The sequence below is a fragment of the Streptomyces sp. NPDC001709 genome (assembly GCF_053596375.1).
Genome location: NZ_JBSFGB010000008.1, coordinates 111,911 through 225,356, shown reverse-complemented (window position 1 = coordinate 225,356; position 113,446 = coordinate 111,911). Strand labels below are relative to the sequence as shown.

Genomic DNA, 113,446 nt, shown 5'->3' with positions numbered 1-113,446 from the left:
GTCTCCGCCTGGTTCCGCGGTCTGACCAACCGCGAGGAGCGCTACCACCACGACTACAAGTTCGCCTGGTGGGTGATCGCCGCCACCATCCCGATCGTCATCGTGGGTCTTGCCGCCAAGCCGCTGATCGACGGCCCGCTCGCCTCGCTGTGGGTGGTCGCGGGCTCGCTGATCGTCGGCTCGGGCGTGATGTGGGCGGCCGACCAGATGGGTCGGCACAAGCGCGGTGAGGACGACACGTCCTTCAAGGACGCGATGTGGGTCGGCTGCTCGCAGATCCTCGCCCTGCTCTTCCCCGGCTTCTCCCGCTCCGGTGCCACCATGTCCACGGCGCTCATCCGGGACCTCGACCGTGTCGCCGCCACCCGTCTGTCGTTCTTCCTCGGTATCCCGGCCCTGACCGGCGCCGGCATCTACGAGCTCAAGGACGCCCTCGGCGCGGGCGTGGGCGCCGCCCCGCTGGCCGTGGGCACCATCGTGTCCTTCGTGGTCGCCTACGCCTCCATCGCCTGGCTGCTGAAGTTCGTCGCCAAGCACTCCTTCAACGCCTTCGTGATCTACCGCATCGTCATCGGCGTCGGCCTGCTCGGCCTGCTCGCCACAGGTGTGCTCAACGCCTGACCGAACCTCCTGATCACCCACGGGGTGCGGATGCCTGCATTCAGGCGCCGCGCCCCGTGAATGTTTCCTTACGCGATGCCTTGACAGTCCCGGCGTGCAACCCGCAGGATCGCTCCCGTGAACCTGTCAGACAGCCAGACAGGTGGTCTCGGTCCCCGGCGTGTGAGCGCCATGGAAGCGGTCCTCGGCCACCTCCGCGACGCCATCGAGCGCGGCGAGTACACCATCGGCGACAAGCTCCCCTCCGAGGCCGAGCTGTGCCGCACCCTCGAGGTGTCCCGGCCCGTGCTCCGCGAGGCGCTGCGCGCGCTGCAGACGATGGGCCTCACGGTCTCCCGGACCGGCAAGGGCACCTTCGTCGTCGCGAACGCCGTCGAGGACCCCACCTTCGGCGACTACGCGGCCAGCGACCTGCTCGAGGTGCGCCGGCACATCGAGATCCCCGTCGCCGGATACGCGGCCCAGCGCCGCACCCCGGAGAACCTGGACCACCTGGCCCATCTGCTCGACCGCATGGAGCGGGAGACGGACACCACGGCCTGGGTCGCGATGGACACCCTCTTCCACCTCGCGATCGCCGAGGCCGCCCAGAACCCGGTCTTCCGCCGGGTCATCGAGGAGATCCGCGACGCACTGGCGCGTCAGTCGGCCTTCCTCAACGAGCTGGGCGGGCGCCGCGAGCAGTCCAACCGCGAGCACCGGGCCATCGTCGAAGCGCTGATCGACGGTTCCGAACACGACGCGGTCCAGGCCATGAGCCACCACCTCGACCGCGTCGAGACGACCCTCACCGACATCGTCCGCCCCCAGCGGACGGACGACCTCCCCACGGAAGGCGGACCCGAGGCGTGAGCGAGCAGCACCTCAAAGACGAGACGCGCCCCTCGTCCGGCCATGTCGACGCCGGAGACGCCGGCTACAGCAAAGGCCTGAAGCACCGGCACGTCAACATGATCGCCATCGGCGGAGCCATCGGCACCGGCCTCTTCCTCGGCGCGGGCGGCCGGCTCGCCGACGCCGGGCCCTCCCTCTTCATCGCCTACGCCGTCTGCGGCGTCTTCGCCTTCCTGGTCGTGCGCGCCCTCGGCGAACTCGTCCTGTACCGCCCGTCCTCCGGCGCCTTCGTGTCGTACGCCCGGGAGTTCCTCGGGGAGAAGGGCGCCTACACCGCCGGCTGGATGTACTTCCTGAACTGGGCGACCACCGGCATCGCCGACATCACGGCGGTGGCCACCTACACGCACTACTGGGGCATGTTCTCCGACATACCGCAATGGTTGATCGCATTGATCGCCCTCGCGGTTGTGTTGACCGTCAATCTGATCTCCGTCAAGATCTTCGGCGAGCTGGAGTTCTGGTTCGCGATCGTCAAGGTCAGTGCGCTCGTCGTCTTCATGTGCATCGGGATCTTCCTGCTGGTCACCCAGCACCCGGTCGAGGGCCACCACCCCGGCCCGGCCCTGATCACCGACAACGGCGGCGTCTTCCCCAACGGCCTGCTGCCGATGCTGCTGATCATCCAGGGTGTCGTCTTCGCCTACGCCTCCGTCGAACTGGTCGGCGTGGCCGCCGGCGAGACCGAGAACCCCGAGAAGATCATGCCGAAGGCGATCAACTCGATCATGTGGCGCGTGGGCCTGTTCTACGTCGGCTCCGTCGTCCTGCTCTCCATGCTGCTGCCCTGGAACAAGTACAGCGCCGGCGAGAGCCCCTTCGTGACCGTCCTGTCGCACATCGGCGTCCCGGCGGCCGGCGGTGTGATGAACCTGGTCGTGCTGACCGCCGCCATGTCCTCGCTGAACTCCGGCCTGTACTCCACCGGCCGCATCCTGCGCTCCATGGCCATGAGCGGCTCGGCACCGAAGTTCACCGCGCGGATGAGCCGCAGTCAGGTCCCGTACGGCGGAATCCTGCTCACCAGCGGTATCTGTGTCCTCGGCGTGGGCCTCAACTACGTCGTCCCCGCCGACGCCTTCGAGATCGTCCTCAACTTCGCGGCGATCGGCATCCTCGCGACCTGGGGCATGATCATGGTCTGTCACCTGTTCTTCTGGCGGAAGACCCAGAAGGGCGAGCTGACCCGGCCGTCCTACCGGCTGCCGGGTTCCCCCTGGACGGAACTCGTGACGCTGGCGTTCCTCGCCTCCGTCCTCGTCCTCATGTACGCCGACGGCGGCGCCGGACGCACCACCGTGCTCTGTCTGCCGCTGATCGTCGCAGCACTGGTCGCGGGCTGGTACGGCATCCGCGGCCGAATATCCCGCACGTCCACCGGCGCCGACGCGTGACCCGCGTACCGGCCGACCCCAACCCAACGATGCAGGCAGTGATGTACAGCAGTTCCCCCGCAGACGCACCCATCGTCCGCGAACCCCTCCACGCCCCCGTCGCCCACCTCATCCGCGGCGGGGTCGTCGAGGGCATCCACTACGGCTCCGTAGTCGTCCTCGGCGCCGACGGCCGGGTCGAGTTCCAGCTCGGCGACATCGAGGCCGCCTTCTACCCGCGCTCGGCCGTCAAACCCCTCCAGGCCGTTGCCATGCTGCGGGCCGGACTGCCCCTCGACGGCGAGCTGCTGTCGCTGGCCGCCGCGAGCCACTCCGGCGAGGAACGCCACCTCGCCGGCACCCGGCGCATCCTCGAACTCGCCGGGCTCACCGAGGAGAATCTGCGCAACGTCCCCGACCTGCCCTTCGACCCGGTCGTCCGGGACACCTGGGTGCGCGAGGGCCGCCTGCCCTCGCGGCTCGCGCAGAACTGCTCCGGCAAGCACGCGGCCATGCTGTGGACCGCGCAGCTCAACGGCTGGTCCCTGAAGGACTACCTCGATCCGGCGCACCCGCTCCAGCAGGCGATCCAGGAGATCGTCGAGGACCTGACCGGCCAGCGGATCGCCCGGGTCACCGTCGACGGCTGCGGCGCGCCGCTCTTCTCCATCTCCCTGCACGGCCTCGCCCGCGCCCTGTCCCGGATCACCTCGGCCGCTCCCGGCACGCCCGAGGCCCGGGTCGCCGACGCGATGCGCGCCCACGCCGAGATGGCCTCCGGCTCGGGACGTGACGTGGCCGCGCTGATGCGGGCCGTGCCGGGGCTGCTGGCCAAGGACGGCTTCGAGGGCGTTCAGGTCGCTGCACTGCCCGACGGCCGGGCCATCGCCGTGAAGATCGCCGACGGGGCGAACCGGGCGCGGATTCCGGTCGCGGCGGCGGCGCTCGCTCGTGCGGGCGTCGACCCGGAGCTGCTCACCGAGTTCGCCGGAGAGCCCCTGCTGGGGGGTGGGGAGCCGGTGGGTTGTGTGCGTCCGGTGCGTGCGCTTGATCCGGTTCCGTTCACTGCGTGTGCGTAGCGCTCCGCTGGATCGGCCGTCCTGGATCTGCGAGTCCGTTGTGGTTGATCGCGCAGTTCCCCGCGCCCCTTTTTCACCTCCGTACCTCAGAAAGAGGACCGTACCCTCATGACCGCCGCCACCTCCCGCAGCGAACACGATCTGCTCGGCGACCGTGACGTACCCGCCGACGCGTACTGGGGTGTGCACACCCTGCGTGCGACGGAGAACTTTCCCATCACCGGTACGCCGATCTCCGCGTACCCGCATCTGATCGACGCCCTGGCCGCCGTGAAGGAGGCCGCCGCCCTCGCCAACGAGGAACTCGGTCTGCTGGCGCCGGAGAAGGCGAGTGCGATCGTCGCCGCCTGCCGGGAGATCCGGGCGGGCAAGTTGCACGACCAGTTCGTCGTCGATGTCATCCAGGGCGGCGCCGGCACGTCCACCAACATGAACGCCAACGAGGTCGTGGCCAACCGCGCGCTGGAGCTGCTCGGCCACGCCAAGGGCGAGTACGCGTATCTGCACCCCAACGAGGACGTCAACCTGGGCCAGTCGACCAACGACGTCTACCCGACCGCCGTCAAGATAGCGACGGTGTTCGCGGTCCGTGGACTGCTCAAGGCGATGTCCGTGCTGCAGGACACCTTCGCGGTCAAGGCCGTCGAGTTCCGTGACGTGCTCAAGATGGGCCGTACACAGTTGCAGGACGCCGTGCCGATGACGCTCGGTCAGGAGTTCTCCGCATTCGCCGTCATGATCGAGGAGGACCGCAGCCGTCTTGCCGAGGCCGTCGAGCTGATCCATGAGATCAACCTCGGCGCCACGGCGATCGGCACCGGTCTCAACGCGCCCACCGGATACGCCGAGGCCGCCCGCCGGCACCTGTCCGCGATCACCGGGCTGCCGCTGGTCACCGCCGCCAACCTGGTCGAGGCCACCCAGGACTGCGGTGCCTTCGTCCAGATGTCCGGTGTGCTCAAGCGGATCGCGGTCAAGCTCTCCAAGAGCTGCAACGACCTCAGGCTGCTGTCCTCCGGTCCGCGCGCCGGACTCGGTGAGATCAACCTGCCCCCGGTGCAGGCCGGTTCGTCGATCATGCCAGGCAAGGTGAACCCCGTGATCCCCGAGGTGGTCAACCAGGTCGCCTTCGAGGTGATCGGCAACGACGTCGCCATCACCATGGCCGCCGAGGCCGGACAGCTCCAGCTCAACGCCTTCGAGCCGATCATCCTGCACTCCCTGTCGGAGTCCATCACCCATCTGCGGAGCGCCTGCCTGACCCTGGCCGAGCGCTGCGTGTCCGGCATCACCGCCAACACCGAGCGGCTGCGCGCCACCGTGGAGAACTCCATCGGCCTGGTCACCGCCCTCAACCCGCACATCGGGTACACGGCCGCCACCGAGATCGCCAAGGAGGCGCTCGTCACCGGCCGGGGCGTGGCCGAACTCGTCCTGGAGAAGGGCCTGCTGCCGGCCGAGCGGCTTGCCGAGCTGCTGCGCCCCGAGGTCGTCGCAGGCAGCGGGGCGCCTGCCGCCTGACCTGCGGTTACGGGCAGATATCAACCCGTACGCGAGTGGGCTCCAGGGCCGGTCCGGAGGCACAATGGTGATCATGACAACGACGTCGTCCCTCGCCTTCCTGCCGGTCCTGGAGCGCATCGCCGAGGAGATGGAACGCACGCCCGGCCGCGGCCGGGCCGCCGACTACATCCCGGCCCTGGCCGCCCGTGATCCCCGCCGCTTCGGCATGGCCGTCGCCGAGCTGGACGGCACGGTGTACGGGGTGGGGGACTGGCGCGAGCCCTTCTCCACGCAGTCCATCACCAAGGTCTTCACGCTCGCCCTGGACCTGGCCCGCGAGGGCGACGAACTCTGGGAGCACGTGGGCCGCGAACCCTCCGGCAACCCCTTCAACTCCCTGGTCCAGCTGGAATACGAGAACGGCATCCCGCGGAATCCTTTCATCAACGCGGGTGCCCTCGTCGTCACCGACCGCCTCCAGACCCGTACCGGAGACGCGGCCGGTGAGCTGCTGGCCTTTCTGCGCGCCGAGAGCGGCAACGCCTCCCTGGACTTCGACAAGGAGGTCGCCGCCTCCGAGACCGCCCATGGCGACCGCAACGCCGCCCTCGCCCATTTCATGGCCTCCTACGGCAACATCGACAACGACGTGCCGGTCCTGCTCGACCAGTACTTCCGGCAGTGCTCCATCACCGCCTCCTGCGCCGACCTCGCCCTCGCCACCGGCTTCCTCGCCCGGCACGGCGTCCGCGCCGACGGCAGCCGGCTGCTCACCCGCAGCCAGGCCAAGCAGGTCAACGCGGTGATGCTGACCTGCGGGACGTACGACGCGGCCGGCGACTTCGCCTACCGCGTGGGGCTGCCCGGCAAGAGCGGGGTCGGCGGCGGGATCATCGCGGTGGTACCGGGCCGGTGCACGCTGTGCGTATGGAGCCCGGGCCTCGACGAACGCGGCAACTCGGTGGCCGGCGTGGCCGCCCTCGACCGGTTCACCACGCTGACCGGGCTCTCGGTGTTCTGACCGGTCCGGGAACACCGGTCCAGGCGTCTCGGTCCAGGAGACTCAGTCCAGGAACTCGTGCAGCAGCGGCAGCAGCAGGGCCGTGCGGCGCATGAGCGTCATGTGGGTGGTACCGGGCAGCACCGCCAGGCGCGCCCGAGGGATCAGCTCCAGCATCTCGGCCGCGTGCTCGATCCGGACGAAGTCCGCGTCCCCGATGACCAGCAGCGTCGGTGGTCGCAGGCCGCGCAGGTCATCGGCGGTCCAGGGCAGCGGGGCGTGCGCGACGGCCGAGCACTTGGCGAGCAGGTCCTGGAAGCGCTCGGGGCGGGGCGCGACCGCGGCGTACGCGTCCGCGATCTCCTGGAAGTCCTCCTGGCTCGGCAGCCGGGACGAGCCGGAAGCCGGGTCCTGGGACTCCGGGTGGAAGCCGTCCTGCCGGTAGGGCGCGGAGGCGAGGACCAGCCGCCCGACCCGGTCCGGGTGGCGTACGGCCACCTCCAGAGCGGTCAGCCCGCCGAGGCTGAAGCCGAGCAAGTCCGCCTGCCCGAGGCCGAGTTCGTCGAGCAGGGCCACCACGTCCGAGGCCAGCGCGGGCACCGTGAACTCCCGGTCGGCGTCGGCGGTGTGTCCGTGGCCCTGAAGTTCGGGGGCGATGACCTGGCGCGTTCCGGCCAGGGCGGGGAGTACGGCGCCGAAGGACAGGCCGATGGTGCACGCGCCTCCGTGCAGGAGCACCAGGGGCGGGCGTGCGGAGGCCGCGCCGTGGATCTCGTAGTACATCTCCAGGCCGCCGGTCTTCGCGTAGGCAGAGCTGCCGGCCACTGTGATCACGTCCGTTCTGTTCCGTTCCATGGCGTGTGGGTGAAGTGGTGACCTCCCGTACGCCCGGAAGTCATCGTTTCTCACATGCCGGTCACGTGCGGGCTGCCTACAGGTGAGAGGAGCGTCGCCTTCCGGCCACCCGGCGTTGACACGCTGACCCAGTGTTGGCCAAGGCATTCCCCGTCGATCTCCGCAGCTGCCAGGTGCTCGGGCTGGCCGGCACCGCCTTTCTCGCGCTGGGCGGTGAGACGGCCGGTGCCCTGCCCGTGCAGGACCTCCTGGCCCCGGCCTCGGTGCAGGCCGCGCTCGGCCTGGTCGGGGTGTACTTCGGTGTCGTCCTGCTGATAGCGGCCTGGGTGCTCCTCGGCCGTCTGGTGCGCGGCCCCCAGCCGCCCACCCCGCGCGCCCTCCTGCTGGTGCTCGCCGTGTGGACGGCACCGCTGCTGCTCGCACCGCCGCTGTTCAGCCGGGACGTCTACAGCTACCTCGCGCAGGGCGCCATGGCCGACCACCACATGGACGTGTACGCCCACGGCCCGGCCCAGCTCGGCGGTCCGCTCGCCGACGAGGTGGCCCCGATGTGGCAGCACACCGGCGCCCCTTACGGCCCCGCCTTCATGGCCCTGGCCTCCGCACTGTCCGGCCTGACCCGCGGCCAACTGCCCGAAGGACTGCTCGGCATGCGCCTGGTCGCCCTGCTCGGTGTGGCCCTGATGGCGGTGGCGCTGCCCCGGCTCGCCCGGCACAGCGGCGCCGACCCGGCCGCCGCCCTCTGGCTCGGCGCCCTCAACCCGCTCGTCCTGCTGCACCTGGTCGCGGGCGCCCACAACGACGCCCTGATGCTCGGGCTGCTGGGGCTCGGCCTGGTCGCCGCGCGCGGGGACCGGCCGGCCGGCGGCGCCGTCGGAGCCGTCCTCGTCACCCTGGCCGCCCTGGTCAAGGCGCCGGCCGCGCTCGGACTGCTGGCGGTCTTGGCCCTTCAGGTGCGCTCCGGCCGCCGCCCACTGCCGGCAGCCCTCACCGCGGCCGCGGCCTCCGCCGCGACCACGGTCGCCGCCACCGCCGTCGCCGGCACCGGCTACGGCTGGATCGGCGCCCTGGAGACCCCGGTGTCCCCGCACAACTGGGCCCTGACCAGCCTGCTCGGCCGCGCCACCGGCGCCCTGCTGGAACATCTCGGCAGCAGCCTGGCCCCGCTGGCCGTCCCGGCCTGGCATCTGCTCGGCCTCGCGGCCACTGCCGTCGCCGTAGCCCTGATATGGCTGCGGCTGCGCCTCAGACCCGTGTACGCCCTCGGGCTCAGCCTGCTGACGATCGCCGTGTTCGGCCCCGCGATCCGCCCCTGGTACGTGCTGTGGGGCCTGTTCCTCATCGCCGCCGCCGCACCCAACACCTCGGTACGGCACCGGGTCGCGGCCCTGGCGGGCGTCCTCGCCCTCGCCGTCCTGCCCAGCGGCGGGCCGGCCGACCTCGGGCAACTGGTGCTCGCCGGCTCCGGCGGCGTGCTCGGCGTGGTCGTCCTGTGGCAGGCCCACCAGGCGGCCCAGGTACCGGCACCGGGACGCATGGCGTGAGCGGGCCGCTGCGACCCCGTACCGACCGCGGCCGGGTGCTTCTCGTCCTCGCCCTCGTCGCGGCCGTGACGGTCTTCACCGCCACCGTTCCGCTGCTGCGCGGCTTCTTCGACCTGCGCGTCTACTACGGCACCGTGCACATGTGGGTGCACCACGGCGGCCGGATCTACGACTACCAGGTGCCGGGAACCTCGTACGGCTTCACCTACCCGCCGTTCGCGGCGCTGGCCATGCTCCCGCTGGCGCTGCTGGACCGGAACTCGGCGATCGCGGTGTCCCTGCTGGTCAACCTGGCCGCGCTGGCGGTGATCCTGCGGATCCTGGCCGGGCCCGGCTGGCGACGGCACGGCTGGTACCGCTGGTCGTTGTGCCTGTGTCTGCTCGCGCTGTTCGAGCCGCTGCGGGACACCTTCAGCTTCGGCCAGGTGAACCTGGTGCTGCTCGCCCTCGTCCTGGGCGACTGCCGGCTGCTGGCGACCGGCCGGGAGCGCTGGGCGGGCGCCGGGATCGGGCTCGCCGCCGCGGTGAAACTCACGCCCGCCCTGTTCATCGGTCTGCTGCTGCTCGCCGGGCGGCGCCGGGCGGCCGCCCTCGCGACGGCCGTCGCCGCCGCGGCGACCGCGCTGGCCGCCTGGGCGGACCCGGCGGCCTCGCGCTTCTACTGGACCGAGGCGCTGTGGGACACCAGCAGGGTGGGCCGCCTCGCCTACGTCTCGAACCAGTCGCTCCAGGGTGTGCTGGCCCGCCTCGGCGATACGGGTCGCCCGCTGTGGGCGACGGCGGTCCTGCTCACCCTGTGCGTCTGGGCATGGCGGACCCGCAGGGCGGTGACGGCCGGCGACTGGACGGCCGCCTTCGCGCTCACCGGGGCGGCGGCCTGCCTGGTCAGCCCCATCACCTGGGTGCACCACCTGGTGTGGCTGCTGCCGTCCTTCGCCGTGCTGCTGCGCACCGGGCACTCGCGGATCGCGGGCGCCCTGTACGCGGTGCTGTGCACGAGCGTGGTGTGGCTGTGGTTCGACGACTCCTCCGGCATCGGCGGCTTCCTCGGCAGCAACACCTACACGTGGATCACACTGGGCCTGCTGCTCGGCCTGCCGACGGGTCAGCCGCGCGCGCTCCGGCTGCCCCTGCCCCGCAGCACCAGCGTCACGGCTCCGGCGCCGAGTCCCGCGAGCCCCGCGACGACGCCGGGACCCGGCCAGCCCGTGCCGTCGGCGGCCCGCGACGTCGCCACGGGCACCGATGCCGCCGGCGACGGCTGCCGTGACCTGACGGCCAGCCCGTCCAGCGAGCCGACCGGATCCACCCGGTCGGCCGCCTCGAAGCCCCAGTCGAGCAGCTCGCGCGCCTCCTCGTACACGGTGAACCCGCCGCCCTCCTGAGGGTTCATCACGGTCACCACCAGCGTGCGCCCGCCATGGCGGGCCGCGGCCACCAGGGTGTTGCCCGCGTTGGTGGTGTAGCCGTTCTTGATGCCGATCAGCCCCGGATACTTCACCACGCCGTCCGCACCGGTCAGCAGCCGGTTGGTGTTGCGGATGCCGTACGACGAGCCGTCACCGGGGAAGTACGCCTCGGCGGTGGAGCAGTAGCGGGCGAAGCGGGGGTCGCGCAGCCCGGCCCGGCCGAAGACCGCCAGGTCGTAGGCGGAGGACACCTGGCCGTCGGCGTCGTAGCCGTCGGGCGAGACGACATGGGTGTCCATGGCGCCGAGCGAGCGCGCCTTGGCCTGCATCCGCTCGGCCGTGGCCGCCCAGCCGCCGCCGAGGGAGGCGAGCACGTGCACGGCGTCGTTGCCCGAGCGGAGGAAGACCCCGCGCCACAGGTCGGCCACCTGGTACGAGTGTCCCTCCTGGACGCCGACCAGACTGCTGCCCGGGCCGATGTCCGCCAACTCCTCGTCCCGCACGGTGTGCCACATCCCGGCGGGCAGCGACGGCAGCAGGGTGAGCGCGAACAGTGTCTTGAGGGTGCTCGCGGGCGGCAGCTTGCGGTGCGCGTCGCTCGCGGCCAGCACCGCCCCGCTGCCGGCGTCGGCCACCACCCAGGACAGCGCCGACACCTCCGGCACCTCGGGCGCACCCCGGCGCGGCCGGACCTGGGTGCCGGAGCGGTAGAGCAGGGACGGCCCGGGCATCACGGCCCGGGGTTCGGGCGGGGCGGGTTCCCCGGCACGGGCCCCGGCGCGGGCGGCGGCCGGCCCGAGTGCCAGCACGCCCGCCACGCACAGGGAGCAGGCCGACACGAGTGCCCGACGAGAAAATCCGGTGACCATGGAGCCAACGTACGAACAGCTCTGCCAAGCCTCGCGCCACAAGGGCCGTTCGGCCCACGCGAGCAACCCGGATGCCGGACCCCGACGTCCTGGCGGCGGGGTCAGCCCGCGGGCAGGGTGGGCCGGATCTGGCGCAGGAACGCGGCGTTGTCGGGGGTGGAGCGCAGCCGCTCCAGCAGCGTCTCCAGGCCGGAAGAAGTGCCCTCGCGGGAGCGCAGGACGCGGCGCAGGCCGTGTACGGTCGTCAACTCGTCCGGGGTCAGGAGGAGTTCTTCGCGGCGGGTGCCGGAGGCGTCCAGATCGACGGCGGGGAAGATGCGCCGGGCGGCGGCCTCCCGGTCCAGGCGCAGTTCCATGTTGCCGGTGCTCTTCAGCTCCTCGAAGTAGTAGCCGTCGGCGCGGGAGCCGGTGTCCACGAGGACGGTGGCGAGGATGGTCAGCGAGCCGCCCTCCTCGGCCTGCCGGGCGGCGCCGAAGAACCGCTTGGGGCCGAGCAGCGCGCCCGCGTCGACACCGCCGCTCAGGGTGCGGCCGCCGGCGGCGGAGGCGTTGTTGTGCGCCCGGCACAGCCGGGTCAGCGAGTCCAGCAGGATCACGACGTCCTCGCCGGCCTCCACCAGGCGCTTGGCCCGCTCGACGACGAGCTCGGCGAGGGCGATGTGCTCCTTGGCCGCCCGGTCGAACGTGGAGGCGTACACCTCGCCGCGCACCGAGCGGCGCATCTCGGTGACCTCCTCGGGACGCTCGTCCAGCAGCAGGACCATCAGCCGGCACTCGGGGTGGTTGCCGGCCACGGCGGCGGCCAGCTGCTGGAGCAGCACCGTCTTGCCGCTCTTCGGCGGGGCGACCACGAGTCCGCGCTGGCCCTTGCCGACCGGCGCGAAGAGGTCCATGACGCGCCCGGCCGGTCCGGATCCGGGATGCTCGAGGCGGATGCGGTCGTGCGGGTGGAGGGGTGTGAGGTCGCGGAAGTGGCGTCGGCCGCGCAGGTCCGCAGGCTCGCGTCCGTCGACGCGCGTGACCTCGGTCAGGGTGCGCCGGTCGCCCCGGACGCCTTCGACGAGGTCGCCCTTGCGCAGCCCGTGGCGCCGGATCAGGGCCGGCGGGACCTGGGGGTCGGCGGGGGAGGGGAGCAGGCTAGCGGCCCGCAGCTGCCCCTTCCCGTGTGTGTCGATGTCGAGGACACCGGTGACGAGCCGGGCGGCCGGGGCCTGCTGGGCCGCGGGAAGGTGTTCGAGTGTGGTGGTCATGAGGTGGGTCCTTTCACGGACGGAAGAGGAGAGTGGGAAGGGGGGAGGGGCCGCGAGCGGGAGGCGTCGGAAACTGCCTCGACAACTGCCTCCGGGCGGCGGGAACGGCACCTCGGGTACGGCGCGGACGCGCTGGTCACGAGGTGGTGCAGAGAAGAAGCCCGGGCCGGTCGGAAGGCTCGGCCGAGGGGCTGATGGTGGAGACGGCGGCACCGGTGTCCGCACGACGGGACACGCACATGCGCTGATCGCACTATACCCGTGCACTCGCCTGGGTCAACATGATGCCGTCCGCGTCTATGGCAACAGCCTGCGCACGTCCGCCTGGACCGCGGTGGACGATGAAGGACCGGGGAACCGCACCAGATGTCCCCAGACCATAACGGTCCCGGACGTCAGGGGACTTGACCGTCAACCGTGGACTATGTTCAGGAGATGTCCACGCCCCCGCAGCCCCCGCAGCAGCCGTCCGTCCCGCCGCAGCCGACCGCCTACCCCTACCCGAACCCGCAGTCCCCGCCGCAGGGCGCCTTCTACGCGCAGCCCACACTGGTCGGTCAGCCGCAGCACGGGAACCCGTACGCCCAGGCACCCCAGTACGGCCCCGCGGTGCCCGTCCCTCCGTCCGGTGGGGGCGGCGGGGCCGGGAAGGCGGTGCTGTGGGCCGCGGTCGGCGCGGTCGTCGCCTCCGCCGCCTGGGCCGCCGGTGTCTTCCTCGTCGGCGGCAAGGGCGACAGCGCGGACCTGCGCGGCTATGCGGCGCCGTCCAACATGTGCTCCAGCGCCGACTACTCCTCCTTCAAGACGGAGTACCCCGACGGAGATTCCTCGCCGACCAAGACCTCGCTCAAGAACGTGGCGCTGGACGAGGGTTACTGCAGCGTGGGCCTGAAGAAGAGCGGCTCCTCGTATGCCGACGCCTATCTGTCCATGCAGCTGGACCTGCACAAGAAGACGGACCCGGGGCCCGAGTTCACGGCCACCTGGAAGAACTACGGTGACAGCCACACCGGTTACGACGTCTCCCCGGTCAGCGGCATCGGCGACGAGGCCTACCTCGTCAGCCAGGACACCACCAGCGGCTCCTCCAGCAGCGGTTCCCGCTACGCCACGCTCGCCGTCCGCGACGGCTGGGTGACGTACACGATGAGCTACAGCGCCTACCTCACCTCGTACGACCAGGACAAGAACCCGCCCGCGCTCAGCGACGTGAAGGACTGGCTGAAGAAGGACGCCAAGGCCACGCTGGGGCAGCTCAAGGGCTGACCGGCGCGCCGGTCGTGTGCACCGCGAACGCCGGGCTTCGGCCGGCGAGTTCGGCCTCGTCGTGCCGCGGTTCCATCGGGATGTCCGCGTTGTCGACGAGGCCGTGCGCCACGTCCCGTCACGTAGGTGGCGATCACGCTTACGGTCGCCTGACGCCCGCGGGGCGGAGGGGCGCTCATGCCGACCGCGCCTCCGCCTCCTTCGCGATCTCCTCGAACCGGGCGCCCATGGCCTCGGCGAGGGCGTGCGCGCCGGACAGCGGGCGGACCATGACCATGAGCTCGTCGATCAGGCCGTCCTCGTTCACATGCAGGAAGTCGCAGCCGGTCAGCTCGCGGTCGCCCACCCGGGCCGTGAAGACCAGCGCATGGTCGGGCGCGGCCGGGTCGCCGATCTCACGGACGTACCGGAAGTCCTCGAAGACCTGGGAGACCGCGCGCAGGATCGCCGCGGTGATCGCCTTGCCCGGATACGGCTTGAAGACGACCGGGCTGGTGAAGACGACGTCCTCGGCCAGCAGTGCCTCGACGGCGTCGATGTCCCCGGCCTCGACCGCGGCGCGGAACGCGTGCATCGGATCACCTCGTATAGTCAATTAATTGAATAGACGCGGATGAGATTAATCAACGACTGCTAGCCTGTCCATATGTCGCTCAAGTACGCCGTCCTGGCCGCCCTGCTGGAGGGCGAGGCCTCGGGCTACGAGCTGTCGAAGTCCTTCGACGTCTCGCTCGCGAACTTCTGGCCCGCCACCCCGCAGCAGCTCTACCGTGAGCTGGAGCGCCTGGCCCAGGACGGGCTGGTCCAGGCCCGGACGGTGCAGCAGGAACGGCGGCCGAACAAGCGGATGTTCACGCTCACCGAGGCGGGCCGGGCCGAGCTGGACGCGTTCGCCGCCGAGCCGCCGAAACGGCCCACCGCCATCCGCGACGAACTCCTGATCAAGATCCAGGCGATGGACCGCGGCGACCCCGAGGTCACCCGCGCGCTGATCGAGGAGCGCATGGGCTGGGCACGCGGAAAGCTCGACCGCTACCGGCGGGTCCGCGACCGCCTCCTGGACGGGCGGACCGAGGACGAGTACCTGCGCACCGCCGATCGCGTCGGCCCGTACCTCACCCTCATGGCCGGGATCTCCTTCGAGGAGGAGAACCTGCGCTGGTGCGAGCGGGTCCTCGCGATCCTGGGCGAGCGGGTGGCCCTAGGCTGAGGAGATGTTCGGTCCCGAAGGCCCCAGCCTGCGTGAACTCGCCGTGCAGGCGCTGTCGTCCGTCGACCGCGGCTACGACCTGCTCGCCCCGAAGTTCGACCACACCCCCTTCCGGACGCCCGACGAGGTGCTGCGGTCCGTGGCGAAGGCGCTCACTCCGCTCGGCCCGTTCGAGGACGGGCTCGACCTGTGCTGCGGCACGGGCGCGGGCACCGAGGTGCTGACCGGGCTGTGCCGCCGGAGCGTGACGGGGGTCGACTTCAGCGCGGGCATGCTCGATGTCGCCCGGCACCGGGTGCGGCCCGCCGGTGGGCCCGGGATCGCCTGGGTACGCGGCGACGCCCGTGCCCTGCCGTTCACGGCCTCCTTCGATCTCGTGGTCTCCTTCGGGGCGTTCGGTCACTTCCTGCCGCGCGAACTGCCGGGGCTGTTCGCCCAGGTCCACGCCGCCCTGCGGCCGGGTGGCCGGTTCGCCTTCCCGGTGCTCGCCCCGCCCCGTCCGGCGCAGGCCGGCTTCTGGATGCTGCTCGGTTTCGACGCGGTGATGCGGGTGCGCAACGCGCTGTGGCGGCCGCCGTTCGTCATGTACTATCGCGCCTTCCGGCTCGGCCGAGTAATCGGGGAGCTGGAGCGCGCCGGGTTCACCGTCGAGCTGCGGGCCCTGCCCGAGTTCGGGCGGCGCGGCGACGGCAGCCCACGGGCCCGGCTGGTGGTGGCCCGGCGGGCTCAGCCGGCGGCCGGCAGCGTGAACTCGTAGACCAGGGCGTCCCGTTCCGCGTTCACCACCAAATCGGTGATCTCCAGCGGCCGGGCGTACTGGTCGTGCACCCGCCGGGTCACCCGCACCGAGAAGGCGCCGTCGACCTGCGTGATGGAATCCCGGTGGTGCAGCGACAGGCCGGCCTTGCGCATCCAGTCGTAGGCCCGCCGCAGCTCCGCGGGGGTGGCGCCGTCCGCCCGGCCCCGGTAGCGGGCCAGCTCCGCGACCTCGGCCAGCGCCACCGCCGAGAACGACGTCACCGCCGTCCGCAGCGCCCGGCCGTCCGGCGTGGCCGACCGGTAGTGGTGCACCAGCGTCGGCCGGTGCGGCGCCAGGCCAAGCTGCCGCGCGTGCTCCGGGGGCGGCGCCTGCCAGGTCACCGTGGCCCGGTCGACCGCGGACGGGTCGGCCGAGTGGGCGCCCAGCGGGAAGGCCGGTGTCCCCTGAGCCTCGACCGGCCGACCGGGCAGCGTCGCATGGCTGCCCCGCCGGTCGGTGGTGACCAGACCGCTGCGCCGCAGCAGCTCCAGCGCCTGCCGGACGGTCTCCCGGCTGACGTGGAAGTGCGCGGCCAGGTGCCGTTCGCCCGGCAGTCGTTCGCCCGGTGGAATGGTGCCCTCGCGCAGTTCGTCGAGCAGTAGCGCCGCGATCCGTCCGTACAGGGGCCGGTCGTCGATCTGGGCGGGTTCGTGCGGGGTGGTGCGGGCCATGCCGCGCCCTCCTGTTGTGACAAGACGTAGTCGTGCGGGCTCGTTGCGCGACCACAATTAGCACTGGTCTAAACCATCAGGGAAGAGTGTCCTGCCGGTTCGGCCGAAACCCAATCCGTGGCGCCCGCGATGCGTGGCCCCATCCGGGCGGGCCCGCGGGAACAACCACGGACCGGGCCCCGCCTCGACCCCACCAGCGCGGCGGATGCCGACTGGCTGAAGATCGCCGCCTATTCGCTGCCCGGCCCGCGCGTGCGCCAACTCGGCCACCCGGCCCGCCTCGGTCGCCGGGAGACCCGGGTCGCGACGCCGCGACCCGGGTGCCGCGCGTGTGCCGACCGGCCGCACTGGGGGGAAGTGCTCGTGTGTCCGCCCGCCGCCTCAGGCGTACGACCGCAGCCAGCGCACCTTCTCCGCCTCGTGGAAGGGGCCGCCGCCCTCGTGGTCGTTGAAGTCGTAGACCTCGATCGCCTTGTCCTCGTGCGCCCAGGTGTTGAACGCGGCGAACACCGTCGACGGCGGGCAGGTCTGGTCCTCCAGCGCCGCCGAGAACAGCGCGGGCGCCCGGCCCCGGGCCGCGAAGTGCACCCCGTCGAAGTAGGACAGCGTGCGCAGCACCTCCGCCGAGCGGCCGCGGTGCGTCTTGAGGAACAGACCGATCTCCCGGTAGGGGTGACGGTCCGTCAGCGTCGTCGCGCGCGGGAAGTCGCACAGGAACGGCACGTCCGGCGCCACCGCGACCAGGTCGGGGACCAGACCGCCGACGGCCAGGGTGATGCCGCCGCCCTGGCTGGCGCCGACCGCCACGGTCCGCGCCGCATCGGTCAGCGGGTGCGAGCGGGCCGCCTCGACGGCGCGCACGGCATCCGTGTACACCCGGCGGTAGTAGTAGTTCTCGGGCGCGTCGATGCCCCGCGTCATGAAGCCGGGGTACGCCGGTGCCGCGCCCACCGGGTCGGCCGTGCCGCCCCCGCCGCCCCAGGCGCTGCCCTGGCCACGGGTGTCCATCACGAAGTGTGCCCGGCCCGTCGACGCCCACAGCAGGTTCTCGTGCGGCAGCCCTCGTCCGCCGCCGTAGCCGATGAACTCCACGACCAGCGGCAGGGGTTCGGCCGCCCCGGTCGGCAGCCGCAGCCAGCCCTTGACCGGGTGCCCGCCGAACCCGGCGAACGTCACGTCGTACACCTGGACCGTCGACAGCCCGGTGTCCACCGGCTCGAAGCGGGCGTCCAGCTCGTGCTCGCGTGCCTCTTCGAGGGTCTTGTCCCAGAAGGCGTCGAAGTCCTCGGGCTCGATGGACTCGCTGCGGTGCGCGCGGAGTTCCTCGAGGGGAAGGTCGAACAGGGCCATCAACAACCGCCTTTGCGAAGGAAACAGCGTCAGCTCACCGTACGCAGGTGATCGGAGGGCTGACCAGTAAGCGTTTGCTCCGTTTCGGCGGCCGGGGCGCCGTCACGCCCGCGGCTGGGTCCACCTCGGTCCCGTCCGCGCCCATTCCCGTTCCCACTCCGCCAGCCGGTGGCGCAGCGCGATCCGGCGCTCCACGGCGTGTGCGAGGAGGACGACGGCCGCAGTGCCGCCCACCGCGCAGACCCCCACGGTGATCGCGTGCTGCAGGACCGCGGCGTGGTCCGGCGGCGGGGCGACACTGCGGCCCCGGGTGTCGAACCACACGGTGACCGTGTCCCCGGTCCGGGTCCCCGCCGGCACCCGGGCCCACGCCGTGCGGGTCTCCTTGCCGGGCTCGGTCCAGCTGACCTGGGCGCGGTACGGGTGCTCGCGGTCGCCCTCCACGGCGGACACCTGCTCGGAGTGGTCGCCGATCACCCGCGCGCGCACCTGGTGGCGCTCGGCCCGCTGTGCGGTCGCGAGGGCCCGGGCCGCGTCATGGGCGTGCAGACCCGCGGCCACGCCGACCAGAGGCGTGAGGACGAACAGCAGGACGGCGACGATCAGCAACGTCCACGCTTCGACGACATCCGAGCGGCGGCGCAGCGGATTGCGCCGCCAGCGCCAGCCGTGCATCCGGGTACGCATGTCCACCTCCTCGCACCGTCGGAGCCGGAGAGCGAACGGGCCTGTCCACGAAGCCCGTCACCCCCCACCGCTCACGCACAAGAGCGTCCACACCCGTCTCGTACCCCGTACGGAGCACCTCGCTCACGTCACGGACCGCGAGTTCAAGCCCACCTGGAGCGCGGGAACACGCCATGCGCCCCACGGACGCGCGGCCCACCCGGCGCGCGAGCCGGTCGGTCAGCCGAAGCGCTCGATACGGATCCGGTCCACCGGCTGGCCCGCGGCGACCAGCAGCCTGGAGGCGTGCTCGGCGAACCCGTTGGACCCGCACACATAGGCCTCCCAACCACCGGGAGGCTGCTCGGCCAGGAGGGACGCCACATGTGCGGCGGCCATACGTCCCACCGGCACACCCTGTGGGGCGCTGCGGGTGAAGACGGGCGTCGTCTCCGCGCCCAGCTCGGACGCGTAGATCAGATCCTCGGGGCTGCGCGCGGACACCAGCATGCGCAGCGGCACGGTGAGGGCGCGCCTCCTGCGGTGCCGCACCATCGACATCAGCGGGACGATCCCGGAGCCGGCGCCGATCAGCAGCGCGGGCCGGTCGCCGGGCCAGGCGAAGAAACCGCTCAGCGGGCCGCGCACCTCGACCGTGTCGCCGGGGCGGGCGACGGTGTGGAACCAGCCCGAGACCTCGCCGTCCGGCACCTGGTCCAGGGTCAGCTCGATGTGCCCGGAGTCGTCCGGCGCCGAGGCGATCGAGTAATGGCGCTGCGCCACATAGCCGTCCGCCGCGGTCAGCCGCAGCAGCAGGTGCTGGCCGGGCACATGCCCCGCCCACTGCGGCACCGCCAGCCGGAAGGTGGCCGCATGCGGCGTCTCACGCCGTATCTCCGTCAGCGTGGCCGTCTGCCACACCGCCGCCACCTGCTCACCCACCGCGATACGCCCGGGCACCGCGAACCGGGGCGCGGGAATGCCGGGGCCGGCGGCCGGGGGAGCCGCAGCACGGGCGGGGGCCGTGGGGCCGGGGGCGGTGCGGGCCGGGGTCGTGGAGGGTGCGGCCGGGTTCGGGGCGGCGGCGGTCGGGGCTATGGAGGGTGCGGCCGGGTTCGGGGCGGAAGCGGCCGGGGCCATCGAGGGGGCGTCCGGGTCCGAGGCGGAAGCGGCCGGGGTCGCAGCCTGGGCGTTCGTTCCAGGGGTCGCAGCGGGGGTGCCCTGGGGCGTCCTTGTCGTGTCGGTTGTCGTCGTCTCAGTCACCGGAGTACCGCTGCTCCTCCCAGGGATTGCCGCGTTCGTGGTAGCCGTTGCGTTCCCAGAAGCCCGGCTCGTCGTGGTCGAGGAGGGTGAGGGCCGCGATCCACTTGGCGCTCTTCCAGAAGTAGAGGTGGGGCACCAGGAGCCGGGCCGGGCCGCCGTGCTCGGGCGGCAGCGGTTCGCCGCCGTACTCCCAGACGATCCAGGCCCGCCCGCCGGTGAGGTCGGCGAGCGGCAGGTTGGTGGTGTAGCCCGTGTGGGAGCGGGCGACCGCATGGGTGGCGGACACATGGGGCCGCACCACATGGAAGAACGCGTCCAGGGAGACCCCGCCGAAACGCACGCCGAACTTCGACCAGCCCGTCACACAGTGGATGTCGCCGTCGTACGCGGACTCAGGCAGCGCGTGCGCGGCGTCCCAGTCCCAGGTGTGCGGCCGCTCGACCATGCCGTCGATGCGGAAGGACCAGTCGGCCGGTGCCAGGTCGGGGGTGACCTCGGCGGACAGGACGGGCCAGTCCTCGCCCGCGTCGTACTGCCCGGGCGGCAGCCCGGGGTTGTGGACGCGCGGGCGGCCCGTGAAGCCTCGCGTAACGTTCATTCTTCAACCGTACGTGGTCGTTCCGTGTGCCGCGTCCCTGGTCACCGCCCGTCAGGCCCGGATGATTGCGGCCGTATGAACTCTTTCGGACCAGGGGAATAGCTCTGCGGCGCTTCTCCTTTGCGCTCGATGCCGGCACCGGTACACCGGTGACAGCGCGAGAGAGCGAGGAACGAGCATGCCCAAGGCGTATGTCTACACGCGGCACGGAGGTCCGGAGACCGAGGCGCTGATCGACCTGGACCGCCCGAGCCCCGGCCCCGGCGAGATCCTGATCGCCGTCCGTGCGGCGGGCGTCAATCCCGTCGACTGGAAGCTACGCCAGGGTTTCCGCCGCCCCGGCGAGAGCGGGCGCGCCTTTCCCACGGTCTTCGGCAGCGAGGCCGCCGGCGTCGTCGAGGAGGCCGGCCCGGGAGTCACCGGCTTCGCCGCCGGCGACGAGGTGTTCGGCAGCACCGCCCACGGCGGGTACGCCGAGTACGCCCTGCTCACCGCCGACGTGACCGCCCACAAGCCCGCGGCGCTGTCCTTCCGTGACGCCGCCACCCTCCCGGTCGCCGCGGCCACCGCCTACGACGGCGTCCGCCAGCTCGATCTGCCCGGGGGCTCGACGCTGCTGGTGACGGGCGCGGGTGGCGGGGTCGGCAGCGCGGTCGTGCAGATCGCCCGCGCCTTCGGACAACGGGTCGTGGGTGTGGCGAGCGAGGGCAAGAGGGACTTCGTGGAGTCGCTGGGCGCCGTGCACGTGGCCTCCGGGCCCGACCTGGCCGAGCGGGTGCGGGCCGCCGCGCCCGACGGGATCGACGGGGTCTACGACCTGGTGGGCGGCCCGGTGCTCACCGAGGCCGCCGAGCTGCTGAAGGACCGGAGCAAGCTGGTCACCGCCGGCTCCCCGGTCGAGGCCGTCGCCGCCCTCGGCGGCGACCGCGTCCAGCGGGCCCGCACGGCCGCCGTTCTGGACGCGCTGGCCGATCTCGCCGTACGTGGTGCCCTGAAGCCGCACGTCATCCGTGTCTTCCCGCTGGAGGAGGCAGGCCAGGCGCTGCGTGCCGTCGAGGAGGGGCACACCCTCGGCAAGATCGTGATCGAGGTGTCCTCGTGAGCCTCATAGCCGGCGCGGGCGGCTCCGGCCGGGCCGTAGGCGACCTCCCGCACGTCCTCGACAACCCCGCCCTCGCCTCGCTGACCGGCCCGCACGCGCACTTCGCCGAGCGGCGCGGCCGTGTGCTGCGCTACCCGGTGGACGTCTCCCCCTGGCTGGCGCTGCCCGACGACCCGGACGCGCGGGACTGGGCGGACCTGGCCGCGCTGACCGGCCCCGGCGCGGAGATCCCGCTGCCGGGCTACCGCGGTGCGGTGCCGGCGGGCTGGGAGGTCACCTTCCAGGTGGACGGCGTGCAGCTGGTGGACGACGGCCTCGCCGCCGCGCCGGACCCGGAGGCGGTCCGCCTCGGCCCGGCGGACATACCCGAGATGCTCGACCTCGTGGCCCGCACCCGGCCCGGACCGTTCCTGTCGCGCACCGTCGAACTCGGCACCTACCTCGGTATCCGCCGCGGCGGCGCGCTGATCGCCATGGCGGGGGAGCGGCTGCACCCGCCGGGCTGGACCGAGATCAGCGCGGTCTGCACCGACCCCGCCCACCGCGGCGAGGGCCTCGGCACCCGGCTGATCCTCGCGGTCGCGCACGGCATCCGGGAGCGCGGCGAGACACCGTTCCTGCACGCGAGCGCCACGAACACCAACGCGATCCGTCTGTACGAGTCCCTGGGCTTCGGGCTGCGCCGTCGTACCAAGTTCCTTGCGGCACGTGCCCCGGAGCGGCTGGCGAACGACCGGACCGCACTACCGGTGGCGTGACCCCCACGACGCGGAGGACCCCCGGGGGCTGCCGGTCAGCCGGACCCTTCCCCGCCCGGACCCGCGTTGTACCGCTCCAGGTAGGCCGCGAAGCGCACCAGGTCTTCCTCCGGCCAGCCCGCGAGCCGCTCGCGGAAGGCGGCCCGGCGGCTGCGGGTGACCTGGTCGAGGATCTCCCGGCCGGCCGCCGTGGGGTGCAGCACCTGGACCCGGTGGTCCTCCGGGTCCAGCCGGCGCTCGATCAGCCCGGCCCGCTCCAGTGCGGCCACCTGGCGGCTGACCGTGGACTTGTCCAGGGCGTAGTGCGCCGCCAGGTCCGTCGCCCGGCAGCCGCCCTGTTCCTCCAGATGGGCGAGCAGGGTGTACGACACCAGCGACAGCTCGGGGTGCGTACGGCCCGCCGAGGCCCGGGCCCGGCGGGCGAAGATCGTCATCTCGCGCTGGATCGTCTCGACGGCCGACTCCGCTGTGCTCACGGGAATACCTCCTCCGGCGTTCTAGTTGTATAGTACAACTTGAAGAGGAAGTTGTATAAGCCAACCTTCGGAGGTTCGCGCGCCATGAGGTCACCGGCACTGCGCCATGTGCTCACGCACCTGATCACCCCGCTGCTGATGTGCATAGGCATGGGGCTCGCGTACATGGGGGCCTTTGTGACCCCGGAGCCGCACCACCTGCCCGTCGCCGTCGTCGGCAGCGCCCCGCAGGCGAAGGTCTTCGCCCAGACGGTCAAGGACACCGCCGGGGACAAGCTCGACGTCCGCACGGTCACGACCCGCGCCGACGCCGTCGACCTGCTGAAGTCCCGCGCTGTGACCGGCGCCTATGTGCCGAGCGCCAAGGCGCCCGAGCTGCTTGTGGCGAGTGCCGCCTCCGACATGGGTGCCACGGCCGTCGAGAAGGTCTTCACGCCGGTCGCCGCCAAGGAGGGCCTGCCGCTGAAGGTCACCGACGTGGCCGAGCCGGTCGCCGACGACCCCACGGGCCAAGGCCTGTTCTTCCTGCTGATCGCCCTCAGCATCGGCTCCTACGCCTCGGTCGCCGCCCTCGGTGCCGCGGGCGCCGCCCTCGCGATGCGGGTACGGGCACTGCTCGCGCTCGGCGTGTCCGCCGTGGTCAGCGGCATCGGCGCGCTGCTCGCCGGACCGGTGTTCCACCTCGCCCACCACGACCTCGCGGGCGTGTGGGGCATGGCCTGGCTGTACTCGGCCGGCATCCTCTTCATCGGCGTCGGCCTGCACACCTTCCTCAAGCGGTGGACCACGCTCACCATGATGGTGCTGTTCGTGATGCTCAACTTCACCAGCTCCGGCGGGTTGTTCCGCCCCGAGCTGCAGAACGGCTTCTTCGGCACCCTGCACGCCTTCTGGAACGGCGCCGGCTTCGTCGAGGGCGTCCGCAGCCTGCTCTACTTCGGCGACGACGGCCTCGCGCGCCATGCGTGGACCCTCGTGGTCTGGCTGCTGGTGGGACTGGTCGTGACCGGGATCGCAGCCCTGTACGAGCGGCCCCGGCAGGCCCGGTACGCGGCCGGCCACACCGGTACCGGCACCGCGACCACGGCCGTGACCACGACCGAGCCCATGCCCGCGCCCGTGCCCGCCGTGGCGTCGGCCGAGCGCGAGGCGGAGCGGGCGGCCACGGAGGAGGCCGAGGAAGAGGTCGAGGAGACCGTCGGCGTCTGACCCGATGCCGGCCCGGTACAGGGAGCGCGCCCGGCGACGGGCGGGGCTCCCTGCCGGCATGTCACCGGAAGCGGCCCCCGCCACCGGCACGTCATCCCGTCACCGCGCCGCCGACCCGATCGTCACCACCCGCGCCCACGCCGGCGGGGCGTCCGGACGGTAGTCGGGATCGTCCTCGTCGTACGACCCGCCGGTCCGTGGAAACAGCCCCACCACCGTCCGGCACGCCGGTCGCGCCGCCGGCCACGGGGTCTGACCGTCGGTCAGGACCACCACCACATCGGGACACGTCCGCAGCGCCCGCGCGAACCCGGCGCGCAGATCCGTCCCGCCGCCGCCCACCAGCTCGATGCCCTCCGTCCGGCACAGCGGCTGCACCGTCCGGGCCGCGGCATCGCAGGACAACACGGAGACCAGGTCCCGGCGGCCGCCGAGGGCCCGGCAGATCGCGGCCACCTCCAGCAGCGCGCTGCCCAGTTCGGCGTCGCTGACCGAGCCCGAGGTGTCGACGACCACGCACACCCGAGGCGGCCGCTGCCGCAGACTCGGCAGCACGACCCCGGGCAGCCCGGCCGAACGCCGCGCCGGCCTGCCGTAGCGGTAGTCCTCGCCCGCACCCGGAGCGGAGACCGCCGAGCGCAGCGCCGAGCCCAGCAGCTGGCGCCACGGCTGCGGCGGATGGAACACCTCCTGCGCCCACCGCCGCCAGCCGTCCGGCGCACTGCCCGGGCGGCCCTTGATGCCCTGCGCCACCCGGAACCGGACCGCGTCCCGCTCCTGCTCGCTCAGCCCGTGCGCACCACCGGGCCCCAGCTCCCACCCCCGGCCGAGCCCGTCCGCGCCGCTGCCGCAGTCCAGCCAGGCCAGCCGCTCCAGGCGCGGCCCCAGCCGGAACTGCCGCAGGTAGTCCTCCATCAGCTCGCCGTCGCGAAGCCCCAACTTCCCCGGAGTCACGGCGCCTTCAGGCCGCGGCAGCCCGTCGCCGTACACATCGTCGTTGATCTCGCAGTCCGCGGCGATGTTCATCCGCAGGCGCTCCGCGGGCCCGGTCAGCCGGTGTTCCCGGGCGTACCGGTCGCTGCGCCCGTGATGGTCGCGCAGCAGGTGTGCCACCTCGTGCACCCACACCGCCGCCAGCTCCGCCACCGGGGTACGGTCCACGAACGCCGGTGACACATAGCAGCGCCAGTACCGGTCGACGCCCATCGTCGGCACCTCCCGTGACTCCACCGGTCGCAACGCGAACAGCGCAGTCGCCAGGTACGGCCGGACACGGGCCGCGTGCAGCCGCGCGGCGAAGAGCTTGCCGAGGTCCAGCGCGCCCGGCGCGTCCGCTGTCATCGGCGGGCACCAGCCGTACGCGCGGCCTCGTCGGCCCGCCGGGACAGCGACACCACCCCGGCGAGCCGCTCGATCGCCGCCGGTATGTCCCAGTCCTCCCGGCGCAGGGAGGCGAGTGTGGTCGCCGGGACGACCACCACGTCCGGTGCCCCGGTCTCCATCGCCCGCACCAGCACCGCCCAGGCCGCGTCCCAGCGGGCCCGCTCCGGCCGCTTGCGGACCGCGTCCACCACCCCGTCCAGCACGGCCTGCCGCAGGTCCCCGCGCTCGGGAAGCTCGGCGCCCGCCGGGTCGGCGAGCACCGTCTCGGGGTCGGGCAGGTCCATCCGGTCCAGGCTCGCCAGCAGCTCAAGACCGGGACCGTCCCCCACGGTGCCGCGGACCAGCAGCGACAGCACGTCCCGCGACGATCCGGCGGCGGTCGCGAAGGCGATCAGCCGCAGGGTCGCCTCCCAGCTCCGGGGCGACGGCCACGCGCCGCCCCGGAGGCTCTCCCCGCTCGGCAGCCGGTGGACCAGCCCCGGCCGCGCCACGAGGAACTCGCACACCGCGCGCCGGGCGAAGGCCACGGCATCCGGCAGCCGCTCCGGGGCCAGCCGGGGCAGGGTCGCCCGGGGCCAGGTCCCGCCGAGGCCCCGTACGACGACGTCGTGGTCGTGGGCCCACTGCAGATGCACGAACCGGTTGGCCAGCGGCGGGCTCAGCTCCCAGCCGTCGGCCGCCGAGGAGCGCGGGTTCGCGGCGGCCACGATCCGTACCCCGGGCGGCAGCCGCAGGGCCCCGATCCGCCGCTCCAGCACCAGCCGCAGCAGGGCCGCCTGCACCGCCGGGGGAGCGGTGGACAGCTCGTCCAGGAACAGCAGTCCCCGCCCGGCCCGCACCAGCCGCACGGCCCAGTCCGGCGGGGCCATCGGGACCCCCTGCACCGCCGGATCGTCGCCGACGACGGGCAGGCCCGAGAAGTCGGACGGTTCGTGGACGCTCGCGATCACGGTGGTCAACGGCAGGTCCAGGGCGGTGGCCAGCTGGGTCAGCGCCGCCGTCTTGCCGATGCCGGGCTCACCCCACAGCAGCACCGGAAGGTCGGCGGCCACGGCCAGGGTCAGCGCCTCCAGCTGGATGTCGGTGCGCGGTTCGGAGGTCGTGTCGCGCAGCAGGGTCAACAGGGCTTCGGCGACGCCGAGTTCAGGGGAGGAGGAGACGGGAGCAGTGGAAGCAGTCATGTGGGATCACCTGAGGGATGTGAGGTCGGCAGGAGAGGAAGGCGATTCGGTGCTCACTGCCGTATTCGACGAAGTGGGCGGTTGAGCAAGGGAGTTCAGCGGAACGCGGATGCGCCGCGCCGGTGGTGGCGGTCGTGGCGGGCCCGGTTGCGGTACGGGTCGGCGGGGGCGTGACCGGGGCCGGTCAGACCGGCCCGGTACAGTCCGTAGGCGATGCGCCGCTCGGCGGCCGCCGCCAGTTCGTCCCGCAGCGGCCCCTCGCGCAGCACCGCGCCGGGGCCCAGCAGCCCCTCGACCACGGCCAGGGCGCCGACGGTGTCGCCGTGGTCCAGCCGTTCCCGCACCCCGGCGAGGCAGTCCGGACGCCGGTGCGCCTCGTCGATGACCCGCAGACAGGGCAGGGGCGGCCCGCCGAGCGCGAACAGCAGCTCCTCGCGCCGGATCTCGTCCGGGTCGTGGTCCAGCGGCACCAGAACGCCGTCGACCAGGCCGAGCCGGTGCGTGGCTCCCCGGCACTCCACAAGCCGCGCCCGCGCCACCGGATCGGCGTCCTGGAAAGAACCCTCCGTCCGGTGACCGGGCGCCAGCGCGGCGGCGACCAGCGGATGCAGCCGGTCCGGCGTGATCAGGCCGGCGCGCAGGAGTTCGAGGTCGGGCGGGATCCAGGTCGCCGCGTCGGGCAGCACCGGCACGGCGGAGAGCCCACCCGGCGGAAGCTCGGCGACGCGCAGAAGGCTTGGCGCACCGCAACCGTCCGCGGCAAGGCACGCGTGACCGGCGTCCGGGAGCGGCCCCGGGCCGCCGCCCGCCGGTTCGGCCCGACACCGGTGCCCGCTCCCGCCTGCTTCAACGCCACGCCGACACCCGACCCGGCCCACACGCTCGGCCCCGGCGGGTTCGGTCCCGCTTGTGTGTTTGGTCCCGGGGGGTTCGGTCCCGTCCCTGCGCTCGGCCCCAGCGGGTTCGTCCCCGGCCGGTTCGGCTGTGCTCAGGCGTTTGGCCCCGGCGGGTTCGGCCCGGCCCACGTGCTTGGCCCCGGCCGGTTTGGTCCCGTCCCTGTGCTCGGTCCCGCCCAGGCGCTTGGCCCCGGCGGGTTCGGTCCCGCTTGCGTGTTTGGTCCCGGGGGGTTCGGCCCCGTTCCTGCGCTCGGCCGGGTCCATGCCCTCGCCCGCGGCCACCGTCAGGACCAGCCGGCGGCGGCTGCCGAGCCGTACGGCGAAGGCGCCGTCGTGCCGTCCCTCGGCGCGCAGCAGGATGTCCGCCTCGGCTGCCCACCGGCCGACGGCACAGCCCTGCCCGGGTTGTACGAGCCCCAGCGGATCGCTGTCCGGCGGTGCGGGTCCGTCGGCACCCGACCGGTCCCGCAGCTCACCGGCCCGGCGCGCGTCCCACAGGTGCCGGTGCAGATCGAGCCGGTAGCGGCGGCTTGGGCGGGGATGCGGATGGCGGCCGGTGGGCGGGTCGGCCGGATCCCACAGGGCGAGGCCGATCCGCTGGCCGGCGTCCGCCCAGGCAGGCGGAGTACGGGCCACGAGGTGCAGCGGGCCGGCCCGGCCGGGACGTTCGTACCGGGCCAGTGTGAGGGTCAGGCCCGGGCGCAGCAGCCCATCGGGCGCGATCCTCGGCATGTGCCAGCGCAGCAGGTCGGGGGCGAGATGGCGGAGGTCGGCGCGGAGCCGGGCCGCGAGCTCGCGGCCGTGGGCGCGGGCGACGGAACGCAGATCGAGGTCGACGTCGATCCGGGCGGCGGCACAGGCCCCGGCCCAGTCGCCGGCCGCGCGGCGGCTGGTGGCGAGCTCGATCATGGACGGTGGCACGGCGTACGTCCGTACGCGGAGCCACAACGACAGCCGGGAATCCCCGTACGCGGTGGAAGGGAGCATCAGCGCTCACCTTGCGCGGACGGGACCCCCAATCGGTAAGTCGAATGGATGGTCATCGCCGCGAGCGTAACGGCCCGCCCGCCACCGCGCCAGGCGTTTTTCCCGCCCGAAACAGGCCGCGCACCTTGGGGTATGGTGGCCGTCCGGTCGCGGACGGTCGCGGCCGCTGAGCCGGTGAGCGCGAGAGCGCCCTCAAGTCTCGCGCCGCGAAAGGCTTTCGGCCCCATGTCTGCTCTTGGTTCCCCTTCCTCTCCTGCCTCGTCTGCCTCCTCTTCCTCCCCTTCCGCCGTCGTCTCCGCGCTGCGTGCCGCCGGGTGCGTCTTCGCCGAGGACGAGGCGGAGTTGATTCTCGCCACCGCGCGCACGCCCGAGGAAGTGGCCTCGATGGTGGCACGGCGCGCCGCCGGGCACCCGCTCGAACACATCCTGGGCTGGGCCGAGTTCCACGGAGTGCGCGTCGCGGTGGAACCGGGGGTGTTCGTCCCCCGCCGCCGTACGGAGTTCCTGGTCGACCAGGCGCTGGTCCACGCAGCGCGGGCGACCGTGGTCGTGGACCTGTGCTGCGGATCCGGCGCACTCGGCGCGGCCCTCGCGGCCGCCTTGGACGGCGCCGAGGTGCACGCCGCCGACATCGACCCGGCCGCCGTACGGTGTGCCCGCCGCAACCTCGCCGCCTTCGGCGGCCGGGCCCACGAGGGCGACCTCTACGCCGCGCTGCCCGCCGGGCTGCGCGGCCGCGTAGGCATCCTCACCGCCAACGTGCCCTATGTCCCCACCGTCGAACTGCCCCTGCTGCCGGCGGAGGCCCGCGACCATGAACCGCGCGTCGCCCTGGACGGCGGCGCGGACGGCCTGGACGTGCTGCGCCGGGTGGCCGCCGGGGCGCCCGAGTGGCTGGCGCCGGGCGGCTGTCTGCTGACCGAGACCAGTGAACGCCAGGCACCTGCCGCCGAGCGTGCCTTCAGGGACGCGGGCCTGACGACCCGTCTGGCGGAGTCGGAGGAGCTGTCCGCGCACGTACTGATCGGCGTACGGCCCTGACACACGCCCCGGCCGGACCCCCGGCTACGGCAGTTCCTGGGCCCGGGCGATGAGCAGGGCGACGTCGTCGTGGTTGTCGGGGTGGTGCAGGGTGCGCAGGAGGAGGTCGCAGGTCTCCTCCAGGGGGCGGGCCGGGGTGTCGAGCAGGGACAGCAGGAAGTCCAGGCGTTCGTCCAGGGAGTGGCGGCGGGTCTCCACCAGGCCGTCGGTGTAGAACACCAGCTCGTCGCCGGGCTCGAAGTCGACGGTGACGGTGGAGAACGCGACCCCGCCCACGCCCAGCGGCACCCCGGTCGGCAGGTCGAGCAGTACCGGCGGCCGGCCCGGGCGGAGATGGGCCGGCGGCAGATGACCGGCGTTGGCGATCCGGCACTGCCGCAGATGCGGATCGTGGACGGCGTACACACAGGTCGCGATGGAGTGGTCCAGGGCCGACGTCGTCTTGTCCAGGTGCTCCAACAGCAGCGCCGGGTCGAGGTCGAGCGAGGCCAATGTGGTGGTCGCCGTGCGCAGCCGGCCCATGGTCGCGGCCGCGCTGATGCCGCTGCCCATGACATCGCCCACCACGAGCGCGGTCTTGCCGCCCTCCAGCGGAATGACGTCGAACCAGTCGCCGCCGACCTCGCTGGTCGCCCCGGCGGGCTGGTAGCGGGAGGCCACCTCCAGCCCCATCGTGACCGGCGGGCGGCTGGGCAGCAGACTGCGCTGCAGGGTGAGCGCGGTGTTGCGGGCGTTCTGGTACCAGCGCGCGTTGTCGATCTGCACGGCGGCGCGGGCCGCCAGCTCCCGGGCGAGCAGGACGTCGTCCTCGCCGAACGGCTCCGGATTGCGGGTGCGCTTGAGGTCCAGAGCGCCGAGCACCTCGCCGCGCGCGATCAGCGGCACCGCGAGGTACGAGTGCAGTCCCGCCCGGCCCAGCAGTTCGGCCGCCTCGGGGGAGCGGGCGATGCGCGGCAGGTCCTCGTCCTTCACCTGCGGCACCAGCACCGCCTCGCCCGAGCGCACACACTCGGTGACCAGGCGGTCGGGTGCGTACCGGGCGATCCGGCCGGGCGTGTCGGCGGCCCGTACGGCGTCCGAGCCGTCCTGGGGGCGCACCGCGAGGGCCCGGATCACCGCCGCCTCCGACGGGCCGAGGGTGCTGGGCCGGCCCTCCACCACCGAGTCCAGCAGATCCACGGCGGCCACGTCGGCGAGTTCCGGTACGGCGACCTCGGCCAGCTCGCAGGCGGTGCGGTCCAGTTCGAGCGTCGTACCGATCCGGGCGGAGGCGTCGGCGATGATCGCGAGCCGCCGCCGGGCCGCCTCCGTCTCCAGTGACGCGCGGTGCTGCTCGGTGATGTCGACCACCGAGACCGCGACGCCGAGCACGTTGCCCATCGCGTCGTCGAGCCGGTACAGCGAATGCGCCCAGGTGTGGTCCTCGTCCGGGTCGGCGGGGGTGCGGCCGACCAGCGTGTTGTCGATCACCGGCACACCGGTGTCCAGCACCCGCCGGGCGTCGGCCGCGATGGATTCGGAGTTCAGCATGGGCAGCACCTCGCGCAGCGTCCGTCCCACGTGCTCGGCGGCCGGCACCCCGTTGATCTTCTCCAGGGCCGGGTTGACCGAGACGAACCGCAGCTGGGTGTCCAGGACGGCGTAGCCGACCGGCGACTGTCTCACCACCCGCTCGGACAGCGCCACGTCCTGCTCGAGGCGCCGGACGGTCGACTGGTCGGCGCAGAGCCCGAGCGCGTACACGTCACCGCGGTCGTCCAGCAGCCGCATGTTGCGGAACTCCACCAGGCGGGTGCTGCCGTCCTTGTGGCGGATCGGGAAGCCCCCGGCCCAGCTCTGGCCGGTGCGCATCACATCGGCGAACAGCTTGCCGACCAGTTCGAGGTGCCGCTCGTGCACCATCAGCCGGGCCGCGTACTGACCGAGGGCCTCTTGCGCGGTGTAGCCGAACAGCTCCTCCGCCTGCGGGCTCCACAGCACGATCCGGCCATCGGTGTCCAGCACCACCGATGCCACGCCCAGCACGTCGAGGAGACCGCCGGGACGCACCGGCCCGCGCGCGGGCTCCCTGCCCCCGGTCGCCGGAGCCTCGGCTGCGCTCATGCCCTGTACCGCCTTCGCCCGTTCGCACGGCACGTCGTCCCCCGTGCCGACTCCCCTTGATCCACCGAGCTCACACCCGACTCTCCGGCGCCTTCGCCGGTTACCTCCACCATCTCTCACCACAGTGGTGCACGTCCGCCGAAGCCTCCACGCCGGGGCCGCCCGCTCTCCCGGACATCCTGCACGCCCCTGCGGCGGACCGGGAGAGTTCACGCTCATGTTGCGCTATTGGTCTGTACATGACCATCACGCCACGCCAGACTGTCCGCCGACCGAGTGTCTTCCGTGCCCCCGCCCCCTCCGAGGAGTCGGCCATGCCCGCGTCCGCCCGGCAACGTTGTCACGCAGTTCTCGCCGGACTCGTCACCCTCGCCACCGCCGCAGTCGTGCCCCTCGCCGCGCCCGTGCCCGCCTCCGCGGCCGACAGCTGGACCGAGACCGGCTCCGACCGCGCCCGCCCGCTGGACGAGAGCCAGGGGCTGACCTCCGTCGAGGTCCCGGCGAACAGCCCCAACCGGTACACCGGTATCGGCACGATTCCCTTCAGTGTCTCCAGCCGCGGCTGGAACCACGTCGGCGATCCCGACGCCTCCTACAACGGCTACTACATCGAGCCCTACCAGCAGGATTCCGGCAACTCGAAGATGTACCGCGTGCAGGCGCCCGACGGCACCTGGTCGGAGTACGTCCACACGCTGAGCCCCGGCGAGGCCCTGAACAACTCCTGGGACGCGATCTCGCCCGACGGCCAGTGGATGCTCTCGGGCGAGTGGGGCACGATGAACCGCCTGCTGATCTTCCCGACCCCCGGTGTCAATCCGAGCACCTCGCCCTCGGTGAACCTCCCGCAGGCCTCCAACGTCAACCTGGACCACGCCGTCCGGGACGTCCAGGGCTGCGACTTCTCCGGCCCCACCACCCTGCTGTGCTCCTCCGACGACCCGGACGGCAGCCTCTTCGGCATGACCAAGCCGCTGCTGCAGATCGACCTCTCCGCCGCGCCGAGCGGCTCCGGAGACGTCACCGGGCATGTCACCGCTCTGCGCCGGCTTCCGCTGCGGAGCGGCTGCTCCGGCACCTTCGAGGTAGAGGGCATCGACTACGACCGTCGCACCGGGATCCTGCGCGTGATCGTGATGTCGCCCGGCTTCTGCATCCTGACGGACAGCAAGACGTACAAGTTCTCCCGCGGCTGAGCCCGCCTGGGGGTGTGCCGACCGGCGGGTGGTGCTTTCCTGGGGGATGGACGCGGTTCGGCGGGGTACCCCGCTCCACCGCAGCACGGCCACGAAAGGAGCGATCAATGGCACGCACGGAGCGGTCGCATCCCGAAACCGTCACGGTGGAGATCAGCGGGACCAAGGAGGACGCCCGCCTCGTCTTCGACGCGCTGAGCTCGTGCTTCGCGTCCGACCGGGGTCCGGACGAGATACCGCAGCAGCTCCACGAGGTCCGGCCGATGGTGTGGCTCGGCACGTACGACGTCGCCGACGCCCGCGGGCCGGGCTGCCCGCCGGTCCACCTCGGCGCGTCCGTCCAGGCGGACGTCCAGGGCGGCTACTGGGCCGTGGACCGGTTCCGGCACACCCTGGACTCGATGTTCACCGTCGAGGAGACCTGCACGGCCTCCGGCGACCAGGAAAGGGACCTCCACCTTCGCCTGCAGAGCCGCTGACCCCCTCCGTACCACGGCAGCGCCCCGGCCGACTCCGCGTCGGCCGGGGCGTACTGCGCAGAGTGGTTGGTGTCACGCCTCGGTGGTTGTGCAACTAGTTGCATAAAGGAGCGGGCTTCCTCTACAACAAGAGGCGACGACACCGCGCACGGAGGGCCCCGATGAGCCGTTACCCGCACCTGATGACCCCGCTCGACCTGGGCTTCACCACGCTGCCCAACCGCGTGCTCATGGGCTCCATGCACGTCGGCCTGGAGGAGGCCGAGCGTGGCTTCGAGCGGATGGCGGCGTTCTACGCGGCCCGTGCGCGTGGGGGTGTCGGGCTCATCGTCACCGGCGGTATCGCGCCCAACGACGAGGGACGGCCGTACGAGGGCGGTGCCAAGCTCACCACCGAGGCGGAGGCCGAGCGGCACAAGGCCGTCACCGAGGCGGTGCACCGCGAGGGCGGCCGGATCGCGATGCAGATCCTGCACTTCGGGCGGTACGCCTACCACCAGGACCTCGTCGCGCCGAGCCCGCTGCAGGCGCCGATCAGCCCCTTCGTACCGCGCGAACTGACCGACGCCGACGTCGAGCGGACCATCGACGACTACGCCCGCGCCGCCCGCCTCGCCCGGCAGGCCGGCTACGACGGCGTGGAGATCATGGGCTCCGAGGGCTACCTGATCAACGAGTTCATCGCCGCCCGGACCAACCAGCGCACCGACCGCTGGGGCGGCTCCTACGAGAACCGGATGCGCTTCCCCGTCGAGATCGTCAAGCGCGTACGCGAGGCCGTCGGCGAGGACTTCATCGTCATCTACCGGCTCTCCATGCTCGACCTCGTCCCGGGCGGCTCCTCCCTGGAGGAGGTGATCACCCTCGGCAAGGCGGTCGAGGCCGCGGGCGCGACGATCATCAACACCGGCATCGGCTGGCACGAGGCCCGCATCCCGACCATCGCCACCTCGGTCCCGCGCGGCGCCTACACCTGGGTCACCAAGAAGCTCATGGGCGAGGTCTCCCTGCCGCTGGTGACCACCAACCGCATCAATACCCCGGAAGTCGCCGAGGAGTTGCTCGCCGACGGCTACGCCGACATGGTCTCCATGGCCCGCCCGATGCTCGCCGACCCCGACTTCGTCGCCAAGGCCGCCGCCGGCACACCGGAGGCCATCAACACCTGCATCGGCTGCAACCAGGCCTGCCTCGACCACACCTTCAGCGGGCAGATCACCTCCTGCCTGGTCAACCCGCGCGCCTGCCACGAGACCGAGCTGGTGCTCTCCCCGACCCGGCTGAAGAAGCGCGTCGCCGTCGTCGGGGCAGGTCCCGCCGGCCTCGCCTGCGCCGTCTCCGCCGCCGAACGCGGCCACGAGGTCACGCTCTTCGACGCCGCGAGCGAGATCGGCGGCCAGCTCAACGTCGCCCGCAAGGTCCCCGGCAAGCAGGAGTTCGACGAGACGCTGCGCTACTTCCGCCACCAGCTCGACGCCCACGGGGTCGACGTACGCCTCGACACCTGGGCCACCGCCGAGACCCTGACCGGCTACGACGAGGTCGTGGTCGCCACCGGCGTCACCCCGCGCACCCCGGACATCCCCGGCGTCGACCACCCCCGCGTCCTCGGCTACCTCGACGTGCTGCGGGACGGCGCCCCCGTGGGCGACCGGGTCGCCATCCTGGGCGCCGGCGGCATCGGCTTCGACGTGGCCGAGTACCTCACCGACGGCGGCGACAAGGCGAGCGAGGACCCGCAGACGTACTTCCGGAACTGGGGCGTGGACCTGGACTACCGTACGCCGGGCGGCCTCGCCGCGCCCGAGCGGCCCGCCCCGCCCCGCCAGGTCCACCTGCTCCAGCGCAAGACCACCAAGGTCGGCGCCGGCCTCGGCAAGACCACCGGCTGGATCCACCGCACCGAGCTCAAGCACCGCGGCGTGACCATGGTCCCGGGCGTCCGCTACGACCGGATCGACGACGCCGGCCTGCACATCACCGTCGGCGAGGAGAGCACGGTCCTGGAGGTCGACACGGTGGTCCTGTGCACCGGCCAGGAGCCGCGCCGCGACCTTTACGAGGAGCTGGCCGCGGCCGGGCGCAGCGTCCATCTGATCGGCGGCGCGGACGTCGCGGCCGAGCTCGACGCCAAGCGGGCCATCAAGCAGGGCACGGAGCTGGCGGCGGCGCTGTAGGGCGCCTCGCGCACCTCCCTAGGATGAGCCCATGTCACTCCCGCACGCGATCCTCACCGCCCTGCTGGAAAAGCCGTCGTCGGGACTGGAACTGACCCGCCGGTTCGACAAGTCGATCGGGTACTTCTGGTCCGCGACGCACCAGCAGATCTATCGCGAGCTGGGGAAGCTGGAGGCCGAGGGCCTCATCCGCACCCTGCCGGCCGAGCAGCCGGCCCGCGGGCAGAAGAAGAGCTACGAGGTGCTGCCCGCGGGCCGCGCCGAACTGGCCCGCTGGACCGCCGCCGCACAGGACCCCAAGCCCCAGCGGGACGTGCTCCTGCTGCGGCTGCGGGCCGCGGCCGTGGTCGGCACGGCGGGCCTGGAGGCGGATCTGCGCCGCCATCTGGAGCTGCACCGGCGGCAGTTGGCCGTGTACCAGGAGATCGAGACGCGCGACTTCCCGCCGGACCGGGACGCCCCCGAGGACCGGCTGCGCCACCTCGTGCTGCGGGCCGGCATCGACCTGGAGACCTTCTGGACCCAGTGGCTCAGCCACGCCCTGGCGGAGTTCACCGAACTGCCCGACGCCGGCTGACTCCCGCGCCGGCGCCGGCACGACCGCTCGGAGCCGGGCACGACCGCTCGGAGTCGGTACGACCGCTCAGAGCCGGTACGGCTTCGAGCGGCGGCGCAGATACCAGCCCGTGGCGATCACCCCCGTGCCGACCAGGGCCGCGCCGATGCCCAGCGTCAGCGGGCCGTAGTCCCGGGCGGTTCCGCCCAGGCCGCCCAGCACACCCCGGGAGGGAGCCGGCGAGGCCGTCGACGAGATCGTCGGCCCCGTACCGGAGGAGACGATCACCGACTGGGTGCCCGCCGTGCTGCCGCTCGAACAGACCACGACCACGGTGTACGTCCCCGGGCTCACCCGCGACCAGGCCGCGGACTGGCTGACGGACGTGCCCGCCAGGGTCACCTGACGCCCCTGGGCGAAGTTCGCCTGCTTGCTGGTGAGCAGGGCCGCGTTGCCCCAGCTTCCGTTGATCTCGGAGCACGCGCTGGTGACCACCGAGACGGTGGACCCGGTGGTGCTGACCGAGATGCCCGAGGCCGCGGCGGCCGGCCCGGCGAGGGCCGCCGGGAGCGCCGCGGCGGCCGCCAGGGTCAGTCCGGAGCGGACGAGGAGTCGCGAGGTGTGCATGGGCAGCAGCCAACGCGGCCCCGGGCGGGCCCGCACCCGTTGGGCATCCGGTCGGGTGACGGTTTCCTTCGTACAGCGCAAGGTGGGTGGGCCTGCTCGTCCGCCGGGATCCGTACGTGGGCGGGTGCGGCCGGTTCCTGGTTGCGCGCGCGGTTCCCCGCGCCCTGGGTTGGTCGCTGTGCCCGTCAGCTGCCCATGGTCACCGTCCGCTCCGGCGACCAGCCGCCCCAGGTGCCGTCCGGGAGTCGCGCCCGCAGTCGTACCCGGTGTTCCTCGCCCGCGCTCCGGCCGGCGTAGAAGCTGTAGCTCGCCCGCCCGCGCGGGGGTGTGCCGCCCCACACCAGCGAGGTGGCCGCCGTGCCGTCGAGGCGGATCTGGTACTCGGTGATCACTCCGTCCACGCGCGGCGGGTCCCAGGACAGATCGATGTAGTACGCCCCGCCGGCCCGGTGCGTCGTCGCGGTGAAGGCGGTGGGCGCGGTGTTGCGGCCGTCGTCGGTGCCCGGGGTGGTGAGGCGGACCGGGGCGCCGGCGGGGGAGAGGTTGCCGGCGGCGTCGCGGGCGCGCACCGTGAAGACGTACCCGGTGCCGGGGCGCAGTCCGGTGACCACGGTCGCGGTCTGGTTCCCACCGACGCTGTGGATCTTCGCCCCGCCCTGCCAGATGTCGTACGACACCACGCCCCGGTCGTCCCGGGAGGCGCCCCAGGACAGCTGGACCTCCCGGCTGCCCACGGCCCGCCCGGTAGGACTCGACGGCCGGGTCGGCGCCGAGCGGTCCGCGGCCACCATGGCCGGGGTCCTGGCCCGCACAGCCTGGCTCGGCGGGCCGAGCCGGCCCTCGGTGTCCCGGGCCCGCACGGTGAAGGCATACACAGTGGACGGCCTGAGCCTGGTGACGTCCACCATGTGCTGCGAGCCCGGCACTTCCTCCACCTTCGTGGCGCCGCGATATACCTCGTAGCCGCGGATGCCGGGCTCGTCCGGCACCGCGTTCCACATCACGTGCACGCTCGTAGCGCTGCCCGCCTGCGCGGTGACCCCGGTCGGGGCACCGGGCGCCCGGCCTTCGTCGCTCTCGGCGGCCCGACTCCAGCCGCAGGACGCGACCAGCAGCAGAGCCCCGCAGACCAGGACGAGCGGCCAGGGAACGCGTCGCACGGCTCTGCCTCCCCCGGGACGGCGGCATGGGCATCACGTAAAGGTCCGGACCAATATGGCGCGTGGGTGCGGGCGCGGCAAGAGGGCCGGACGGGTGACCCCTGCGGGGCCGCGTGGGTGACCGTGAGCGTCCGGGTGAGTGACCGACCAAGGGCCGCACGGGTGACCCGCGTTGGTGACCATCCCGGGGCGTTACGTATGCTGAGGCTCCCTACGGCTGAACTGCCCGAGAGGGCAGGGCAGTTCATGCCTGTGGCGCGGACACGCTGTCGTCGCCGATCCCGCGCCGACGCGGGTGGCCCGGGGATCCGGACCGGCTTCGGCCCGGATCCCCGGCCCCTGTTGTCACTGTCACCGCACTGGCTCCCGCCGTCCCTCACAGGGGTGTCAGAGGCGTGCTCCATCCGGCCCCTTCGGAGCGGCCCGGACGGCCGGGGGCGTGGACCCGCCGCAGAGTGGGCTGAATGTCCATGTCCCCGACGAGAGGGTCCCTCATCGTGCGTGTCCAGTCGTTGACGCTGGCCGCGGCCGGCGCCGCCCTGCTCGCTCCGGCCGCGCTGCCCGTCCCGGCCGCCGCCGTCCCGCCCCATGAACGGCCCGCGGACCGCGGCGAGGCCGCCGTGGCCGCCGCCGACCTGATGGCCGGGCTGGGCGAGTGCCACCAGGTCTCCCGGGGCCGGTACCGCACCGACGCCGGCAGCCCCGCGACGGTGCCCGTCTGCGACACCAGGGACGCCGTCTACTGGAAGGCCGACCTGGACGTCGACTGCGACGGACAGTCCACCCGCCGCTGCAACAGCCGTACCGACCCCCAGTTCGCCACCATGACCGCCTACCAGCAGTCCGACGGCCGCCATCTGAACGCCGAGACCCTGCCCTACATCGTGATCCCCGAAGCGAGCCGCATCTGGAACCCCCGCAAGCAGGGCGTACAGGGCGGTTCCGTGGCAGCCGTCGTCTACCGGGACCGGGTGCAGTACGCCGTGGTCGGCGACACCGGTCCGAGCGACCTCATCGGTGAGGCCTCCTACGCCACCGCCCGCGGCCTCGGCATCCGGACCGACCCGCGCGGCGGCGGGGCGCCCTCCGATGTCACCTACATCGTCTTCAAGAACTCCCGCGTGGACCCGATCGAGGACCAGGCGGCGGCGACGGCCATGGGGCAGCGGCTGGCCAGGCTGTTCATCGCGAACAAGTGACCGGCCGGCCCCCGTGGCCCTCTCACACCTTGCGGTAGCCGTACGCCTCCGTCGCCGCGGCCTCCACCGCGTCCAGGCCGGCACCCGCGGCGGCCGTGACCACCGCGGCCACCGCGCCCTCGACGAACGGCGCGTCCACCAGCCGTGTGCCGTCCGGCAGTTCGTCGCCCTCGGCGATCAGCGCCTTCACGGTGAGCACGGCACTGCCCAGGTCGGTGAGCACCGCGACACCGGCGCCCCGGTCCACCGCGGCCGCCGCGGCCGAGATCAGCTCGGCGCTGGTGCCGAGCCCGCCGTCCTCGGTGCCGCCCGCCGGGGCCACGGGCACCGCCGGGGCCCCGCCCGCCAGGCCCTTCGCCAGCTCGGCGACCGAGGCGGCCACCTCCGCGCTGTGCGACACCAGCACGATCCCGACCACCTTCCCCTCGCTCACCTCAGCCCTCCGCCGCCGCGGCCGCTTCTTCCAGTCCGGCGACGAGCAGTGCCGACGAGGTGGCCCCCGGGTCCTGGTGGCCGATGCTGCGCTCGCCGAGATAACTCGCCCGGCCCTTGCGGGCCTGCAACGGCGTGGTGGCCACCGCGCCCTCCTCGGCGGCGGCCCGCGCCGCGGCGAAGCCCTCGCCCAGCGCGTCCACGGCCGGCAACAGGGCGTCGATCATGGTCTTGTCGCCGGGGGCCGCCCCGCCGAGCGCCATCACCCCGTCCACGCCCGCGCGCAGAGCCTCGGCCAGCTGCTGCTCGCTGACCTCGGCGGCGTCGCCGAGCGCCTTGCCGGTCCGGCGCAGCAGCGTGCCGTAAAGCGGCCCGGACGCGCCGCCCACCGTCGAGATGAGCTGCCGCCCGGCGAGGACCAGGATCCCACCCGGGGTGTCCGGCGCCTCCTTCTCCAGGGCGGTCGTCACGGCCGTGAAGCCGCGCTGCAGATTGCTGCCGTGGTCGGCGTCCCCGATGGCCGAGTCGAGGTCGGTGAGCCGGTCCGCCTCACGGTTGACGGAAGCGGCGGCCGCCGCCATCCAACGGCGGAAGAAGTCGGCGTCGAGCACTGGATCTCCTTGCGTGGTAGGGGTGTTGACCGGCGTGCTACGGCTGATGGTCGCCTCGTCCGCCGTATCACATCCCCCAGCGCAGCGCCGGGGTCTTCACCGGCGCGTCCCACAACCGCAGCAGCTCCTCGTCGGCCTGACAGAGCGTCACCGAGGCGCCCGCCATGTCCAGCGAGGTGACATAGTTGCCGACGAGGGTGCGGGCCACGGCCACCCCGCGCTCGCGCAGCACCCGCTGCACCTCGGCGTTGAAGCCGAACAGCTCCAGCAGGGGCGTGGCACCCATGCCGTTGACCAGCACCAGCACGGGGCTGCGCGGCGGCATGTCCTCCAGGATCGCGTTCACCGCGAAGTCGGCGATCTCCCCGGAGGTCATCATCGGCCGCCGCTCCCGGCCCGGCTCGCCGTGGATGCCGATGCCCAACTCCAGTTCGCCGTCCGGCAGATCGAAGGTGGGGGAGCCCTTCGCCGGGGTCGTACAGGCGCTGAGCGCGACACCGAAACTCCGGGAGTTCTCGTTCACCTGACGCCCGATGGACTCGACCCGCTCCAGCGGCTGCCCCTCGGCCGCGGCGGCGCCCGCGATCTTCTCCACGAACAGCGTCGCGCCGGTGCCGCGCCGCCCCGCCGTGTAGAGGCTGTCGGTGACCGCCACGTCGTCGTTCACCAGCACCTTGGCGACCTGGATGCCCTCGTCCTCGGCCAGTTCGGCCGCCATGTCGAAGTTGAGCACGTCACCGGTGTAGTTCTTCACGATGAACAGCACCCCGGCGCCGCTGTCCACGGCGGCCGCGGCCCGCGCCATCTGGTCCGGCACCGGCGAGGTGAACACCTCTCCGGGACAGGCGGCGGAGAGCATGCCCGGGCCGACGAACCCGCCGTGCAGCGGCTCGTGCCCCGACCCGCCACCGGACACCAGTGCGACCTGCCCGGCCACCGGAGCGTCCCGGCGGACGATCACCCGGTTCTCCACGTCCACGGTCAGGTCGGGATACGCGGCCGCCATCCCGCGCAGCGCGTCCGCCACGACGGTCTCCGGCACGTTGATCAACATCCTCATGGGTGTCTCCTCGTGAGCTTAGCGGCTGAGCCCAGGGCTACTGGAAGTATCGACCTTGCACCAGCGAAGGTCACCTGCGACCGCGCGGCTTCACGGTCTGTAGCGTCCAGTGGCCCTGGGTGGCAGCTGCGGGCGTCCGTCAGCCGCGCAGCTAGCCGCACGTCAGCGTCGGCACGCCCCAGTCACCGTGGTCGTTCCCATTGCCGTCGCCGGCGTCACCGACCTTGAGGTCGACCACCTGGGCGCCGCTGACGTCGACGTCGACCGGCACCGCGGCCTGTTTGCCGCGGATCGTCGGCGTGGTCGCCAAGGTCTTGCCGTCGGCGACCACGGAGAAGGTCACCGTTCCCGCGCCACCTGTCTCGTCGTCGACACCGACGTCCGCCGTCAGACGAGAGCACTTTCCGGCGAGGTAGAGCTCGACGTCGCTGACCGCGTTGGTGCCCAGGCCCTTGGCGTAACCGGCGCCGGCGATACTGATCGGCCGGCCGTCCCCGGCCGCCTGTTCGCCGACGCTGCTGTCGCGCTCGACCGGGCCCCACCCGTTGGTGGACGACAGGAACGGCAGGTCGCTCACCGCGCTCTTCCCGGTCGGCGGAGCCGGGGGGATCCCGCCGACGATGCGCTCGTCACCTCCGGCGGCCTGCCGTCCGCCTTGCAGGTAGTGCACCGTGGTGGTGAGTGCCGAGGCGGAGGGCAGCTTCCCGGCCGGCGGCTGGACCTTCCAGGTGAAGGTGGCCGATGCGCCGGGTTGCACGCGCTTGACGGACGTGGGGCTCGTGGCACTCACGCTCCAGCCTTCGGGCGCGGACATCGAGGCCGTCAGCCGGGTGGCGGACGGTCGGTCCTTCGGCACCCGCACCGTGGCCTCGGCCGCGAAAGCCTGTGCTGACTGAGCGGTGTTCGGCACGTCCAGGGTGACATCCGCTCCCGGACGCTTCGGCATCGCGTACTTCCCTTGGTCGTAGCGCGGGCTGTCGTTCTGCGCGACGCGGAGGGACGAGGCATAGCTGCCGTAGTCGGTGAGCGAGACCTTGCCGAGTCCGCCGGTGCTGCCGTCCAGGTTCCACACGGCGATGGCGATGCTGTTCCGGCCGTTCGGATCCAGGATCCCGCCCGGGACCGGGAAGGTGTGCTGTGGGCCGAGGTAGTTGACGTAGTTGCCGACCTGCCAGCCGTTCACGAAGATCGTGGCACGGTACTTGCGTGACGGGTCGTCGGTGAACGTCAGCCCGAGCGAGGTGTCCTGACCGTGCGGCAGGTCCAGGTTGACGTCGGTGCGGTACCAGGAGACCCCGGGGCGTGTGTCGGCCGTCGGAAGGGACACCCGGTTCCAGCTGCCGTCCGGGTAGCCCGGCAGGGACCAGCCGGCCCGCTCGCCGTACAGGCCGCCCGTCGAGAGCGGGCCGCGCACCGGGTCCTGCGGGTCCTCGCCGCCTCGTACGCCCTGCAGCCGCCAGGTGACGGTGGTCAGCGGCGCCCCCACGAGGGAGGCGCTGGTCAGGCCGCGCGCCGTCTTGTTGCCGTTGGTCGCGTCGTAGTCCTCCTCGTGCCCCATGTTCACGGTGAGCACGGAGATGACGTTGTCCCCCTCGGACTTCACCGAACCGGCCGGGAAGGTGAAGTCGGCGCTACCGGTGGTGGAGCTGCCCAGGAAGGTGCCGCCCAGCCAGGCGGAGAACGCCTGCGCGTTGCCGCCCGAGTCCGAGACCAGGTGGATGCCGGTCTCCTTGCCGGTGGCGCGGAAGCGGCCGCGGTACCACGTGTTGCCGGTGTGGAAGCCGTAGTCGTCCGCGTAGAGCACGGGCGGCGAGTTGCTGCCGGAGACGCTGTTGGTGGTCGTCTTGTCGGCCACCTGCCAGCTGGAGTCGTCGAAACCGGGGGTCGCTTCGGGGGACTCCTCGGCATGCTTCCAGTTCGTCAGTGTCGGCAGGTGTATCGGGCCGGCGACCGGGATCTTCCCGGTGAGGCTTCCCGCGTCGGTGGCCCGGGTGTCCAATGCCTTGCCGTTCCAGGTGACGTGGTCGGCAGCGGTGAACACCTCGATGTTCTTGTCATCGGCGTTGTCGCCGGTGAGCGCCGCGGTGTGGCCGCCGTCGAGGCTGGTCGCCGTCCGCAGCAGGTGGGTGCCGCGCACGAGCACCGGGCCGGTCGCCGTGTCCTGGCGCCAGAAGGTCTCCGCGGTGGCCTTGTCGCCGACGAGCAGCTGCAGCGGGCGCTTCCCGCCGCCGCTGACGCTGATGCGTATCAGGCCCTTGTGCGGGTAGTTCAGCCGCAGATCACCGGTGGCCTCGTCCCACGTGGTCGTGACCGTACCGCCGCTGCTGGTCACGGTGGGCTTGGCGGAGTAGCGCAGCACGGTCTCGCCGTCGCTGCCCGGGTCGCCGTAGAGCACGGCGACGTCCCGGTCGCCGATGGTCGCGTGGGTCATGATCTCCGAGGTCGAGTACTGCAGCTGCGCATCCCCGAGCCGGTAGTTCGCCACGATCACGTGCGAGTCGCGCCCGTCCAGGGTGATCGCGGTCCCCGGCTGCTGCGGCACGACCGGGTAGGTCGGCGTCGCGGTGGCGGCCGTCGGCACGTCGATGGCGTCGACGGACACATAGTCGTCCGTGGACCCGGAGCTGTGGTTCCCGTTGACGACGATCTTCAGCGTGTGCGCCCCCGGCGTCAGCCCGGTCTTCTGGAAGATCACCGCCTGGTTCTCGCCGCCGGAGTCGTCGACCGTCGCCACCTTGGTGCCGTCGAGATAGACGTCGGCGTAGCCATGGTTGTTCGTCTTCGAGCCGATCCAGCGGATCGCGGTGCCGTCGAAGGGGACGGTGACCGAATCACCGGCCTTGTTGGAGAACGACTCGGTGTGCTTGTAGTCGCCGCCGGTGTAACTCTGGTCGGCCACGTGCGACCACGAACCGGTGTACTGCAGCGCGGAGTCGGGGTCGTCCCAGGTGTAGGTGGTGTCCGAAGACGGCTGGGCGTTGAAGTCCAGCGCGATGTGGGTCTTGTCGACCGCGGTGGACGTGGAGTTCCCGTGCCGCAGGACGTGGAACTGCGTCTTGGTGTCGGGGTTCATCCGGGCGGTGTCGACGACCGCGGAGTCGTCCGGCGGCGTGGCCCTGATCGCCTCGGTCTTGGTCAGCGGGGCGACCGACTGCGTGAAGTACCCGATCAGCTTGTCCTCGTAGTACTTCGGATCGAGCTGGCGGTTCTCGCGGATCGCGGCCCCGTAGTCGTAGGAGGTGTAGTTCTCCGGCATGCCCAGCCAGCCCCAGTTGGTGCCGCCGTAGGTCATGTAGAAGCTCTGCGCGGTGGCGCCGACGGCTATGTTCTGCTTGTAGAACACGTCGGCGAACCGGTCGTTGATCAGCTGGGCGCACTTGTCGTAGCCCGGCCCGCCCCAGGGGTCGAAGGCGCCGCCCTGGAACTCCGGCGAGTACAGCGGCTTGCCGTCCGGGTGGTCGTAGCCGATGTCGGGTACGCCGTTCCACTTCGAGGGGTTGGAGCAGTTGAAGCCCTGCGGGTAGGAGTCCGGTCCGTCGACGTCCAGGGCGCCGGTGCCGGAGTTGAAGGTGCCGTTGTTGTTGCCGGTCAGCGGTACGGTGATGCCGTCGGCGCGGGCCTTGTCCTCCAGGTGCTTCATGTAGGAGCGGCCGGCGGCCGAGCCGTTGTAGTACTCGTTCTCGACCTGGTAGGCGATGACGGACCCGGTGCCGTTGGTCAGTTGATGCCGGGCGATGATCTGGTCGATCCGGGTCAGCCACTCGTCCGCGTATTTCAGGAACTGCGGGTCGTCACTGCGGTTGTGCCCGGCCTTGGTGGTCATCCAGCCGGGCAGGCCGCCGCTGTCGACCTCCGCGTTGATGTACGGCGCAGGGCGCGCGATCACGTAGAGCCCGGCCTCCTGGGCCATGTCGAGCAGCTTGTCGACGTCACGCACCCCGCTGAAGTCGTACACGCCCGGCTTCGGCGAGTGGTACCCCCAGTCGAAGTACAGGGACGTGGAGTTGAACCCGGCGGCCTTCATCTTCTGGAAGATGTCGCGCCACAGGTCCGGACTCGGGAGCCGGAAGTAGTGGAACTCGCCGGACCACAGGTAGGTGCGCTTGCCGTCGACGCGGAACGAGTAGCCGTCGAGACTCACCGTGTGCGCCCCTGGACTTGCGGCAGGAGCGGCGGCGGGTGGGTGCCCGCCGACGTCCTGCGCGGCGGCGGGCGCGGTCATGCCGGCGGCCAGGGCGATGGTCGCGGCCGTCGCGAAGACCGCTCTCCACCACCGACGGTGACTGGGTCTCGCAGCTTCTGAACCGATCCGATTACTCCGCATTGCGGCCTCCATACCGCCTGAGCAATCAACATCGAACAGACTCAGGCAAAGTCGAACAGTAAGGGGCCGCAAGGCGCAACACAATGGGGCGGAAGCGCACAGTGTGCAAAGGGCCTGGCTCTTGGCCGCAGTTCCGGCACCGGGCTCATCGCGGAACAGGAATCCGGTGTGCGTACATGAGGCCGAGGCGTCGAGGGAACTCGCGCGTCCGGGGACGGAAGCCGCCGATCGGCGCAGGAGGTGCCGTCGCCGTGGACGACCGGGAGATGGGGGAGATGCACGACGAGGTACGGCTGTCGCCGCGCGAACGGCGCGTACTGATGCAGATCGAGACGGACCTCCGGCAGGACCGCGGGTTCGCGTGCCGCATGGGCGACGCGCACCGCGAGGTGTGGCTGCCGGCGGCGGTGGCGCTGCTCGGCATCGCCTCGGCGTTCGTGGCCGTCATGGGCGTACGCACCTCGGACCCCGCCGTGCTGTGGTGCTTCGCGCTGCTGTGGCCCCTCACCCTCTTCCAGGCGTTCCGCCTCCTGCGCCGAGCCGCCCGCCGTCGGCCCCGTTCCGGGGACCGAGTGCGGCCCCGGCTCTGAGGAGCCGGGGCCGGGGGGCGGGGGCCCCGGCTTTCAGCCCTCCTTGCCCCGCCCCGACAGCGCGTCGCGCATCCGGTCGACCAGGCCGGTTCCCGGGGCCAGCAGCTTGTTGGCCGGGGGAGTGTGCGGTGCCGACGGGTGCGGGCGGGTGGGAGCCGTCTTCTTCGCGCGGCGTACCTTGTCGCCCAGCTTCATCAGCGCGTCAGCGGGGCAGGCGGCCTCCAGCCTGGGGAAGAGGTTCTGCTCCTCGTCCCTCACATGGGCCCGGATCTCGCTCATCAGCCGTGCCATGAGCGTGTCGAACTGCGGATCGTCCGCCCGCAGGTCCTCCATGTCCTTCATGATCCGCTCGGCCTTGGCGTGGTCCTCGAGCTCCTTGTCCGCCATGGCGTCCCCGCCGGTCAGATGCTCGCGCACCGCCGGGTACAGATAGGCCTCCTCCGCGACCGAGTGCCGCACCAGCTCGATCGTGGCCTGGTCGGCGAGGTCCTTGCGGTTCCCGGAGCCGGGCGGCAGCGCCTCGATACGGCCGAAGAGCTCCTCGACCTCACGGTGATCGGTCGTCAGCTCCTGGATGACGTTTCCACCGTGCCCCATGTCGTCACCTCCTGCGAGACATCACGGCGGCCCCTTGGCGGCCTGCCGTCGCCGCGCCGAGTGCCCCGGGCACGCCGCGCTACACGGTCGTACCGCACCGGTCGCCGCATCGAGCGACGCCGCCTCCACGGGGCGCGTCCGCCCACGCCACCGCCGTACGGCCGTGGGCGCCGCGCCGGCGCGATCCGGTACCGCCGGACCTGCGGCGCGCGCCGGCCGCACCGAGCGGGCTCCGCACCTCACCCGCCCGGCGGTACGGCGGCCCAAGCCGCCCGAGCCGCGACACGCCCGAGCAGAATCGTTGCGTCAGCGCGGGGCCGGAGGCACAGTGAACTCCCGGTCAAGACGCGGCTGGCTGGTCCTTCCCCACCCAGGAAGTCCGATCCCCATGGAAAACGGTCAGCTGTCCCGTGCCCGGGTCCACCCCGGCATCCCGACCCCGCTGCTGCTGCAGACCGTGCACGAGCAACGGCCCGAGGCCGGCGCGGTCAGCGTCCTGAAGGCACGGGGCACGGTCGACGCCTCCAACGCCCTGGAGTTCTCCGAGACGCTCGCCGAGCACATCGCCCAGGCCGACAGGGCCGACGAGCACCCCGTGCTGGACATGACCGAGGTGTACCTCGCCTGCCCGGCCGCGGTGCGGGCCGTGGACCGGGCGACCGGGACCCTCGCCTTCTCCGGCCGCGCCCTGCCCGTCGTACAGCCCCGGCCGCATGTGCGCGAGGCCCTGCGCGCCGCACGACTGCCGGGCGTCCGCGTGTACGCCACGATGGCGTCCGCCCTGAACTCCCTGGAGGCCCGCAGACGGGCGGGCCCACGGCCGGGTGGCACCGGTTGGTGAGCGAGGCGGCCGCCCCGCCCGGCGCGGTGGATGGCGCGGCCGGCGGCCGGGCACCTACCGTACGCAGTGGTCAGGAAGCGGCCGCCCGAGTCCGTCGCGACGTCCTGTCCGGTGATGCCATGAAACCCTCTTCCGACCCGCCCGCCGCCACGGCCCCGCTCGTCATCGAGTCGTCCGTCGTCGAGGGACTGCCCGCCGAGGGAGCGCTGCTGCTGCGCATCTCAGGCAGCCTCGACGCCGCGGGAGCCCAGTCCTGGGCGGCGGAGCTGCGCGGCCATCTCGACCAGGCGGACCGCGCGGGTCTGCGGCCCGTCCTCGACATGGCTCACGTGCAGCTCGGCGGTGCCGCCGTGCTGCACGCCCTCAGCGAGACGACCCGGGCCCGCGCCGGGCGCCCGGACCTGATCATCGTCCGCGCCCGGCCCGGAGTGCGCGAGGCGGTCCATCTCGCCCGCCTCGGCGGCGTCCAGCTCTACGCCACCCTCGACGAGGCGCTGCGAGAGCTGGCCCGCGGTGCCTCCCGCGTGGAGGAGCTGCCCGCCTGGCGGTCGCAGATGGCGGATCCGCTGCGGCCCGGTTACGAGGACCTGCGCAAGGAGGTCCGCGCACTGCGCGCCCGGGTGTGCACCGCCCCGGTCATCGGCATGGCGCAGGGCGTGCTCATGGTGCGCTACGGCCTGCCGGACTCCGGAAGCGCCTTCCGCGCGCTGCTCGAGGCCTCGCAGCGGTTCAACGTGCCGTTGCGCGTCCTGGTCTCCGCAGTGGTGGTGGCCCGGCCCCCGGACGGCGAGGTGTGGTTCCCCGGCCGCCGCCCCCTGCCCCTGCCACAACTGCGGATCCTGGCCCGCGACGGCCGCGACCCCCGCTACCGGCGGCAGATGATCGACGCCGCGCTGCACGAGGCGCTGACCATCGCGGGGGCACCGGCCGGATATGTACTGCTGGTCGACCCGGCCGTGAACGCGCTCGTACCGGAGACCCACCACGGCTGCACGGACACGTTTCTCGACCACCTCGTGCGCGGCCGCGACGAGGGCACGGCCGACGCGGTCGCGCGGCTGCGCGGACGCCGGGTGAGCGTGCCCGACGTGGCCGCCGACACGCTGCTCTCCGAGGAGTCCCGGCGCGTCCTGCTGACCACGGGCACCGGCGCCCTGCAGAGCATCCCCGTGCTGTCCGCGGCCGGCTCCTGCACCGGCGTGATCACCCTGCACTGGCCCGACGCCGGCCACCGGCCGACCGCCGCCCAGGCCGAGGCTCTCGGTCTGCTGGCCTCCGACACAGCGAACTGGCTCAGCTGGTACCACCGCTCGGTACTCCTCGACGCCCTCGAACACCTCCACCGGTCGGTGTCCGGTTCGGTCCCGCGACCCGAGGGCGGGGTGGGTGGGCCGCGCCGCCCCGGGACCCCGGACCCCGCACGCACCACGCACCGCCTGGCGGGAGTCCGGCGCACGTCCCATCCGCAGCAGCCCGGACAACGGCGCAGTGCCAAGGGAGGTGGCACCCCCGAGGACAGCGGCGAGCCCAAGGCCCGCCAGGCCGCCGTGCCGCCGGAACAGCGCCCCGACCAGCCGTGAGCGCCCCGGAGGGGCACGGGAGATGCCTGGCCGCTCCGCCACGATCACCACCCCTTCGGCGCAGTCACCCGGCGCCCCCGCTCGCGGTGGGCGCGTTCCCGTACCCACGCTGGAGCGGAGGCCTGCGGCCGAAGATGCGGCGGTGTGCCGAGCCGACGCACTCTCGACACCGTGAAGCCGGCGCGCCAGTGCAACTCCCGGACGAATCCGTGATCCCGGCGGTCGAGTACCGGCGGGTCATCGACGAGTTCCGTGCCAACGGCGGCAGGGTCGGCGGCCGGTACCAGGACGTCCGGCTGCTGCTGACCACCGTGGACGCGGGGTCCGGGGCTCCGCGTACGACCCCGCTCGTCTACCTCCTCGACGGCGCCGACCGTCATCTGGTCTTCGCCACCGCCGAGGGTGTGTCGCGGCCCCCGGCCTGGCTGCGTGACGTGTCGGCCGACCCGAGGGCCGGGGTCGAGGACGGCGTCTTCGCCTACGACGCGCGGGCCGTCGTCCTGGAGGGGGAACGGGGCGAGCGTGCCCTCGCCCGCGCCGCGGAAGTGTGCCCCGGAGCGTGCGGGCCCGTGGTCGCCCTCCAGCCGATCGGCCTGCCGAGGCCGGCCACGGATTCGCGGGGAACGGCCCTGAAGCTGATCCACGACGCCTTCCGGCGGGAACTCGCCCTCCTCCGCAAGGAGATCGCCGACTCCGGCACCACACTGGGTGCCCAACTGCGGGTGAACTGCCTGACCGTCTGTCAGGGGCTGCGTCAGCACCACGCCATCGGGCACCGGCCCGCCGTCCCCGTACCGGCTCGTGCTCAGTTCCCGCAGCAAGTCCGGCGCACCCCCCCTGCAGACGGCGCTGCGCGTTCAGCTCGGCGCACACACTCACCAGCTCGAACTCGCCCCGAACGAAGAAGAACAACGGCCCGAACACCGGCCGCAGATAGGAGTAGGCCTGGGCCACCGACAGCGACTCCTCGGGCTCCGAGAAGAACCGCTCGCGGTCGTCGTGGTCCAGCAGGACCACCGCCTGCCGGGACGCCAGCTTCAGGCGGAACAGCCGGCCGTGCTCGGCATAGCCCCGCCTGAGCAGGCCGACCAGGTTGTCGGCGAACTCCGGGAGATGTCCCACCAGCGGCAGGGCGCCGGACACGAGGGGCGCCGTGCCGGACGACGCACGGGTCGGCGCAGCGGACATCGGCCTCTCCTCCGGTTCGCGCCTCGTCGAGCCGGACCACGGCCTGCGCCAAGGGGCACACCCCGTTCGCCGGGGCAGCGGCGTCGGGCCGCCGGGCAGCGGATACGCGAAACGCTACCCACCCGATTCCCACGCCGTATTCCGGAGCCCGCCGGTGCGCGTACGCGAGCGCGACGGCCCTGCTCAGCACGTGCGGTGCCCCTGCCGCCATGAGTGGATGGCGGCAGGGAACCCCCTTCGTCTGGTTGGAGGCTGCTCAGTCCGATCCGGATGTCGTCGTCGTGGGCGCCGGTATCGCCGGCTGCGCGGCCGCCCTCGCCTTCGCCCGGAGAGGCGCCCGTGTCGTGGTGCTCGACTCCACGAGTGCCCCCTCGGCCCGGCTGGCCGGTGAGTGGCTGCACCCGGCGGGCGGGGCCGTGCTCCGCCGGCTGGGTATCACCGACCTCGCCGGCCACGGCGTCAGCGGCACGGGGTTCACCGTGTACCCGGCGGACGGCAGCGAGTCCATCGCCCTGCCCTACCCGGACGGTGTCACGGGTCTGAGCATCCCTCACCACACGCTGCTCGGCAGACTCCAGCAGGCCGTGCAGGACCGCCCGGAGGTGGAGTTCGTCAGAGGCGTGCACGCTCGCGTCACCGGTCAGGGCCGGGTGGAGACCAACGGCCGGGGCCGGGGGCGCACCCACCGCTTCCGAGCCGATGTCGTGGTCGGCGCCGACGGCCGCTCCTCCCAGGTGAGGGAGTTCCTCGGCGCCGCCGACCGGCACATCACACCCTCCCGTACGGCCGGTGTGCTGCTGGAGGACGAGGAACTGGGGGAGCCGGGGTTCGGCCGGGTCCTGCTCGGCGGGCCGGGCCCGGTGCTCGCCTATCACATCGCCCCGAGCCGTATCCGGCTCTGCTTCGACGTCCCCCTCACCCACCCCCGGCCGCCCGCGCCGTACGACTACCTCTGGCACGGCTACCACCGCGCCGTCTCCGAGGAACTGCGGCGGCCCTGAACCGGGCCCTGCACACCGGGCGGGTGCAGTGGTCGGCCAACCGCTGCCGCCTCCGCACGAGTTACGGCTGCGGCCGCACCGCGCTGATCGGCGACGCGGTCGGCTCCACCCACCCGCTGACCGGCATCGGGATGAGCATGGGGCTGCTCGACGCCGAGGCACTGGCCGACTGCGAGAGCCGGGTGTCCGCCTACGTCCGCCACCGGGCCACGTCCGCCAAGGTCTCCGAGCGGGTGGCCCTGACCGTCCACCGTGCCCTGACCGGTCACGACCCGGCCACCACCGTGCTACGGCAGGCGATGTACCGGGTGTGGCGCGACAGCGACGCGGAGCGGCGGCGCACCATGCGGCGGCTGGGCATGCAGGACAGCGCGTGCGGCTCGTTGTACGGCGCCGCGCTGCACATCCTCGGGGCCGCCGCCACGGACACGGTCGGCCTGATCCGCACCACCCGCCAGCTGACCCATGTCACGCAGACGCTGCCCGGCCTGCTGAGCTGGCTGGCCTGGCTGAACCACAACTCGGCGGCCATCACCCCACCGGCCTGCCGTCCCGCCAACCGCATCGCCGTACTGAGCCCCTGAGTCCCCGAGCCCCTGAGCCTCGGGCATGGCGTGAAGCGTCGGATAGCGTAGAAGCCCTCCCGAGAGGATCCCGAGAGGACACAGCCGCTCATGATGATCTCCGTCTCCTCCGACATGGACGAACCCGTGGCGCGTCTCCTCCTCGCCGAGTTGCGGGCCCGTGGCCACGAGGTACGGACCCACGGCGCGCTGCGGCCCGGCGCCGACGCGCAGTGGGCGGCCTGCTCGGAGGCGGCCGCCCGGGACGTGGCCGAGGGCGCCGCGGATCAGGCGGTGGTGTGCTGCTGGACCGGCACCGGAGCCTCCATCGCCGCCAACAAGGTGCCCGGCGTACGCGCGGCGCTGTGCACGGACGCCGTCACCGCGGAGGGCGCCCGCCGCTGGAACGACGCCAACGTCCTCGCACTGAGCCTGCGCCTGACCTCCGAACCGGTGCTGAAGGAGATCCTCGACGCCTGGTTCGCCGCCGAGGCCAGCCAGGACCCCGAGGACCGGCAGAACGTGGCCCGCGTCGGCCGCCTGGACGCCACCCGGAAGGATTCCTAGGGGCGTACGGCGGACCGGCGCGGGCCGGGCCGATCGTGTCGGGGTCGGGGTCGGGGGCGGGGTTCAGTGGGCGCCGAGCCCGCCGCCACCGAACGAGCCGCTGGAACCCCGGCTCCAGCGCGGACGATCCTTCGATGCGCTCGGCCTGGTGTCCATGTTGCTCAGCTCGTACGGGGTGAGCGGGCGTTCCCCCTTGGCGGTCCGGGGAATCTCCTGGGATTCCCTGTTCTCCCGCAGTTCGCCCACCGGGCCCTCCGGCGGCAGCTTGGGCTGTTCCTCGGGCCGTGGCCGAGGGGACTCGCTGTACTTGACGCGGGAGGTCATCCAGAAGCCGCCGGCGAGCAGTGCCAGGACGGCCACGGCCACGATGAACAGGACGAGGCTCATCAGGCCGCTCGCGGCGGCCAGCTGCATCGATGCGGTACTCATAGGACAGGGATACCCCACCCAGAAGCGGACGAACCGGACACTATGCGTGACGAGCGGCGGACGTACGGCGACCGGCTCCACCGCAGCCGCCTCCGGGCCCGGCCCGGGGCGCCTCCGGCCCCGTACGACACTGGTTTGCGCCCCCGCGCCCCGGCTACCCGCAAGGTGTGACAACGCCGACTTCGCAGCAGCTCTACCGGTTCCTGGAAGACCGCTTCGCCTGCGCGCAGGCGTGCACGGAGTGTGCCCGGGCCTGCGCGGTGCGCGCGAGCCTCGCCGATCCGGACGGCACCGAGCGTCAGGAGCGGGTGCGCAGACTCGGCATCATGTGCGCCGAGGTGTGCGACGCCACCTGCCGTGTGCTGGGCGAGGAGAGCCGGCAGGACGAGGGGGAGATCCGGATCCGGCTGGACTGGTGCCGCTCGGTCTGCCTGGAGTGTGCCCGCGCCTTCGACGGGCAGCCCGGCGCCGAGTCGGCCGCGGTCGCCTGCCGGACCTGCGCCGACGCCTGCTCGGAGTTCCTGCGAAGCCTCGCGTGACGGCCGGCCCGGCCGAGCGCTCCGCGCGATCCGACGGAATTCCCCCGTGGCGCGTCATTCCCTATTTCTGAAACACGTTCTACGGTGTGCGCCGTCAGGACCGCCCTTGGGGAGCCTGGAGGCGCCGTGCATCTCGACCACACGCCCGAGCAGCAGCGACTGCGCGCCGAACTGCGCGCCTACTTCGCCCGGTTGGTCCCGGACAACGCCTACGCCCGGTACGCCGACCCGGCCGCGCAGAAGCGGTTCTACCGCGACACCATCCGCCGGCTCGGCGCGGACGGCCGGCTCGGCGTCGGCTGGCCCGAGGAGTACGGCGGGCGCGGCATGTCGGCGATGGAGCAGTTCATCTTCTTCGACGAGGCCGCACAGGCGGGCGTACCGCTTCCGCTGATGGCGCTGAACACGGTCGGCCCGACGCTGATGCGCTTCGGCACCGAGGAGCAGAAGGCGTACTTCCTGCCGCGCATCCTCTCCGGCGAGATCGACTTCGCGATCGGCTACAGCGAACCGGACGCCGGCACCGACCTGGCCGCCTTGAAGACCCGGGCCGTACGGGACGGCGACACGTACGTCGTCAACGGCCAGAAGATCTGGACGACCAACGGCGACACCGCCGACTGGGTGTGGCTCGCGGTGCGCACCGACCCCGCCGCCCCGCCGCACAAGGGCATCACCATGCTGCTGGTGCCCACCTCCGACCCGGGCTACTCCTGCACGGTCATCAACACGCTCGCCTCCCACGACACCACCGCGAGCTACTACGAGAACATCCGCGTCCCGGTCTCCCGCCGCGTCGGCGAGGAGAACCAGGGCTGGCGGCTGATCACCAACCAGCTCAACCACGAACGCGTCACCCTCGCCGCACACGGCACCATGGCCATCCGCGCCCTGTACGACGTGCAGCGCTGGGCGCGGGAGACCAAGCTCGCCGACGGCCGCCGGGTCGCCGACCTGCCCTGGGTGCGCCGACTGCTGGCCCGTACCCACACCCGGCTCGACGCCATGAAGCTCCTGAACTGGCAGATGGTCACCGCCGTCCAGGACGGCACGCTCACCCCGCAGGACGCCTCCGCCGTCAAGGTCTACGGCTCAGAGGCCCGCCGCGACGCCTACGCCTGGCTCATGGAGATCGTCGCAGCGGCGGGCCCGCTGAAGGAGGGCTCGGCGGGTGCCGTCCTGCACGGCGAGCTGGAACGCGGCTACCGCTCGGCGGTCATCTTCACCTTCGGTGGCGGCAACAACGAGATCCAGCGCGAGATCATCTCCTGGATCGGCCTGGGGATGCCGAGGGTACGGCGCTAGGGCCTTGTGACGAGGATTTTTAGTTGGCACAAAAGAGGGATAGTTGGCACCGGAATGAGCTGGGAGCGAGACCGGGCGGCCGAGCCGTGACACGGCAGTTGGCACGGCAACGGTGGTGGCTCCAATTCACGCTCGAGTGGTTGCCGCCTGCCGGGCCGCGAGTTCTCCGTTGGCGCCGCGTCCGAGGTTCCCCGTGGACGTACACCAGCGGCAGCGGGCGTTCTGGCGGGGATCTTGGAGATGTCGTTCGCGAGTTCGAGGGCGGTGGATGACTGATCCGACGGCCTTGAGCGCGGCGTGCTCCACGGCGGCGTCCAGGCGGTTGGACCGGCGGGAGACCTGCATGGCGGGGCTGTCTTGCCACTGAACCCGTTGGATGGCCGGTCCGTGCGGCTGACCGTCGGCGCGGGTGAGGACACCGGTGGGGATAGACGTCCGCGTCCGGGTAGGCGGCGCTGATCTGGAAACCGAGCCATGTCACCGAAGGCGCGTATGCGGAGCCGACGGGCACGTCCTCGATGATCACAACCACTCCGTCGGCGCCGTCCGTCCGCGAGGATTCGGCTTCAGGGACTGAGCAGGCTGGGGTTCTCACGGACGTATTCGGCCACCCCGGTAGGAGGCCGCCCTGTGACCTGCTCGACGCCGTCCGCCTTGCGGTCGTATCGGTTCTCCGCGTGAAGGCGAGCCATGGTCGAGATGTGCTGGAAGACGTGGTCCGGCAGCCCCAGCGGTCTGAGGTCGTCGTCGATCCATTCCTGCAGGCCGACGTCGGTGTAACTGACCGGCTGGCCCAGAGCTGTGGAAACCTCCTCCGCCATGGCGGAGATGTCCTCCGAGCGGGGGCCGGTCAGCTCATAGACGCGGCCGGTGTGCCGGGACGGATCGGCCAGGATCTCCGCCACGACCGCGGCGACGTCCCCGGCCGCCACGGGGGAGGTTTTCGCCTGGCCGAAGGGCAGTCTGATGCTTCCGTCCTTCGCGATCGAGGAGAAGCCGACACGGAACAGCGGGTTCTCCATGAACACGGTGGGCCTGATCTGGACGACGGGCAGGCCTGACCAGCCGAGGACCTGCTCCACCAGCCAGTGGTGCCGCTGCTGCACAGACTCGGAGTCGCTGGTGAGGTCCATCTCGGAGACGGTCAGCTGCGACATGTTCACGAGCGCTTCCAGGCGCCCGTACGCACGCGCCACGGCCGCCACCGTCAGGGCAGCCTCCAGATACCGCGCCGATACGCCCATGCCGAAGTACATCCGTCCGCAACCGGACAGGGCGTCACCCACATCGCCCGCACGCGTGAGGTCTCCGACGACAACCTCGGCACCCGTCGCGCGCAGCGCCTCCGCCCGTTCGTCGTCACGACGCACCATGGCTCGCACGGGCAGGTCCCGTTGCCGGAGAATTTCGACCACGGTTCGTCCGACAGCGCCGACGCTACCCGCCGCGCCCGTCACCAGTATGGGCAGCAAACTGCCTTCCGGGGGGCGGTCCATACGAGCAGCGTGCGGTGCACGTCGCCGGGGCGCAACCTGAGCCCGATGCGCCGATACGCTCGGTGGCAGCGGGTCGCGTAGGCCGTGACACGGACGCGAGCCGGTCACCGCTCGGCAGATGCGCGCCGCGGGCCCGGGGTGTCCCATCCGAAACAGCTACCAAGGGCGGACGAGGACGGTGCCGACCTTGCTTGGCCGTACTACGTGTTCAACGGCGTCGGCGAGTGCGCCGAGGCCGTACGTGGCGGCCACTTCGAACTGGTCCTTGAGCGCCAGCGCGATCAGCTTCGCGGCGGCGACGTCGGATGCCCGCCTCTCGGCGGAGACCTCGGACAGCCACCGGCCGATGTTCTTGCCCTGCAGCGTCAGCGATTTGTGCAGCAGCTTCGACGCGTGCACCGAGATCGGCTCCTGGGCGATCTGCCCGTAGCTGACCAGCTTCCCGCCCGGCGTCAACAGGTCCAGAAGGCTCTCCGCCAGCTTCCCGCCGATCGGGTCGAAGGCCACACTCACCGGGCGGCCGGCGGCCGGCGGCCGCCTCGAGGACCTCGTCGGCCCGGCGTGGATGCTCGGTCGACACGACCGGAACGTTCGTAGATATTGGCGCTGATGTTGGCCAGCCGCCACAACTGGGTCTCCCCCGGGCGGATGCGGATGACCGGATTCAGCTGGCCGTCGACGGTGCGATGGGTGGGCGCACCGATGTGCAGACCCTGGGTATTGATGGCATCGCCCTGGAGCTGGAAGTCCTTGAGCGCGATGACGTGCTCGGTGATGTGGTGCAGGTTCGCCGGAAGGTACTGCTGCAGGCCGTCGACGATGCGGCGTCGCCGCTCGGTGACACATGGAGACCGTGCACATGCAGGTTGGTCTCCTCGCCGAGCGTGTTCTTGAAGGCCAACTCCATCTTGTCCCCCGGCCGGATCCGCAGCGTGGGCGGCAAGTAGCCGCCGTTGTAGGTGAGCGCCCACAATGCGTGGCCGCCGCAGTCGGATCGCCCCCGATCCCGGCCCAGGTGCCGTCCCGCTACCGGGCGGGCGGAACAGGGCGTGGGCCCGGTCCCGGGGCTCGTACCGCTCCGGAACATCGTGCCAGGGGACACTGGTCCGGGTGGGTGTTCGCGCTGTCTGGTGCCGCTCCCCGACAGTACTCGTCGTCAGGGCTGAGCGGGTGGGGACGGCCTCCTGCCCACCGGGACATCTCACGACACCAACGTGTCAAGCGGCAGCGGCCAGTTCAGAGGGGAACGCGCATGCCAGTCCCCTTGTTCGCGTCGACGACGGTAGTGGGCGTCGGCTCCGGGCGAGGATCACAGGGCTGAGAACGCCGCGGACGTGACCCGTCGTGGTGGTGGTTCAGTTGGGTGGCGTACGGGTGATGGATCGGTTCCGGATGGGTGTACTGACGGCCCGTCGGGCAGCGCGGCGTTGTCTGGTCGCGCTCACTTGCCAGGTGGCGAGGAGCAGCAGCGTGCCGGTTTCGGCGAGGAGGCTGAGGACGGCTTGTGGTGCCGGTTGCAGACCGCGCTCGGTGAATCCGAACACGCCTACGGTGCGCGAAGCGGTGAAGCCGACGAGGGCGCCGAGCGCGACGCCTGCCTCGGAGATTCTCAGCAGCGGGGGTGGTGTCCCGATCAGCAGCAGGGCAGCGAAGGCGAAGGATGCGCTGGCCTGGAGCAGGAACAGGGGGCCAATGATGTGGATGAAGCGGTACCCGTCGATGTAGAGCCGGGCGTGGATGTATCCGCCCGCGGCGAGGGTTGCGGCGGTCGCCGCCCGCAGGGTGGGGACGAGGAATCTTTGGGCGTTCATGCCAGCCTCTGGTCCTTGATGGCCAGTTCGCGGTCGCCTTGGCGGTAGCCGACGCTGCGGATGCCGAGTGCGTCCTTGAGTTGCCGGGCGGGGACGACCTGGGGCGTGGGGGCGGGGGCGCGGCCCGGCTTGGGCAGCGGGTAGGCGGTGGTGGTGGCGGAGTGGAAGGTGATGTTGCCCTCTGTCTTGGTGAACAGTTGGTGGACGTGCCCGTTGAGACAGGTGACGGAGGAGAAGCGGCGCAGGAGTGCGATGACTTTAAGAGCGTCGTCGGTGCTCCAGCCCCACTTCGGGTACATGGCGAACAGCGGGATGTGGCTGAAGAAGAGGATCCATCACGTCTGCACGCGGAGCACCGCGGTCCAGCCGAAATGTAGGCACGGACGTCCGTCCCAGGTCTACGGCGCGACGCTTCCACGGGGTCGTCCGGAAGACCACCGGCGAGGGGACTGAACTGCCGGTACCCAGTCCGGCCGCGCAACAGTCGGCTCTGGACAGAGGCAGCTGAGCCCAGACAGGGGACGACATTGGCATGACTCGCAAGAATCGGAATAAAAAAGGCAAATAGCTCGAACCGTCTGGCATGTGTCGTCCGTGGAACTGATTGAGCGCGCCCACGCAGGATCAGGATCCGGCCTACCGACCACCCCCGAATTGCTTGCGGTCACCCGTTCCGGTCTCCGCACATCGACAGAAGAGCCAGAAGACCATGTTCGTGACCGATTCCCCCAGCCCGACTTCACTGCTCGGCCGGCCCTGTCGCCGCCATGCACTGCTCACCCTGCCGGCGCAGGAGGCGCACGTCTCCGCCGCTCGTCACTTCGCAGCCGATTTGCTGGAGACCTGGAGTGTGCCCGCGGGTGAGCGGGACTCCGCCATTCTCATCGTCGACGAACTCGCCGCCAACGCTGCCCAGTACGGCCATGAGCGCATGACCCTGCTGCTCGCCCTCGACCACGAAACTCTGCACATCGTGGTCACCGACTCCGGCGCGGCCATGGAGCGTCATCGCCCCGGCATCGCCTCCGACGAACACGGCCGTGGCACCGGCATCGTCCAGTCCCTTGCCCAGTCGACCGAGATTCGCCAGACACGCAGCGGCCGCGTAGTCCGCGCCTGCCTGAGGTGCTCGCCATGACCGGGCCGGCCGATCCGCGCGAGCTGCGACCCCCTGCCGGGGCCGGCACTGCAGCACAGCGACGGGCCACCGGGGGCGGCCGCGGCGAAGGGCCACCCGACACCCCCGCCGAGTGGTCCTCCGCGACCCACAAGCCGTGTCCCATCGACGGCTGCCCGGGCCCGGCCCAGGTGCCCATGCGGTCCGCGGCCCACCCATCGGCACTCGATCGCGGCGGCCCCCACCACGACACGGTGCTGTGTCAACGCTGCGGCGCCGGCCCCTGCGTACCCGCGGAGGTGTGAGCGTGAACGTCACCCCGAACAGCGGCAAGGGCATCGATGCCCCGCCCCCGCACGAGGCATATACGCACGCGCCAGATCTGCGCCGCGAGATGCACCAAGTGCGGGCCCCCGGAGCCGAACGCGCCTGGCTGCTACGCCGGAAGGCCCTCATGGACCGGAGGGCCCCGGACGACCCCGGCCCCGTCGCAGCTGCCGCGGAACCCGCCGAGCAACTCGTCCTCCACGACCGCCGGCATCTCGACCTGGCTGCCGGCCCGCACCACCCCGACACCATCACGCTCGCGTGGCCGACCCAGATGAGCCACGCGGATGACCGCCAGTTGTCACAGCCCGCCACCAGCGACAAGGAGCCACAGAACATGGGTGGAAAGCAGAAGACACTCGCCATACTTGCCGGAGCCGCGCTGGCAGCCGGACTCGCCGGCCCGGCCTTCGGGTCCACCACCGCTCACTCGCCGGCCCTGCGCACCGCCGCGCCGGGGGCAGGGATGTCGGTCGTGGAGTGGAACCGCGAGCTCGTCACCATCCTCAGCAATCCGAAGGCGCAGCCGCCCACCGTCCAACCCACGCGCAGCTTCGCGCTTCTGCAGGCTGCCGAGTACGACGCGGTGGTATCGATCACCCGGGCCGGCCCGGCCTACGTGTTCTCGGTGTCGGCGCCGCGAGGCGCTCGTGCGGACGCCGCGGCGGACCAGGCGGCCCACGATGTGCTGGTCGCCCTGTACCCGGCCAGGCGCGCAGGCTTGAACCAGCGGCTGAGCAGCCAATTGTCCGCGATTTCCGGCGGCCCGGGCAAGCAGGCGGGCATTGGTGTGGGAGCGGAGGTAGCCCGCAGGCTGATCACCCTGCGGTCCAACGACGGATCCTCAGCCAAGCCGCCGCGGTTCCGCCCCGGCGACAAGGCCGGGGACTACCGACCCACCCCTCCCAATTTCCCGACACCGGTGTTCACCGACTGGGGCTCGGTCAAGCCGTTCGTACTGGCCGACGGACGGCAGTTCCGCCCGGCACCGCCGCCGGCCGTGAGCAGCGCCGCGTACGCCACCGCCTTGAACGAGGTCAAGAGCCTGGGGAGCAAGACGAGCACCACCCGCACTCCCGATCAGACGGCAGCCGCGAAGTTCTGGGCGGCGGCACCCGTATGGAACGTCTGGAACCAGATCACGCAGAACCTCGTCACCTCCCAGAACGCGAACCTGGAGAAGGCGGTGAAGGTCTTCGCCCGGCTCGACCTGTCCCTCGCCGACACCGCGATCGCGATGTACGACGCCAAGTATGTCTACAACGTCTGGCGGCCCGTGACCGCCATCCGGCTCGGCGGTACGCACTACAACCCGAGCATCGTCGGCGATCCCAGCTGGACCCCTCTGCTGCCGACCGCACCGGATCCGTCCTATCCCGGCGCTCACAGCGCTCTCAGCCAGGCTGCGGCAACGACGCTCGCCGGACTCTACGGGGCGCGGCATCATTTCGCGGTGACCTCGAAGGGCGTCACTCGAACCTTCACCGGCTTCCAGGACGCCGCCACCGAAGCGTGGCTCAGCCGGATCTGGTCCGGCCAGCACACCTCCCTCGACAACCACGCGGGCCAGCAACTCGGCGCCCAGGTGGCCGACTTCGTGGCAGGTCGGCTCTGACCGCACCGCCACGCTACGACCATGCACATGGTTGGGCCGAGAAGCCAGTGGTCCCGGCGCATCGGGTACCACTGGCTCGGGCCACGCTCAGAGGGCGGCCATCCTGCGCGCCGAGGGCCCGCAGCTGCTGGCCGGCAGGCAGGATGTCTGCCCGCAGGAAGTCCTGGCTTCCTGTCACCGCGACGCACTGACTGAATGACTGTCGTGGTCGGACCCAGCCGGTCCAGGTCGCTGAGCGCGGGCCCGCCCATGTCACTGTCGGCGGACCCGCAGTCGGTGGCCTCGCTCGAGTCCCCGTAGGACTGCTGGAGAGTCACCCTTTTTCAAAGGTCCTGACGTCCATGCCGGGGATCGGCGTAAGGACCGGAGCCAGGATCCTCATCGGCGTCGGCGACGCCAGCAGCGTCGCTGGCCGACCCGGCCTCTAGGACCTACTACGCCCTGGGCACCGGCAGCACCGTCTCGCCCTTGGGGTACTGGCACTTCCAGCCCCGCTCACCGACGAGATCAAGGAGTGCCTGCCAGTCCTCCACCGAGGCATCCGGGACACGCACGTCCGGCAGCGAACCACGGCCCCGGGCTGGACCATGATCAACGATCGGTCCGGCGTGGGTCCGTCGTCGCCATGGCATGAACCATCAGGATCATCAGTTACACGAGGAACAACCGACAGCATGTCGTTCCTCTCGGCTTGGAGGAGCTTTTCATGGCTGCAGAACTGGACGGATCCACCGCTCTTGTCACCGGCGCCACCGCCGGCATCGGCCGGGCCGTGGCCCTTCGCCTGGCAGCGTTGGGGGCCTCGGTCATCGTCCACGGGCGGGACGAACAGCGGGGTGCTGAGACCGTCAAAGAGATCGCTGCCGCAGGCGGGAAGGCTCGGTTCGTTGCTGCGGATCTGAGCAGCTCTGAAGATGTCCTGCGTCTTGCCGCTGAAGCAGGCGAGGTGGACGTTCTGATCAACAACGCCGGTATCTACCGGTTCGCCAGTACGCCGGACACCACCGCCGAGATGTTCGACGCTCAGATGGCCGTCAACTCACGCGCCCCGATGCTCCTGGTCGGTGCCCTCGCTCCGGGAATGGCTGCGCGGGGGCGTGGCGTCATCGTGAATGTGAGTACAGCGGCGGCTACCACGCCGGTGCGGGAAGCGGGCGCTTACGGGGCCTCCAAAGCTGCACTCGAACTTCTCACCCGAGTATGGGCCGACGAGTTCGGCGCCCAGGGCGTCCGCGTGAACGCCGTGGCTCCGGGCCCTGTCCATACCCCCGGGACGGAGGAGATGGGAGGTGAAACCCTCCAGGCGATCGGGCGAACCACCGTACTGGGGCGGGTCGCAGACCCTGAAGAAATCGCGGAAGCGGTTCTGTTCCTTGTTTCGTCCCGCGCCAGCTACATCACCGGCGCAGTTCTCGAGGCACGCGGAGGACAGCTCGCGATCGGATGACTTTGGGCTGGGCCGCGATGGATATGCCAAACCCGATGCCCATGCCCACGATGTCTGCCTCGACCGCGAAGAAGCATCCGGTGGCCATGCCGGCCACTGTCGGTCTGCATTCTTCGTGATCCCCACACTCATCTCTTCCGCGGCGCCTCCGTTCCTGGTGCCCGATCGCAGCCTCATTCCGGCCCACCTGCGCGTTCTCGAACACCCTTGCCCGCGGGATCTGGCCCCGACGGAGTAGCCGGGCGAGCGCCTGGCGCCTTCCGGGGCACCTACGACCGGCTGCTGTTCGCCACCGGAACCCGCGCGCGCCCCTGGCCCCAACCGGAGCAGGCCGCCCTGGACGGAGTCTTCACCCTGCGCACTCGTGACGACGCCGGTTGCCTGGCCGAGCGGCTGACCGCCGGGCCGCGCCGGGTGCTGGTCATCGGCGCAGGCTTCACCGGCTCGGAGATCGCCTCAGCCTGCCGGGAGCGGGGCATCGAGGTCACGGTCGCAGAACGCGGCACCGCACCGCTGGTGGGCGCCCTCGGCGGCACACTGGCGAAGCTCGCAGCCGGCCTGCAGCGGGCCCACGGCGTGGACCTGCGCTGCGGAGTGACGGTCACCGCGCTGTGCGGGAACGCCAGCGGGCGGTTCACCGGAGCTGACCTCTCCGACGGCAGCCACATCGACGCGGACGTGTGCGTCATCGCCATGGGTGCGGTCCGCAACGTCGAGTGGCTGGCGGATTCCGGGCTGGCGGCGGGCCCGCACGGGGTCGCCTGTGACGCGGGGTGCCGCGCTTTCGACATGTACGGGATCGTCACCGACGATGTTTTTGTGGCCGGCTACGTCTCCCGCTTCCCCCACCCGCTCTTCGATTACCAGATGCTCTCCTTGGAGCACTGGGGCAACGCGGTCGCGCAGGCCGAGGTGGCGGCCCACAACATGATCAGTCCCGGGCCGCCGCGGCGCCCCCACCTGCTCCGACCAGGTGGTCATCGCCCAGGGCTCACTCAGTGAACGCCGTCTGGTGGCGGTCTACGGCTACCGGGGCCGCATCACTGCCGCCGGGGTCTTTGCCGTAGCGGGTGGCGAGGCCCCGCCATGCTTTGATCTTGTTGATTAGCACGAGGACTACCGGCGAGCCCAGATCGCGCACCGATGAGTTTCCCGCGCCGCGCTGGTCTATACGCCGGACACCCACGGACGGAAGGCTGGGCCATGCGGAAACTGATCTACGGCATGAACCTGACCCTGGACGGCTACATCGCCGCGGCCGGCGACGACATCGGCTGGAGCGGACCGCCGAGCGACGAGCTGTTCCAGTGGTGGCTCGAACACGAGCAGGCGAGTGGCCTGTCGCTGTATGGGCGCAAGCTGTGGGAGACGATGAGCTCCTACTGGCCGACCGGCGACCAGCAGCCGGGCGCCACCCCGGCGGAGATCGAGTTCGCGCGGAACTGGCGGGACACGCCGAAGGTGGTGTTCTCCTCGACGATCGACAAGGTCGACTGGAACGCCCGCCTGGTCACCGGCGACGCGATCGCCGAGATCACCCGGCTCAAGGCCGAGGACGGCGGCCCGATGAACATCGGCGGCGCAACGCTCGCCGGGGCGGCCATGCGCGCCGGGCTGATCGACGAGTACGCGATCGCCGCCCATCCGGTCCTGGTGGGCGGCGGCACGCCGTTCTTCACCGCGCTGGACAGCTGGGTGAACCTGAACCTGGTGGAGACGCGGACGTTTCCCGGCGGCGTGGTCCTGACCAGGTACGAGACGAGGCGCTGAGCAGCAGCACAACGGAGATCACAACACCAGACAGGCCCTGGCCCGCCGCGACCACGGTTCTTAGGGTTGGCACGGATGTCACGGCAGCACGACGATCTTGCGTCCCTGGCCGGCCGCGAACTGTTCCAGCGCCTGCGGGTACTCCGCGAGCGGAAGTCGGTGGCTGATGAAGACCTGTGGATCGAGCACCCCGGTGGCGAACAGTTCCGCCGCGCGTTCGTAGCTGTGCAGCACCGCCATGGAGCCGGTGATCGTTATCTCCTGGTTGTAGATGCGGTACGGCGAAATGGTGGCTGTCGTCGCGTAGTCGGAGACCCCGAACTGCAGGAACGTGCCGGCCTTGGCGACCCGGCCCAGGCCGTCCTGGATGGCGGCGGCGTTGCCGGTCGCGTCGACGACCACGTCCCAGCCGGCCGGCCGCCCCAACTCGTCGGCGGAGAGCGCCGCCTGGGAGCAGCCCAGTTTCCCGGCCGTCGCCAGCCGCTCCGGGTTGACGTCGACGACGTCCACCGAGGCGGCACCGGTGCGCTTGGCCAGCTCCAGCATCATCAAGCCCATCGTCCCACTGCCGTAGATCAGCACATGGGAGCCGATCCTGCTGCTGAGCACGTCGTAACCGCGCACGGCGCAGGACAGCGGTTCGATCAGCGCCGCGTCCTCGACGGCCACGTGGTCCGGCAGCCGTACACAGTTGGCGACGGGCGCCACGGCGTACTCGGCGGCGCCACCCGCCACCGTCACTCCGATCGCCTGCCAGCGTTCGCAGAGGTTGTTGCGTCCGGCCCGGCAGTAGCGGCACTCGTAGCAGTACAGCGAGGGGTCCACGGCGACCCGGTCGCCGATCGCGAGTTCGGTCACCTCGCTGCCGAGGCCCACGACCTCGCCGGCGAACTCGTGTCCCGGCACGACCGGCAGGGTCGGTGCGAACTCGCCCCGCAGGATGTGCAGATCGGTCCCGCACAGCCCGCAGGCCGCCACGTCGACCACGACCTCGCGCGGCCCGGGAGTGGGGTCGGGCACCGTGGTGACGGTGACCTTGCCGGGGGCTTCGATGACAGCGGCTCTCACTTGACTGCTCCTAGGGACAGGCCGCGGACCAGTTTGTCCTGGGCGGCGAAACCGGCGACGAGGACCGGCAGGGAGACCAACGTGGCGGCGGCGCACAGCCGGGCGAGGAACAGGCCCTCGCTGGTGATGAAGCCGACGAGGAAGACGGGGGCGGTCGAGGCATTGGTCGCGGTGAGGTTCACGGCGAACATGAACTCGTTCCAGCTGAAGATGAAGCAGATCAGCGAGGTGGCCGCGAGTCCCGGCATGGCGACCGGTGCGACGATCCGCAGCAGCACGGTGGGCAGTCCGGCGCCGTCGACCTCGGCGGCCTCCAGGATCTCCTTGGGCACCTCGGCGAGGAACGAGCGCATCATCCACACCGCGATCGGCAGGTTCATGGCCGTGTAGAGGATGATCAGGGTCCACACGTTGTCCAGCATCCCGGCGTCCTTGACGATCAGGTACACCGGCAGCAGGGCCGCGATGGCCGGCAGGAACTTGGTGGACAGGAAGAAGAACATCACGTCGGTCCACTTCTTGACCGGCTTGATGGACAGCGCGTAGGCCGTCGGCACGGCCAGGGCGAGCACCAGCAGCGTCGAAATGACGCTGGCCATGGCCGAGTTGAGGAGGTAAGGGGTGATGTCCCGGCTGAACAGCAGTTTGTACTGGTCGAAGGTGAGCGGGGCGAAGGGGGTCGGCGGGTTGGTCGCCGCGTCCGCCTCCTGGTGGAAGGAGGTGAGGACCATCCACGCCACCGGGGCGAAGAACGCCAGGGTGGCCAGCCAGGCGACGAACGTCCAGAAGGGCGTCAGGCGCGCGGTCATCGGGATACCTCCTCGCGGAACAGCGACGCGATGGTGCGCAGCGCGAAGGTCGCGATCACGATCGAGCCGAGTACGACGACCACACCGGCGGCGGCCGCCTGGCCGTACTCGTACTTGCGGAACATGGTCAGGTAGATCTCGTAGGGCAGGTTGGTCGTCTGGGAGCCGGGGCCGCCCTGGGTGATGGTGTAGACCGCGTCGAAGGTCTGCACGACGTAGATCGTGCCGAGCAGGATGCCCAGCTCGATGTACTGGCGCAGGTGCGGCAGGGTGATGTGGCGGAAGGTTGCCATGGCCGACGCCCCGTCGACGCGGGCCGCCTCCAGGACGTCACCCGGCTGCGCCTGCAGACCGGCCAGGAGGATCAGCATCATGAACGGCGTCCACTGCCAGACCAGCGAGACCACGACGGCGGGCACGGGGTACGAGGACACCCAGTCGACCGTGGGGCCGTTGTCCGCGCCGAACAGCCGGTACACGGCGTTGAGGGTGCCGTTGAGCAGGCCGTAGTCGGGGTTGTAGATGGCGTGCTTCCACAGCAGCGCCGCCGCGACCGGCATGACCAGGAACGGTGCGATCAGCAGGGTGCGCGCCAGGCCGCGGCCGGCGAACCGGCGGTCGAGCAGCAGCGCCAGACCGAGGCCGAGGACCACGCTGATGAGCACCACCGACGCGGTCAGCACGATGGTGTTGAGCACCGCTGTGCGCAGTCGTTCGTCGGTGAAGACGAACGTGAAGTTGGACAGTCCGACGAAGTGCCGGTCGCCCGGCTTGAGGATGTTCCACTGGAACGTGGAGATGACGATCGTGGCCACGAAGGGCAGCTGTGTGACGGCGATGGTGAAGACCAGCGCCGGCAGCAGGGGGATGCGGCGCTTCCATTTGTCCTTGCCCGGGGACTTCCGGGTACGGGCGGGTGGTGCTGCTGTCTTGGGGGGAGCGGTGAGCGTGGTCATGGACTTTCCTCCGCCAGTGACGGCCGGGTAGGGGGGAGCGGTGCCCGGCCGGGGGGAGGGCCGGCCGGGCGGTTCGTGCGGGTCACTGGTAGTTCTTCGCGACGTCCTCGGCTTGCTTCTGGCCGTCGTTCAGTGCCTTGTCCACGCTGGTCTTGCCGGCGATGGCGGCGGAGATCTCCTGGGTGACCTTGGTTCCCAGGTCCTGGAACTCGGGGATGGCGACGTACTGGACACCCACCGTCGGCCTGGGCTGGACGCCCGGGTCGGCCGGGTCGGCCTGCTGGATGGACTTCAGGGTGATGTCACCGAAGGCTCCGGCGGCCTCCCGGTACTGCGGATTCCCGTACGTGCTGGCCCGCTTGCCGGCCGGGACGCGCGCCCAGCCGAGCTTCTCGCCGACGAGCTTCTCGTACTTCTTGCTGGAGGCCCACAGCATGAACTTCGAGGCGGCGTCGGCGTTCTTCGTGGTCTTGGGCATGGCCCACGCCCAACTCCACAGCCAGCCGCTGCTCTTGGTTCCCACGGTCGGTGCGTAGGCGTAGCCGACGTGCCCGGCGATCTTGCTGGAGCTGGGGTCCTCCAGCGACCCGGCGGCACTGGTCGCGTCGTACCACATCGCGACCTTCTTCTGGCTCATGGCATTGAGGCACTCGGTGAAGCCGGACTGTGCCGCTCCCGCCTCGCCGTGCTTCCTGACCAGGTCGACGTAGAAGTTCGTGGCCTTCTTGAACTCGGGGCTGTTGACCTGGGCCTTCCAGTCCTTGGTGAACCAGGTGCCGCCGAAGGTGTTGACCATCGACGTCAGCGGCGCCCCGAGTTCGCCCCAGCCGGCCAGACCGCGCAGACAGATGCCCCGCATGCCGGGCTCGGCGCCGTCGACCCTGGCCGCGATGTCGGCTGTCTGCTGCCAGGTCGGGTGCTCGGGCACCGTGATGCCCTTCGCCTTCATGACGTCCTTGTTGTACATGAGGAAGGACGACTCGCCGTAGAACGGCAGGGCATAGAGCTTGCCGTCGGAGCCGGACAGGGACGTGACCATCGGCTTGAGCAGGTCGGCCTTGTCGAAGCCCGCGTCCTTGTCGGCGTAGGAGCCGAGCTCGTGCAGCCAGCCGTTCTTGGCCCAGATGGGTACCTCGTAGGCGCCGATGGTGGCGACGTCGTACTGGCCGGCCTGGGTGGCGATGTCCTGGGTGACCTTGTCACGCAGCTCGTTCTCGGGCAGGACCGTGAAATTGACCTTGATACCGGTGTCCTTCGTGAACGTGCTCTTCGTCAGCTTCGCGATGTCCTCCATCTGCGGATTGCCGACCATCAGCACATTGATGGACTTGCCGCCACCGGAGCCCGAGGAGCCGCCCGCCCCGCTGCAGGCGGCCAGCAGCGAGCCCGCGGCCGTGGCCGTGACGAGGACATGGATCATTCTTCGTGTGCGCATGACTGACTCCAGGGATGTTTCGAGGGCGTGGGGAACCAGGCCCCCGGACTTGCGGGGGTGGGGAGAGGGAGATGAACTGCGTTCAGGCGCGGATGACTTCGGGGCCCAGCAATGCGTAGCGGTGTGCTTCGGAGGCGGGCAGCCCGGCGTCGGTCACGATCGCCTCGAACTCCGTGACGTCCGCGAAGCGGCAGAAGCTCACGGCACCGAACTTCGTGTGGACCCCGGAGAAGACCCGGCGCCGGGCGGCCCTGAGGACCTGGGCCTTGACCTCGCTGACCGCGGGATCGGGGGTGGTGAGACCGTACTCACGGGAGATGCCGTTCGTGCCGACGTACGCCAGTTCGATGACGAAGCCGGACAGCATGCGGGTCGCCCAGTGGTCGACGGTGGCCGGCGAGGAGGTGACCACGGTCAGTGGCCGGTCGCGGGGGAGGGGCGGTGGCGATGAGCTGCGGGGTGTAGCCCTCGTCGATGAAGACGGTCTCGGCGTCCCCGAGCAGTTCGACCGCGGCGGCCGCGATCCGGGTCTTCTCGGGGACGTGCGTGGTGGTGCGCATGGCGAGCGTGGTCTCGAATCCCGCGCTCTCCACGGGATGCGCACCGCTTCCAGGATTCCGCGTCTTCGTTCATCGGCGTCCACGGCGACACCTCCGTTTCACGGCTCTGCGCGTCGTGCCCGCGCCGGCTGATTCCCGGAGCCCGGCCCGTTCGGGCTTCGGTGGCCAAATTTCTACAAGGGGAATGCTCGTACTAGCCAGGTTCGGCGTAGCGCGGTTCGTGACCGAATGTGCCCGGTTTTCGGAGTGCGGAGCCCATGGATGATGCCCTGGAGGGCTCGGCGGCGCGGGAGCCGTTGCCTGTATGGCGGTCGGCTCGTGCCTGGTTGATGCCCGTTTCCCCAAAGCGTTTCGGACACCAGGCCTGGATCGGCGTTCATCAGCCGCTGCGAGACGCCCGCTGACCGGCGGCCCGAGAACCCACCGGTCCTTGGCACCGCCGGTGCCCCTGATCCATGCTGGACCCCGCCGATCGCCGCCCCCTGCGCAGGAGTCACCCCATGCCCAAGCCCCGCTTCGCCGTGCTCGGTGCCGGCAGCATCGGCTGTCACCTCGGCGGCCACCTCGTCGCCGCCGGGCACGACGTGGCATTCATCGGCCGCACCGCCGCCATGGATGTGCTGCGCGAGCGGGGACTCACCCTCAGCAGCTCCGTCCGGCCGCCCGTCCACCTCCCGCCGGACCGGCTGAACCCGGCCACCGGCCCCGAAGCGGCAGCCGGAGCCGACTATGTGCTGGTCACCGTGAAGAGCGCCGGCACCGAAGCCGCCGCCAAGGACCTCGCCCCCCATCTCGCCCCCGACGCCGTCGTGGTGAGCCTCCAGAACGGGCTGCACAACCCCGCCACCCTGCGCGCCGCGCTCCCCGGCCGCACCGTGCTGGCCGGGATGGTGCCCTACAACGTGGTGCAGTCCGAGCCGGGCACCGTCCACCAGGGCATGCCGGGCAGGGTCATGACCGAGCCCGACGACACGCTGGTCGCCGCCTTCCGCGGTGCGGGTCTGGCCATCGAGGCCCGCACCGACATGTCCGCAGTGCAGCACGCCAAGCTGCTGATGAACCTCAACAACGCGATCAACGCCCTCTCCGGGCTCCCGTTGCGCGACCAGCTCGGCCAACAGGCGTACCGCCGCTGCCTCGCCCTGTGCCAGCGCGAGGCCCTCGCCGTCTACCGGGCCGCCGGGATCGCTCCCGCCCGCCTCGGACCCACCCCGCCCGGCGTCACCCCGTATGTGCTGGACCTGCCCGACGCCGTCTTCCGCCGAGTGGCGGCAGCGTCGCTCCGGATCGACGCCCACGCCCGCTCCTCGATGTGGGAGGACCTGCAGCGCGGCCGGCCCACGGAGATCGACTCCCTGCAGGGCGAGATCGTCGCCCTGGCCACCACCCACGGCCGGAGCGCCCCCGCGAACGCCCGGCTGGCCACCCTCGTGCGCGAGGCGGAATCCGCGCCGCGCACATGGACGGGACCGCAGCTGTACGCCGAGCTGCGCGCGGCGCGCAAGGGGTGACGCCCGGCGGTTGCGCGCATAGCCTGCGGGCATGGGCGACCCCGGGCTGTTCACACCGAACTCCGTGACCTGGCAGATGCACGGCGACCCCATGATGTGGGTCGCCGGCGTCCGCGCGCTCTACCTCCAGGCCCTGCACCCGCGCGCGGTCCGGGGCGTGATGCAGAACTCCGACTTCCGGCGCGACGCGTGGGGCCGGCTGATGCGCACCGCCAACTTCGTCGGTACGACGACGTACGGCACGACCGAGGCCGCCGAGCGAGCCGGTGCCCGCGTGCGGAAGATCCACAGCACGCTGACGGCGACCGACCCGGCCACCGGCGAACGGTACGGCGTCGACGAACCCGAGTTGCTGCTCTGGGTGCACTGCGCGGAGATCGACTCCTATCTGCACGTGCTGCGCCGCTCCGGCTTCCCGCTCACCGATGCCCACGCCGACCGGTACATGGCCGAACACCGGGTCAGCGCACGCCTGGTGGGCCTCGACCCGGAGGCCGTACCGGCAAGCCGGGCCGACATGGCCGCGTACTTCGAGAGGGTGCGGCCGGAGCTGACCGCGGGCCCCGAGGCACGCGCCGTGGACGACTTCCTGCTCCGCCCGCCGACGCATCCGCTCCTCGTACCGGTGCGGGAGGTGCTGTGGCGGCGCGTGGCGCAGCTGGCCTACGCCGCTCTGCCGCCGTACGCCCACGAGTTGTACGGCAGACGGGCCCCCGCACCCGCCGTCGTGACCCGCCGGCTGCGGGCCACGGGCGCGCTGCTGCGGTGCGTCCCCCCACGTGTGCGCTGGCAGCTGCCCCCCAAACACATCCTGCGGGCCATGGCGAGGCTCGGACCTGAAGCACGTCCGGCACCGTACAAAGTCGGACGATAGGCCGCCATACTGGACGAGTAGGGGGGTGTGGCGCGGATCGGTCCGGCGCGGTGCGGCGGGCGCGGTCCTGCGGCGGCCTCCCGGCAGCGGGGCGGACGGCGACGGGGGCGGCGGATCGCTATGGGGGAGCACAGGCTGGTTCAGGGCCGGTACCGGCTGCTCGACCTGATCGGGCGGGGCGGGATGGGCGAGGTGTGGCGGGCCCGGGACGAGTCCTTGGGCCGGCAGGTCGCGGTGAAGTGCCTCAAGCCGCTCGGCCCGTACCACGATCCGTCGCTCACCCGCGTCCTGCGGGAGCGGTTCCGCCGTGAGGCTCAGGTCGCCGCCGCCCTCTCGCACCGCGGGGTGACCGTCGTCCACGACTTCGGCGAGTCCGACGGGGTCCCGTACCTGGTGATGGAGCTGCTGGAGGGCCGTGACCTGAGCCTGCTGCTGGAGGACAACAAGGGCCATCCGCTGCCCGTGGACGACGTGGCGGACATCGCCGTCCAGGTCGCCGCCGCCCTCGCCTACACCCACCGGCAGGGCGTGGTCCACCGCGACTTGAAGCCGGGCAACATCGTGCGGCTGACCGACGGCACCGTGAAGATCTGCGACTTCGGCATAGCCCGCCTCGGCCACGACATCGGCTTCACCGCCCGGCTGACCGGCACCGGCGTCGCCCTCGGCACCCCGCACTACATGTCCCCGGAACAGATCGTCGGCGGCGAGGTCGACCAGCGCAGCGACCTGTACTCGCTGGGTTGCGTGCTGTACGAAATCGCCACCGGCACACCGCCGTTCGACCTGGAGGACGCCTGGGCGATCCTCATCGGCCACCGCGACACCCCGCCCCGGCCCCCACGCGAACGCCGCCCCGAACTGCCCGGCCACCTGGAGGGGATCATCCTCGACCTGCTGGCCAAGCGGCCCGAGGAACGACCGGACGACGCCGGGGAGTTGGTCCGCAGGATCCGGGGCGGCGGCACAACGCCCGCCCCGCTCACGGTCGTTCAGGTACCGGATGCGAAGGGCGGAACCCGCCTGCCGTCCTGGACCCGCGGCATGACCACCGGCCACAAGGCGCTCGGCACCGGACTGTCTGCGCTGCCCCCGGACGCCGGGGCGGCACTCTCCGGCCGGTGGGCCGCAGCGCCCCATAGAGGCGCGGGGCTCGATCGAAATGCGGCTCCGCCGCGGGGCGCTACCAGCCACAACGGACCCGCAGACGCTCGACGGCCGGTACCGGCATCCCCCGCGGAGCGCACCGCACTTCCCGCGGAGCGGCCCGGCCCCGACCACCCCGAGACCCTGGCCGCCCGCCACAAGGCCGCCTTCGAGCTCGTCCACGCCGGTCGGGTCGCCGAGGCGCTCGCTGCCTACGCGGAGCTCACCGAGGCGAGGGCGCGGGTGCTCGGCGCCGACCATCCCGACACCCTCGCCACCCGCCAGGAGACGGCGTATGCGCTGGGGCGGCTGGGCCGTCACTTCGAGGCCCACCAGGTGTACGCGGAGGTGTTCGCCGCCCGGGTCCGCGTCATGGGCCCCGATCACCCCGACACCCTGCGCTGCCGCCACAACCTCGCCTGCACCCTGGGCCGGCTCGGCCGCCTGGACGACGCCTGCCGTACGGCCCTGGAGGTGGCCGCCGCCCGGGCCCGGGTGCTCGGTCCCGACCACCCCGACACCCTGGTCTCGCGCTGCGAGGTCGCCTACGCCCAGGGCCAGTCGGGCCGTTGGGAGGAGGCGCTGCGCATCTACCGCGAGGTCGCCGAGGCGAGAGCGCGCATCCTTGGTGCCGACCATCCCGACACCCTCGCCGCCCGCTACGAGACCGCCCTCAGCCTCGGCCGGCTCGGCCGCAGCGCGGACGCCCTGCGCCGGTACCGGGAGCTGATCGCGGACCGTACCCGCGTCCAGGGCCCCACCCACCCGGAGACCCTGCGCGCCCGGCACGGCCTCGGGGTCAACCTCGGCCGGCTGGGGCGCTGGGAGGACGCGCTGACCGAGGCCCGGGACGTCTGCCTGTTCCGCGAGCAGACCCTGGGGCCCGCCCACCCCGACACGCTGGTCAGCCGCCGCGAGATCGCCGTCGCCCTGGGCTGGCTGGGCCGCTGGGAGGAGGCCCTCACCGAGTACCGGCGGATCACCGCCACCCGCGAGCAGACCCTCGGCCCGGACCACCCCGACACCCTCGCCGGGCAGGGCGACGAGGCCCACTGCCTGGAGCGGCTCGGCCGGGGCACCGAGGCCGGTGAGCTGTACCGGAAGGTCGCGGTGGTCCGCCGGCGGCAGGCGTCCGGCGGCGCCTGACGCCGGCCGCTCGCCTCGGGCTGCCGGGCTCAAGGGCGTGGGACCGGGACCGCCTGCCGCCGGCCACTGCACACGGCCGCGCGCCGGGGGCCGCTCGGCGCAGCCCATCCGGCCGAGGCCACCCGGCCCAAGGGCAGGGCACACCTCTGGCCGTCGTGGATCATCACGTGTTACGAAGAACCATGCCTGCCAACGAGCACACCCGCACGTACGACGCCGTCATCGTCGGCGGTGGACACAACGGCCTGGTCGCCGCCGCCTACCTGGCCCGGGCCGGGCGTTCGGTGCTGGTGCTGGAACGGCTGGACCACACCGGCGGCGCCGCCGTCTCCACCCGCCCGTTCGCCGGCGTTGACGCCCGGCTGTCGCGCTACTCCTACCTGGTCAGCCTGCTGCCGCAGAAGATCGTGCGCGACCTCGCCCTCGACTTCCGCGTCCGCTCCCGCACCATCTCCTCGTACACCCCGGCGGAGCGGGCCGGCCGGCCCGCGGGACTCCTGGTCGGCGGCGGCGAGCAGCGCACCCGGGAGGCCTTCGCCCGGCTGACCGGCGGCGAGCGCGAGTACCAGGCCTGGCAGCGCTTCTACGGCATGACCACGCGACTCGCCGAACGCGTCTTCCCCACCCTCACCGAACCCCTGCCCAGCCGCGACGAACTGCGCCGCCGCATCGACGACGAGACCGCCTGGCGGGCCCTGTTCGAGGAGCCGATCGGCGTCGCCGTCGAGGAGAACTTCGCGGACGATCTGGTCCGGGGCGTGGTCCTCACCGACGCCCTGATCGGCACCTTCGCCGACGCCCACGACCCCTCCCTCGTCCAGAACCGCTGCTTCCTCTACCACGTCATCGGTGGCGGCACCGGCGCCTGGGACGTGCCCGTCGGCGGCATGGGCGCCCTCACCGACGCCCTGGCCGCCACCGCCCGCTCCGCGGGCGCGGTCATCGCGACCGGGCACGAGGCGGTCCGGATCGCCACCGACGGACACACCGCCGAGGTCACCTACCGCACCGCCGACGGCGAGGGCGTCGCCGCCGCCCGGCACGTGCTGGTCAACGCCTCCCCACAGGAGCTGGCCACCCTGACGGGGGACCCGTCACCCGAACCAGCCGAGGGCGCCCAGCTCAAGGTCAACATGCTGCTCACCCGGCTGCCGAAGCTGCGTGACCCGGCCGTCGACCCGCGCGAGGCCTTCGCCGGCACCTTCCACATCGCCGAGGGCTACCGGCAGCTCGCCACCGCCCACGCCCAGGCCGCCGCCGGTGAACTCCCCGCCGTCCCGCCCTCGGAGATCTACTGCCACTCGCTGACCGACCCCACCATCCTCGGCCCCGACCTCGCCGAGCGTGGCTACCAGACGCTCACCCTGTTCGGCCTGCACACCCCCGCCCGGCTCTTCGACCGGGACAACGACGCCGTACGCGAGGAGCTGCTGAAGTCCACCCTCGCCCAGCTCGACGCCCACCTCGCCGAACCCCTCGCCGACTGCCTGGCCGTCGACGCCGACGGCCGCCCCTGCATCGAGGCGAAGACCCCGCTCGACCTCGAACGGGACCTGCGGCTGCCCGGCGGCAACATCTTCCACCGCGCCCTGTCCTGGCCCTACGCCCAGCCGGACACGGGCCGTTGGGGAGTGGAGACCCGGCACCCGAACGTCCTGCTGTGCGGCGCGGGCGCGGTGCGCGGGGGAGGGGTGAGCGGGGTGCCGGGGCACAATGCGGCGATGGCGGTGCTGGAGGCCACTTCGTAACGCACGACTGCCAAACGATTCTGACGGTACGTCAGAAAACCCTTCCCTCCTCCCGTCCGCTGCGGCATCCTGCGCCCATGCAGACGGAGCTGAGCAGGAAACTGGGAGTCGAGCACGCCGTCTTCGGCTTCACGCCGTTCCCCGCCGTCGCCGCGGCCATCAGCCGGGCCGGCGGCTTCGGCGTGCTCGGCGCGGTCCGCTACACCGCTCCCGACGACCTCAAACGCGACCTCGACTGGCTCGACGCGCACGCCGACGGCCGGCCCTACGGCCTGGACGTCGTCATGCCCGCCAAGAAGGTCGAGGGCGTGACCGAGGCGGACGTCGAGGCGATGATCCCCGACGGGCACCGGCAGTTCGTGCGCGAGACCCTCGCCACGTACGGCGTCCCCGAGCTGGCCGAGGGCGAGGCGTCCGGCTGGCGCATCACCGGCTGGATGGAACAGGTCGCCCGCACCCAGCTCGATGTCGCCTTCGACTACCCGATCCGGCTCCTGGCCAACGCCCTCGGTTCGCCGCCCGCCGACGTCGTCGCCCGCGCCCACGACCGGAGGGTGCTGGTCGCCGCGCTCGCGGGCAGCGCTCGGCACGCCCGCAAGCACCAGGAGGCGGGCATCGACATCGTCGTCGCCCAGGGCTACGAGGCCGGCGGCCACACCGGCGAGATCGCCACCATGGTGCTCACCCCCGAGGTCGTGGAGGCCGTCGACCCCCTGCCCGTCCTGGCGGCGGGAGGCATCGGCAGCGGACAACAGGTGGCGGCCGCGCTCACCCTCGGCGCCCAAGGTGTGTGGCTGGGCTCCATATGGCTGACCACCACAGAGGCCGACCTGCACTCACCCGCCCTGACCCGCAAGCTCCTCGCCGCCGGATCCGGCGACACCGTCCGCTCCCGTGCCCTCACGGGCAAGCCCGCACGCCAGCTCCGTACCGCGTGGACCGACGCGTGGGACGACCCGGCCGGACCCGGCACCCTGCCCATGCCGCTGCAGGGGTTGCTGGTCGCAGAGGCGGTCTCCCGGATCCAGAAGTACGAGGTCGAGCCGCTGCTCGGCACGCCGGTCGGGCAGATCGTCGGCCGGATGAGCAGCGAACGCAGTGTCCAGGCCGTCTTCGACGACCTCACCCGCGGCTTCGAACGGGCCGTGGACCACATCAACCACATCGCCGGAAGGAGCGGCCAGTCGTGAGCACACCCCCTGCCGGTTTCTGGGCCCAGGCCGCCCAGCACCCCGACCGCCCGGTCCTCGTCGCCCCCGACGGCGAGGAGTGGACCGCCGGACGACTGCACGGCGCCGCCAACCGGCTCGTCCACGGGCTGCGCGCGGCCGGCCTGCGGCGCGGCGACGCCTTCGCCGTCGTCCTGCCCAACGGCGTCGAGTTCCTCACCGCCTATCTGGCCGCGACCCAGGCAGGCCTCTATCTGGTCCCGGTCAACCATCATCTCGTCGGCCCCGAGATCGCCTGGATCGTCGGCGACTCCGGCGCCAAGGTGCTCATCGCCCACGAGCGGTTCGCCGACGCCGCACGCGCCGCCGCCGACGAGGCGGGCCTGGCCGCCACCCACCGGTACATGGTCGGCGAGGTCGACGGCTTCCGGCCGTACGCCGAACTCCTCGACGGACAACCGGAGTCCGCGCCCGGTGCCCGGGAACTCGGCTGGGTCATGAACTACACATCCGGTACGACGGGACGCCCGCGCGGCATCCGCCGCCCGCTGCCCGGCAAGGCACCCGAGGAGGCCTACCTGGGCGGCTTCCTCGGAATCTTCGGCATCAAGCCCTTCGACGACAACGTCCACCTGGTCTGCTCGCCGCTCTACCACACCGCCGTGCTGCAGTTCGCGGGCGCGTCCCTGCACATAGGCCACCGCCTGGTGCTGATGGACAAGTGGACCCCCGAGGAGATGCTCCGCCTCATCGACACCCACCGGTGCACCCACACCCATATGGTCCCCACCCAGTTCCACCGCCTGCTGGCCCTCTCGGACCCGGTGAAGGCCCGCTACGACGTCTCGTCCATGCGGCACGCCATCCACGGCGCCGCCCCCTGCCCGGACCACGTCAAGCGGGCCATGATCGACTGGTGGGGGCACTGTGTGGAGGAGTACTACGCGGCCAGCGAGGGCGGCGGCGCCTTCGCCACCGCCGAGGACTGGCTGAAGAAGCCCGGCACGGTCGGCAAGGCCTGGCCCATCAGCGAACTCGCGGTCTTCGACGACGACGGCAATCGGCTTCCGCCCGGCGAACTGGGCACCGTCTACATGAAGATGAGCACCGGCGGCTTCTCCTACCACAAGGACGAGGCCAAGACCCGCAAGAACCGCATCGGCGACTTCTTCACCGTCGGCGACCTCGGCTACCTGGACGAGGACGGCTACCTCTTCCTCCGCGACCGCAAGATCGACATGATCATTTCCGGCGGGGTCAACATCTACCCGGCCGAGATCGAGTCCGCGCTGCTCGCCCACCCGGCCGTCGCCGACGCCGCCGCCTTCGGCATCCCGCACGACGACTGGGGCGAGGAGGTCAAGGCCGTCGTCGAACCCGCACCCGGCCACGAGCCCGGCCCGGCCCTCGCCGCCGCCCTCCTCGACCACTGTGCGGAGCGTCTCGCCGGCTACAAGCGGCCCAAGAGCGTCGACTTCATCGCCGAGATGCCCCGGGACCCCAACGGCAAACTCTACAAGCGGCGGTTGCGCGACCCGTACTGGGAGGGGCGCACGCGGCCGGTGTGACCAGACCCCGGCACACGGCCGGGAGCGAAGGCCTCAGGCGCGAAGGCGAGGTCAGCTCTCCAGGAACCCGGCGAGACCGGCGGCGTCGGTGCCGATCTTGCGGTAGACGCTGGACAGCAGCTGGCGGACGCCTTGCTCGGTGAGGTGCAGTTGCTTGGCGATCACTTCCGCGGAGTGTCCCTGCGCGGTGAGTTCGGCGGTGCGGCGCTCCTGAGCGGTCAGCGTGTCCGCCTGCGGATACCGCAGGGGCAACGGCCGCATTCCGGCCGCCGAGAGTTCTGCCCTGGCCCGGGCGGCGAGTCCCTCGGCTCCGCAGTGGACGGCGCCTTCCAGACCCTGGTAGAGCCGCTCGGCGGCCTCCTGCAGCCGCCCGTTGCGCGACAGCGCGGTGCCGTGGCCGATCTGGGCGCGGGCGAGCTCGTAGGCGGCGGGCGACTGTTCCAGGTGGTGGACGGCCTCCGCGTACAGGTCGAGCGCCGCCGGCCCGCCGGTCACCTCGGCGAGGGTGTGGAGGGCCTGGCCGATGGTGGAGGCGGCGCCGAAGTCCCGGGCACGCTTCACGGCGTCCTGGGCGTGGTCGACCGCCTCGTCCGGAGCGGTGGGCGCGAGCGCGGAGGCGAGGTGGAGCTGCCACGGGCACCAGGCCGGGTTCCGCCAGGCCCGTTTGTCCAGCCAGTCCCCGACCGAGGACAGCAGCGGCGCGGCTTCGGCGTGGCGGCCTTCCGCCAGGAGGAGTTCGGCGTACACGGTGCGGGGGTCGGGGTAGATGACGGCGTTCGGTGTAATCTCGCCGAAATGGTGCTCGTCGGCGAGTGCGCGCGCCTCGGTGGTGCGGCCGCGGGCGAGCAGGGTCTGGATCAGGATGCCGAGGGCGAACCATTGGGCGGGTACGGCCCCGGCCACCTTGTCGGCGGTGCGCAGACCTTCCCGTACGAGATCCTCGGCTTCGGCCAGGCAGCCGCGGTGGTAGCGGATGTAGCCGGCGAGCGTCTGGCCGAGGGCGAGGTGGGAGCCGCGCCAGCCCTTGGCCACGCATTCGGCGATCCCCTTGTTGAACAACTCCTCGGCCCGCCGTGGCTGGTCGCCGTACATGAATACCAGGGCGACCGACACGGGTACCTCGAAACCGTGGTTCTCGTCGGTCCAGCTCATGCCGCCGCTCAGGGCCTCATCGGCATACATGAGGGCGGTCTGCCGCGGTTCGCCGCGCTTGACGGCATCCCAGGCCCGCAGCCCGAGGATGTATCGCTCCTCCAGACTACGACCGGGCAACCGATCGGCGAGACGCGCCAGTGTTCGGGACCGGGCGGGTGAGTCGGGGTCGTCGGTGCGGACCATGCTCCAGACGAACTGATCGGCCTGCATACGCAGTTTGACGCGCGGATTCGTGGCCTTCCGCGCCTCGTCGGCGGCCACCGCCACGGCCTCGGCCAGCCGATCGGTGTGAGCCAGCGCCTGCGTCAGCCGAAAGACGATGGAGGCGCGCAGATCGGGGTCGACATCGGGCTCCGCCAGCGCCTGGCGGAGATGCCTCACCGTGGCCGTGGGCTCGATCAGGAACGTGGCGCAGGCGAGTTCGTGAAGGACCTCGGCACGGTCTTCGGGGAGGGGCGGCTCCTGCATCGCGCGGGCCAGCAGGCGCCCGGCGGCCTCGGTCGCACCGGCCCGGAGGTACTCGTGAGCTGCCTCTCGCAGACATGCGACCGTCTCGGGCATGCCCTCGCAGGGGACCTCCTGCAGATGTCGGGCGGCGGCGGTGGGGCCGTATCCCGCGGCCAGCACGGCCTGCGCGGCGGTGTTGTGGAGCCCCACCCGGAAGCCTGTGCGGATGGACCGGTAGATGGTCGTGGCGATCAAGGGGTGAACGAACTCGAGCTCGCCCTCGGGGCCGTGGCCATCGGCAAGAATCCGGGATGCGCGCAACTTCTGGGTCGCCTCCGCGACGGCCTCGTCGCCGAGCACCGCGATGGTCGCGGCGAGCTGAGGCGAGAAGGGCGAACCCAGTACGGCCGCGGTCTGCGCGAAGCGGACGGTCGCCGTGCCGAGTCGTTCCAGCCGTTCGATCAGCCCCGGGCCCTTGATCGCGGCGGCGAGCTCACGCATCGCGGGCAGGTCGTCCTCGGTGCCTCTGAGTTTCCGCTCGCCGAGTCCGATGGCGAGCTCGACCGATTCGAACGGGCTGCCACTCGTGGCCGACCAGCATTCCTTGCAGAACCGGTCCTCGGCTTGCTCCCCGACTTCGTTCCTGACGATCTGAGCCACGCCGTCGGCGGTGAGCAGTGCCAGGTCATGAGGGCGGTTTCCGTGGTGTCCGACCAGCGCGCGGAGTTCGCTCGCCTCGGACGGCAGCTCGTCGGGCCGGTAGGCGACCACGATCAGCAGCGGAAGGTTTTCGACCCGTGATGCAAAGGAGGCGAGCCAGCTCAGGGACTCGGTGTCCGCCCAGTGCAGGTCGTCCAGCAGCAGTACGACGGGCCCCCTTTTCACGGTGAGACGCGTCATGACCCAGTCGAGACCTTCGCGTACTCCGGTCGGGTCCGGGGCAGGGGCGGGGCCCCTCGCTTCGAGACCGAGCGCGGCGGCGACGATGTCGTACCAACTCCCGAGAAAGGCGCGGAGTTCCGCCCCCTCCATGATGGCCAGCGAGGGCTGCATCAACTGGCGCACCACACGGAACGCCGACGCCTGTTCGGCCTCCCCGCCCCGGCCCGACAGCACCGTGAATCCGCAGGCCGCAGCGCGGTGCCGTGCTTCCGTGATGAGTGCCGTCTTACCCAGTCCGGCCGGACCGGTGAAGGCGAGCAGTCCCCTGCGCCTGGGTCGCGGCACGCCGTCCGTGGTGCGCCGCAGCTCTTGGAACGCGGCATCGAGGGCCTGAAGTTCCCGTCGGCGCTCGATCAACGTCGCTGGATCCGTGATCGGTTGCCGCGGCTCCACCGCCATATGCCGTACCACCTTCTGTCGTTCGGCCGGGGAGCCGAGCGTACGCCTCGTAGAGGTGGGGCAGGCCGGATTGAGCTCCATAGGGTGAATCATTGGCCGCGGGTGGAATAATGCCCGCCCGCCGGGTAATAGGATTTGAATTGATACCTCCGGTGCCTCTCTCGCCGGAGCGCGATGGGCGACTACGGCACGGCGGGCACCGACGTCACATCCGCATAGCGCGGCACGGTGCGTGACCAGTGGTAACACCCGCGGATCCAGCCGATCATGCCCTCCACATAGCCGACTCCTGCGGGGCTCAACTGCCGTTTGATCCCTGCGTAGAGCCTCTGAAACTCCTCGATCGTGCTGTTGATCTCCTGGATCGCCAGGAGGACGGCGGCCTGCAGAGAGCACTGGTGCTCGCGCTGGTAGGCAAGGGCCAGGTTGACTATTTCGCCTGCGCGCTGCTCTTTCACCACCGAGAACAGGTCGGGTATCCACACAGCAGCGTCGGCCGACAGCCGGCTCAGTCGGCGTACGACGGGGTGGTGGAGTTCGGCAGGCGAGAGCTCATGTGGCTGTGCGGCCTCGCACAGCGGGTAGAACGGCTCGACGCCCGCGGTCAGCGACCGAATCGAGGTGCAGTCTCCCGTACGCACAAGGAAGGGGCGGGCCTGGGCCACCGCTTCGTACAACAGGCCGTGCACGTATTCACGGCTCTTCCAGGCCCATCGCTCGGCCTGCGCGGGTGTGCAGCGTTCCCGGACCTGCCGATGGAGATCGGCCAGGGCCGCTCCGAGGGGTGTGGTGGGCGGCCGGCCGTCCCGCAGAATCCCGATGCTCTCGCACAGCATGGGCAGCAGACTGCCCGGAGAACGCCGACCGATGTCCTCGGCACGGTCGTCGAAGACGAACTGATAGGCGATTTGGTTGGCCATGATCTGGAGGAGTCCGGAATCCATGGTGGGGCTGTTGTAGGACGCGAGCTGGGCGGGGCGAGTGCGGGCCATCATCGCCGCCACACTTGGGTCGTCGGTCAGCCCCCACACGCTCAGCCATGCGTCGACGCCGGCCGCGGCTCCGGATTCATGGGGGTTGCGCTGGAACGGGAAGGGCATGTAGAGGTTGGCGTCGATCAGGTCCCGGAGAGTGGAGACCGGAATTCCGTCCGGTACACCGACCGTGATTTCCTCATGCGTTGTCGACACCGCGGTCACCTGCCGTTCGGGAATCCGCTGCGCGAGGGGCGGTTGCTGCTCGGGGCGCGGGAGAGCCGTTGGAAGATGGTGCTCCGGACGGCATGCGTGAACGGGCTTCACAGGCCATTACCAGGGAACGTGGCCCCAGCGTGATTGCGGGGCGCGATTTCTGTGGGGCGTACCCGGGCAGATGCCGCAGCCGCCGCCGCCCCGCGAGGGTCGCGAGCGCCAGGGTGGCCTCCACCATGGCGAACTCGTCGCCGAGGCATTTGCGGTTGCCCGCGGAGAACGGCATCATCGCGCGGCGCTGTTCGGCGGTGGGCTTGCCCGGCAACCAGCGGTTGGGGTCGAAACGCTCGGGGTCGGGGAACGACGAGGGATCGTGGTGCAGGAGGTAAGGGCTGTACAGAACGGTGGCCCCCGCGGGCAGCCGGCACCCGGCGAGTTCCGTCTCCCTGGTGGCGACGCGGGTGAAGATCCAGCCGGGTGACGAGTGGCGCAGCGTCTCGGAGATGACGCACCGGGTGTAGACGAGGTACGGCAGATCGCCGGGGCCGGGCGGTCGGCCTCCGGGGAGGACGGCGTCGAGCTCGGCGTGCAGGCGGCGCTCGGCCTCCGGGTGGCGGGCCAGCAGGCTGAAGGCGTCGGCCAGGCACAGTGCCGGGGCCTCGACGCCGGTGAGCAGCAGCGTGATCAGGTGATCGTGGACCTCCTGGTCGGTGATCGCAGCCGCTCCGCCGTCGCCGTGCGCGGCCGCCAGCAGCGTGCCCAGCACATCATCGCGGTCGGGACCCCGGCGGCGCTCCGCGATCACCGTGTCGATGATCGTGTGCAGACGGGAGAGCGCGCGCCGGTAGCGGCGGTTGGCGGGGGTGGGGAGGCGGAACAGGGCGTCGATCGGTACGACCGTGCGGACGAACAGGCCGCGGACGACGTCGGTGAGACAGTCCCGCACCTCGGCGGTCGTCGGTGCGTCGAGCGAGTCGGAGAGGAGGACACGACTGATCACGCGTGTCGTCAGGGCCATCATCGCCTCGGTGACGGGCACCTCCTGGCCGGTGGGCCACGCTTCGCACACCGCCTCGGCCTCCTCGGTGATGAGAGCCGTGTAGTCGGCGACGTGGGAGGGGCGGAAGCCGGGTTGCAGCAGCCTGCGCTTGTCCCGGTGCGTGGGCTGGCGGCAGGTGACGAGGCCGTCCCCCATCAGCTTTCCGAGCCTGTCGTACAGCGGGCCCCCCTTGTCGAAGGTGTGCGGATCCATGAGCACCTCGTGGGTCAGCTCCGGATGGCACACCATCCAGGCACGCTGGGGGCCCAGCCGTATCTCGACCAGATCCCCGTGTGCGGGCAAAGAATTCAGAAACGCCAGCGGTCGACGGTAGAAGGCGATACCGTGGCCGAGGAGTGGGAATATGCCGGGAGCAGTACCTGTCGTCCACGTTCGTTTTTGTTCAGGCATAGCACGGCTCATGGATACCTCCTGCCCGTTGTGACGCATGAAAATGTGAACGTGCCTCGGATTTGACGCTCGAGACAAGTCCTGCCCAAGTTCAACGGTGGTTGGTTTCCGGAAACCTTTCTCCAAAGGGGCGCACAGGAGCACGCAGAAGCAAAAGTCGCATTCGGCGAACGCCCGTTGACGCCCCTCGGTGCTTGACCTGCCTGCGCGACGGACCGAGGATCATGAGTCATGACGCAGGGACACGGCAGCACGGTCGACGGGGTGCTGCGCCGCAGTGCCCGGCGCACCCCGGCCCGCCTCGCGGTGGAGTACGGCGAGCGCCGCTGGACGTACGAGGAACTCGACGACGCCGTCTCGCGCGCGGCCTCGGTACTGCTCGCGCGGGGCCTCGCCCCCGGCGACCGCGTCGGCGCCTACGGTCACAACTCCGACGCCTATCTGATCGGCTTCCTCGCCTGCGCCCGCGCGGGCCTGGTCCATGTGCCGGTCAACCAGAACCTCACCGGGGACGACCTGGCGTACCTCGTCGGCCAGTCCGGCAGCACTCTCGTCCTCGCCGACCCGGACCTCGCCGAGCAACTACCGGACGGTGTGCGGGTGTTGCCGCTGAGGGACAGCGAGGGCTCGCTCCTCGCCCGGCTCGCGGACGCACCGTCGTACGACGGCCCCGAGCCCCGTGCCGAGGACCTGGTGCAGCTGTTGTACACCTCCGGTACGACCGCCCTGCCCAAGGGCGCGATGATGACCCACCGGGCCCTCGTCCACGAGTACTTGAGCGCCATCACCGCCCTCGATCTGAGCGCCGGTGACCGGCCGGTGCACGCGCTGCCGCTGTACCACTCGGCGCAGATGCACGTGTTCCTGCTGCCCTACCTCGCCGTCGGTGCGACCAGCGTCATCCTGGACGCGCCCGACGGGGACCGGTTGTTGGACCTGATCGAGGCGGGCCGCGTGGACAGCCTGTTCGCGCCGCCCACGGTGTGGATCGGCCTGGCGGGCCGGCCCGACTTCGCCACGCGCGACCTCGACGGACTGCGCAAGGCCTACTACGGGGCGTCGATCATGCCCGTGCCGGTACTGGAGCGGCTGCGGGAACGCCTGCCACGGCTCGCCTTCTACAACTGCTTCGGGCAGAGCGAGATCGGCCCGCTGGCCATGGTGCTCGGCCCGGACGAGCACGAGGGCCGGCTGGACTCCTGCGGCCGGACCGTGCTGTTCGTGGACGCGCGGGTCGTGGACGACAAGGGCGAGGACGTGCCCGACGGCACGCCCGGCGAGATCGTCTACCGCTCACCGCAGTTGTGCGAGGGCTACTGGGACAAGCCCGAGGAGACCGCCGAGGCCTTCCGGGACGGCTGGTTCCACTCCGGCGACCTCGCGGTACGCGACGCCGACGGCTACTTCACCATCGTGGACCGGGTGAAGGACGTCATCAACTCCGGTGGTGTCCTGGTGGCTTCGCGCCAGGTCGAGGACGCCCTGTACACCCATGAGGCCGTCGCCGAGGCCGCCGTGATCGGGCTGCCCGACGAGCGATGGATCGAGGCCGTCACGGCGGTCGTCGTCCCGCGCGGCGAGGTGACGGAGGATCAGCTCATCGCGCACGTGAAGGAGAAGCTCGCGCCCTTCAAGGCTCCCAAACGGGTGCTGTTCGTCGCCGAGTTGCCCCGCAACGCCAGCGGGAAGATCCTCAAGCGCGAACTGCGGGACCGCTTCGGCGATTAGCGTCGCGCGAGGGCGCGGGCCCGCTCCGGGCCCGCCTCGAACGGTACGGCGTACTCGACGGCCAGGAAGGTGGTGGCGCGGGGTTCTAGAGCGTCTGGCCCAGCTCCGCGACCAGGTCGGCGATCCGCCGCTCGTTCCGCTTGTAGTGGGTCCACTTGCCCACGCGGGTGGCCCGGACCAGGCCCGCGCGCTGGAGTTCGGCCATATAGGCCGACACGGTCGACTGGGCCAGGCCCGCCTTGGCCTTGATGTGGCTCACGCACACACCGACCTCGGCCGGATCGCCGACGGCCGTCTCCATCGGGAAGTGCCGCTCGGGCTCGCGCAGCCAGCGCAGCATCTGCAGCCGGACCGGATTGGACAGCGCCCGCAGCGCGTTGACGAGGTCCGGGTCGGGGGTGGGGGCGGTGTCCGTCATGGCTTCGGAGTATAGGGCGACTACGACGTTTCGGGGTACGTCGATACGACCCTGGTCAGCCGCCGGCCCTGCGGCGCAGCGCCTCCTTCTTCGCGCGGTTGCCGCAGGTGTCCATCGAGCACCAGCGCCGGGTGCCCGGGCGTGAGGTGTCCAGGAAGAGCGCTCCGCACGCGGCTCCCGCGCAGTCGCGCACCCGGTCCAGCGCCGGGGAGGTGACCAGGTCCAGTGCGTCCCGGGCGACGAGCGCGAGCGTGGCGCGCACGGGGTCCTCGGCGGCCCAGGCCAGCTGCCCCGAGGCGGTGAGGGCGGGTACCGGCACGGGGTGTGCCGCGGCCTCGTTGACCCGGGCCCGCGTCTCCGCGTCCGGTGTCCGTCCGGCCCGGGCGGAGCCGATCAGCCGGTGGATCGCCTCGCGCAGCTCCTGTGCCGTGCACGTGAGGCCGGCCGTCGCGTGGCGGGCCTCGGCGGGGCAGGGGCCGCACTGCCGTACCCAGGCGGCCAGGGACTCGGGGTCGGGCAGCTCCTCCACGGCGTCGGCGGTGCCCCGGTGGCGCAGGGTCCGGATGAAGTCCAGGCACGGGCGGCCCGCGCCCTGGCGGAAGCGGATGGTCGTCGGCACACCCCCACTGTACGGGAGAACCGGTTTAACTGGTACCGTGCTGGAACCGCTTAAACCAGTTCTCCGAGAGGTGCCCCGTGTCCGCGTCCCGCGCGTTACCGACCCCGTCCCGCCGGGTGATCCTCGTCCTGGCGCTCGCCTGCGGAGTGAGCGTCTCGACCATCTACTTCCCGCAGGCGATCAGTTCGCTGATCGCCGCCGACCTGCGCGTCCCGGCGGGCTCCGCGGCCCTCGTCGTGACCGCGGCCCAGTTCGGCTACGCGGGTGGCATCTTCCTGCTCGTCCCGCTCGGCGACCGGCTGCCGTCCCGCCGGCTGATCGTCACCCTGCTCGCGCTGACCGCGGCGGGCCTGGTCGTGGCCGGTGCCGCACCGACGCTGCCCGTCCTCGTCGCGGCGAGCGCGGCCACCGGCGTCACCGCGGTCGTGCCGCAGATCATCATCCCGATGACCGCCGGACTCGTACCCGCCGAGCGGCGCGGCGCCGTCACCGGCACCCTGCTCAGCGGACTCATCGGCGGCATCCTGCTGGCCCGCACCTTCAGCGGTACGCTCGGCGAGTGGCTGGGCTGGCGCGCCCCCTACCTCGTCGCCGCGGCGCTCATGCTCGCCCTCGCGGTGGCGCTCGCGCGAGTGGTGCCGGACACCACACCTTCGTCCGAACAGCGGTACCCCGACCTCATATGTGCCCCGCTGCGCCTCCTGCGCGAGGAACCCGACCTGCGCCGCTCCTGCCTCTACCAGGCCACCGTCTTCGCCGGCTTCAGCGCCGCCTGGACCGCGCTCACGCTGCTGGTGACCGGGCCGGCGTACGGCATGGGCGCCCAGGCCGTGGGTGTGCTCGGGCTCGTCGGTGCCGCGAGCATGTTCTGCACCCCGTTCGCCGGCCGCGTGGCGGACCGCCGGGGGCCGGACACCGTGAGCCTGTGGTGCCTGCTGGGGGTGATCGGCTCGGCCGGGGTGCTGCTCCTCGGCGGCATCGGCGGCGCGGCCGGGCTCGTCGTCCTGGCCGGGGGCATGCTGCTCCTCGACGTCGCCGTGCAGAGTGGCCAAGTGGCCAACCAGGCCCGCAACTTCGCGCTCCGGCCGGACGCCCGTGCCCGGATCAACACCGCCTACATGACGTGCGCCTTCCTCGGCGGCAGTGTCGGGTCCTGGCTCGGGGTACGGGCGTACGGCCGGCTCGGCTGGCCGGGGGTGACGGGGCTGGTGGCCCTGTCCGCCGTGATCGCGCTGACCCGGCATCTGACCAGGCGTCGTGCGACGGTCGTTCCCACCGAGGGTGCGGTGATGCCGAGCCGGGTGCCGTGACGTACGGGCGGCGAGGCGGGGTCAGGCCGGGTCGGGTCAGCTCAGTGTGCCAAGTCGTCTCCGGCTCGCCGAGCGGGACGTACGCCCGTGGCCTTCCCCGCCGTCCTACTCGGCCGCCTTCGGCCGCAGGTCCACGATCCGGCGGATCTTGCCGACCGACCGCTCCAGCGACTCCGGCTCCACGATCTCCACGTCGACGGACACCCCGATCCCGTCCTTCACGGCCGCGACGATGGAACGGGCCGCCGCGTCCCGCGTCTCCGGGCCCGCGTCCGGGCGTGCCTCGGCCCGGACGGTCAGCCGGTCCAGCCGGCCCTCCCGGGTCAGCCGGAGCTGGAAATGGGGTGCCACGCCGGGAGTGCGGAGCACGATCTCCTCGATCTGGGTCGGGAAGAGGTTGACCCCGCGCAGGATCACCATGTCGTCACTGCGTCCGGTGATCTTCTCCATCCGCCGGAACACCCGCGCCGTGCCGGGAAGCAGCCGGGTGAGGTCCCGGGTGCGGTACCGGATGACCGGCATGGCCTCCTTGGTCAGGGAGGTGAACACCAGCTCGCCCCGCTCGCCCTCCGGCAGCACCTCACCCGTGATCGGGTCGACCACCTCCGGGTAGAAGTGGTCCTCCCAGACCGTCAGTCCGTCCTTGGTCTCCACGCACTCCTGAGCCACACCGGGGCCGATCACCTCGGACAGTCCGTAGATGTCGACGGCGTCGATCGCGAACCGCTCCTCGATCTCGTGCCGCATCTGCTGGGTCCAGGGTTCGGCGCCGAAGACGCCCACGCGCAGCGAGGTGCCGCGCGGGTCCACGCCCTGCCGCTCGAACTCGTCCAGGAGGGTGAGCATGTAGGACGGTGTCACCATGATCACGGCGGGCTGGAGATCCTGGATCAGCTGCACCTGGCGGGCCGTCATGCCGCCGGAGGCCGGGACGACCGTACAGCCCAGGCGCTCGGCACCATAGTGGGCGCCCAGACCACCGGTGAACAGCCCATAGCCGTAGGCCACATGCACGATGTCACCGGGCCGCCCGCCCGCAGCCCGGATCGATCGCGCCACCATGTCGGCCCACATGGAAAGGTCGTTGTCCGTGTAGCCGACCACCGTGGGGCGTCCGGTGGTGCCGCTGGAGGCGTGCAGCCGGCGGATCCGCTCGCGCGGTACCGCGAACATGCCGTAGGGATAGTTCTCCCTGAGATCGGCCTTGGTGGTGAAGGGGAAACGAGCCAGGTCGGCGAGGGAACGGCAGTCCTCCGGGCGGACGCCGGCCTTGTCGAAGGACTCCCGGTAGAACGGCACGTTGTCGTAGGCGTGCCGCAACGAGGTCCGCAGCCGCTCCAGCTGCAGTTCCCGCAGTTCCTCGGGCCCGAGCCGCTCGCCCGCGTCGAGCAGGTCCGTCGCATCCGCCATCGGGTCGTCTCCCTCGCCGTCCGCACATTCCGGACGACCGATCATTCGGTCGATCCGTCCGGGGTCAGTAATTCAGGCCATGGGGTGGGAGGCAAGAGGGCTGCGGTGATTTTCTACCGCCGGCCGCGCCGGGGCTACGACGGGAACCGCGGGCGGTAAAACGTTGCGCCGTTTCGAGGCGGACCGACATGATCATGGTCATGCCGACCTTCACCACGCCCGACGGCACCCGGCTCGCCTACCACCTGCGGGGTGCCGGTGAGACCCTCGCCGTCGTGCCCGGCGGCCCGATGCGTGCCTCCGGCTACCTCGGAGACCTCGGCGGGCTGGCCGCACACCGCCGGCTGGCCCTGCTGGACCTGCGGGGCACCGGGGACTCCGCGGTGCCGGCGGACCCGGCGACGTACCGCTGCGACCGCATGGTCGAGGACGTGGAGATATGGCGGGCACACATGGGTCTGGAGCACATGGATCTGCTCGCCCACTCGGCCGGCGCGGCCCTGGCCGTCCTCTACGCGGCCCGCCACCCGCAGCGGATCCGGCGGCTCCTGCTGATCACGCCCAACCCGTCCGCCCTGGGCATGCGGGCGACCCCCGAGGACCGGCTGGCCGCGGCTCGGCTGCGCACGCGGGAGCCGTGGTTCGCTGAGGCGTTCCCGGCCTTCCAAGCCTGGCTGGCGGGGGAGGCGGACTTCGACGAGGTGTTCCTGCCGTTCTTCTACGGCCGCTGGGACGACGCGGCCAGGGCACACACGGAAGCCGAACCGGAGCAGACCAACGAGGAGGCGGCGGAACGCTACTTCGCCGACGACGCCTTCACCCCGGACGCGACCCGGACCGCCCTCGCCCAGCTGACCGCGCCGGTCCTCGTCCACGCCGGGGAACTGGACGGCGGCCCGCGCCCGGACCTGGCCCGCCGTGCCGCCGAAGCCTTCCCGGAGGCCGAGGTCGCCGTCCAGCCCGGCGCCGGCCACTATCCCTGGCTGGACGACCCGGAGTGGTTCGTGCGACGCGTCCTCGCCTTCCTCGACGGGCCGTCGGGCCCCGCCCTGCCCGCGGCAAAGTAGGCGGCCCGGGGCCGGACCGCCCGGCCGGCGTGCCGACATGGACAGCGCGGCGCCGCAGACCATCGATGCGAACGGCATCAACGGCTTCACCGTGGACTGCCGGGGGTGGGTGCGGCGGACACCCGCCCGCCGTACTGCTGCACCGCCGTGGCGCGGACGTCACCGACTGGACGCCCCTCGCCGAACGGCTCGTGGCACCCCCGCGCCCGCGCCGCGTATACGACCCCGACCTGCGCGGCCTCGGACACGGCGACTGGCTCGGGGACTACCGCGGGCCGTACGGCACCTGGTCCTGGAGGACGTCTCGGCGGGTTCAGCCCGGTTGCGGACCGAACGCCTTCAGGAACCGGTCGCGGAAGCTGTCCATCGCCCAGATGGGGGCGTTCGAAGCCGGCTTCAGGCCCTCACTCCAGCCCCAGCCGGAGATCCGGTCCAGCACTCTGGGGTCGTGGGCGACGATGGTGACCGGCACGTCCTGGCGGGGGCTGTTGGCGGTGACCGTCGGCACGGGCTGGTGGTCGCCCAGGAAGACCAGGACCGTGTTCTCGTTGCCGTAGCGCCGCAGGAACCCGACCAGGCTGTTCAGCGAGTACTCGATGGAGGAGCGGTACTCGGCGCGCACGCTCTCCGGGTTGCTCCACACCTCCTTCTCGGACTTGCCCGCCCGCCGGATCTGCTGGAAGACCGAGCCGTCGCCCAGTTTCGCCCAGTCGGTCATGCGGGGCACGGGCGCCCAGGGATAGTGGCTGGAGGTGAGGATGATCTCCGCCATGAGCGGGCCCCGGCCCGGCTTCCCGAACTCCCGCCGCTGGAACGTCTCCAGAGTGAACTGGTCCGGCACCTGCGACCAGCCGAAGTCGGGGCCGTGGTAGTCGAGGTGATGGCCGTCGTAGACGTGGTCCAGGCCGAAGAACCGGCCCTCCGGCCAGGCCACCAGCACCCCCGGCACCACGCCGACCGTGCGCCAGGCACCGGTCCTGCGGAAGGAGCCGGTGAGCGTCGTCCGGTCGCTGGAGGTGAGGGAGTGGAACCGCTGCTGGTTGCTGATCCACAGGCCGGACAGGAAGGTCGAGTGGGCCAGCCAGCTGCCGCCACCGGTCACCGGCGAGCGCAGCCAGCCGCTGCGCGCCCGGAACCCGGCGGCCTTGAGGGTGTCATCGCTGTGCTTGAGGACCGCGTCGATGCGCGGGGCCATCCCCGGGTCCTCGATCGCCGAACGGCCGTAACTCTCGACGAACGTGAACAGCACGTCCTTGCCGCGCAGGCCGGTCAGCAGCCGGTCCGACGGCGTGTGGGCGAAGGCGTCGCGGGCGGCCTGGCGCCGGAAGAGACGGGCGTCCGCGAGCGAGACGCGGACCTGCTTGGCGCGGTCGCCGAGGAGGTCGGCGTCGAGCGTCGCGGCGACGGGGCCGCCGCCCGTCTGCAGGCCGAGCACGACACAGGTGATCCAGGCGGTGCTCAGCACCAGGACGACGCGGACCGCCCGGGCGCGATGGCGGGCCATCAGGACGGTCAGCCGGGCCGTCGCGCCCGCGGTCAGGACCAGGAGGGCGACCGCGAGGAGCAGGGCACCGGCGATGGCGACCAGCTCGCCGCCGCGGCCGGAGGTCTCCCGCAGATAGTCCGCCGCGTTGCCCAGCAGGCCCCAGTCCAGCACCGGGTCGAAGGGGCGGTACAGCACCGAATAGAAGCCGATGTCCACGCATTTGAGGAGCGTGACCAGCCCGATCAGCACGCCGACGGCCACCGCCCCGGCCCGCCTCGCCCGGGGCGGCAGCACGAGCAGCACGGCGGCGAGCAGGATGCCCTCGGCCGGCAGACGTACGAACGCCTTCGGGGTGAGACGGTCGGGCTCGTCGGGCAACAGCAGGGCGACGAGGAGGAGACCGACGGCGAGGACGGTCACGCCCACGGCCACACCCCGCGCGACAGGGGCCCGCCTGCCGGGCGGGCAGACCTTGGCGGCCACTTCCCGCGCGAAACGGGCCACCTCGCCGAGCACACCGGCCCTGGCGCCCGGCCCCCGCCCGCGACGCACCCACCCTCCGGCCCGGCGGGCCGCAGCGGTTGCCTCCACTTCCCGCGCCGCGGTATCGCCGCCTTCCCCCGGCCTGACGGAACTCCCCACATCGGCGGCCCCGGCGCCCCCCTCGCCGCTTGCCGGCCCGGCGACCTCCCCGCCGCTTGCCGCCCCGGCGGGCTCGCTGCCTTCCCCCGGCCTGGCGAGACTCCCCGCTGCGGCCAGTGCGGTGGGCTCCTCACCTTCCGCCGATCTGGGGGGATCTCCGTCTCTTGTCTGTCGGGTGGGATTCCCGACTCCGGTGGGCTCTTCGCCTCCCGCCGGCCCAGCGGGACCTGTGCTTGCTGTCTCTTGGGTGGGGCTCCCCGCTCCGGCCGGTGCGGTAGGCTCTTCGCCTCCTGCCGGCCCAGCGGGACCTGCGCTTACTGTCCGTCGGATGAGGCTCCCCGCTGCGGCCAGTGTGGCGGGCTCCTCACCTCCCGCCGACCCGGGGGGATCTCCGCCTCTCGTCCGTCGGGTGGGATTCCCCGCTCCGGCCGGGGGTGCGGCGGGCTCTGCGCCTCCCGTCGGCCCAGCGGGACCTCCGCCTCCGGCCGACCGTGTGCGTTCCCCGCCTCCCGTCTGCCCGGCGGGATCCCCCACTCCGGCCGGCTCAGCGGGCCCCCCGCCTCCGGCCGACCGTGTGCCTTCCCCGCCTCCCGTCTGCCCGGCGGGACCCCCCACTCCGGCCGGCCCAACGGGACCCCCGCCCCCGGTCACCCCAGTGGGCGCCCCGTCCCCGGTCAACCCCGTGGGTCTCCCGCCCCCCGCCGGCCCGGTGGGCCCCACTGTTCCCATTCCCATCAGCCCGGTGTCCGTCTCGGCTGCTCCGTCCGGCAGGTGATCAGGCGTGCGGTGAGACACCCGGAGATCCTTCCGTGCGTGGCCCGGCGCCGGTGTGGGAGGCCCCGGACCGGCACCATGTCCGACCGATAGTCACCTAAAGTAGTGGACCGGCGTCGATCGTGCGCACAGAGTAGTCCTATGGGGTGGTGAGGACGGCGGGGGCGCCCCGGGCGGGTGCTACCGCCGGTCGGCCGTCACCGCCACGTCCCGGGCCCACCGGTAGTCCGCCTTGCCGCTCGGGGACCGCCGGATCGCGTCCGTGATCACCAGCTGGCGGGGGATCTTGTAGCCGGCCAGCCGGGTGCGGCAGTGGCTCTGGATGTCGGCCAGCGAGGGGTGCTCCGCTCCCTCGCGCAGCTGCACCACCGCCGCCACATGGTTGCCCCAGGTGGTGTCCGGGACCCCGGCGACCAGCGCGTCGTACACATCCGGATGTGCCTTGAGCGCCTGCTCGACCTCCTCCGGATAGACCTTCTCGCCCCCGGTGTTGATGCACTGCGAGCCCCGGCCGAGCACGGTGACCACGCCGTGCTCGTCGACCGTCGCCATGTCGCCGAGCAGGACCCAGCGCTGTCCGTCCTTCTCGAAGAACGTCTCGGCGGTTTTCCGCGGGTCGTTGTAGTAGCCGAGCGGGACGTGGCCGCACTGGGCGACCCGGCCGATCTCACCCACGGCGACCTGTTCGTGCGTCGCCGGATCCACCACGCGTGTACGGGAGTTGACCCTGAGGCGGAAACCGCGCTCGGGGCCCGAGTCCTCCGTCGCCGTACCGTTGAAGCCGGACTCGGAGGAGCCGAAGTTGTTCAGCAGCATGGCGTTCGGCACCAGCTCCCGGAACTGCAGGCGCACCGTCTCGGACATGATCGCGCCTGACGAGGACACGCTGAACAGGGCCGAACAGTCGGTGCCCTTGAGCGGCCCGCTGAGCGCGTCGATCAGCGGCCGCAGCATCGCGTCGCCGACCAGCGACATGCTGGTGACCTTCTCCTTCTCGACGGTCCGCAGCACTTCCTCCGGCACGAACTTGCGGTGCAGGACGACGCGTTGGCCGAAGTTGAAGCCGATGAACGCGGTGAGCGTGGAGGTGCCGTGCATCAGCGGGGGAGTGGGGAAGAAGGTGATGCCGGAGCCCCCGGCGGCGACCCGCTCCGCCAGCTCCTGCGGCGTCTTCACCGGCTCCCCGGTCGGCGCGCCGCCGCCCAGCCCCGCGAAGAACAGATCCTCCTGACGCCACATCACACCCTTGGGCATACCGGTCGTGCCACCGGTGTAGATGATGAACTGGTCGTCCCCGGAACGGTCCGGGAAGCCCCGTCCGGGCGAACCGGACGCCTCCGCGTCGGCGAACGGCACCGCCCCGGGCACCCCGGCCGCCTCCGGGCCCACCCGCAGCAGATGCCGCAGCTTCGGCGCCCGGGGCAACGCCGCCGCGACCCGGTCCCCGAACTCGGCGTCGAAGACCAGCGCGACCAGGTCGGCGTCCCGGTAGAGATACACCAACTCCTCTTCTACATAGCGGTAGTTGACGTTCACCGGGACGATCCGCGCCTTCAGGCAGGCCAGCACCGTCTGCAGGTACTCGACGCCGTTGTACAGGTGGAGGCCCAGGTGTTCGCCGGGGCGTATCCCGCTGTCGATGAGGTGATGGGCGATGCGGTTGGCGGCCGCGTCCAGTTCCGCGTAGATCAGGCGGCGTTCCGCGCCGGTGCCGGGATGGTCGACGTACACGAGCGCCTCGCGGTCCGGGACCACGTCGACGACCGACTCGAACAGGTCGGCAAGGTTGTACTCCACCGCTCCTCCTGACCCCGATCGTGCCCGTATGCGTCCGCTAGCCGGTCATCAGAGCAAAGGGCGCCGCAACTGTGAAGGCCCCGCGTCAAGAAATCTGACTGTCTGTCAGAAAACCCTTGAAGCTCCCTTGAAGTGCCTCGCCGCCTACTGCAACCTGTTCTCGTTCTCACCGAGGGGAGAAGCCCATGGGCGGGACGGAACACCTCACCGTGCGGCGCGAGGGCGCCACACTCGTGCTCACGCTCAACCGACCCGACGCCAGGAACGCGCTCTCGCTTCCGATGCTCGTCGGACTGTACGACGGCTGGCTGGAGGCCGACGCGGACGACGAGATCCGCTCGATCGTGCTCACCGGGGGCGGCGGCTCCTTCTGCGCCGGAATGGACCTGAAGGCGCTGGCCGGGAACGGCATGCAGGGGGAGCAGTACCGCCACCGGCTCAAGGCCGACCCTGACCTGCACTGGAAGGCGATGCTGCGCCACCATCGCCCCCGCAAACCGGTGATCGCCGCCGTCGAGGGGCAGTGCGTGGCGGGCGGCACCGAGATCCTCCAGGGCACCGACATCCGGGTCGCGGGCGAGTCCGCGACCTTCGGCCTGTTCGAGGTCAGGCGGGGGCTGTTCCCGATCGGCGGCTCCACCGTCCGGCTGCAACGCCAGATCCCGCGCACCCACGCCCTGGAGATGCTGCTCACCGGACGCCCGTACAGCGCCAGGGAGGCCGCGGACATCGGCCTGATCGGCCATGTCGTCCCCGACGGCAGCGCGCTCGGCAAGGCCCTCGAGATCGCCGAGCGGATCAACGCCTGCGGCCCGCTCGCCGTCGAGGCCGTCAAGGCGTCGGTGTACGAGACCGCCGAGCTGACGGAGGCCGACGGTCTCGCGGCCGAACTCGCGCGCGGCTGGCCGGTCTTCGACACCGCCGACGCCAAGGAAGGCGCCCGCGCCTTCGCGGAGAAGCGGCCCCCCGTCTACAAGCGCGCGTAGCGCTGTGCTGGCTCAGGCCGGTTGGGACACTGCGGGCCGTGCGTGGCTGGTCGCGCAGTTCCCCGCGCCCCTTCGGGGCGCGACCTCGCCGGCCTCCCTAAGGAGGCAAGTCCCGATGCCCGAAGTCCTCGAAGCCCCCCTCGTCGTCGAATTCCCCTTCACCCGCTCCCTCGGCCCCGTCCAGAGCGCCTTCCTCACCGGCCTGCGCGAACGCGTCGTCCTCGGCGTGAAGACCGGCGACGGACGCACCCTCGTCCCGCCCGTCGAGTACGACCCCGTCACCGCCGAGGAGATCCGCGACCTGGTGGAGGTCGCCCCCACGGGCACGGTCACCACATGGGCGTGGAACCACGAGCCGCGCCGCGGCCAGCCGCTCGGCGTCCCGTTCGCCTGGGTCCTGGTCCGGCTCGACGGCGCCGACACCGCGCTGCTGCACGCCCTCGACGCCCCCGGCCCCGACGCCGTCCGCACCGGTATGCGCGTCCGCATCCGCTGGGCGGAGGAGCGCACCGGCGCCATCACCGACATCGCCTGCTTCGAGCCGTACGACGGAGAGCCCGCCGAAGTAGCCGGACACTCGGGCGAGTTCGAGAACCCGCTCACCGGGATCGTCGCCCCGGCCCGCCTCGACTACACCTACTCACCCGGCCGCGCCCAGTCCGCCTACATCAACGCCCTCTCCACACAGCGGACCGTCGGCGAGCGCTGCCCCTCCTGCCGCAAGGTGTACGTCCCGCCGAGGGGTGCGTGCCCCACATGTGGCGTGGCCACAGAGGAACAGGTCGAAGTAGGTCCCCGCGGCACAGTCACCACCTTCTGCATCGTCAACATCAAGGCCGCGCATACGGCGAACCTCGACATCGAGGTGCCCTACGTCTACGCGCACATCGCCCTCGACGGCGCCGACCTCGCCCTGCACGCCCGGATCGGCGGCATCCCCTACGACCAAGTGCGCATGGGCCTGCGCGTGGAGCCCGTGTGGACCGAGGGCGCCCGCTACCCCGACCACTACCGGCCCACCGGCGAGCCCGACGCCGACTACGACACCTACAAGGAGCTGCTGTGACCCGGGAGATCGCGGTCGTCGCCTTCGCCCAGACCGACCACCGGCGCTCCACCGAGGAGTCCTCCGAGGTCGAGATGCTCATGCCGGTCCTGCACGAGGTGCTGGCGCAGACCGGCCTCAGGACCGCCGACATCGGCTTCACCTGCTCCGGCTCCAGCGACTACCTCGCCGGCCGCGCCTTCTCCTTCACCCTCGCCCTCGACGGCGTCGGCGCCTGGCCGCCCATCTCCGAGTCGCACGTCGAGATGGACGGCGCGTGGGCGTTGTACGAGGCCTGGACCAAGCTGCTCACCGGCGACGCCGACACCGCGCTCGTCTACTCCTACGGCAAGTGCTCGCCCGGCTCGGTCCGGGACGTGCTCACCCGCCAGCTCGACCCGTACTACGTCGCCCCCCTGTGGCCCGACTCCATAGCGCTGGCCGCCCTCCAGGCGCAGGCCCTCGTAGACGCCGGCCACACCGACGAGCCCGCGCTGGCGGCCGTCGGCGCCCGCAGCCGGGCGGACGCGGAAGCCAACCCGCACGCCCAGCTCAAGGGTCCGGTGCCGCACGGCGACTACGTCGTACGGCCGCTGCGCACCGGCGACTGCCCGCCCGTCGGCGACGGCGCCGCCGCCGTGCTCCTCGCGGCCGGGGAGCGGGCCCGGGAGCTGTGCGCGCGACCCGCCTGGATCCGCGGCATCGACCACCGCATCGAGGCACACGGTCTCGGCGTCCGCGACCTCACCGACTCGCCGTCCACCCGGCTCGCCGCCGAGCGGGCCGGTGCCTTCGAACGGCCCGTCGACACCGCCGAGTTGCATGCGCCGTTCACCGCCCAGGAGGTGATCCTGCGCAGGGCGCTCCGGCTCGGCGACGACGTACGCGTCAACCCCTCCGGCGGGGCGCTGGCCGCGAACCCCGTCATGGCCGCCGGGCTCGTCCGCATCGGCGAGGCCGCCGCTCGTATCCACCGCGGCGAGTCCGACCGCGCCCTCGCCCACGCCACCTCCGGCCCCTGCCTGCAGCAGAACCTGGTCGCCGTACTCGAAGGGGATCCACGATGAGCAAGGAGCCCGTGGCCGTCGTAGGGATCGGCCAGACCAAGCACGTGGCCGCCCGCCGGGACGTCTCGATCGCCGGGCTCGTCCGCGAGGCCGCCCAACGGGCCCTGGAGGACGCCGAGCTGACCTGGGCCGACATCGACGCCGTCGTCATCGGCAAGGCGCCCGACTTCTTTGAGGGCGTGATGATGCCCGAGCTGTACCTGGCCGACGCCCTCGGTGCCATGGGCAAGCCCATGCTGCGGGTGCACACCGCCGGCTCCGTCGGCGGCTCCACCGCGCTCGTGGCCGCGAACCTGGTCGCCGCCCGCGTCCACGGCACGGTCCTCACCCTCGCCTTCGAGAAGCAGTCCGAGTCCAACGCCATGTGGGGCCTGTCCCTGCCCATCCCCTTCCAGCAGCCCCTCCTCGCCGGCGCCGGCGGCTTCTTCGCACCCCACGTGCGCGCGTACATGCGGCGCAGCGGCGCCCCCGACAGCATCGGCTCCCTCGTCGCCTACAAGGACCGGCGCAACGCCCTGAAGAACCCCTACGCCCACCTCCACGAACACGACATCACCCTGGAGAAGGTGATGGCGTCACCCATGTTGTGGGACCCCATCCGCTACTCCGAGACCTGCCCGTCCTCCGACGGCGCCTGCGCCATGATCCTGACCGACCGTGCCGGGGCCGCCCGCGCGCCTCGCCCGCCCGCCTGGATGCTCGGCGGCGCCATGCGCAGCGAGCCGACCCTGTTCGCGGGCAAGGACTTCGTCTCCCCGCAGGCCGGCAAGGACTGCGCCGCCGACGTCTACCGGCAGGCCGGCATCGCCGACCCGCGCCGGGACATCGACGCCGTCGAGATGTACGTGCCGTTCTCCTGGTACGAGCCCATGTGGCTGGAGAACCTGGGCTTCGCGGACGAAGGCGAGGGATGGAAGCTCACCGAGGCCGGGGTGACCGAACTCGACGGCGACCTGCCCGTCAACATGTCGGGCGGCGTGCTGTCCACCAACCCCATCGGCGCCTCCGGCATGATCCGCTTCGCCGAGGCCGCCCTCCAGGTGCGCGGCCAGGCCGGGGAACACCAGGTGGACGGCGCCCGCAGGGTGCTCGGGCACGCCTACGGCGGCGGGTCGCAGTTCTTCTCCATGTGGCTCGTCGGAGCGCTGCCGCCGCAGCGCTGAAAGTCCTCCCCACGTGGCCTGTTGAGCATCGTGAGCGGTCGCTAGGCTGAGCCGCGGACGACGAATCGGGAGGAGCACGGACGTGGCCGAGAGCACGACCCAGCAGCAGCCGCTCGCGGACTGGGACAAGCCGGAACTGGACCTCAGCAAGGCCGAGTGGCAGTCCAGCAGCCGAGGACTGGGCGATGTCCAGATCGCCTTCATCGAGGGCTTCATCGCGATGCGCAACAGCGGCCGTCCGGAGAGCCCATCCCTGATCTTCACCCCGGCCGAATGGGGCGCCTTCGTCTCCGGAGCCCGGGAAGGGGAGTTCGACCTCACCTGAGCCCCCCACCGCGCGGACACCGGCAGCCGAACCGGGGGGTGTTCCGCGCGGATTTCCGGACACGCGACCGGCAGGACCCCGCCGGGACCGGCGCCTGCGTCAGGCTGGCCCCAGCACGGGGAAGGTCATGTTCCGGAAGGTGAGGACGATGAGCACTGCGCCGGTCATCGCCGCGGTCGACGGTTCGGACGACAGCCTGCGCGCGCTGGAGTGGGCCTTCGACGCAGCCCGCCGCCGCGCCGCACCGCTGCGGGTGGTGCACGTACGGCAGTACGCCGCCTGGGGCCAGGCCGACGTGCTGGTCGCCGGGCCGCCCGATGCGCAGGGCGACCCGGTCCTGGACGACGTGCACATCCGGCTCGCGGGCCGCGGCGCGGAACCCGCCGTCGAGTACGTCGCCCTGGAAGGCGTGCCCGGCGCCGTCCTGCCCGAACTCGGCGCGGACGCCCAGCTGTTGGTCCTCGGCTCCCGGGGCCGCGGCGGCTTCGCCAGCCTGCTGCTCGGCTCCAACGGCCTCGCCGCCGCCCGGGACGCCGACTGCCCGGTGGTCGTCGTACCCCGGCCCGGCCGGCAGGTCCACGGGGACGGGCCCGCCGAGCCCGGCCCCCGGGTGGTCGTCGGCCTGCACGCCGACAGCCCCGACGAGGCGAGTCTCGCCTTCGCCTTCGCCGAGGCCGCCCTGCGTGGCGCCCGCGTGCAGGTCATCGCGGCCTACCCGTGGCCGGTACAGGCCTGGTCCGCCCCCGGCGAGCTGATGCCGCCCCGGATCGGCCAGGACGCCGTCGAGAACGAGACCCGCACGCTCGCCGAGGGCTTCCTCGCCCCGCACCGCGCACGGCACCCCGAGGTCCGCGCCGACACCGAGGCGCTGCCCGGCGACGCGGCCGGCCACCTCGTCGCCGCCTCCGAGGACGCCGAGCTGGTCGTCGTCGGACGGCACCGCCGGCGCCTGCTCGCACCGGCCCGCATGATGGGCTCGGTCACCCAGGCCGTCCTGCTGCACGCGGCGAGCCCGATCGCGGTGGTGCCGCCGGTACCACGGGAGAAGTGAGCCGGGGCAGGGCCGGGGCCGGCACGTAGCAGACCGCACGGCGCCCCGCAATCGGTCTGCGGCCGGGCGACCCGGACATCGCTGTGGTGGCCCGCGCCATGGTGGCGGCCCACACCCGTACGTACGGTTCCGCCACGCCCGGCGCCACGTGTGCCGTACCTCCTCGCGCACGAGCGGCCGGGACTAGTGTCCGCCGAAGGAGCCGCCCATGCCTGTGTCCCCGTTCGGGAAAGCGCCCGGAGCACCTTGCCGTGCCCGCTTCCTGCCGCGTCTTCTTGCCGTGGTCGCCGTTGTCCTCGGCACCGCGCTCGCCGGCCCCGTGCCCGCCGCCCAAGCGTCCGTGACGCTCACCAAGGTGAGCGACTTCGGATCCAATCCGGGCGCCCTCACCATGTACGTGTACCGGCCCGCGAACCTGCCCGCGCACCCGCCCATCGTCGTGGCCCTGCACGGCTGCACCCAGAACGCGCAGGTCTACGCCGACAACTCCGGCCTGCCCCGGCTCGCCGACCGGGACGGCTTCGTGCTGGTGTTCGCGGAGACCAGCTCCGCCAACAACCCGAGCCAGTGCTTCAACTGGTTCCAGACCACGGACAACCGGCGCGGACAGGGCGAGGCCCTCTCCATCCGGCAGATGGTGAGCCAGGCCGTGACCGCCTACGGCGCCGACCCCCAACGGGTCTACGTCACCGGCCTGTCCGCGGGCGGCGCCATGACCGCCGTCATGCTCGCCACCTACCCCGACGTCTTCTCCGCCGGCGCGGTCGTCGCCGGCCTGCCCGACGACTGCACCAAGGACAACAGCCCCTACACCTGCATGAACCCGGGCGTCGACCTGAGCCCGGACGAGTGGGCCCGGCGGGTGCGGGACGCCGATCCGTCGTACACCGGGCCGTGGCCGCGTACGGCCATCTGGTACGGCGACCAGGACACCACGGTCGTCCCGCGCAACGCCACGGAGCTGCGCGACCAGTGGACGGCCCTGCACGGCCTCTCCCAGAGCCCGAGCCGCACCACCACCATCGGCCCCGACGCCACCCGGCAGGACCAGTACCTGGCCGCCGACGGCACGGTCGCCGTCGAGGTCGACCGGGTCCCCGGCATCGGGCACGGCACCCCGGTGGACCCGGGCACCGACACCGACCAGTGCGGCAGCACCGGCGCGCCCTACTTCCCGGCCTCGATCTGCTCCAGCTACTGGATCGCCCGGTTCTTCGGCCTGGACACCTCTGACCCGGGCGGCGGCACCGGAGGCGGTGGCGGCGACGCCGCCTGCTGGACGGCGAGCAACTACGCCCAGGTGCAGGCCGGACGGGCCACCACCAGCGGCGGCTCCACCTACGCCAAGGGATCCCAGCAGAACATGGGCCTGTACAACACGTTCGTCACCCACACCTTGAAGGAGTCACCCACGGGTTACTACACCATCGCCGACAACGGCTGCCCCTGACACAAGGTCAGCCACGGTCGGTCATGGTGGCCGACGACGGTGCCGGGGCCGCCTTCATGGCGGCCCCACACATGTCCGGCGCGCCCGCTCCGCCCCTAGCCTCCAGCGCGTCCACCCACAGCCGGAGGAACCCGTATGCCCACCACACCACACAGACGGCCCAGCCGCCGAGCCGTTCTCCACGCACTCTCGCTCACCGCGGCCTGCCTGCTCCTGACCACCCCGGCCGCGGCGGCACCCACGGACACGCCGGACGACCACTGCGCCGGCCGCACCCACCTCCGGGCACCCGACGCCGCCCACCAACAGGCCGACTGCCTGGACGAACTGACCACCGCCGGCACCGCGGCCTCCGGCCACACCGACCCCGCCGACTACGCCGGCCTCACCCCCAAGGACCTGCCCACACCCAGCGGCGTGCCCGGCATCCAGATCGACGGCTACTTCCCGGACACCTCCACCACCAACACGAACCACGGCCGGCACCACGACTCCCAGTTCGTCATCCGGCTGCCCGACCACTGGAACGGCGGCCTGGTCGTCGCCGGGACACCCGGCAACCGGGAGCAGTACGCCAACGACAAGGCCATCTCCGACTGGGTACTCGCCCGCGGCTACGCCTACGCCGCCACCGACAAGGGCAACACCGGCACCGCCTTCTACCGCGACGGCCGGCGGCCCGGCGACGCGATCGCCGAATGGAACACCCGCCTCACCCAGCTCACCCGCGCGGCCCGCGCCGTGGTCACCCAGCGCTACCACCGGCCGCCCGCCCGCACGATCGCCACCGGCCTGTCCAACGGCGGCTACCTCGTCCGCTGGCAGCTCGAGCACCACCCCGAGCTGTACGACGGCGGAGTCGACTGGGAAGGCACCCTCTGGCGCACCGACGGCCCCGACCTCCTCACCTTCCTGCCGCCCGCACTGCGCGCCTACCCCGCGTACGCCGCCGGCGGACCCGGAGCCGCCCAGGCCGAGGCCGCCCTGCACCGGGCCGGCTTCCCGGCCGGCTCCGAGTTCCTGTGGCCGTACCACCACCAGGTCTACTGGGACCTCACCCAGCGCATCTACCGGGAGGAACTCGACCCCGGCTACGACGGTGCCACCGAGGCCGGCACCCCGTTCTGCGCCTCCGGCACACCGGGCTGCGACGCCGACTACGACTACGCGTCGCGGCCCGCGGCAGTCCACCGCGCCGTCGACCGGATCGCCCTGACCGGACGCATCGGCAAACCGCTGATCACCATCCAGGGCACGCTCGATGTGCTGCTGCCGATCAGCGAGGACTCCGACGTCTACGCCCGCATGGTCCACGCGGCCGGGCGTGGCGCACTGCTGCGTTACTACCGCATCGAGGACGGCACCCACACCGACTCACTCGTCGACGCCTTCCCCGGCAAGCTGCGCCCGATGGTGCCCTGCCACCGCTCGGCCTTCGAGGCCCTGGAACACTGGATCACCGGGACCGGCCTCCCGCCCGCCGACCACACGGTCCCCCGCCCGGCCGACGCCGACCCGGCCACGCTGCTCACCAGCTGCCCCCTGCGTTAAGGATCTCCGGGTGCCCGCACGTCACCCACCGGACCCCGGACACGTACCATGGCCGCATGTCGTTCCTCCGCCGCCGCAGCGCCACCCCTGCCGGACCCGACTTCGACGTGCTGGCCATGGACCCGGGCGACTGGCCGGGCAACCTCGGCGCGGGCCTGCTGCCCGCCCCCGACGGCACCTGCCAGGGTGTCTTCCTGCGCTATGACCTCTTCGGCGGCCGCGGCCCCGCCATGATCATCGGCAACCTCCCCGAGGGCTCCCCGGCCCGCGAGGTGGCCGAGGACGAGATCCCCTTCGAGGTGGGCCAGCTGCTGCTGGCGCTGGAGAACGACGAGGAGGTCACCGTCGTCGGTGTCGAGGACACCCCGGTCCTCCAGGGCGACAACCTCCTCATCGTGCGGCGGCTGAAGCTGTCCGAGTCCCGGATCTCCTGCGTCCAGTTCGACCGCAGCGACGGCGTCCTCGTCACCATCGCCGCCTGGGACCGCCCGATCACCGACGACCTGTACGCCCTGCTGAAGCCGCTCCCGGCGGAGCTTTTCCAGCAGGGCTGAGGCCGTCGGCCCGCGATCAGCCGGCCGAGCCCTCCAGGGTCACGTCCGCGGCCCGGACGAACCCGACCCGATGGCCGTACTGGATCTCGTAGTAGAGGTCCTTGCCCACCACGACCCGGTGTGTGTCGGTGGTGAAGGTGACCGAGTAGTAGTACTCGCCGGGCACCTCGTCACCGACCACGTACTTCTGTCCGGCCGGGATCGTGTACGGCAGCGGGACGACCGACTGCGCGGGGACGCCCTCCGGGTAGGCCTCCTTCTCCGGGTAGGCCCTGCCGTACACCGGGACGCTCGCCACGCCGTCCTTCGGGGTGATCACCAGACCCCTGGCGGGCACCGCCGTCGGATCCTCGCGCGGGTTCTCGAACCAGGCCTTCTGGCCCAGGTACCAGATCGCGGTCCAGTCGCCCCAGCGGTCCGCGACCGCGTACTGCTGACCGGTGGAGACCCGGGAGGACAGGTCGTTCACGTCGACCGTCGGGTCCTTCTTCAGCCCGATGTCCTTGATCAGCGGCGCGTTCACGTCGTGGTCCGAGTACAGCCGCACCTCGTCGGAGCCGTGCGCCGTGCACGGCTCGCCGCCGGTGGTGCAGCCCGTGTACACCAGCTGGTTCGAGGCGTAGTCCGGCAGGATCGTCACCAGCCCGCCGTGCCTGCCGGCCGTGCGCCTGAAGGGGTGGCCCAGCAGTTGGAAGTAGTGCCGCCAGTCCCAGTACGGACCCGGGTCCGTGTGCATGCCGGGGATGGTGGACGTCGTCGGACCGGGCACGGTGTCATGGCCCAGGATGTGCTGGCGGTCCAGCGGGATGCCGTACTTCTGGCTCAGGTACCTCACCAGCCGGGCCGAGGAGCGGTACATCGCCTCCGTGTACCAGGCGTCCGGGTTGGCGAGGAAGCCCTCGTGCTCGATGCCGATGGACGTGGCGTTGACGTACCAGTTGCCCGCGTGCCAGGCCACGTCCTTCGCCTTGACGTGCTGGGCGATCAGACCGTCCGTGGAGCGGATGGTGTAGTTCCACGACACATACGTGGGGTCCTGAATCAGGTTCAGCACCCCGTCCCAGGCGCCCTCCGTGTCATGGATGACGATGTACTTGATGCTCTGTGACGCGGGGCGGTCGCCGAGGTCGTGGTTGCCGTAGTCGTCGTTCCCGAACTGCGCGTACGGCGCCCAGACCGCCTCGCAGGACACCGACCGCGGGCACTCGACGTCGTCCGTGGGCAGCGTGCCCAGACCGGCCCGCCCCAGCTGGGCGGTGTCGCCGGTCAGCCCCGGCTGGGCCGCGAGCGCGACCAGCTGGCCGTCGTCCGTGGTGCGCTCCTCCCCGGTGCGCAGGACGTCGAACACGTCGTTCGCATAGGCCGCCGCGGTCGCGGAGTCGTCGGCGCCGGAGAAGCGGGCCACCGCGCCGTACCAGTCGGCCGGGTCGGCGCTCATCGGCTCGCCCAGCTGCTTCTGCGCGGCGGCCAGCAGTGCGGCACCGCCGGCCACGTTCGCCGCCGGGTCGGTGCGCAGCTCATCGGCCGTCAGGCCGGTCAGCTCGGCCGCCTTCGGCAGCGTCTTGAGGCGGGCCGGGAGCACCGACTCGGCCGGCACCTTGATGTCGACGTGCACCGGGGCTCGTTCGCCGTCGCCGCGGGCGTCCTCCGTGCCCTCGGCGTTGTGCTCCGTGGTGGCGATCGCGGTGCGGGCGTCCGTGAGATGCATCGGGCCGTAGCCGCCGCTCACACTCGGCGCACCGGCGTGCCAGTCCCAGCGGGACTGGAGGTAGGAGACGGCCAGCAGGACACTCTGCGGCACGTGGTACTCGGCCGCGGCGGTGGCGAACGCGTGCTGCAGCCGGCTCGCGGAGGAGTCGCCGGCACTGTGGGCGGGAGCCGCGCCGAGCAGCGGCAGCAGCAGGGCCGCCGAGGCCAGGGGGCCGGCGGCCCGCCGCAGTTGTCTGTGGCCGGCTGTGGACGTGGAATCGGTGGCGGAACCTCGCAATGCGGCCTCCTGTGACGGGCGGGCGTGGCGGGGCGTGCGGCGCCGAGCTGGGTCAGTGGTACCTGCTTGCCGACGATCCGTCAATGATGCCTTCAGGACGGCGATTTACCATGTCACGGAGGGTTTTCGGCGAGTTTCGCGGCGGCGGTGCGCGGGCCTGCGGCGCGTCACTGGCGTACACCAGTGGTCACCACCGGGTCCGGACGCACGAAGGTCCGCGGTGCGCCGCCGCTCTGGCGCACCGCGGACCTTCGTCCCCGTCAGCGAGTGCCGACCGCCGCGCGGACGGCCTTGCGGGCCATCTGGCAGTCGTCGTGCAGCCGCCTGAGCAGCAGCCGCTGTTCCTCGCCGGACGGCGCGGCACCCGGGTGGGCCAGGCCCGGTGCCGCCGGGGCCACGTCGTGCATCGAACGCTGCACGGCCGTCTCGTACGTACGGATCTCCCGGGTCAGCAGCAGCATCAGGTTGACCAGGAAGGCGTCCCGGGAGGCCGGGCCCGCCGACTGGGCGATCTGGCTGATCTGCCGCCGGGCCCCCGGCGCGTCCCCGAGGACCAGCCACAGCGTCGCCAGGTCGTACCCCGGCAGATACCAGCCCGCGTGCTCCCAGTCCACCAGCACTGGACCGGCCGGTGACAGCAGGATGTTCGACAGCAGGGCTTCGCCGTGGCTGAACTGCAGCATGCCCTGGCGGCCCACTTCGTGGGCGATGCCGTGCAGCAGCTTCTGCAGGTCGCCGAGGTCCCGGTCGGTGAGCAGGCCCAGCTCGTGGTACCGGGAGATCCGGGCGCCGTAGTCCAGCGGCCGGTCGAAGACGCCCGCCGGGGGCCGCCAGGCGTTCACCCGGCAGATCGCGGCCAGCGCTGCCCGGATGTCCGCGCGGGGCGGCGCCTCCACCGGATGCCGTTGCAGCGCCGCCACCCGGCCCGGCATCCGCTCGATCACCAGCGTGCAGTTGTCCGGGTCCGCCGCGATCAGCCGCGGCGCTCGCACCGGTGGCCGGTGCCGGACGAACGCTCGGTATGCGGCTATTTCATGGCGGATCCGTTCGGCCCAGGCGGGCGAGTGGTCCAGCAGACACTTGGCCACGGCCGTGTTCCGCCCCGTCGTCCCCACGAGAAGGACGGACCGTCCGCTGCGCCGCAGCACCTGCACCGGAGCGAACTCCGGACAGATCCGGTGTACCGAGGCGATCGCGGTGCGCAGCTGCGCGCCCTGGGGACCGGACAAGTCGAGTCTCCCGCTGAGCGGTTGGGTACCGGGCTGACCCGGGACCCGCCGGGGCCGGCCCGCGACCGGCACGGGTCCGCCCGGACGCGCCACCGGGTCGAGGTACGGCCCACCACCCGCCGGGCGGGAGCGCAGCGGCCGGGGCGGGGCGGACACGGAGGACGATGCTGCGTACATGGGAGAAACAGATCCCTTCGTGTGCCTGCGGTGCCTGCCTGTGCATCCGTGCTCGGCGCACATGCGCGGGGCCGGTGCTCCGGGGAGCCCGTACTCCGATCGCATGCACTGCGAGCGTGCGCCTGCCCGGCCCGGCCGCCCGGGTGCACCCTGGGGAATGCACCCGTCAGCTCGGTGAGGCCGTGCCCCTTCGTTCCGCCCTGCGGAACCCGAGCGGCGACCGGGTCGGGGTGGCGCGTTCCTACTCGACACCCGATGCCCAGTGGCACACCATCTGGCGGACCCTGGCGAACCCTGGCGAATAGTCGCCCGGCAACCTCCACCGGGCTACTGTCAACTCAGCCGAGAACCTGGGGGCTTGACGTGAGCGGACAACCCAACACCCGCCTTGCGGACCTGTTCGGCCTGGCCGGCTGGTCCAAAGGCGAACTCGCGAGGCTGGTCAACAAGCAGGCGGCGGCCATGGGCCACCCCCAGCTGTCGACCGACACCTCCCGGGTGCGTCGGTGGATCGACATGGGAGAGATCCCGCGCGATCCCGTACCGCGGGTGCTGGCTGCCCTGTTCACCGAGCGTCTCGGCCGTGTCGTGACCATCGAGGACCTCGGTCTGGTGCGGCACGGGCGTACGGGAAAACGGCAGGGCGACGGGATCGAGGAACATCCCGACGGCGTGCCGTGGGCGCCCGAACGTACCGCCGCGGTCCTCACCGAATTCACGGGAATGGACCTCATGCTCAACCGACGCGGCTTGGTGGGCGCGGGTGCCGCGCTCGCCGCGGGATCCGCACTCAGCAGCGCCATGTACGACTGGCTGCACACCGACCCGGCCCTGAAGGCCGACGCCCCCGTCCTCGACGACCCCCTGCACGCCGACCCCGCTGGGTTCGACCGCTATGAGGCCGCCCCCATCGGGTCGCAGGAGATCGAGGAACTGGAACGCTCGGTCGAGGTGTTCCGGGCCTGGGACGCCGCCCGTGGCGGCGGGCTCCAGCGCAAGGCGGTCGTGGGCCAGCTCAACGAGGTGGGCGGCATGCTCGCCTACCACCATCCACCCCATCTCCAGCGGCGCCTGTGGGGCGTCGCCGCCAACCTGGCCGTCCTCGCGGGCTGGATGTCACACGACGTCGGCCTGGAGCCCACGGCCCAGAAGTACTTCGTCATCGCCGCCCACGCCGCCCGCGAGGGCGGGGACCGGCCGCGGGCCGGTGAGGCCCTGTCCCGGGCGGCCCGGCAGATGGTGCACCTCGGCCGGCCCGACGACGCACTGGACCTGATGAAGCTGGCCCAGTCCGGCGCGGGCGACCGGCTGCAGCCGCGCACGAAGGCGATGTTCCACACCATCGAGGCCTGGGCACAGGCGTCGATGGGCAAGGGCCAGGCGATGCGCCGCACCCTCGGCCAGGCGGAGGACCTCTTCGTCTCCGACCGGCAGGACGCGGAAACACCGGACTGGATGCAGACGTTCAAGGACGAGGACCTGTACGGCATGCAGGCGCTCGCCTACCGCACGCTGGCCGAGTTCGACCCGACCGCGGCCGCGCACGCCCAGCACTACGCGGAGAAGGCGCTCTTCCTGCGCATCGACGGGCGGGAGCGGTCGAAGATCTTCGACCATCTGTCCATGGCGTCGGCCTGTTTCATCGCCGACGACCCCGAACAGGCCGACCGCTACGCACGGCTGGCCCTGATGTCGATGGGCTCGAACTCCTCCCGTCGCACCTGGGACCGGCTACGGCAGATGTACCGGCTGACCGCGGAGTACGCCGGCTATCCGAAGATCCACCAGCTGCGGGAGGAGATCCGGCTCGCCCTGCCCAAGCCGAGGGCCAAGGGAGCGGGCAGCGCACAGGCGTGAGCGCACAGGCACCGGGCCTGTGCGCCGTGTTCCCTCAGTGATGCAGTGATGCAGTGATGTCGACTCAACTCATGCGGTGACCCTGGCGACGAGCACACAGGCTTCGTCCTCGCGTCCGGCTCCGCCGAACTCCTCTACCACCGTGCGCACGCAGTCCTGCGCGGTGCGCGCGGCGCCGAACCGCGGGGCCAGGGCGAGCAGGCGCTCCACGGCCGCGCTCGGGCTGTGCCCCGGCACCAGCCCGTCGGTGTGCAGGAGCAGGAGGTCGCCCGGCTGGAGGGTCTCTTCCGCCTGCCCGTAGACGGCGCCCGTGGTGGCGCCGAGCAGGACGCCGTCAGGTGCGTTCAGCATGCGCCCCGCCCCGTCGCGGTACAGCAGCGGGGCGGGGTGTCCTGCCTGTGCCCAGACAAGGGTGTGGGTCTCGGGCCGGTAGCGGCAGCAGACGGCGCTGCCGAGGGCGGGCTGCACGGTGGCGTCGAGTAACTGGTTCAGCTTGCCGAGCAGTTCGCCCGGCCTGCTGCCGGCCAGCGCCATACCGCGTACGGCACCGAGCAGCATCGCCATGCCTGAGGCGACGGCCACCCCGTGTCCGGTGAGATCGCCGACGCTGAGCAGGGTCTCGCCGTCGGACAGTTCCAGCGCGTCGTACCAGTCGCCGCCGAGCAAAGTGGTCGTCGCCGCGGGGAGGCGGCGGGCGGCGAGGTCCAGCGTCCGCGGCCCCTGGTGCGGGAGCCGCAGGGAGCCGCGCCAGGGCGGCAGCACGGCCTCCTGCAGCTCGGCCGCGATCCGGTGCTCGGTCTGCTCCTCCCGGCGATGGCGCTGCAGCGAGTCACGGGTCTCGCCCACCGTCCGCCGGCAGTGGCGCAGTTCGCTGACGTCGCGCAGCACGGCCCACATCGAGGCCGTGCCGCCGTCGGCGCCGAGCACGGGTTCGCCCATCATGTGCACCGCCCGCATGGAGCCGTCCGGCCGTACGACGCGGAACTCGCCGTCGATGGGTTTGCCGTCGACCAGGCAGTCCGTCACCATCGCGGTCAGTTTCGGCCGGTCCTCCTCCAGGACCAGTGCGGGCAGTTCGTCCAGAGTGAGGGCGGGGGCGTCCGGGGCCAGCCCGAGGATCTGGTACATCTCCCCGGACCAGGTCGCCTCGTCCGTGAGCAGGTTCCACTCCGCGCTGCCGACGCGGCTGAGCAGCGAGCGGCGCGGGGTGCCGGCCGGCACGGTGCGGACGGCGGGCGCCCCGACGGGGCCGCCCGGAGCTGCCGGTGCGTCGGCCGGGCCGTCCCGGAGCTGGGCCAAGTGGGCGTCCAGGTCCTCCAGTTGGTGCAGGGCGAGGTCGTACAGCGCGCGTTGCCAGCGTTCCTCCGGGTCCGAGCCGTCGCTCCGGGTGTCCCGCCGTACGGCGTCCACGTCGCCCTTGAGCCGCCGCGTCTGCGTGATCAGGGCCTCGACCGAGCCGCGCGCGGGTGGCTGGGCGGCTGAGCGGTCCGCGGAGACTGGGGACGGCATGACGCACTCCGATGGGGGACGATACGGCCAGGGAGGGACGGGGGGACCGGTTACGACTCTGGCACAGCCCGCGACGCCCCGTAAGGGATTTGGCAACACACGATACGGTGGTGCTTCCGGCATATGCCAGAGTCTTCCCGGAGTGATCCCCGCACACGAATGACGTACGCACCTCGCGGTCCAAGTCGTAGAGGGCCTACGGGAGTTGCCTCATGTGAAGTGCGCGCGCCCGGTCCTCACTCGTATGTTCGTCGCTCTTGTGTTCCCCATGTCGCGGCCGTCTTGTACCCGTCGAACTCTGACCGGATTTGGTGTCATGTAAGGCGCCTTCGCGGAGTCCATTAAGGCATGGATGCCATCACTGTGGAACAGCCCGCCCAGGCCCGCCTCATCACCGCCGACGACCAGGAGATCCCGCTGTCGGCCATCCTGCGCTACACCACGGACGACCCGCTGGCCGTCTTCGTGGACTTCCCCGCCGAGGCCGCCCTCGACGGCGAGGAGGTCAGCTGGATCTTCGCCCGCTCCCTGCTCGACCAGGGGCTGCGGGCCCCGGCCGGCCACGGGGACGTACAGATATGGCCGTACGGCCGCACCCGGACGGTCGTGGAGTTCCACTCGCCCCACGGCCTCGCCCTGCTGCAGTTCCCCTCGTCGGCGCTGCGCCGCTTCCTGCTGCACACCTACGCGGTGGTGGCGGCCGGTCAGGAGGACGTGGCCGGGGTGGTCGAGCGAGGTCTGAGCGCCCTGTTCGGCGGGGTGTGAGGCAACCCCAGGGCAACTTTGACTTCTGTTCACCTCCGCCTCACCGCACCGGTATGGACCCCGACCACCACCGCGGGCACCCTGGCGCGCGGTGTGCCGCTGGGGCACTCCCGGGACGAGGACGGGGCGAATGACACCGATCAGCCGAAGAGGCTTCGTGGGCCTGGGCGCATCAATGGCGGCGGGTGTCGCGCTGGGCGCCGGCACACGCACCGCCGCCGCGGCCACGGCGACCGGCACGATCAAGGACGTGCGGCACGTGGTGATCCTCATGCAGGAGAACCGCAGCTTCGACCACTACTTCGGGCGGCTCAAGGGTGTGCGCGGCTTCGACGACCGCAGCGGCATCACCCTCGGCGGCGGCTATCCGGTCTTCGACCAGCCCAACGGGACGGGCCGCCAGTACCCGTGGAAGCTCAGCGCGACCCCGTCCGCCGGCGGCAAGGACGGCGAGACCCTCGCCCAGTGCAGCGGCGACCTGCCCCACTCGTGGTCCTCGCAGCACTCCGCCTGGAACAAGGGCCGCATGGACAACTGGGTCGCCGGCGTCGGCAACGTCCGCTCGCTCGGCTACCTGGACCGCTCCGACATCCCCTTCCACTACGCGCTCGCCGACAACTACACCATCTGCGACGCCTACTTCTGCTCCGCCCTCAGCGCCACCGGCCCCAACCGCACCTTTCTGTGGAGCGGCAAGGTCGACTCCACCAGCTACGACGGCGGCGACGAGTCGGGCCTGACCTGGCAGAACTACGCCGAGGCGCTGCAGGCCGCCGGGGTGACCTGGAAGGTCTACCAGAACGCGGCGGACAACTACGGGGACAACGGCTGCGCCTACTTCAAGAACTTCGCGAACGCCAAGGCGGGCGACCCGCTGTACGACCGTGGCATGTCCTCGGTGCCGAAGGCGACCGGCTCGACGCCCGACGACATCGCCGCCGCCATCAAGGCCGACGTGCTCGCGGGCACCCTCCCGCAGGTCTCCTGGATCGTGCCCAACCAGGCCTTCTCCGAGCACCCCTACGCCCCGCCCGGCGACGGCGCCCACTTCGTCAACCTCGTCTACCAGGCCCTCGCCGCCGACCAGGACGTCTTCGACTCGACCGTTCTGTTCCTCAATTACGACGAGAACGACGGCTACTTCGACCACGTGCCGCCCCCGGCCCCGCCCGCCGGAACCGCGGGCGAGTTCCTCAACGGGGTGCCCTACGGCTTCGGATTCCGGGTCCCGATGCTCGTCATCTCGCCCTGGACCCGCGGCGGCTGGGTCTCCTCGGAGGTCTTCGAGCACACCTCGGTGCTGCGCTTCCTGGAGACCTGGACGGCCGCCCTCGGCACGCCCGCCAAGTGCGCCAACATCAGTGACTGGCGGCGCAAGGTGAGCGGCGACCTCACCGGGGTCTTCGACTTCGCCAACCCGGTCTACGGCGCGGTCTCGCTGCCCGCCACCAGCGTGATCGGCATCGGCACCTGTGGCCCGCTGCCCAACCCGGTGCCGACCACCAACTCCCTTCCCGCCCAGGAGCCCGGCACCCGCCCGGCCCGCGCCCTGCCGTACCAGCCGGGCGGCTACCTGGACCACCTGGAGTTCGGCGCGGCCGGCAAGATCCTCGCCTGGTTCACCATGACCAACCAGGGCGCTCCAGCGTCCCGCGCGGCCCACTTCTCCATCCACCCGAACGCCTACCGCGACACCACGCCCTTCCAGTACACGGTCGACGCCGGCGGCACCGCCTCCGACTACTTCAACATCGGCACGGGCTTCGGCGGTGGCAAGTACGACCTGACCATGGTCGGACCCAACCGCTTCCTGCGCCGCTTCCAGGGCGACGCGACCAAGGCCGGCAAGTCGGTGGAGGTGAGCACCCGTTACGCGGTCGAGCCGGGCACCGGCAAGCTCGCCCTCTACTTCAAGATGGCCAACTCGGGCTCGTCGTCGGTGAAGT

General features: G+C 71.7%; 96 protein-coding genes and 3 pseudogenes (2 of these 99 cut by a window edge). 55 read left to right on the top strand and 44 right to left on the bottom strand.

Going from position 1 to position 113,446, the window contains the following annotated elements; translation table 11 throughout:
• The 6 genes from ACWC0C_RS15335 to ACWC0C_RS15310 form a co-directional block, all read left to right on the top strand.
• Positions 1-621, top strand: partial view of an undecaprenyl-diphosphate phosphatase gene (locus ACWC0C_RS15335; protein WP_449196191.1) — the 3' portion only. The gene continues 216 nt to the left of window position 1, outside the view; only the last 621 of its 837 coding nucleotides appear in the window; its start codon lies off the left edge, out of view; its stop codon occupies positions 619-621.
• A gap of 117 nt (positions 622-738) precedes the next feature.
• Positions 739-1,473, top strand: a complete 735-nt coding sequence (locus ACWC0C_RS15330; protein WP_449196192.1) for a FadR/GntR family transcriptional regulator — start codon at positions 739-741, stop codon at positions 1,471-1,473.
• Positions 1,470-2,909, top strand: coding sequence for an amino acid permease (locus ACWC0C_RS15325; RefSeq protein ID WP_449196193.1), 1,440 nt, complete (start codon positions 1,470-1,472; stop codon positions 2,907-2,909). Before ACWC0C_RS15330 ends, ACWC0C_RS15325 begins: the two co-directional genes overlap by 4 nt.
• A gap of 41 nt (positions 2,910-2,950) precedes the next feature.
• Complete coding sequence (locus ACWC0C_RS15320) at positions 2,951-3,967, top strand: asparaginase (protein WP_450864360.1); 1,017 nt, start codon at positions 2,951-2,953, stop codon at positions 3,965-3,967.
• A 108-nt stretch (positions 3,968-4,075) separates the two neighbouring features.
• Positions 4,076-5,488, top strand: a complete 1,413-nt coding sequence (aspA, locus tag ACWC0C_RS15315; RefSeq protein WP_450864358.1) for an aspartate ammonia-lyase — start codon at positions 4,076-4,078, stop codon at positions 5,486-5,488.
• A gap of 64 nt (positions 5,489-5,552) precedes the next feature.
• Positions 5,553-6,491: a glutaminase gene (locus ACWC0C_RS15310; RefSeq protein WP_449196196.1), complete on the top strand. Its 939-nt coding sequence runs from the start codon at positions 5,553-5,555 to the stop codon at positions 6,489-6,491.
• Between the two features lie 42 nt (positions 6,492-6,533).
• On the opposite strand, the gene ACWC0C_RS15305 is transcribed toward ACWC0C_RS15310, so the two are convergent.
• Positions 6,534-7,325: an alpha/beta fold hydrolase gene (locus ACWC0C_RS15305; RefSeq protein WP_450864355.1), complete on the bottom strand. Its 792-nt coding sequence runs from the start codon at positions 7,323-7,325 to the stop codon at positions 6,534-6,536.
• Between the two features lie 131 nt (positions 7,326-7,456).
• Between ACWC0C_RS15305 and mptB the strand changes: the two genes are divergently transcribed.
• Both mptB and ACWC0C_RS15295 read left to right on the top strand, forming a co-directional pair.
• Entirely contained in the window at positions 7,457-8,869 is a 1,413-nt protein-coding gene (gene mptB / locus ACWC0C_RS15300) for a polyprenol phosphomannose-dependent alpha 1,6 mannosyltransferase MptB (protein ID WP_450864353.1), read from the top strand.
• On the top strand, positions 8,866-10,254 hold the full coding sequence (locus ACWC0C_RS15295; protein WP_450864351.1) for a glycosyltransferase 87 family protein: 1,389 nt from the start codon (positions 8,866-8,868) through the stop codon (positions 10,252-10,254). Before mptB ends, ACWC0C_RS15295 begins: the two co-directional genes overlap by 4 nt.
• Positions 10,255-10,313: 59 nt before the next feature.
• Here the strand turns inward: ACWC0C_RS15295 and ACWC0C_RS15290 are convergent.
• Together ACWC0C_RS15290 and rho are read right to left on the bottom strand one after the other, a co-directional pair.
• A pseudogene (locus ACWC0C_RS15290) lies at positions 10,314-11,009 on the bottom strand (D-alanyl-D-alanine carboxypeptidase family protein); the annotation flags it as partial.
• A 239-nt stretch (positions 11,010-11,248) separates the two neighbouring features.
• The gene (gene rho, locus ACWC0C_RS15285) at positions 11,249-12,397 is read right to left on the bottom strand and encodes a transcription termination factor Rho (protein ID WP_450864349.1); all 1,149 of its coding nucleotides are present in this window, start codon (positions 12,395-12,397) and stop codon (positions 11,249-11,251) included.
• 435 nt (positions 12,398-12,832) lie between these two features.
• Here rho and ACWC0C_RS15280 point away from each other — a divergent pair, with 435 nt between their 5' ends.
• Positions 12,833-13,663 (top strand): hypothetical protein, encoded by an 831-nt coding sequence (locus tag ACWC0C_RS15280; RefSeq protein WP_450864347.1) that lies wholly within the window; start codon positions 12,833-12,835, stop codon positions 13,661-13,663.
• Here ACWC0C_RS15280 and ACWC0C_RS15275 read toward each other — a convergent pair.
• A complete protein-coding gene (locus ACWC0C_RS15275) occupies positions 13,653-13,775 on the bottom strand; it encodes a hypothetical protein (protein ID WP_450864345.1) in 123 nt (40 codons plus the stop codon). The genes ACWC0C_RS15280 and ACWC0C_RS15275 overlap by 11 nt on opposite strands.
• Positions 13,776-13,838: 63 nt before the next feature.
• Positions 13,839-14,237 (bottom strand): nuclear transport factor 2 family protein, encoded by a 399-nt coding sequence (locus ACWC0C_RS15270; protein WP_450864343.1) that lies wholly within the window; start codon positions 14,235-14,237, stop codon positions 13,839-13,841.
• A 72-nt stretch (positions 14,238-14,309) separates the two neighbouring features.
• Here ACWC0C_RS15270 and ACWC0C_RS15265 point away from each other — a divergent pair, with 72 nt between their 5' ends.
• Entirely contained in the window at positions 14,310-14,873 is a 564-nt protein-coding gene (locus ACWC0C_RS15265) for a PadR family transcriptional regulator (protein WP_450864341.1), read from the top strand.
• A gap of 4 nt (positions 14,874-14,877) precedes the next feature.
• A complete protein-coding gene (locus ACWC0C_RS15260) occupies positions 14,878-15,630 on the top strand; it encodes a class I SAM-dependent methyltransferase (RefSeq protein WP_450864339.1) in 753 nt (250 codons plus the stop codon).
• Here ACWC0C_RS15260 and ACWC0C_RS15255 read toward each other — a convergent pair.
• The 5 genes from ACWC0C_RS15255 to ACWC0C_RS15235 form a co-directional block, all read right to left on the bottom strand.
• Complete coding sequence (locus tag ACWC0C_RS15255) at positions 15,600-16,343, bottom strand: GntR family transcriptional regulator (RefSeq protein ID WP_450864337.1); 744 nt, start codon at positions 16,341-16,343, stop codon at positions 15,600-15,602. The genes ACWC0C_RS15260 and ACWC0C_RS15255 overlap by 31 nt on opposite strands.
• 381 nt (positions 16,344-16,724) lie before the next feature.
• Complete coding sequence (locus ACWC0C_RS15250) at positions 16,725-17,693, bottom strand: acetylxylan esterase (protein ID WP_450864335.1); 969 nt, start codon at positions 17,691-17,693, stop codon at positions 16,725-16,727.
• A gap of 102 nt (positions 17,694-17,795) precedes the next feature.
• The gene (locus ACWC0C_RS15245; protein ID WP_450864334.1) at positions 17,796-18,380 is read right to left on the bottom strand and encodes a DUF3592 domain-containing protein; all 585 of its coding nucleotides are present in this window, start codon (positions 18,378-18,380) and stop codon (positions 17,796-17,798) included.
• A 219-nt stretch (positions 18,381-18,599) separates the two neighbouring features.
• Complete coding sequence (locus ACWC0C_RS15240; protein WP_450864514.1) at positions 18,600-19,319, bottom strand: ferredoxin reductase; 720 nt, start codon at positions 19,317-19,319, stop codon at positions 18,600-18,602.
• 295 nt (positions 19,320-19,614) lie between these two features.
• On the bottom strand, positions 19,615-20,220 hold the full coding sequence (locus ACWC0C_RS15235) for a sulfite oxidase-like oxidoreductase (RefSeq protein ID WP_450864332.1): 606 nt from the start codon (positions 20,218-20,220) through the stop codon (positions 19,615-19,617).
• A gap of 178 nt (positions 20,221-20,398) precedes the next feature.
• Here ACWC0C_RS15235 and ACWC0C_RS15230 point away from each other — a divergent pair, with 178 nt between their 5' ends.
• Complete coding sequence (locus ACWC0C_RS15230; protein WP_449196210.1) at positions 20,399-21,322, top strand: NADP-dependent oxidoreductase; 924 nt, start codon at positions 20,399-20,401, stop codon at positions 21,320-21,322.
• The gene (locus ACWC0C_RS15225) at positions 21,319-22,080 is read left to right on the top strand and encodes a GNAT family N-acetyltransferase (RefSeq protein WP_450864330.1); all 762 of its coding nucleotides are present in this window, start codon (positions 21,319-21,321) and stop codon (positions 22,078-22,080) included. Before ACWC0C_RS15230 ends, ACWC0C_RS15225 begins: the two co-directional genes overlap by 4 nt.
• Positions 22,081-22,115: 35 nt before the next feature.
• On the opposite strand, the gene ACWC0C_RS15220 is transcribed toward ACWC0C_RS15225, so the two are convergent.
• Positions 22,116-22,514 (bottom strand): MarR family winged helix-turn-helix transcriptional regulator, encoded by a 399-nt coding sequence (locus tag ACWC0C_RS15220; RefSeq protein WP_450864513.1) that lies wholly within the window; start codon positions 22,512-22,514, stop codon positions 22,116-22,118.
• A 126-nt stretch (positions 22,515-22,640) separates the two neighbouring features.
• Here ACWC0C_RS15220 and ACWC0C_RS15215 point away from each other — a divergent pair, with 126 nt between their 5' ends.
• On the top strand, positions 22,641-23,765 hold the full coding sequence (locus ACWC0C_RS15215) for a hypothetical protein (RefSeq protein ID WP_450864328.1): 1,125 nt from the start codon (positions 22,641-22,643) through the stop codon (positions 23,763-23,765).
• A 99-nt stretch (positions 23,766-23,864) separates the two neighbouring features.
• On the opposite strand, the gene ACWC0C_RS15210 is transcribed toward ACWC0C_RS15215, so the two are convergent.
• From ACWC0C_RS15210 to ACWC0C_RS15200, 3 genes are all read right to left on the bottom strand, one after another.
• Entirely contained in the window at positions 23,865-25,106 is a 1,242-nt protein-coding gene (locus ACWC0C_RS15210) for a vWA domain-containing protein (RefSeq protein ID WP_450864326.1), read from the bottom strand.
• Positions 25,103-26,329 (bottom strand): AAA family ATPase, encoded by a 1,227-nt coding sequence (locus tag ACWC0C_RS15205; protein ID WP_450864324.1) that lies wholly within the window; start codon positions 26,327-26,329, stop codon positions 25,103-25,105. The genes ACWC0C_RS15210 and ACWC0C_RS15205 overlap by 4 nt, the downstream gene beginning before the upstream one ends.
• Before the next feature lie 95 nt (positions 26,330-26,424).
• Positions 26,425-28,212: a hypothetical protein gene (locus tag ACWC0C_RS15200; protein ID WP_450864322.1), complete on the bottom strand. Its 1,788-nt coding sequence runs from the start codon at positions 28,210-28,212 to the stop codon at positions 26,425-26,427.
• Between the two features lie 225 nt (positions 28,213-28,437).
• Here ACWC0C_RS15200 and ACWC0C_RS15195 point away from each other — a divergent pair, with 225 nt between their 5' ends.
• Positions 28,438-29,253, top strand: coding sequence for a putative protein N(5)-glutamine methyltransferase (locus tag ACWC0C_RS15195; protein WP_450864321.1), 816 nt, complete (start codon positions 28,438-28,440; stop codon positions 29,251-29,253).
• A gap of 24 nt (positions 29,254-29,277) precedes the next feature.
• Here ACWC0C_RS15195 and ACWC0C_RS15190 read toward each other — a convergent pair whose 3' ends face one another.
• Positions 29,278-31,356: a SpoIIE family protein phosphatase gene (locus tag ACWC0C_RS15190; protein WP_450864319.1), complete on the bottom strand. Its 2,079-nt coding sequence runs from the start codon at positions 31,354-31,356 to the stop codon at positions 29,278-29,280.
• A 314-nt stretch (positions 31,357-31,670) separates the two neighbouring features.
• Here ACWC0C_RS15190 and ACWC0C_RS15185 point away from each other — a divergent pair, with 314 nt between their 5' ends.
• From ACWC0C_RS15185 to ACWC0C_RS15170, 4 genes are all read left to right on the top strand, one after another.
• The gene (locus ACWC0C_RS15185; protein ID WP_450864318.1) at positions 31,671-32,552 is read left to right on the top strand and encodes a hypothetical protein; all 882 of its coding nucleotides are present in this window, start codon (positions 31,671-31,673) and stop codon (positions 32,550-32,552) included.
• A 107-nt stretch (positions 32,553-32,659) separates the two neighbouring features.
• Positions 32,660-33,031: a hypothetical protein gene (locus ACWC0C_RS15180; protein WP_449196220.1), complete on the top strand. Its 372-nt coding sequence runs from the start codon at positions 32,660-32,662 to the stop codon at positions 33,029-33,031.
• Between the two features lie 161 nt (positions 33,032-33,192).
• The gene (locus ACWC0C_RS15175; protein WP_449196221.1) at positions 33,193-35,208 is read left to right on the top strand and encodes an oxidoreductase; all 2,016 of its coding nucleotides are present in this window, start codon (positions 33,193-33,195) and stop codon (positions 35,206-35,208) included.
• Positions 35,209-35,239: 31 nt separating this feature from the next.
• Positions 35,240-35,785 (top strand): PadR family transcriptional regulator, encoded by a 546-nt coding sequence (locus tag ACWC0C_RS15170; protein WP_449196222.1) that lies wholly within the window; start codon positions 35,240-35,242, stop codon positions 35,783-35,785.
• Between the two features lie 66 nt (positions 35,786-35,851).
• Here ACWC0C_RS15170 and ACWC0C_RS15165 read toward each other — a convergent pair whose 3' ends face one another.
• Together ACWC0C_RS15165 and ACWC0C_RS15160 are read right to left on the bottom strand one after the other, a co-directional pair.
• The gene (locus ACWC0C_RS15165; protein WP_450864315.1) at positions 35,852-36,391 is read right to left on the bottom strand and encodes a hypothetical protein; all 540 of its coding nucleotides are present in this window, start codon (positions 36,389-36,391) and stop codon (positions 35,852-35,854) included.
• A gap of 185 nt (positions 36,392-36,576) precedes the next feature.
• Positions 36,577-37,551: a fibronectin type III domain-containing protein gene (locus ACWC0C_RS15160; RefSeq protein ID WP_450864313.1), complete on the bottom strand. Its 975-nt coding sequence runs from the start codon at positions 37,549-37,551 to the stop codon at positions 36,577-36,579.
• A 497-nt stretch (positions 37,552-38,048) separates the two neighbouring features.
• Here ACWC0C_RS15160 and ACWC0C_RS15155 point away from each other — a divergent pair, with 497 nt between their 5' ends.
• Positions 38,049-38,750 (top strand): glycoside hydrolase family 75 protein, encoded by a 702-nt coding sequence (locus ACWC0C_RS15155; RefSeq protein WP_449196225.1) that lies wholly within the window; start codon positions 38,049-38,051, stop codon positions 38,748-38,750.
• 22 nt (positions 38,751-38,772) lie between these two features.
• Here the strand turns inward: ACWC0C_RS15155 and ACWC0C_RS15150 are convergent, their stop codons facing one another.
• The 4 genes from ACWC0C_RS15150 to ACWC0C_RS15135 form a co-directional block, all read right to left on the bottom strand.
• A complete protein-coding gene (locus tag ACWC0C_RS15150) occupies positions 38,773-39,183 on the bottom strand; it encodes a PTS-dependent dihydroxyacetone kinase phosphotransferase subunit DhaM (RefSeq protein WP_450864310.1) in 411 nt (136 codons plus the stop codon).
• A gap of 1 nt (position 39,184) precedes the next feature.
• Positions 39,185-39,793 carry a dihydroxyacetone kinase subunit DhaL gene (gene dhaL, locus ACWC0C_RS15145; protein WP_450864309.1) on the bottom strand — a complete coding sequence of 203 codons (609 nt, stop codon included), beginning with the start codon at positions 39,791-39,793 and terminating at the stop codon, positions 39,185-39,187.
• A 67-nt stretch (positions 39,794-39,860) separates the two neighbouring features.
• Entirely contained in the window at positions 39,861-40,853 is a 993-nt protein-coding gene (gene dhaK / locus ACWC0C_RS15140) for a dihydroxyacetone kinase subunit DhaK (RefSeq protein WP_449196228.1), read from the bottom strand.
• A 151-nt stretch (positions 40,854-41,004) separates the two neighbouring features.
• A complete protein-coding gene (locus tag ACWC0C_RS15135) occupies positions 41,005-45,177 on the bottom strand; it encodes a beta-galactosidase (RefSeq protein WP_450864307.1) in 4,173 nt (1,390 codons plus the stop codon).
• Between the two features lie 251 nt (positions 45,178-45,428).
• Here ACWC0C_RS15135 and ACWC0C_RS15130 point away from each other — a divergent pair, with 251 nt between their 5' ends.
• Positions 45,429-45,767, top strand: coding sequence for a DUF3040 domain-containing protein (locus ACWC0C_RS15130; RefSeq protein WP_450864305.1), 339 nt, complete (start codon positions 45,429-45,431; stop codon positions 45,765-45,767).
• 33 nt (positions 45,768-45,800) lie between these two features.
• Here ACWC0C_RS15130 and ACWC0C_RS15125 read toward each other — a convergent pair whose 3' ends face one another.
• A complete protein-coding gene (locus ACWC0C_RS15125; RefSeq protein WP_450864303.1) occupies positions 45,801-46,364 on the bottom strand; it encodes a hemerythrin domain-containing protein in 564 nt (187 codons plus the stop codon).
• A gap of 388 nt (positions 46,365-46,752) precedes the next feature.
• On the opposite strand from ACWC0C_RS15125, the gene ACWC0C_RS15120 reads away from it, so the two are divergent.
• The 6 genes from ACWC0C_RS15120 (at position 46,753) to ACWC0C_RS15095 (ending at position 52,104) form a co-directional block, all read left to right on the top strand.
• Positions 46,753-47,205, top strand: a complete 453-nt coding sequence (locus tag ACWC0C_RS15120; protein ID WP_449196232.1) for an STAS domain-containing protein — start codon at positions 46,753-46,755, stop codon at positions 47,203-47,205.
• A gap of 119 nt (positions 47,206-47,324) precedes the next feature.
• A complete protein-coding gene (locus ACWC0C_RS15115) occupies positions 47,325-48,785 on the top strand; it encodes an ANTAR domain-containing protein (RefSeq protein WP_450864301.1) in 1,461 nt (486 codons plus the stop codon).
• 134 nt (positions 48,786-48,919) lie between these two features.
• Positions 48,920-49,864 (top strand): nitroreductase/quinone reductase family protein, encoded by a 945-nt coding sequence (locus ACWC0C_RS15110; protein WP_450864299.1) that lies wholly within the window; start codon positions 48,920-48,922, stop codon positions 49,862-49,864.
• Between the two features lie 318 nt (positions 49,865-50,182).
• Positions 50,183-50,974, top strand: a complete 792-nt coding sequence (locus ACWC0C_RS15105; RefSeq protein ID WP_450864297.1) for an FAD-dependent oxidoreductase — start codon at positions 50,183-50,185, stop codon at positions 50,972-50,974.
• Positions 50,975-50,997: 23 nt separating this feature from the next.
• Entirely contained in the window at positions 50,998-51,558 is a 561-nt protein-coding gene (locus ACWC0C_RS15100; protein ID WP_450864295.1) for an FAD-dependent oxidoreductase, read from the top strand.
• Positions 51,559-51,648: 90 nt separating this feature from the next.
• Positions 51,649-52,104, top strand: coding sequence for an RpiB/LacA/LacB family sugar-phosphate isomerase (locus tag ACWC0C_RS15095; RefSeq protein WP_449196237.1), 456 nt, complete (start codon positions 51,649-51,651; stop codon positions 52,102-52,104).
• Positions 52,105-52,167: 63 nt separating this feature from the next.
• On the opposite strand, the gene ACWC0C_RS15090 is transcribed toward ACWC0C_RS15095, so the two are convergent.
• Positions 52,168-52,533, bottom strand: coding sequence for a DUF6479 family protein (locus ACWC0C_RS15090; RefSeq protein ID WP_450864293.1), 366 nt, complete (start codon positions 52,531-52,533; stop codon positions 52,168-52,170).
• Between the two features lie 167 nt (positions 52,534-52,700).
• Here ACWC0C_RS15090 and ACWC0C_RS15085 point away from each other — a divergent pair, with 167 nt between their 5' ends.
• Positions 52,701-53,072 carry a ferredoxin gene (locus ACWC0C_RS15085; RefSeq protein WP_449196239.1) on the top strand — a complete coding sequence of 124 codons (372 nt, stop codon included), beginning with the start codon at positions 52,701-52,703 and terminating at the stop codon, positions 53,070-53,072.
• A 126-nt stretch (positions 53,073-53,198) separates the two neighbouring features.
• Positions 53,199-54,377, top strand: coding sequence for an acyl-CoA dehydrogenase family protein (locus tag ACWC0C_RS15080; protein ID WP_449196240.1), 1,179 nt, complete (start codon positions 53,199-53,201; stop codon positions 54,375-54,377).
• A 566-nt stretch (positions 54,378-54,943) separates the two neighbouring features.
• Here the strand turns inward: ACWC0C_RS15080 and ACWC0C_RS15075 are convergent.
• The 5 genes from ACWC0C_RS15075 to ACWC0C_RS15055 all read right to left on the bottom strand — a co-directional run bounded on the left by ACWC0C_RS15075 (position 54,944) and on the right by ACWC0C_RS15055 (position 57,983).
• Positions 54,944-55,873: an NAD(P)H-binding protein gene (locus ACWC0C_RS15075; RefSeq protein ID WP_450864292.1), complete on the bottom strand. Its 930-nt coding sequence runs from the start codon at positions 55,871-55,873 to the stop codon at positions 54,944-54,946.
• A 156-nt stretch (positions 55,874-56,029) separates the two neighbouring features.
• Positions 56,030-56,380, bottom strand: a complete 351-nt coding sequence (locus ACWC0C_RS15070) for a hypothetical protein (RefSeq protein WP_450864290.1) — start codon at positions 56,378-56,380, stop codon at positions 56,030-56,032.
• A 157-nt stretch (positions 56,381-56,537) separates the two neighbouring features.
• The gene (locus ACWC0C_RS15065; RefSeq protein WP_450864288.1) at positions 56,538-56,960 is read right to left on the bottom strand and encodes a multicopper oxidase domain-containing protein; all 423 of its coding nucleotides are present in this window, start codon (positions 56,958-56,960) and stop codon (positions 56,538-56,540) included.
• A gap of 268 nt (positions 56,961-57,228) precedes the next feature.
• On the bottom strand, positions 57,229-57,684 hold the full coding sequence (locus ACWC0C_RS15060) for a hypothetical protein (protein WP_450864286.1): 456 nt from the start codon (positions 57,682-57,684) through the stop codon (positions 57,229-57,231).
• Entirely contained in the window at positions 57,681-57,983 is a 303-nt protein-coding gene (locus tag ACWC0C_RS15055; protein WP_450864284.1) for a hypothetical protein, read from the bottom strand. The genes ACWC0C_RS15060 and ACWC0C_RS15055 overlap by 4 nt, the downstream gene beginning before the upstream one ends.
• Positions 57,984-58,399: 416 nt before the next feature.
• Between ACWC0C_RS15055 and ACWC0C_RS15050 the strand changes: the two genes are divergently transcribed.
• The 5 genes and pseudogenes from ACWC0C_RS15050 to ACWC0C_RS15030 all read left to right on the top strand — a co-directional run bounded on the left by ACWC0C_RS15050 (position 58,400) and on the right by ACWC0C_RS15030 (position 63,960).
• Entirely contained in the window at positions 58,400-58,822 is a 423-nt protein-coding gene (locus ACWC0C_RS15050; RefSeq protein WP_450864282.1) for an ATP-binding protein, read from the top strand.
• Between the two features lie 286 nt (positions 58,823-59,108).
• A complete protein-coding gene (locus ACWC0C_RS15045; protein WP_450864280.1) occupies positions 59,109-60,743 on the top strand; it encodes a vanadium-dependent haloperoxidase in 1,635 nt (544 codons plus the stop codon).
• A gap of 706 nt (positions 60,744-61,449) precedes the next feature.
• Positions 61,450-62,190 carry an SDR family NAD(P)-dependent oxidoreductase gene (locus ACWC0C_RS15040; protein ID WP_450864278.1) on the top strand — a complete coding sequence of 247 codons (741 nt, stop codon included), beginning with the start codon at positions 61,450-61,452 and terminating at the stop codon, positions 62,188-62,190.
• Between the two features lie 270 nt (positions 62,191-62,460).
• A pseudogene (locus tag ACWC0C_RS15035) lies at positions 62,461-63,241 on the top strand (FAD-dependent oxidoreductase); the annotation flags it as partial.
• A gap of 152 nt (positions 63,242-63,393) precedes the next feature.
• Positions 63,394-63,960 carry a dihydrofolate reductase family protein gene (locus tag ACWC0C_RS15030; RefSeq protein ID WP_450864276.1) on the top strand — a complete coding sequence of 189 codons (567 nt, stop codon included), beginning with the start codon at positions 63,394-63,396 and terminating at the stop codon, positions 63,958-63,960.
• A gap of 78 nt (positions 63,961-64,038) precedes the next feature.
• Here the strand turns inward: ACWC0C_RS15030 and ACWC0C_RS15025 are convergent, their stop codons facing one another.
• The 5 genes and pseudogenes from ACWC0C_RS15025 to ACWC0C_RS15005 all read right to left on the bottom strand — a co-directional run.
• Positions 64,039-65,028, bottom strand: a complete 990-nt coding sequence (locus ACWC0C_RS15025; RefSeq protein ID WP_450864274.1) for a zinc-dependent alcohol dehydrogenase family protein — start codon at positions 65,026-65,028, stop codon at positions 64,039-64,041.
• Entirely contained in the window at positions 65,025-65,837 is an 813-nt protein-coding gene (locus tag ACWC0C_RS15020; RefSeq protein ID WP_449197126.1) for a carbohydrate ABC transporter permease, read from the bottom strand. The genes ACWC0C_RS15025 and ACWC0C_RS15020 overlap by 4 nt, the downstream gene beginning before the upstream one ends.
• A complete protein-coding gene (locus ACWC0C_RS15015; protein WP_450864271.1) occupies positions 65,834-66,793 on the bottom strand; it encodes a carbohydrate ABC transporter permease in 960 nt (319 codons plus the stop codon). The genes ACWC0C_RS15020 and ACWC0C_RS15015 overlap by 4 nt, the downstream gene beginning before the upstream one ends.
• Positions 66,794-66,875: 82 nt before the next feature.
• Positions 66,876-68,228, bottom strand: a complete 1,353-nt coding sequence (locus ACWC0C_RS15010) for an ABC transporter substrate-binding protein (RefSeq protein ID WP_450864269.1) — start codon at positions 68,226-68,228, stop codon at positions 66,876-66,878.
• An 82-nt stretch (positions 68,229-68,310) separates the two neighbouring features.
• Positions 68,311-68,848, bottom strand: a pseudogene (locus tag ACWC0C_RS15005) (DeoR/GlpR family DNA-binding transcription regulator); the annotation flags it as partial.
• 440 nt (positions 68,849-69,288) lie between these two features.
• Here ACWC0C_RS15005 and ACWC0C_RS15000 point away from each other — a divergent pair.
• The 6 genes from ACWC0C_RS15000 (at position 69,289) to ACWC0C_RS14975 (ending at position 77,950) form a co-directional block, all read left to right on the top strand.
• Positions 69,289-70,299, top strand: coding sequence for a 2-dehydropantoate 2-reductase (locus tag ACWC0C_RS15000; RefSeq protein WP_450864267.1), 1,011 nt, complete (start codon positions 69,289-69,291; stop codon positions 70,297-70,299).
• Between the two features lie 31 nt (positions 70,300-70,330).
• The gene (locus tag ACWC0C_RS14995; protein WP_450864265.1) at positions 70,331-71,173 is read left to right on the top strand and encodes an oxygenase MpaB family protein; all 843 of its coding nucleotides are present in this window, start codon (positions 70,331-70,333) and stop codon (positions 71,171-71,173) included.
• Between the two features lie 120 nt (positions 71,174-71,293).
• A complete protein-coding gene (locus tag ACWC0C_RS14990; RefSeq protein WP_450864263.1) occupies positions 71,294-73,465 on the top strand; it encodes a tetratricopeptide repeat protein in 2,172 nt (723 codons plus the stop codon).
• Between the two features lie 182 nt (positions 73,466-73,647).
• Entirely contained in the window at positions 73,648-75,213 is a 1,566-nt protein-coding gene (locus ACWC0C_RS14985) for a phytoene desaturase family protein (RefSeq protein WP_450864261.1), read from the top strand.
• Positions 75,214-75,290: 77 nt separating this feature from the next.
• On the top strand, positions 75,291-76,403 hold the full coding sequence (locus ACWC0C_RS14980; protein WP_450864259.1) for a nitronate monooxygenase: 1,113 nt from the start codon (positions 75,291-75,293) through the stop codon (positions 76,401-76,403).
• Positions 76,400-77,950, top strand: coding sequence for an acyl-CoA synthetase (locus ACWC0C_RS14975; RefSeq protein WP_450864257.1), 1,551 nt, complete (start codon positions 76,400-76,402; stop codon positions 77,948-77,950). Before ACWC0C_RS14980 ends, ACWC0C_RS14975 begins: the two co-directional genes overlap by 4 nt.
• Before the next feature lie 51 nt (positions 77,951-78,001).
• Here ACWC0C_RS14975 and ACWC0C_RS14970 read toward each other — a convergent pair whose 3' ends face one another.
• The 3 genes from ACWC0C_RS14970 to ACWC0C_RS14960 form a co-directional block, all read right to left on the bottom strand.
• The gene (locus ACWC0C_RS14970) at positions 78,002-80,893 is read right to left on the bottom strand and encodes an ATP-binding protein (RefSeq protein ID WP_450864255.1); all 2,892 of its coding nucleotides are present in this window, start codon (positions 80,891-80,893) and stop codon (positions 78,002-78,004) included.
• Positions 80,894-81,075: 182 nt separating this feature from the next.
• Positions 81,076-82,092, bottom strand: a complete 1,017-nt coding sequence (locus tag ACWC0C_RS14965) for a (-)-alpha-amorphene synthase (RefSeq protein ID WP_450864253.1) — start codon at positions 82,090-82,092, stop codon at positions 81,076-81,078.
• Positions 82,067-83,533 (bottom strand): cytochrome P450, encoded by a 1,467-nt coding sequence (locus ACWC0C_RS14960; protein ID WP_449197164.1) that lies wholly within the window; start codon positions 83,531-83,533, stop codon positions 82,067-82,069. Before ACWC0C_RS14960 ends, ACWC0C_RS14965 begins: the two co-directional genes overlap by 26 nt.
• 231 nt (positions 83,534-83,764) lie before the next feature.
• Here ACWC0C_RS14960 and ACWC0C_RS14955 point away from each other — a divergent pair, with 231 nt between their 5' ends.
• Positions 83,765-85,261: an acyl-CoA synthetase gene (locus ACWC0C_RS14955; protein ID WP_450864251.1), complete on the top strand. Its 1,497-nt coding sequence runs from the start codon at positions 83,765-83,767 to the stop codon at positions 85,259-85,261.
• A gap of 85 nt (positions 85,262-85,346) precedes the next feature.
• On the opposite strand, the gene ACWC0C_RS14950 is transcribed toward ACWC0C_RS14955, so the two are convergent.
• Together ACWC0C_RS14950 and ACWC0C_RS14945 are read right to left on the bottom strand one after the other, a co-directional pair.
• Positions 85,347-85,679: an ArsR/SmtB family transcription factor gene (locus ACWC0C_RS14950; protein ID WP_450864249.1), complete on the bottom strand. Its 333-nt coding sequence runs from the start codon at positions 85,677-85,679 to the stop codon at positions 85,347-85,349.
• Between the two features lie 55 nt (positions 85,680-85,734).
• Positions 85,735-86,298: a CGNR zinc finger domain-containing protein gene (locus ACWC0C_RS14945; RefSeq protein WP_449197113.1), complete on the bottom strand. Its 564-nt coding sequence runs from the start codon at positions 86,296-86,298 to the stop codon at positions 85,735-85,737.
• Positions 86,299-86,375: 77 nt separating this feature from the next.
• Here ACWC0C_RS14945 and ACWC0C_RS14940 point away from each other — a divergent pair, with 77 nt between their 5' ends.
• Positions 86,376-87,608: an MFS transporter gene (locus ACWC0C_RS14940; RefSeq protein ID WP_450864247.1), complete on the top strand. Its 1,233-nt coding sequence runs from the start codon at positions 86,376-86,378 to the stop codon at positions 87,606-87,608.
• 105 nt (positions 87,609-87,713) lie between these two features.
• Here the strand turns inward: ACWC0C_RS14940 and paaK are convergent, their stop codons facing one another.
• A complete protein-coding gene (paaK, locus tag ACWC0C_RS14935) occupies positions 87,714-89,018 on the bottom strand; it encodes a phenylacetate--CoA ligase PaaK (RefSeq protein ID WP_450864245.1) in 1,305 nt (434 codons plus the stop codon).
• A 200-nt stretch (positions 89,019-89,218) separates the two neighbouring features.
• On the opposite strand from paaK, the gene ACWC0C_RS14930 reads away from it, so the two are divergent.
• Positions 89,219-90,085 (top strand): alpha/beta fold hydrolase, encoded by an 867-nt coding sequence (locus ACWC0C_RS14930; RefSeq protein ID WP_450864243.1) that lies wholly within the window; start codon positions 89,219-89,221, stop codon positions 90,083-90,085.
• Between the two features lie 313 nt (positions 90,086-90,398).
• On the opposite strand, the gene ACWC0C_RS14925 is transcribed toward ACWC0C_RS14930, so the two are convergent.
• Positions 90,399-92,123, bottom strand: a complete 1,725-nt coding sequence (locus tag ACWC0C_RS14925) for a sulfatase (RefSeq protein WP_450864242.1) — start codon at positions 92,121-92,123, stop codon at positions 90,399-90,401.
• A 1,044-nt stretch (positions 92,124-93,167) separates the two neighbouring features.
• Positions 93,168-94,784, bottom strand: coding sequence for an acyl-CoA synthetase (locus ACWC0C_RS14920; protein ID WP_450864240.1), 1,617 nt, complete (start codon positions 94,782-94,784; stop codon positions 93,168-93,170).
• Between the two features lie 185 nt (positions 94,785-94,969).
• On the opposite strand from ACWC0C_RS14920, the gene ACWC0C_RS14915 reads away from it, so the two are divergent.
• The 9 genes from ACWC0C_RS14915 to ACWC0C_RS14875 all read left to right on the top strand — a co-directional run bounded on the left by ACWC0C_RS14915 (position 94,970) and on the right by ACWC0C_RS14875 (position 103,976).
• Positions 94,970-95,770 (top strand): crotonase/enoyl-CoA hydratase family protein, encoded by an 801-nt coding sequence (locus ACWC0C_RS14915; RefSeq protein ID WP_450864238.1) that lies wholly within the window; start codon positions 94,970-94,972, stop codon positions 95,768-95,770.
• Positions 95,771-95,885: 115 nt separating this feature from the next.
• Positions 95,886-96,836, top strand: coding sequence for a Zn-ribbon domain-containing OB-fold protein (locus tag ACWC0C_RS14910; RefSeq protein WP_450864236.1), 951 nt, complete (start codon positions 95,886-95,888; stop codon positions 96,834-96,836).
• Positions 96,833-97,882 carry a thiolase domain-containing protein gene (locus ACWC0C_RS14905; protein WP_450864234.1) on the top strand — a complete coding sequence of 350 codons (1,050 nt, stop codon included), beginning with the start codon at positions 96,833-96,835 and terminating at the stop codon, positions 97,880-97,882. The genes ACWC0C_RS14910 and ACWC0C_RS14905 overlap by 4 nt, the downstream gene beginning before the upstream one ends.
• Entirely contained in the window at positions 97,879-99,045 is a 1,167-nt protein-coding gene (locus tag ACWC0C_RS14900) for a thiolase domain-containing protein (RefSeq protein ID WP_450864233.1), read from the top strand. Before ACWC0C_RS14905 ends, ACWC0C_RS14900 begins: the two co-directional genes overlap by 4 nt.
• An 82-nt stretch (positions 99,046-99,127) precedes the next feature.
• On the top strand, positions 99,128-99,370 hold the full coding sequence (locus ACWC0C_RS14895) for a DUF397 domain-containing protein (RefSeq protein WP_449197103.1): 243 nt from the start codon (positions 99,128-99,130) through the stop codon (positions 99,368-99,370).
• 148 nt (positions 99,371-99,518) lie between these two features.
• On the top strand, positions 99,519-100,421 hold the full coding sequence (locus ACWC0C_RS14890; RefSeq protein WP_449197102.1) for a universal stress protein: 903 nt from the start codon (positions 99,519-99,521) through the stop codon (positions 100,419-100,421).
• A 208-nt stretch (positions 100,422-100,629) separates the two neighbouring features.
• Entirely contained in the window at positions 100,630-101,871 is a 1,242-nt protein-coding gene (locus ACWC0C_RS14885; protein ID WP_450864230.1) for an extracellular catalytic domain type 1 short-chain-length polyhydroxyalkanoate depolymerase, read from the top strand.
• 135 nt (positions 101,872-102,006) lie between these two features.
• Entirely contained in the window at positions 102,007-103,422 is a 1,416-nt protein-coding gene (locus ACWC0C_RS14880; RefSeq protein WP_450864228.1) for a 3-hydroxybutyrate oligomer hydrolase family protein, read from the top strand.
• A 56-nt stretch (positions 103,423-103,478) separates the two neighbouring features.
• The gene (locus ACWC0C_RS14875; RefSeq protein ID WP_449197099.1) at positions 103,479-103,976 is read left to right on the top strand and encodes a hypothetical protein; all 498 of its coding nucleotides are present in this window, start codon (positions 103,479-103,481) and stop codon (positions 103,974-103,976) included.
• Between the two features lie 16 nt (positions 103,977-103,992).
• Here the strand turns inward: ACWC0C_RS14875 and ACWC0C_RS14870 are convergent, their stop codons facing one another.
• Positions 103,993-105,963, bottom strand: coding sequence for an N-acetylmuramoyl-L-alanine amidase (locus ACWC0C_RS14870; protein WP_450864226.1), 1,971 nt, complete (start codon positions 105,961-105,963; stop codon positions 103,993-103,995).
• A gap of 260 nt (positions 105,964-106,223) precedes the next feature.
• Positions 106,224-107,369 carry an aminoglycoside phosphotransferase family protein gene (locus tag ACWC0C_RS14865; RefSeq protein ID WP_449197097.1) on the bottom strand — a complete coding sequence of 382 codons (1,146 nt, stop codon included), beginning with the start codon at positions 107,367-107,369 and terminating at the stop codon, positions 106,224-106,226.
• A gap of 363 nt (positions 107,370-107,732) precedes the next feature.
• Between ACWC0C_RS14865 and ACWC0C_RS14860 the strand changes: the two genes are divergently transcribed.
• Positions 107,733-109,226 carry a DNA-binding protein NsdB gene (locus ACWC0C_RS14860; protein WP_449197096.1) on the top strand — a complete coding sequence of 498 codons (1,494 nt, stop codon included), beginning with the start codon at positions 107,733-107,735 and terminating at the stop codon, positions 109,224-109,226.
• Between the two features lie 69 nt (positions 109,227-109,295).
• Here ACWC0C_RS14860 and ACWC0C_RS14855 read toward each other — a convergent pair whose 3' ends face one another.
• Positions 109,296-110,735, bottom strand: a complete 1,440-nt coding sequence (locus ACWC0C_RS14855) for a PP2C family protein-serine/threonine phosphatase (protein ID WP_450864224.1) — start codon at positions 110,733-110,735, stop codon at positions 109,296-109,298.
• 348 nt (positions 110,736-111,083) lie between these two features.
• On the opposite strand from ACWC0C_RS14855, the gene ACWC0C_RS14850 reads away from it, so the two are divergent.
• Together ACWC0C_RS14850 and ACWC0C_RS14845 are read left to right on the top strand one after the other, a co-directional pair.
• Positions 111,084-111,500: an SsgA family sporulation/cell division regulator gene (locus ACWC0C_RS14850; protein WP_450864222.1), complete on the top strand. Its 417-nt coding sequence runs from the start codon at positions 111,084-111,086 to the stop codon at positions 111,498-111,500.
• A 130-nt stretch (positions 111,501-111,630) separates the two neighbouring features.
• Positions 111,631-113,446: the 5' portion of a phosphocholine-specific phospholipase C gene (locus tag ACWC0C_RS14845; protein WP_450864220.1), read on the top strand. It continues 203 nt past the right edge of the window; the window shows 1,816 of its 2,019 coding nt (coding positions 1-1,816); it begins with the start codon at positions 111,631-111,633; its stop codon lies off the right edge, out of view.

Coding starts and splice junctions, on each gene's coding strand:
- aspA (WP_450864358.1), top strand. CDS start 4,076: ATGACCGCCGCCACCTCCCGCAGCGAACACGATCTGCTCGGCGACCGT.
- ACWC0C_RS14850 (WP_450864222.1), top strand. CDS start 111,084: ATGGATGCCATCACTGTGGAACAGCCCGCCCAGGCCCGCCTCATCACC.
- ACWC0C_RS15205 (WP_450864324.1), bottom strand. CDS start 26,329: ATGACTGCTTCCACTGCTCCCGTCTCCTCCTCCCCTGAACTCGGCGTC.
- ACWC0C_RS15105 (WP_450864297.1), top strand. CDS start 50,183: ATGAGTGGATGGCGGCAGGGAACCCCCTTCGTCTGGTTGGAGGCTGCT.
- ACWC0C_RS15055 (WP_450864284.1), bottom strand. CDS start 57,983: ATGTACCCGAAGTGGGGCTGGAGCACCGACGACGCTCTTAAAGTCATC.
- ACWC0C_RS15230 (WP_449196210.1), top strand. CDS start 20,399: ATGCCCAAGGCGTATGTCTACACGCGGCACGGAGGTCCGGAGACCGAG.
- ACWC0C_RS15135 (WP_450864307.1), bottom strand. CDS start 45,177: ATGCGGAGTAATCGGATCGGTTCAGAAGCTGCGAGACCCAGTCACCGT.
- ACWC0C_RS15220 (WP_450864513.1), bottom strand. CDS start 22,514: ATGACGATCTTCGCCCGCCGGGCCCGGGCCTCGGCGGGCCGTACGCAC.
- ACWC0C_RS14875 (WP_449197099.1), top strand. CDS start 103,479: ATGTCGTTCCTCCGCCGCCGCAGCGCCACCCCTGCCGGACCCGACTTC.
- ACWC0C_RS15125 (WP_450864303.1), bottom strand. CDS start 46,364: ATGGGGCACGGTGGAAACGTCATCCAGGAGCTGACGACCGATCACCGT.
- ACWC0C_RS14890 (WP_449197102.1), top strand. CDS start 99,519: ATGAGCACTGCGCCGGTCATCGCCGCGGTCGACGGTTCGGACGACAGC.
- ACWC0C_RS14910 (WP_450864236.1), top strand. CDS start 95,886: ATGCCCGAAGTCCTCGAAGCCCCCCTCGTCGTCGAATTCCCCTTCACC.
- ACWC0C_RS15090 (WP_450864293.1), bottom strand. CDS start 52,533: ATGAGTACCGCATCGATGCAGCTGGCCGCCGCGAGCGGCCTGATGAGC.
- rho (WP_450864349.1), bottom strand. CDS start 12,397: ATGACCACCACACTCGAACACCTTCCCGCGGCCCAGCAGGCCCCGGCC.
- ACWC0C_RS14995 (WP_450864265.1), top strand. CDS start 70,331: ATGGGCGACCCCGGGCTGTTCACACCGAACTCCGTGACCTGGCAGATG.
- ACWC0C_RS15065 (WP_450864288.1), bottom strand. CDS start 56,960: ATGTTCCGGAGCGGTACGAGCCCCGGGACCGGGCCCACGCCCTGTTCC.
- ACWC0C_RS15000 (WP_450864267.1), top strand. CDS start 69,289: ATGCCCAAGCCCCGCTTCGCCGTGCTCGGTGCCGGCAGCATCGGCTGT.
- ACWC0C_RS14980 (WP_450864259.1), top strand. CDS start 75,291: ATGCAGACGGAGCTGAGCAGGAAACTGGGAGTCGAGCACGCCGTCTTC.
- ACWC0C_RS14915 (WP_450864238.1), top strand. CDS start 94,970: ATGGGCGGGACGGAACACCTCACCGTGCGGCGCGAGGGCGCCACACTC.
- ACWC0C_RS15260 (WP_450864339.1), top strand. CDS start 14,878: ATGTTCGGTCCCGAAGGCCCCAGCCTGCGTGAACTCGCCGTGCAGGCG.
- ACWC0C_RS15040 (WP_450864278.1), top strand. CDS start 61,450: ATGGCTGCAGAACTGGACGGATCCACCGCTCTTGTCACCGGCGCCACC.
- ACWC0C_RS15180 (WP_449196220.1), top strand. CDS start 32,660: ATGGCACGCACGGAGCGGTCGCATCCCGAAACCGTCACGGTGGAGATC.
- ACWC0C_RS14985 (WP_450864261.1), top strand. CDS start 73,648: ATGCCTGCCAACGAGCACACCCGCACGTACGACGCCGTCATCGTCGGC.
- ACWC0C_RS14955 (WP_450864251.1), top strand. CDS start 83,765: ATGACGCAGGGACACGGCAGCACGGTCGACGGGGTGCTGCGCCGCAGT.
- ACWC0C_RS15095 (WP_449196237.1), top strand. CDS start 51,649: ATGATGATCTCCGTCTCCTCCGACATGGACGAACCCGTGGCGCGTCTC.
- ACWC0C_RS15195 (WP_450864321.1), top strand. CDS start 28,438: ATGTCTGCTCTTGGTTCCCCTTCCTCTCCTGCCTCGTCTGCCTCCTCT.
- ACWC0C_RS15235 (WP_450864332.1), bottom strand. CDS start 20,220: ATGAACGTTACGCGAGGCTTCACGGGCCGCCCGCGCGTCCACAACCCC.
- ACWC0C_RS14885 (WP_450864230.1), top strand. CDS start 100,630: ATGCCTGTGTCCCCGTTCGGGAAAGCGCCCGGAGCACCTTGCCGTGCC.
- ACWC0C_RS15030 (WP_450864276.1), top strand. CDS start 63,394: ATGCGGAAACTGATCTACGGCATGAACCTGACCCTGGACGGCTACATC.
- ACWC0C_RS15320 (WP_450864360.1), top strand. CDS start 2,951: ATGTACAGCAGTTCCCCCGCAGACGCACCCATCGTCCGCGAACCCCTC.
- ACWC0C_RS15280 (WP_450864347.1), top strand. CDS start 12,833: ATGTCCACGCCCCCGCAGCCCCCGCAGCAGCCGTCCGTCCCGCCGCAG.
- ACWC0C_RS15250 (WP_450864335.1), bottom strand. CDS start 17,693: ATGGCCCTGTTCGACCTTCCCCTCGAGGAACTCCGCGCGCACCGCAGC.
- ACWC0C_RS15185 (WP_450864318.1), top strand. CDS start 31,671: ATGCCCGCGTCCGCCCGGCAACGTTGTCACGCAGTTCTCGCCGGACTC.
- ACWC0C_RS14930 (WP_450864243.1), top strand. CDS start 89,219: ATGCCGACCTTCACCACGCCCGACGGCACCCGGCTCGCCTACCACCTG.
- ACWC0C_RS14865 (WP_449197097.1), bottom strand. CDS start 107,369: ATGTACGCAGCATCGTCCTCCGTGTCCGCCCCGCCCCGGCCGCTGCGC.
- ACWC0C_RS14880 (WP_450864228.1), top strand. CDS start 102,007: ATGCCCACCACACCACACAGACGGCCCAGCCGCCGAGCCGTTCTCCAC.
- ACWC0C_RS15010 (WP_450864269.1), bottom strand. CDS start 68,228: ATGCGCACACGAAGAATGATCCATGTCCTCGTCACGGCCACGGCCGCG.
- ACWC0C_RS15020 (WP_449197126.1), bottom strand. CDS start 65,837: ATGACCGCGCGCCTGACGCCCTTCTGGACGTTCGTCGCCTGGCTGGCC.
- ACWC0C_RS15120 (WP_449196232.1), top strand. CDS start 46,753: ATGGAAAACGGTCAGCTGTCCCGTGCCCGGGTCCACCCCGGCATCCCG.
- ACWC0C_RS14900 (WP_450864233.1), top strand. CDS start 97,879: ATGAGCAAGGAGCCCGTGGCCGTCGTAGGGATCGGCCAGACCAAGCAC.
- ACWC0C_RS15255 (WP_450864337.1), bottom strand. CDS start 16,343: ATGGCCCGCACCACCCCGCACGAACCCGCCCAGATCGACGACCGGCCC.
- ACWC0C_RS15310 (WP_449196196.1), top strand. CDS start 5,553: ATGGTGATCATGACAACGACGTCGTCCCTCGCCTTCCTGCCGGTCCTG.
- ACWC0C_RS15215 (WP_450864328.1), top strand. CDS start 22,641: ATGAGGTCACCGGCACTGCGCCATGTGCTCACGCACCTGATCACCCCG.
- ACWC0C_RS15110 (WP_450864299.1), top strand. CDS start 48,920: ATGCGGCGGTGTGCCGAGCCGACGCACTCTCGACACCGTGAAGCCGGC.
- ACWC0C_RS15305 (WP_450864355.1), bottom strand. CDS start 7,325: ATGGAACGGAACAGAACGGACGTGATCACAGTGGCCGGCAGCTCTGCC.
- ACWC0C_RS14970 (WP_450864255.1), bottom strand. CDS start 80,893: ATGGCGGTGGAGCCGCGGCAACCGATCACGGATCCAGCGACGTTGATC.
- ACWC0C_RS15265 (WP_450864341.1), top strand. CDS start 14,310: ATGTCGCTCAAGTACGCCGTCCTGGCCGCCCTGCTGGAGGGCGAGGCC.
- ACWC0C_RS15245 (WP_450864334.1), bottom strand. CDS start 18,380: ATGCGTACCCGGATGCACGGCTGGCGCTGGCGGCGCAATCCGCTGCGC.
- dhaK (WP_449196228.1), bottom strand. CDS start 40,853: ATGAGGATGTTGATCAACGTGCCGGAGACCGTCGTGGCGGACGCGCTG.
- ACWC0C_RS15190 (WP_450864319.1), bottom strand. CDS start 31,356: ATGAGCGCAGCCGAGGCTCCGGCGACCGGGGGCAGGGAGCCCGCGCGC.
- ACWC0C_RS15170 (WP_449196222.1), top strand. CDS start 35,240: ATGTCACTCCCGCACGCGATCCTCACCGCCCTGCTGGAAAAGCCGTCG.
- ACWC0C_RS15115 (WP_450864301.1), top strand. CDS start 47,325: ATGAAACCCTCTTCCGACCCGCCCGCCGCCACGGCCCCGCTCGTCATC.
- ACWC0C_RS15015 (WP_450864271.1), bottom strand. CDS start 66,793: ATGACCACGCTCACCGCTCCCCCCAAGACAGCAGCACCACCCGCCCGT.
- ACWC0C_RS15165 (WP_450864315.1), bottom strand. CDS start 36,391: ATGCACACCTCGCGACTCCTCGTCCGCTCCGGACTGACCCTGGCGGCC.
- ACWC0C_RS14855 (WP_450864224.1), bottom strand. CDS start 110,735: ATGCCGTCCCCAGTCTCCGCGGACCGCTCAGCCGCCCAGCCACCCGCG.
- ACWC0C_RS15060 (WP_450864286.1), bottom strand. CDS start 57,684: ATGAACGCCCAAAGATTCCTCGTCCCCACCCTGCGGGCGGCGACCGCC.
- ACWC0C_RS14960 (WP_449197164.1), bottom strand. CDS start 83,533: ATGCCTGAACAAAAACGAACGTGGACGACAGGTACTGCTCCCGGCATA.
- ACWC0C_RS14990 (WP_450864263.1), top strand. CDS start 71,294: ATGGGGGAGCACAGGCTGGTTCAGGGCCGGTACCGGCTGCTCGACCTG.
- ACWC0C_RS15175 (WP_449196221.1), top strand. CDS start 33,193: ATGAGCCGTTACCCGCACCTGATGACCCCGCTCGACCTGGGCTTCACC.
- ACWC0C_RS15210 (WP_450864326.1), bottom strand. CDS start 25,106: ATGACAGCGGACGCGCCGGGCGCGCTGGACCTCGGCAAGCTCTTCGCC.
- ACWC0C_RS15270 (WP_450864343.1), bottom strand. CDS start 14,237: ATGCACGCGTTCCGCGCCGCGGTCGAGGCCGGGGACATCGACGCCGTC.
- ACWC0C_RS15075 (WP_450864292.1), bottom strand. CDS start 55,873: ATGGACCGCCCCCCGGAAGGCAGTTTGCTGCCCATACTGGTGACGGGC.
- ACWC0C_RS15200 (WP_450864322.1), bottom strand. CDS start 28,212: ATGCTCCCTTCCACCGCGTACGGGGATTCCCGGCTGTCGTTGTGGCTC.
- paaK (WP_450864245.1), bottom strand. CDS start 89,018: ATGGCGGATGCGACGGACCTGCTCGACGCGGGCGAGCGGCTCGGGCCC.
- ACWC0C_RS14950 (WP_450864249.1), bottom strand. CDS start 85,679: ATGACGGACACCGCCCCCACCCCCGACCCGGACCTCGTCAACGCGCTG.